The sequence below is a fragment of the Gramella sp. MT6 genome, assembly GCF_019357415.1.
Lineage (GTDB): Bacteria > Bacteroidota > Bacteroidia > Flavobacteriales > Flavobacteriaceae > Christiangramia.
The window spans coordinates 57,672-173,014 of sequence record NZ_CP048410.1 but is presented as its reverse complement, the minus strand read 5'-3'; the positions used below and the strand labels follow the sequence as shown (position 1 = coordinate 173,014).

Below are 115,343 nucleotides of genomic sequence, written 5' to 3'. Positions count from 1 at the left end.
AACTTTGGCACTATTAAAATCCTCTCCCTCAGTAACGATCTGTGCATCAAAATTTTGAAATTCCCCTTTCACATTGCTTATCATAAGGTGCTTTACTTTAAAGGTAAGTTCGCTATGTGACGGGTCCAGTTTCCAAATGGTTGTTTTTGTAGTTTCCATAAGCTTTGTTTTTTTTAATTATTTCTATTCAAAGATCTTTTTTTAGTTCTTCGATTTCGTTCACCTATGTTAACTTCGGAAAGAGAAGTATTTACTTTTGAACAAGATTTTTGCGGATCCTGCTTAAGGACTGGGGTTTGATCCCCAAATAGGAGGCTATGAGATATTGGGGAATGCGCTGAATAAAATGTGGATACTTTTCGGAAAATTCCTGATATCTAATTTCGGCTTCCTCGCTTATGGTTTTAGCGATCCGCTGGTGAAGGGATGCCAGGGCATTTTGCAATAAGATGCGGAAGAATTTATCAAAAAGGGGATGGGAGCAGCAAAGTTTATCGTAATCCTGACGATTAATGAGGAGTGCTGTGGTAGGCTCCAGCGTTTCAATGGTAGATACAGCAGGCTTGCCGGTAAAGTAGCTGGCAGCATCGGTGATCCAGTATTCTTCAATAGCGAGTTCAATGACATTTTTATCACCCTTTTCATTTACATAAAAAGAATAAGCAGATCCTTCAATTATAAAATATTGATATTTACAGTCAACACCGGCCTCAGCGAGTAATTCTTTTTTATCGAAAGATTTCTTGAAGGAATATTTCTCAATTAGATCAAATAATTCTTCAGGAATATCACTTCCCAGGCTGCGTTGAAGATTGTTTTTTAGAATTTCCAGCATAATAGTAACAAGATTGCCTAAAGATAGAAAATCTCGTTTTGCTTATTGATTTCGGCTCTTGGTCTTTTGAGAAAATAAGAAATGTTGCCAGTTTTTTTTGATAAGCCTTTTTGGCCAAATTCAGATCTATTTTTTACTCAACTCAATTAATTTTAAAACAGTTATCCAATTTCTTGTCGTAGCTCCCACCTTCAGTTTCTTTTCAAAAAAATTATTACTCAATTTTGTTTGGTGATATTTCCCTTTACATAATATGAAAACATTGTTTCCCTCTAATTTAAATTTGTCTGGCTCGCACTTATAGGATTGTATTTTCTCTAAATTTTCTTTTGAAGGGCTCTCTTTTAAAAATGTTAGGTGTAATTCACTAATATCAGGATCCTTAAAGAATGGATTTTTACTAACAGAAGTTTCAAGTTCTTTTGAATCCCGAACAATTACAGGTACCTCAAATCCGAACCTTTCCGATATGGATTTTTCCAGCATGTCTTCTAATTCTGAATTTTCTTTGTTAGAATTAAAAATGAGATTTCCACTCTGGATGTAAGTTTGAGCGTCTTCTAATCCTAATTCGTCGCTGAGGGCTTTCAGGTCGTTCATCAAGATCTTTCTCTTTCCGCCTACATTGATTCCTCTTAAGATTGCAATTTTTTTGTTCATCTCGGTGTTAATTCTAATTGTTGCTTTTGTTATAGGTTAGCGCAAATCACGTGCGCAGGATTGTGGGTTTGCAGGATTAGCCGTTCTGGGTTTTGGTTTCTAAAACTATACTTTTTCTATAATTCTAGTAATTAAAGATCAATTATAGGAGACAAGGATATTTTTATCACTGACTATTTTTACAACGCTGAATTTTTTGAGTTAATGTAGTATTGTCAGGGTTTAACATAAAGGCTTGTTCATAAGCTTTTTCCGCTTTTGCAAACATTTTTAAACTTTCATAATTCTGGCCTTTTATATCCCAAACCTCCCAATCGTCGGGTAATTCAGCAATCATAATATCACTTAGTTGATTACTAACCTTAAAGTTTTTATTACCAAAATTTAATCGTTCCAGCCAGTAAATATTCAGAATATTACTTGGGAATCCTTCTGCTTTTAGTTTGTTATAATCTTCAACTATATTCTCTGAATTGCCATTTTCAATTTGATCTGCTATTTCGTATGCGATGGTCCTTTCCGGTCTGTTTAATTGGAAATCCGGATATATGATCTTCAAACCTATATCATCAATTAAACTAACCGAATTTGAAAGAACTACTATGCCCGTTTCAGTTTTCTTGTTGAAAGCCACAAAAGATGTAAAACCACCCGTACCTCCATTATGGATGAGAATTTCGGTTTCTTCATCTGGTCGAAGATTAAACCATCCGTTTTTATAAAAAAGTTGATTTTCTCCCAGATCATCGATTCCTGTTTGGAAAGGTTCTAATACTCTATCAGATTTGAACAAAGGATTATTATTTTTCTGATATTTCAAATAACTAATTAAATCTGAAGTACAGCTTATAATTCCCCCGGCATATCTACTGGGGCCTGTAAAATGCCAGAATTTATTCTCAATCCCAATATTGGTGGGAGTCACCATTTTTGTGTCATTTGGTGTAGAATGTTTCAAATGTGTATTGGGCATTCCTATATCCTGGATCAGGCCATGCATCAATTCTTCGAAATTTTTATTTGTTTCTCTTTCGATGGTCAGACCCAATACACCGTAACCGAAATTTGAATAATTCCAACTTTTTGATGAATCGATACTTACATTTTGAAGTTCATTGATCAATTTATCGTTGCTATAACCTTGGAATGGATCAGACCAATCATCAGGTGAGAAATGTTTAGTGAGCCTTGGCAGACCAGAGATATGATTTCCGACTTCAACAACACTAATGTCTTTTAGGTCTTTGTTTTGTATGGTGGGTAAGAAATTTAATATTGGTGTTTCCAGCAGATCGTTAAGATTCTTTTCGGCCAGTAGATAGGTAAATGTTTTTGTAACCGACCCAATTTCATAAAGATTCAGGCTATCAGGCCTAATGCCTTTTTCATCTAAGTGCCCAAAATTATAATATTTCTCTTCTCCTTTTGGAAGTAAAACTCCAATAGATATATTAGGATTAATCTTAAGTTCAGTACGTCTGGAAATTTCCTCTTTTATCTGAGGAGTAATATTTTGACTTAAGGTGGTAATTGGAATTAAAGCAAATAGGTAAAAAAAGATTCTAATATTCATCTTATTGTATCTTGTTTCGAGTTGCAAGATAAATGATATCCAGGAAATTTTTCTTTAAACGGTCCAGCTAACTTATTCAATACCGAACTACAAGTATCTGTTCGTTTTTCCTTTACCAGGGGCCATTCCTGGTTACATTAATAAACTTTCCGTTTTCCAACCTGAAAGCACCCCCAAAACCTACGAACCAAAGTCTATTATCTCGATCTTTAAATATTTCAAAAATTACCGGTCCTTTATTGTTTTCTGTTTTCTCAAATTCAACCAGCTTTTCACCATCATAGGTATATAAAAAATGTTGATCTGAAACTAACCAAAGATTACCATCTTTATCCTTTGCTATACTTCCTATCCCTTTTCCAGTTTTAATTATACCTTTTGTAATATTTTCAGCCCTTTTATCTTTTAAGAGATATAGCCCGTCTTTGGTAGATACCCATAATTCTCCATCTTTATCCTCAAATATTTCATTGATGAAATTTGTTTTAATCCCCAAATTCTCTGAAACATTCGTCAGAGAATTATTTTCATATGAAAACAGACCGGCATTCGAGCTAAACCATAATTTACCTTTACTGTTCTGATATATGTTGTGAACTATTTTAGGACTTGAAACGCCTAAAGTCGAATCTGTTTTACCTTCGGGAAGACTAAATTTAGCGAAATTCTTACCGTTAAAAACGGAAGTGCCATCTATAGTTCCAATCCATATATTGCCTTGATTATCTGCCTCAATAGACCAAACATCATTGCTGATCAATCCATCAGATACATAGTAATTTGTCACTATGTCTTTGTCAATGCTACTTACTCCATCTGAATGTCCGAACCATATTTTTCCGTCTTTACCTTCGGTTATATCTTTTATGGTTACGCCTTTACCAGATTCACTAATGATTTTATCAATAGGAATTAACGAATCGCCTTGTAGCTTAAATGCTCCATTTTGGGTTCCAAACCAAAAAGTGCCTTCACTGTCCTGAAATATAGTTCTTACGACGTGACTTATTTGTCTTTCGGAATCCAACAGCAATCGGTGTTGCTTGTTTCCAGGATTTGATTCTGGGATCTCTAATTTCTTTTCAGATTTGGTAGGTGATGGCTCACTTTTACCATTTTTTTCATTACAGGAATTGAGAATAAGCAAAGAAGTCAGGAGAATTATTAATTTATTTTTGATCATTTTCAGTTCGTATGAATAATGACAACCGCCGTTGTTATGCTTTTGTTAATTATTTTCGGGATTTAATTGTATGGATAATTTAGTATGTTTTTTATTAGGTTTAACCATCTATCAACCAATTTCTTATCTGCAACAATTTAGTTTCCATTGAATAGTCCTTCCAGAATTATTGGATATTTAAATTTTACAATAAAAAAGTCCTCAACGAACTGAGGACTCTATTGAAATTAACTGGTAATTATTGGTATTGTGTTTTTGTCAGAACGGTTTGGTTTGAAAACCAGTGGAATGATCTATTTTCAGATAGAGGATCTCTGTAAAATTAATCGATGAACTTTTGAATTTCAGAGTATAATTCCTCGATATCGAAAGGTTTTTTAATAAAGTGGCATGCACCGGAATCATTAGCAATAGAAGGATCTGCATGAGCAGACATTAAAATAACAGGGATCTTATTTTTGTTTTCTTTTAGTTGAAGGTCTTTGCAAAGGTCCACTCCGTTTCCATCTGGGAGCATAATATCCATCAAAATAAGATCTGGATCACCAATTTTGATCCTGCTTCTAAATGAATTTGCGTTGGCAAAGGCTTCCACATTATAATCCTTATCACTAAGAAGGAAATCTATTAGATCTCGCAGGCTATTGTCATCTTCTACTAAATAAATTGTCTTCATTTTCTTTTGATTGTGACAAATATAGATTGCCATTGTATTCGACCTTAAAAAGGTTTTGTTAAAAACTTAGTAGGTAATTGATAAAATTTAATATGCCAATGGTAGTGAGAAATAAAATTCTGAACCCTTCCCTTCTTCACTTTTCACTCCTAGTTCTCCTTTATGTCCGTCCATGATCTGTTTGGTGAGATAAAGACCAAGCCCAAGGCCATTGATACCTTTGGTAGACTCTGCTCTGTAAAAGCGTGTAAAGACCATTTGTTGTTGTTCCCTGGATAGGCCAAGCCCTTCATCTTTTACAATTACCGTGGCAATGCCTTTTTTTATCCTTAAGCTCAAAAAGACCTTATCTGCCAAAGGAGAATATTTTACGGCATTACTAAGTAAGTTATTTATTACCTGTTCGATTCTTTGTCTGTCAGCGTTTATCATTACTGATTTCTCACCAAGGTCTGTGATTAGCTGGTGACTGCTCTCACTGTAATTAAAAGTTTCGGTCATCTCTTCAAGTAATTCTCTTATGTCGAATTTTTCATAATTGAATTCCAGTTTTCCCGATTCTATACGGGACATGTTCAAAAGATCGTCTATAAGTGTGTTCAAACGGTTTGCCTGATCAAGAGTTTTGGTAAGAAATAGCCTCGATTTAGGTTCTTCAATTTTTTTCTCCAGGATCTGCAGATATCCCTTGATGGTAGTTAAAGGAGTTTTTAATTCGTGGCTGGCCAGGGCTATGAATTCATCCTTTTTTTCGCTTAAAGATCTTACCCTTTCGAATAGTTGAGAATTATCCAGGGCTATCGCTGCCTGTGCTGCAATATTTCGTACCATTACTTCATGATCTTTCTTGAAAACACCTTCCTCAGGGTGTCCAAAAATAAGTCCGCCAATTACCTTTCCTGAATTTAGGACAACAGGAATAGCCATATAACTCGAGACATCCAAATGTCCCTTGGGCATACCATTATGGGGTGAATTCTGACCATATCTTTTGTCCTTCTTAATATTATCTACCCGAATGCTACCCTGACCCGAAAATGTTGGCTGAAATACAGCAGTGTGTCTCGGCATACCCAAATGTTCAAAGGCATGCTTGGGGGCGCCGGAAAGAGTATATAACATCATGGATTCGCCATTGCCTTTCTCGGTATTATAAAAGAAAGCACCAAATTTGGCACCAGATAGAGTAGTCGTGGCATCGGTTACTTTTTGAAGTACCGTTTCCAGGTCCAGTTTTGAGGAAATATCCTTTCCTACCGAATTCAAAATTCTTAGTTTCTCAACATAGCTTTCGATCTTCTTTTTAGATCGTACCTGGTCCTCGATATTCCGGGCAATTTTCGAAGCGCCTATTACCTTGCCACTACGGTCTTTTAATGGAGAGACACTTAGAGAAACATGGATCTTTCTGCCATCTTTAGTAAGCCTGATAGTTTCAAAATGATTTATCCTTTTTCCGGATGAAATGTTTTTCAGAATGAGCTTTTCTTCGTCCATTCTATCTTTCGGAATAAGAATAGTGATAGATTTCCCCACCACTTCATCCTCGGTATAACCGAAAATTCTTTTTGCACCCTTATTCCAGCTGGTGATTATTCCGTTAAGGTCTTTACTAACAATTGCATCATCAGACGATTCTACGATTGCCGATAACCTTGCCTGCCTTTCGTCTCCCTTTAATCGTTCAGAAATATCACGGGCCACTTTGGATGCTCCAATGATGTTACCAAAATCATCTTTAATTGGAGAAACGGTTAAGGATAGCGAGATCTTTTTTCCGGTTTTACTTATTCGAATAGTTTCTAAATGGTCTAGTGACTTACCATTCTTAATAGTATCGAGTATCAGTTTTTCTTCTTTGATTCTATCTTTCGGAATAAGGATACTAACTTTTTTACCTAAAATTTCCTTTTCTGTATATCCAAAGATCTTTTCAGCACCTTTATTCCAACTGGTAATCACACCATTTAGATCCTTACTGATTATGGCGTCGTTAGATGATTCAACAATTGCTGAAAGATTATTTCTCTTTAGATTTCTTTTTTTTGAATATGCTTGTGGTGAAAAACTGAATTGATACGCCAGGATATCATTTGATTCATTACAATGAAGTTTCGTGACCATTTTATGTGGCAGATCTCCTGTTGTTTTAAAAAATACCTGAACTTCATCAGCAGGTTCCTTTTCTGAGATAATTCGGGCTATAGGTGATGTCTTATAAGTAGTAAGGTTGCCAGAGGAATCCAAAAATTGATTTAATTCCTCGCTCAAAACGGAATCTCCCTGATTAATCTTTTTTTCCGTTATTTCATTGAATGCTTCATTAAAAAAAATGATATCTCCCTTCGCATCGCAGATAAGAACTGGAATAGGAAGGTCTTTCAAAATATTCTCAATATTAAATTGAAGTTTTTGAAATTTTAAATTTTGTTTAAAGTCTGAAGCGGATATCATAAAAGATTAATTCAGAATCACAGTAAGGAGAAGTATTTTGAAGTATCAGCAAAGTTGGGCACCAATGGTAATTTTATAAATTACTTTTCTATAAGAACAATTCACTGCAATTTATAGTTGTGCTTAAACAAAACCCAAGGCTTTAGTAAAAATTTAGGAGTTCTTTAAGACTTCGTGCTAAATCAACTTTTATAATATAATTATCAATTATAAAGCTCTACGATAACCTCAATTTCTACGGCTATGTTAGAGGGTAGGGAGCAGTGGCCGACCGCTGCCCGGGCGTGCTTCCCCTTTTCTCCAAATACCTGGACCATAAGATCTGAAAATCCATTAATGACCTTTGGTTGATCATAAAAGTTGGGAGTTGAATTAACCATTCCCCGCACTTTTACAAATTGTTTTATCCTGCTAAGGTCGCCGCAGGCGGCTTTTAAGGTTGAAAGTATTTCGATCCCTGTTAGTCTTGCTGCTTCATAGCCTTCTTCTATGGTGAGGTCCTCACCAAGTTTTCCTTTAATATCACTACCATCACCTGCAAGAAAAAGCAGGTTTCCTACCTGCCTCCATTTAACATAATTAGCTACCGGTGCGCTTACCTCACCGAGTTCTATATTTAGTTCTTTGAGCCTTTCCTCTGGGCTTTCTTGGCCAATTGCCGAAAAACATATTAGGGAAATAAAGAGAGTAAATAGTAAGATTTTCATGCCGGTTTGTTTTTTAGACCTTTTAATAATTCGTAAACCTCGTTTGCTTGTAAATAGTGCCTTTTCTCATGACTTACTATGATATCAAATGCAGTTTCCAATTTGTATACTAAATTTTTATTGATAGGAGATGATATCACCGCATTTTCCCTGATCTTGTCTTCAACCTTGAGGAATTCGGCTTTAAGCTGTTTCTGATGATCTTCAAATTTGTGTAAAATATCTCTGCTGAAATGACTTGTTCCAGGTTGCCAGAGCGAGAAGGTTTTCATCTTCTTCTTTCGATCTGGTTGCACCGATTTCAAGATCATATTCCCGAAAAAGGTTACCACGAATCCAAACCTCGCAATAAAGGGTAATCTATAATCACCTTTTTTTAATTTCGCCAAAATTGGAAAATAACTTTCATTAACCTTGATGAGGTGATCAATATTTTCGGCTATACTCCAGACCTCATCCGCTGGTTTCCAGTTTAATTCCTCCTCGGTGAGATTAGTGAAAGAATTCAGGAAATCTTCTGTCACTTTATCGATCTGTCCAGACCATCTGTTCATTTGAATAGCTTTAGATACTATTAAATATAAAAATTATCAATTGATATTTAAGACCTTGACCTTTAGAAAAGCCAATAAAAAAAGCAGCCTTATTTCTAAGGCTGCTTTCAAAAATTTATCAGGTTTCAATTATACTAGAAAATATAACGTAATCCCACTTGTGCCTGCCATCTGGATTGAAGGCTAAAGTCATTAGCAAAAGTCCTGCTCTGGTTCCCAAATGTGTAAACAGGAGTATTGTCTTCACCAACGGTTACCCCTAGAGGCTGATCGTTCACCGGGATCTGGATCACACCCCAATCTGAATTCAATAGGTTTCCGAAGTTAAGGATGTCAAGACTCAACTGGATAGTATTGGTTTTTTTACCAACTTTAAAGTTATAGTCCTGAAGGAATTTAACATCCCATCTTCCTCTCCAAGGGCTTAGTATACCATATTTTTCAGCATATTCCCCACGATTCGCGCTCAGGTAGTCATCCTGCTGTATAAACTGTTCGAAAGCCTGTCTCTGTGCTTCCTGCTCTTCCATAGTACCTGTAAAAGTATATTGCTGAAGTTCAGAATCGGTTGGGATATAAATAAGGTCATTCAATACAGAACCATCGTTATTGATGTCTCCGGAATAGGTGTAAGAGAATCTACCGCCCTGAGCATATTCGTAGAAAGCACCAATAGAGGTTCTCCACTGGTCATTTTTACCGTAATTGAACTCTTTGTTAAGCTGTCCTACGATTCTGTGTTTGTCTCCATATCTTGAAGCGCTTTCAACCGCTGTGTTCACATTTCCTAAAGCAGGGTTCCTGTCGTAAGCGTCACTAGAGATCTCTGCATCCAGAGAACTAGCGTCTTCAGACTTCAAATAGTTATAAGCAATGCTTGCGTAAAAGTCCTTCTCGAAGCTTTTAGCCAGTTTCACAGACCAGTTGAAGGAATAACCAACATCAGTATTAGTGAATACATACGCGTTGTTAGGTCCTCCAAATTCATTTACAGCTTTATCACTGTTCAGATAAATAGGACGGTTATCTACTCCGTTCAAAGTTCCTGAAGGTCTGGAAAGACCATAGTTTCTTACCATTTGAGCATTAAGGTCCTTGGTGTAGATGATATCTGTAGTGGCAACAAGGCCATTCTCAAATCTGTAATCTGCACCTAAACTATTTCTCCAAACCTGCGGAAATTTAAAATCTGGCGCTGTGGTCTGGTAAAAGTAAAAAGCAGGGTTCGCTACCTGGTTTCCAATCCATACAAATGGAAGTCTACCAGTAAAGATCCCTGTTCCACCACGAAGTTGTAACTGGTTATCTCCCATCACATCCCAGTTGAAACCAAGTCTTGGTGACCAAAGAAGATCATTAGAAGGAAGTTCTAAACTGTTAAGTTTTACAGGATCCCCATTTTCATCATAATAAGTGATCTCTGGCTGGTAATCTCCGTCAGGGAATGTCCCGCCCGCAAGACGATCTATGTTTTCCTGTATCTTTTCTTTAGTATCAAAGTACAAAGGCTTATCTACTCTAAGCCCATAAGTAAATGTGAAATCATCTGTGATCTTCCATCTGTCCTGAGCATAAAAAGCAAGCTGACCAACATTTGTTTCAGCTAAAGCCCAGCTATCGTTGGCATTTCTGTTATCAAAAATGTTCTGAGCGTTATTAAGAGCAGCTTCAATAGTACCATTATTAATAGCTTCTTCAAAAGAACCGCCAGGATTATTAGCGTCTATTCTTACACTTGTAAAAGCATCAAAGAAAGTGCTCACTGGTCCTGTTCCTAGGGCTGGATCACCATTGTAATCGTATGCTCCAAGGTTAAAGGAATTATCAAAATCAAATCTTTCGAAGCTACCACCAAAAGTAAAAGTGTGATTTCCAGAAACAACGTTCAGGTTGTTGGTGATCTGGTAAACGTTTTGTTCTAGCCTGTTGTTTATAGAAAAAGGCTCATGACCTGCTACGATATAACGAACTCCATCTTTTTGAATATTGATAGGAGGTGCAGGAGCAGAGAAAGGATCACGACTGTCGTCAAAGAAAGTGTAACCGGCCTGGAATTTATTTGAAATATTATTTCCAAAATTCGAGTTTAATTCCACTAACCAGGAATCGATCTTATTGTTGATCTCGTATCCTGAATTTCTAAATTGAAGGGTAGTAAGGTCTGGTCCTCTTCTCCCGATAGCTTCAGGGTTTGCAGGAAGATCTCTTGACGCGTCAAGGAAGTTATAAATAAATGCAAGACGGTGTTTCTGATTAATGTTCCAGTCAAGTTTTAAAATACCTTTCGTAGAAGCGGTTTCATGAGTATAGCCCTCGTAAGCACCAGTTTCGTAACCTAAAGCTGAAAGTTCAGTTGAAACATATTCCAGGTCTTCAGCAGTTACTCTGGAAACATTAGATCCGGTTAAACCAGGTCTGCTGGCTACAAAATTAGATCCCAGGTCTTCACGGTCATCTTTTTCGAAGTTCGCGAAAATAAAAAGTTTGTCTTTAATGATCGGTGCTCCAATACTAAATCCATACTGAGCCTGTTTTAGGTCTGGAACGATAATATCATCACCTCCAACTTTGTCTCCGGTCATATCCTCATTACGATAGAAACCATAAACTGTTCCTTTTAGCTCGTTAGTCCCACTCTTGGTAACGGCATTTACAGAAGCTCCGGTGAAACCTGCCTGGGTTACATCGTAAGGAGCTGTAGAAACCTGGATCTGGTCTATCGCATCTAGAGAAATTGGTTGCGCATTAGTTTGTCCTCCAGGAGTCGCAGCATCAAGACCAAAAGGGTTGTTGAAGATAGATCCGTCAAGACTGAAGTTATTGAACTGGTCATTTCTACCTCCAAAAGAACCATTGCTTGATGCAGTAGGTTCTAAACGGTAAAAATCTGAAGCAGATCTTGAAATTGTAGGCAGGGATTTTAGCTCTCTGCTTCCAATATTCGTTTCAGCTCCGGTACGATCACTATTGATCACCTGATTTCTTGTTGCGTTAATTACTACAGCATCAAGTTGCGTAGCATCAGAAACCATTTCGATCTCCACGTTGTAGGTCTGACCAAGATTCAGGTTGATACCTTCAAGAACTGAAGTTTTGAATCCAACATAGCTTACAGATATTTTGTAGGGCCCTCCAACTCTTAAGTTCAGAAGGTTAAAACCACCATCAAAATTTGTAACGGCTCCATAAGTGGTTCCGGTAGGGGTGTGCACTGCGGTAACATTAGCTCCGGGGAGAGGTGTATTTTCTTCGTAAAATACCTCTCCACTAATCTCAGCTGTGGTCACCTGCGCTGTGGCTGAAAGATTCGAAATTAATGCTATGAGGCATAGCAGTAGTAGTCTTTTCATGTGTAATTGTGTTGTGTTAAATTATTCAAAAATTTTTGCAAAAGTAGTGTTTCTAAATCGTTTCCAATATTAAATTTCACGGTTATTTTGCTTTTGATTTTTGTTGAATAATATTCTGAAAATCAAACGATTGAACGTTTAAAAGGTGTGGGGGGGAAATATATCATTGAGAAATATAAAAACCCCGCCGTTGCTGGCAGGGTTTTTACACTGAAGGATCAGATTAACTAATCTTAATAGACCTTACTTGTTTTAGGTCTGAATGATTGATTAGTTGTAGATTTATTGTAAAGAGATTCTGGAATATTTTTATTTGATAAGCCAAGGCTTTTCATATGGTCTATGATATTGGCCTTTACACAATTTTCGATCTCCCCAATTTTGACCCGATAACATGATTTTCTCACAAACATCTTATCATTATCGAATAGTTTAGAGGTGATATCAAGGTCTATCCAGGGACCATTGATACGGCTATCCAAATAATAATTGAACTTGATCTCTTCAGAGTCTTTAAGAGCGGAGTTACTTCGTTTAGGGATATAGATATCATCCCCAAGTTTTTGGTAATCCATATTGGTTTGATTTATTGATTAGGTATATTAAATTTAAAATAAATTAATCATTTCTATTAACTCTATCTGGAATAATATGGATTCAATTGGTTGAAAATCAGATTAATTTAATCAAAGCAGAGAGTTTGTGAATCCCAAATTTATTAGGCATTTGATGAATTAGTTTAGGGTTCGGATTCAGTTTAATATCTTTAAAACAAAAATGAGCTTCTATAAGTTATTTGAATTCTTAAGGGACCTTAACCGGAACAATAATAAGGAGTGGATGGATGAGCATCGCAAGGAATACCATGAAGTTAGGGACTTTTATATTGAATGGTTAAACCAGATGGATATAAAACTTGCCAGGGTAGATCAGCAATATTCTCCAACCACAGGAAAACAAGCGATAAACAGGATAAATAATAATTTACTTTTTCATCCAAACAAACCTGTTTATAAAGATCATTTTGGTGCCGGCCTGGACAAGGAAAGGGGAAAGGGTGATTTTTATATTCATATTGGTATAAATGAAAGTTTTGTTGCCGGAGGATTCTACAGACCCGAAAAGAAAAAACTGGATAGTATAAGGGCCGCCATAGATTATAATGGAGATGAATTTAAAAAGATCCTTAATAAGAGATCATTTAAAGAGGCATTTGGCGAAATGATGGAAGAGGAAAAATTAAAGACCGCACCTAAAGGTTATTCTCAGGATCACGAGCATATCGAGCTGCTTAGAAATAAAAGCTTCGCGGTAATGCATCATTTTACCCAGAAGGAGATCTTGCAAGACGATTTTCAGGATAAATTAATAGAAATATATAAGGAGATGCTACCCTTCAGGAATTATCTGAATCATGCAGTAACCGTTTAAATTAGAATAATGAAGTTAGAATCTTACGTTAGAAATATCCCCGATTTTCCTAAAAAAGGGGTTAGTTATAAAGATATCACCCCGCTATTACTGGATCCCGATGCCATGCGACTTGCGGTAAAATTGTTTATGCAGAACTTACCTCATACCAATATAGACAAGGTAGTGGGAATAGAATCACGCGGATTTTTCTTTGCCACGCTTCTGGCTGAAAAATTAAATGCTGGCTTCATTCCAGTTCGAAAACCCGGTAAACTTCCTCATAGAACGCATTCAGAAAATTATGATCTGGAGTATGGGAGTGATACTCTGGAGATGCATGAAGATGCCATCAAGGAAGGGGAGAAAGTATTGCTGCATGATGATGTTCTCGCAACCGGTGGAACTGCTGCGGCTACCTGTAAATTAATAGAAAAGTGTGGTGGAGAGATCGTGCATTGTAATTTCCTGGTAGAACTACAATTTTTAAATGGAGCCGAGAAAATAAAAAATTACGGGGTGTCTTCCCTGATCAAATATTCTTAACTAAGAGAATTTTTAGTTACCCATAATTTCCAGCCGATAATAGCCATTTGCAGTTTACTCGCCTTTTGAAGGTCGAGGCCTTTTTTAGAATAACTGGGGAAAATTTTCTTATTCAGTTTCGCTAAAGCCTTAAAAAATTTCTTTTTCATTCTGGTTGGTTTCCTTTAAAGATAATGAAAGTATAAAAAAAACCTGTCAATCTATGCATTGACAGGTTTTTAAGGCACTCAAATTTATATTTTATTCGGATGTCGAGATAATTAATCCGCCACCTTTTCTAAGTCCAACGTGTATATTTGGAACTCCATGACTGTTACTGTAATTCGAGTTAACCATATTTTGACTATTGTAAAACTTAACCTCAATATTGGTAATTATCCCTTGGTCATTGCGTTTTATTCCTTTTAGCTCTAGCTCGTAATCTGTCTTTTCGCTTACTTGATTTTTTAGGGCTTCGATTTCTGCATTGGTATAAGTGTTTTTTATCTGGAAGATGGAGGCATCACTCTCACCGGTGAATTCCTTTGTTTTAATAACGATAACTCCATTTTTTGCTTTGTTCCCATATTCTTTTATTGCCATGCCTCCCTTAAGAACATTGATTGAAGCGATATCTTCAGGGTCTATCAATTGGAGAAAATCTTTGGTTTGTATTTCTTCATTAACAACATAAATCGGTTCACTATTCTGAGTCTGGAAATATACCTTATTAGAATCGTTACTGATTTTTCGAATTCTTACATTGTGTCCTGAGTCTTTTGTTCTGAATTCGTAAACACCTGTTCCGTTTATTCCATTCGAAGCGCTGCCGTGCATTATTTGATAGTCACTCATTTTTGGAAAGGCTTGAACTGTTGAGTGTCCCTTTCCGAATATTACTTTTTCATGTTTAGGAGCCGAAGTGGAAGAATTTAGTCTTACATAGTTTGGTTTTCCAGTTTCATCTACCATAATATATCTTCCCGAAAACTGGTTGTTTCCTCCAATTTCTTCCATGACCTTGTCAAAGTTCTTGATGATCTCTGCGTCCGGAATAATTATCGCTCCACCTTTTGCATCCTCGCCAAAAGTATTGGTAGCATCTTCACCGGTTAAGATCTCAAATTCAGATCCAAGACTAATATATTTACTTTTGAGTTTTGAAGCCTTATATTTTTTCCCGTTCAGGACATACAAGGGATCAATACCCAGATCTCCCATGCTTCTACGTCTGGTGGTCCTGGTTTCAGTAGTCCAGGAAACTTCAGGAGCTTCTTCAATTTCAACTTCGATTTCTTCGGGAGCCTCCGCTATTTCAATTTCCTCTTCAATTTCAGTTTCAAGTTCAGGTTCTTGTTGAGGTTCCGGCGATTCAGACTTTTCTGCAATTTGTGACTTATTCTCAACGATTTGAGCTTCGGTCTTAACATTAAAGAGCAGCATGAAAGCAAGAATCAATGGCATTACCAGGCTTAACTTCCATGCCGGACTCTGGTTTGATGATTTTTTGTTTAACATAAGAATTCGTTTTTTGATAAATGATTGATAAAAATGATTAGTAAGTGCCGGATTTAGATCGGCTATTGAAACTTTTACCAGTGCATGCTGGTATTCCTTAATTTCAGAGGTGTTTATTACAGTTTCCCGGTCGGCTAGGAATTCAAGATTCTGTTCTACAGATCTTTTATAGAACCAGGAAAACGGGTTGAACCAAAAAATGCAGTTTATTAGGTTCACCAATATTATATCTACAGAATGTAATTGTCTTGCATGAACCTTTTCGTGTTCCAGGATGAGCCTTAGATCTTTTTCAGAATGTTTATATGGATTGAATACGATGTAGTTGAAAAACGAAAATGGCAACTGATCCTCTGCTACTTCAAGATATTTGAATGCTGATCTTTTCTGAACTTTATGAACCAGGATTATTTTGATGACTGCACTTATTTGAATACAAAACCTGGTAAGGAAAAACCCGGTGATGATTAGATAAATGATCCCTGAAATTTGCCACCAATCGAGGGTATTCTCTACGGGCATTTGAGTGATATTGGTCGAGGTCGGTATATAACTGAAGGTTTCGGGAGCGGCTTCGATGTATACCTTTTTAGTCAAACTGATCAGGGGAAGGATCAAAGAGGTAAATAAACCTGAAAGTAAGAACTTTCGGTTGAGATTGAATGAGGTTTCCTTTTTGAGTAGAAAGAGATAACTAAGGTAGAAAAGACCCAATAGGGCAGAGGCTTTAAGTATGTAGATTAAAAAACTTTCCATTATTTCTTCTCATTTTCAATAATATCCAGGATCTCTCTAAGTTCATCAGCACTGATCTTTTCTTCCTTCGCGAAATAAGAAACCACATTCTTGAATGAGTTATCAAAAAATCGTTTTGTGGCCATGTTCATAAACTGCTTGCGATAGCTTTCTTTGGAAACTACTGGGAAATACTGATGGGTCTTTCCATAAGCCTTGTGCGAGACATATCCCTTTTCCTCAAGATTTCTAATAATGGTAGAAACGGTATTATAATGAAGCTTCTGGTCTTTCAATTCTGGCAGAACTTCTTTTACAAAAGCTTTTTCCAGATCCCAGAGAACTCGCATGATCTCTTCTTCTTTATTCGTTAGTTTTTCCATGAAACAATAATTTATGAGATTTGATTTTCAAATATAACGAAAAAAATAGTTGATAAACTACAAAAGTAGTTGTTTTTTATTCTGGCTGGTATTTAAGGCATTTCTTCTATCTTCGTCAAAAATTGATTTATGAGCGTTGTATATCTACTCGTTGGCTTTGTTTTGCTGGTAATAGGAGGAGAGTTTTTGGTTAGGGCATCTGTAGCGCTATCCCTTAAACTGAATATTTCCAGAATGGTAATAGGGCTCACGGTAGTTTCTTTTGCTACCTCTGCGCCAGAATTACTGGTAAGTCTCCAGGCGGCTATAGATGGCTTTTCAGATATTTCACTTGGGAATGTGATTGGTTCGAATATTGCGAATATCGGCCTGGTGCTTGGTTTAACGGCAATGGTTTCTCCGTTAATGGTAGATAGAGATTTTTACCGTATCAACTGGCCTGTTATGATGGTGTTTTCGATCGTTCTTTATTTTTTCCTTTTAAGTGAAAATACTTTAAGCAGGATAGAGGGTGGTGCTTTATTATTAGGTCTAGTAGTTTACCTGTTCATATTGATTAAGAGGTCAAGAAGAAAAGATAAGGTTATAGTAGAGGAGGTAGATGAATCTCTTCGGGATGTTAGAGGTTTTAAAATGAGTCTCTGGCTTCTAATTGGGATCTTCGCCTTATGGGGTGGATCTGAACTCCTGGTTTTGGGAGCGGTAGATCTGGCTACACAGTTAGGTGTAAGTGAAAGAGTTGTTTCAGTTACCGTCATCGCCATTGGTACCAGCGTACCAGAACTCGCAGCTTCATTAATAGCTGCTATAAAAAAGGAGAAAGCTATTTCTCTGGGAAACCTTATTGGTTCAAATATATTTAATATAGCCTCGGTGTTGGGACTAACAGCATTAATTCAGCCTGTTGTGGTACAATCTTCGCAGATCCTTAGCAATGATATGTTCTGGATGCTGGGCATCGCTTTTATATTATTACCAATGCTTCTTATTCCTAAGTTTTCTGAAATGGGTCGAAAGGAAGGTTTTGTTCTACTGGCAGGGTATTCAGTCTTTATTATTTTAACTTTCATATAAAAAAAAGGCCATCCAGTGAAGATGACCTTTATTCCTTTTCATAGTATTAATAGTTATGCATTAACCGCTACCGGTACAGATTCTACTGTTTTAATGATCCTTGCTGCCACTTTATAAGGATCTGCATTAGAGGCCGGCCTGCGATCTTCCAGCCAGCCTTTGTATCCTTTCTCCACGGTAATAATAGGAATACGAATGGAAGCTCCACGATCTGAAACTCCATAGCTGAAATCGTTGATCGATGCTGTTTCATGTAAACCGGTCAATCTTTCGTCATTATATTCTCCATAAACCTCGATATGTTCTTTAGTTACCGGCCTGAAGGCTTCACAAACCTGGTCATATACCTCCTTTGAGCCTGCAGTTCTCAATAAAGTATTTGAAAAATTACAGTGCATACCAGAACCATTCCAGTCGCCTTTTACCGGTTTAGGATGATATTCAATATAATAACCATATTCTTCAGTTAGCCTGTCCAGCAAATAACGTGCAACCCAGACTTCATCCCCGGCTTTTTTGCCTCCTTTGGCAAAGACCTGAAATTCCCACTGTCCGCTTGCAACTTCCTGATTGATACCTTCAAAATTAATTCCTGCTTCCAGGCAAAGATCGGCATGTCTTTCCACTAATTTTCTACCATGAGTATTTCTGCCGCCTACAGAGCAATAATACATTCCCTGCGGGCCGGGATATCCTCCCATTGGGAAGCCTAGCGGAAGCTGGGTTTTTGTATCCATGATAAAATATTCCTGTTCAAAGCCAAACCAAAAATCCTCGTCTTCATCATCTATGGTAGCCCTGGAATTTGTTTCGTGAGGAGTACCATCTGGATTCAGTACTTCAGACATTACCAGGTACCCGTTTTTTCTTGCGGGGTCTGGATAGATAGCAACTGGTTTCAATAAACAATCAGAGTTTCCACCCTCAGCCTGTTTGGTCGAAGAACCATCGAAGGACCAAATAGGACAATCTTCGAGTTTTCCACTAAAATCAGGTTCAATTTTGGTTTTACTACGCATGTTCTGAGTAGGATAGTATCCATCCAGCCATATGTACTCTAGTTTTGCCTTACTGCTCATAATGTGAAAATTTAAAGTTACATGTTAAAGGCTTAAAAATATTAATTTAATCTTAAACCCCTTTAGTGAAGGGGCTTCAAAAACTAAAATCATGTTAACTTTTATTTGAACCCTAATTTTGGAGGGGTTAAAATTAAAAATTAGCATTTTTTAAGCACGAAATTTTTAAATTATCAACACAGAAATCCTATATTCGCAACTTAAAACATCATTTTTTTGTTATAGATGACTTTTTTTATCGGTAAAAAGGTCAATCATGATCTGAAAAACACAACTTAAATATTTTATATGTCAACTTTACGATTTCAAGCTTTAAAAGAAACTTTAAACCGAAAGCCTGTTAAGATAGAAGAACCTGCTAGAAGATCTGAGATCTTCTCAAGCAATGTGTTCAACGAAACTATCATGAGGCAGTTTTTAACCAAAGAAGCCTATGAGAATGTGACCGAAGCTATGCGTACGGGAAAGAAAATTGACCGTAATGTAGCCGATCATATTTCTACCGGGATGAAGGAATGGGCGATCTCTAAAGGAGTTACGCATTATACACACTGGTTCCAGCCCCTAACAGGAGCCACTGCAGAAAAGCATGATGCATTCTTTGAACCATTAGGAGAGGGCCTTGCAATTGAGAAATTTGGTGGTGGGCAGTTGGTTCAACAGGAACCAGATGCTTCAAGTTTCCCGAATGGTGGAATTAGAAATACTTTTGAAGCTCGAGGATATACTGCATGGGATCCTACATCTCCTGCATTTATCTGGGGAACTACACTTTGTATTCCAACTATATTCGTTTCCTATACAGGAGAGGCATTAGATAATAAAACACCTTTACTTAGAGCATTGCAAGCAGCAGATCAGGCTGCTACAGATGTTGCCAAGTATTTTGATAAAAATGTAAAGAAAGTAAATGCAACCCTTGGATGGGAGCAGGAATATTTTCTTATAGATTCTGCTCTTGTTGCTTCAAGACCAGATATTACTCTTACAGGTAGAACTCTTCTTGGGCACTCACCTGCAAAAGGTCAGCAATTAGATGATCACTATTTTGGATCTATTCCTTCCAGAGCTATTGCTTTTATGATGGATCTTGAGATCGAATGTATGAAGCTGGGTATACCGGTAAAAACCCGTCACAACGAGGTAGCACCGAACCAGTTCGAGCTGGCTCCAATCTTTGAAGAGGCGAACCTTGCAGTAGACCATAACTCTTTGATCATGGATGTGATGAAGAAGGTTGGTGAAAGACATAATCTTAGTGTATTAATGCACGAAAAACCATTTGCCGGAATTAACGGTAGTGGTAAACACAATAACTGGTCATTGGCTACAGATACAGGAGTGAATTTACTTTCACCAGGATCTACTCCAATGAAAAACCTGCAGTTCCTTACTTTCTTCGTAAATACTATTAAAGCAGTATACGATAATGAAGAATTATTAAGAGCTGCAATCGCCAGTGCTTCTAACGACCACCGTCTGGGGGCAAATGAGGCACCACCGGCAATTATTTCTGTTTTCATAGGATCTCAGTTAACCAAGGTTCTTGATGAACTTGAAAAAGTAACTGATGGCAAACTTTCTCCACAAGAGAAAACAGAGCTTAAACTGAACGTGGTAGGTAAGATCCCGGAAATCCTTCTGGATAATACAGATAGAAACCGTACCTCTTCATTTGCTTTTACAGGTAATAAATTTGAGTTCCGTGCAGTAGGTTCTCTTGCCAACTGTGCCGGAGCAATGACTGTATTGAACAGTATCGTAGCCAAGCAGCTTAAAGACTTTAAAGTTGAAGTAGATAAGTTGATCAAGGATAAGAAGATGAAGAAAGATGATGCGATCTTTAATGTACTTAGAGATTACATCAAGAAGTCGAAAAAGATCCGTTTTGAAGGTGATGGATATGGTGAAGCTTGGGAAAAAGAAGCTAAGAAAAGAGGTCTAAGTAATAATAGAACTACTCCACAGGCGCTAAAAGCCCAGGTGAGTAAGAAGACCATTGCTCTTTACAAAGAGCTTGGAGTTATGAACAAAGTAGAGGTAGAGGCTCGTCATGAGATCGAACTTGAAGAGTATGCAATGAGAATCCAGATCGAAGGTCGTATCCTTGGAGATATTGCCAGAAATCATGTGATCCCAACTGCTATTCGTTACCAGAATATTTTGATCAAGAACGTTACTGGTCTTAAGGCTATTTACGGTGAGGAGTATACAAGACATGCAAAAGAGCAATTAGAGATCATTGAAAGTATTTCTGCTCATATCGCTAGTATCAACTCTAATGTGAACGCTATGATCGAAGCAAGAAAAGTTGCCAATAAGATCGACGATGCAGAGAAAAAAGCATTTGCTTATTGTGACGATGTAAAACCTTTCTTCGAGGAAATTAGATATCATTGTGATAAACTTGAATTATTAGTAGACGATGAGCTTTGGCCATTGACTAAATACAGAGAGTTATTGTTCACTAGATAATTTTACTGTTAAACTGAATATTGAAAAAGCCACGCCCAAAGCGTGGCTTTTTGCTTTAAAATTTGCCGATTATTTACCAGAACTGTTTAAACTAATTATCTTTGAAAACTCTAAGAAAAAGTCATGAGCAAAGAAATAAGTAAACGATATTCAGGAAGAGGTGTTTCCGCAGGAAAGGAAGATGTGCATAATGCTATAAAGAATGTAGGTAAAGGGTTGTTTCCTAGGGCTTTCTGTAAGATCGTTCCAGATCATTTGACCGGAAGCGAAGATCATTGTTTGATCATGCATGCCGATGGTGCTGGAACCAAGTCTTCGCTTGCTTATATGTATTGGAAAGAAACCGGAGATCTATCGGTATGGAAGGGAATTGCTCAGGATGCTTTGATCATGAATATAGACGACCTGCTTTGTGTAGGCGCAACAGATAATATTTTGCTTTCGTCCACTATAGGGCGAAATAAAAACCTGATTCCGGGTGAAGTGATCTCGGCTATTATTAATGGTACCGAAGAATTGATCTCTGAATTAAAAGACTTTGGCGTAGAAATTCATTCTACCGGTGGAGAAACGGCCGATGTAGGCGACCTCGTAAGAACGATCATTGTAGATTCTACGGTAACAGCGAGAATGCCGAAAAAAGATGTGATAGATAATGCCAATATCAAGCCGGGTAATGTGATCGTTGGCCTGTCTTCTTTTGGGCAGGCATCTTATGAAAAGGAATATAACGGAGGTATGGGTAGTAACGGTCTTACTTCTGCCCGTCACGACGTTTTCTCTAAGATCCTTGCCGAAAAGTATCCAGAATCTTTTGATGCTTCGATTCCAGAAGAACTTATTTATTCAGGAACTAAAAAACTTACCGATGAGGTTGAAGATAGTCCAATAGATGCCGGAAAACTAGTGCTGTCTCCAACCAGGACTTATGCGCCTGTCATCAAGAAGATCCTTACCGATATTGGTGCCAGTAAGATCAATGGTATGGTTCATTGCAGTGGTGGAGCCCAAACCAAGATCTTACATTTTATAGATGAACATCATATTATAAAGAATAATTTATTCGATACGCCACCACTTTTCAAACTGATCCAGCAGGAAAGTAAAACCGATTGGAAAGAAATGTACCAGGTTTTTAATATGGGGCATAGAATGGAATTATATGTAGATGAAAGTATCGCTAATGAGGTCATTGAAATTTCTAAATCTTTTGATGTTGATGCGAAGATAGTAGGTAGGGTGGAAGCTTCAGAAACCAAAAAGCTGACAATAAAGAGCGATAACGGTACTTTCGAATATTAATGAGAATTAATATACCCTAATTCGCCGAGTTGTGCGGGATCGTTTATTAATCGGGTACACCCTTTACTTAAAAAATAAAGGTCATCGGTAATATCTATGAGGTCCCGGTAAAAATGGTCGGTAAGGACGATCGCCTTTTTTTCTTTTTCCAGTTGTAATTCCTTCTTGATTTTTTCAATGTAAAGTGGAGTTAGATGGGTGAAAGGTTCATCCAGTAAAATGAGTTCAGAATCACATTTTATAGTTAGCCATGCGGCCAAAAGCCGTCTTTCACCTCCAGAAAGTTGATTGGGTTTCTGTGAGTAGTAATTCCGGAAACCGGGAAACTTCTCAATAAATTGTTCCCAGGATAATTTATAGATCTGGAATAATTTTGAAATAGATAAACTGGAAGGCAGTAGATCTGATTGTGGCAATAATTTAATATTTTCAACTGAATAAAGTGGCTTAAGAGTTCCTTTATTGTCGATTTTCACCAGCTTGTTATTACAGGCCAGGTTCCCGAAAAATATCTTTAGCAAGCTTGTCTTTCCACACCCGTTAGGCCCCAGGATTCCAGTTATCTTTCCCTTTTCAGCTTTCAGGTATACTCCATATAAGATCCTTTTTCCCTGAAAGCTAAGCTCTACATTGTCTAATTCGAACTTCATAGGAGCATAGCGGATTTATAAAGCACCAGGCTAAGGAGAAAATCATAAAATATGCAGATGCTAAATAAGAATACGGGAGTGATCGAGAAATTTTTATAGAACAGGAGTTTATCTTTAGCTTCCAGGAAGTGATAATTTAAAAAGAGAAATCCTAGCAGGCAAATCTTAATGATAAGCGTAGCATCCAGAGGATTTCTGAGAAATAATAACAGGATGGTTAATCCGGCAGAGATTACCAAAAGCTTCTTATAGAAAGAAAAACATAGTTTTAATCTGAATAAAAGATCCCGGATTTTTTTCATAATGTTTTACAAAATAGGGAATTCTGAAAGAATAGAGTTTACGGTGTTGGTATGCATCTGGCTAGCGATCTAGTTTTTTAAATCAGCAAAACCACAATATCGTTTTTTGCGTAGATATGGTACAACCAATCAAAAATTATAATGTTACCAAAGACCTATCTTCCGGTGATCACCCTGGTACTGCTCCTGGTGAATTGCTTTGTTATTTATGAATTCGATCAGGACTCCAGCCGGTGGGCCCGCCTTATTTCTACCGCTGTTTTTTTCCTGATATTGATTTGGCAGCGAACCTATAATCTAAAGATCTTAATCGCTTTTTGTTTTCTGCTGGTCTCAGATCTCCTGCTATTTTATTACGAAAATTCATTAGCCAATACCGGTACTTTTTTGATGCGAATTTCAGCCTATTTATTATTTGTTTTCACTGTGGTGCCTGAACTTAGAAATCTTAAATCGAGTCCTTTTCAAAAACTTGTATTTTTCGGAGTGTTTATTCTAAATCTGGCTATGCTCTTCCTGTTGGTAGATATGGTGCCGGCAAAGTTTGGATACCCTTTTCTAAATGTCCTGTTTTATGCATACGGAATTACCATGATCACCTTGGTAATTGCAGCTATTTCTTACTCCAACCGTTATTCTAATAAAACTTCTTTTTATTACACTGCAGCCACTTTGTGCCTTGTTTTTTCAGATATTACTTCTTTCATTGCCTACTACCTTGAATTCTATGAATTTTATTTTCCAGACAGGATTTTTTATATTCTGGGAATAGCGGGCCTTGTGAAATTTACTACTTTCGCTCGTAGCCATGCGGCTGTTGCCGAATTAGAAAGCCTTTAAAGCTTTCTCTAAAATTTCAGGCAAATTATCGTAAATTTGCTATCCTAAATTCAGTAGTATTATATGATTGAGAGACTTAATATCGTAAAACAACGGTTCGATGAGGTGAACGATTTGATTATTCAGCCGGATGTAATATCAGACCAGAAGCGATATATTGAATTAAATAAAGAGTACAAAGACCTTCGGGCTTTGATGGATGAGCGCGAGAAATATATTAGCCTGACCGATAATATTAAAGAAGCCGAGGAGATAATTTCAGATGGTAGTGACCCTGAAATGACCGAAATGGCTAAACTTCAGATGGAAGAAGCTAAAGGACAGCTTCCTGAACTTGAGGAGAAAATAAGAATGATGCTTATTCCTAAAGATCCGGAAGATGGTAAGAACGTGGTTATGGAAATTCGTGCGGGAACCGGAGGTGACGAAGCGAGTATTTTCGCCGGAGATCTTTACCGTATGTATACCAAATATGTTGAGAGCAGGGGCTGGAGTCATAATATTGTGGATTATAGTGAAGGTACCAGTGGTGGTTTCAAGGAGATGATCTTTGAGGTTTCTGGAGAAGATGTTTACGGAACCATGAAATTCGAAGCCGGAGTTCATCGTGTACAACGAGTTCCTCAAACCGAAACCCAAGGTAGAGTTCATACTTCAGCTGCAACCGTAATGGTTTTGCCTGAAGCCGAAGAATTCGATGTGGAAATAGATCCGAAAGATGTAAGAATAGATTATTTCTGTTCTTCAGGTCCGGGAGGTCAGTCGGTGAACACCACCTATTCCGCGGTACGATTAACTCACGAGCCAACAGGATTGGTTGCTCAATGCCAGGATCAGAAATCGCAGCATAAGAACAAGGAAAAAGCATTCCGTGTACTTCGTTCAAGATTATATGAAATGGAGCTTGCCAAGAAAATGGAAGCCGATGCAGCCAAGAGAAACTCGATGGTTTCCAGTGGTGACCGTAGTGCGAAGATCAGGACCTATAATTATGCTCAAAGCCGTGTTACAGATCACAGGATCAACTTAACCCTTTATGATCTTTCCAATATCATCAATGGGGACATTCAAAAGATCATTGATGAATTGCAGCTTGCGGAAAATACCGAAAAGTTAAAAGAGAATTCAGATATACTTTAAAGAATACAAAATGCCATTCTGAGCTCAGTCAAAGGATGGCATTTTAATTTCTGATAAACCTTAACCAATATTCGCTAACAGATAATTGATATTATGACATCACAGGAGCTGACTGAACAGATCTTCAAGAAAAAATCATTCCTATGTGTTGGTTTGGACACCGATCTTGAAAGGATCCCAACCTATTTACTTTCTGAAAAAGATCCTGCCTTCAGCTTTAATAAGGCGATTATCGATGCTACGCATGAGTTTTGTGTAGCTTACAAACCTAACATTGCTTTTTATGAGGCTTTAGGTGTTGATGGCTGGAAGTCTTTAAAGAAAACGATCAATTATCTGCATTCAGAATATCCAGATCTTTATACTATTGCCGATGCTAAGCGTGGAGATATTGGGAATACATCCCGTATGTATGCCAAGGCGTTCTTTGATGATCTTGGATTCGATTCGGTGACCGTAGCGCCATATATGGGGAAGGATTCCGTAGAGCCTTTCCTGGAGTTTACCAACAAGCATACTATTTTGCTGGCTCTTACTTCTAATGAAGGTGCTTTCGATTTCCAGACCTTGAAAACAGGGGATGACGATCTTTATAAAAAGGTGATCAAGACCTCAAAAGAATGGCAGAATTCTGAAAATCTTATGTATGTTGTTGGAGCTACAAAAGCGGAGTACCTGGCAGATATAAGAAAGATAATTCCGGAGAACTTTCTATTAGTACCTGGGGTAGGAGCCCAGGGAGGGAGTCTCGAAGAGGTTTGTAAATATGGGATGACTAAGAATGTCGGGCTGCTGGTAAATTCTTCCAGGAAGATCATTTATGCCTCAGACTCTTCTAATTTCGCTGAAATCGCTGCCGCAAAAGCTGAAGCCATTCAGACCCAGATGGCTCAGGAACTGGAAAAATTGTAATTCTTCATTATGCAAATTCAGGATCAGTTAGGCCGAACGATTGAACTGAAAAATACCCCCAAAAGAATAATTTCGTTGGTGCCCAGCCAGACAGAGCTGCTGGTAGATCTTGGTCTGCAGGATTCTATCGTAGGGATCACTCATTATTGTGTGCATCCGGCATCCTTAAAAGAACTTAAGACAAGCGTTGGTGGTACGAAAAAAGTGAATTTTAGAAAGGTAAAAGATCTTGAACCGGATATTATCCTTTGTAATAAAGAGGAAAATACCAGAGAGATGGTGAAAGAACTGGAAAAAATAGCTCCGGTTCATGTTTCAGATGTTGCCACTTTGGACGACGCTTATCATTTAATGCTGGATTACGGAATAATTTTCAGTTGTTCGCCGTTGGCTTCAACAATGGTAAATTCGCTAAAAAAGAAATCTGAAAATTTAAAAGAGCTGGTAGCTAATTCACCTGAAAAAAATGTAGCCTATTTTATATGGAATAAACCTTTAATGGTTGCAGGACAGGGCACTTTTATTAATGAAATGCTTAAGTTAAATAGATTTCACAATGTGTTTGATGTAGAAAGGTATCCCGAAACAGATCTGGAAGATCTAAAAAATAAGGATATTGATATTTGTCTTTTATCGTCTGAACCTTTTCCCTTTAGTGAAGAACATAAAGCGCTTTTTAAGAATGTCGCCAGGGAAGTAAAAATTGTGGATGGGGAGTATTTTAGCTGGTATGGTAGCAGGCTTTTAGAAGCTATGGACTACTTCAAGCAGTTTCATTCCTAGTTTCAACCAGATCACATTTCATTCTCTTTAGTTCTGCCAGGATCTTTCTTGCTCTATCATTTAACCGATCACTTTTTTCTTTATCGATTAGGGCAATTTTATAAGATCGTTGCATTAGCCTTGAGTATTTATCACAAAGGCGTTCTTCTCTGGTTTTATTTTCAAAAATTCTAAACATGGTAATTGTAAACTTATCTATCTTCATTCATCATTTCTACACACAACAAAGCTAAGCAGCAGTAACTATATAGAATAATAACATGTAGTTAAGGTTGTTCTAAATTAATATGGATAAAGGATGGAAACTGTTAAAATATTAAATTTTGTAAGAAAAGACCTATCTGTCTTGTAAGGCAAATACTTTTCGAAGAAGATCAGTTGTTCTGGCCGATATAGAGTTTCGGATGTCTTTTTCTTCTTGGGCGATCATCACATACACACCATCCAGAGCTTCATTGGTTACGTAATCTGGCAGATCTGGATTCACATCGGTGGTTATGGGAAGTGAGTTATATTTTTGAATAATATTTCGCCACACCTGGGTAGCACCTACTTTATCCAGTGAGTTACTGATTATGGGGTTAAATTTACCGTAAAGTTCCTCTTCTGTTCTATCTGACAAATAAACAGTTGCAGCGTTATCTGCTCCCAGTAAAATATCTCTGGCATCGGTGAAGGTTATTCCTCTTACTGCATCTGCAAAAACAGGGATTGCTTCACTCACAGCATCTTCAGCGGCGCGGTTTAAAACCTTTAAACCTTCATCTGCCAGGGCATCTAATCCTACATCTCTTAAAGTCTTATCTACTTTTTGAAGTTCTGGTGGAAGACCTATTCTTACCAGTTCATTCTTGAAAAAGCCATCTTCTTTTGCCAGATTGGTTACCTCTTTGTCAATCCCAAATTCCAATGCCTGTTTTAAACCTGAACTAATTTCAGCATCACTAACGCCATATTCCTGAGGCAATTGAGAGGCGATTTGTTGTAATTCTGCGCAGGAGGATAATAGTAGAATGGCGGCAAAAGCTATAATTTTTTTCATTGTATTGTTTTTGTAAACTGCCTGGGATAACCTTTTTTCTTAAATAGACATCGGCATTCAACCTTGTTTAACCCCGAAATAGGCATAGTAAGCAGGAATTTTTTCAAATATAACCTCTCTGATTATATAAGGACGGAGTCAAAAGTTATAATAATACTAAAACAATTGATCTAGGTTGTATTTTAATGTCAGGATCGCGGATTTAGCTGGGAGAAAATTTATTGGATTAAATAAATACAATCGTTTTGTTATTGTAAACTAGAGTTTTCCTATCTAAATGCAGCTTTATACCCCTTGCCAATACTATCTTTTCCAGGTCACGTCCCTTTAAAATTAGATCTTTTACGGAATGACTGTGGGAAATCCTTGTGATATCCTGTTCAATTATAGGGCCTGCATCCAGCTCTTCAGTAACATAATGACAGGTGGCGCCTATAATTTTCACACCTCTTTTGTAAGCAAAATGATAAGGTTTGGCGCCTGCAAAAGCTGGCAGAAATGAATGATGAATATTAATGATCTGGTTAGGGAAGGTTTTGATCAGTTTTTCAGACACAATTTGCATATAGCGGGCCAGGACAATAAAATCGATATTTTCCTGCTGTAGTAATTTTAGTTGTTGCGCTTCAGCCTCTTCCTTTTTGTTTTTTAAAATTGGGATATGATAAAAAGGGATATCAAAACTTATCGCAATAGATTCCAGGTCTTTATGGTTGCTAATAATCAAAGGAATTTCAACCTCCAACTCACCAGATCTGTATCTTCCTAAAATATCATATAAACAGTGATCGTACTTAGAAACGAATATTGCCATTTTCAATTTTGAGCCTGCCTTAAACATGTACCATGACATATTATAGGGATCTGCAATATCTCTTTTGAAATGGTCTTTAAAGTCATCATGATTTATTTGATGATCGAATTCGCACTCCAACCGCATAAAAAAGATCTTATTCTCCACATCAACATATTGATCGATATAGATTATATTACCTTTATGTTTATGAAAGTAGGAGGTGACGGTGGCAATAATACCGGAAGTATCCGGACAATGGATGAGCAAGGTAAGTTTAGACATGCAATGATTTTTGCAGTCTAAAATTAAACAATTTCAGACATTTGGATCGGGCTTGAATTAATATTATACTATTCCTAAAGAAGCCTGCTAACTTTTACAATTTTCGTAAATTGCAGCTCCAAAAAATACTTAGAATTAGAGATGGAACAACAAAATCCCTATAAACCTAAAAATAAAATAAGAATTGTAACCGCCGCTTCCCTGTTCGACGGGCACGATGCAGCAATTAATATTATGCGCCGTATCATTCAGGCTACAGGCGTTGAGGTGATCCACCTTGGACATGACCGTAGTGTAGAAGAAGTAGTGAACTGCGCGATCCAGGAAGATGCTCAGGCTATTGCCATGACTTCTTATCAGGGAGGACATACAGAGTATTTTAAATATATGTATGACCTGTTGAATGAAAAGGGCGCAGGACATATCAAGATATTTGGTGGAGGAGGAGGAGTGATCCTTCCAGATGAGATCAAGGAATTGATGGATTATGGAATAGACCGTATCTATTCTCCAGATGATGGACGGGAAATGGGACTCCAGGGGATGATCAATGATATGATCAAAAGAGTGGATACAGAAGTTCCATGTCTTAAAGATTCAGACAAGGTTTCAGAAAATCTAAAAAGTAAGAACGTAAATACAATTTCAAGGCTGATCTCCCTTGCAGAGAACAGGCACGAAGAGTTCAATAAATATTTCGATAAGGATTCTATAGAAACTGGAGATGCTCCTGTATTAGGGATTACCGGTACCGGTGGTTCCGGAAAATCCAGTCTTGTAGACGAACTGGTTCGTCGTTTTTTAATGGACTTTCCAGATAAACATATCGGTATCGTTTCTGTAGATCCATCAAAGAAAAAGACGGGTGGTGCTTTATTGGGTGACAGGATCCGTATGAATTCTATTAACCATGAGCGTGTTTATATGCGTTCGTTAGCGACAAGACAGGCTAACCTAGCTTTGTCTAAATATGTTGCAGAAGCCGTTGATGTATTAAAAGCGGCGAAATATGATCTTATTATTCTGGAAACTTCCGGAATAGGTCAGAGTGATACTGAGATCCTGGATCATTCAGATGTGTCACTTTACGTGATGACACCAGAATTTGGTGCTGCTACCCAGTTGGAAAAGATAGATATGCTTGATTTTGCAGACCTGGTAGCGATCAATAAGTTCGATAAACGCGGAGCACAGGATGCTTTACGAGATGTGAAAAAGCAATATCAGCGCAATCACCAGCTATGGCATGCAGATGCCGAAACCTTACCGGTATTTGGAACCATTGCTTCGCAATTTAACGATCCGGGAATGAATACGCTTTATAAAAGCATCATGGATAAGGTTGAAGAAACAACCAAATCTGGCTTGACATCAACTTTCGAGATCTCGAAAGAAATGAGCGAGAAGATCTTTGTGATCCCACCAAAGCGTACACGTTACCTTTCTGAAATCGCTGAAAATAACCGTTCGTATGATGATAAGGCCAGGTCACAGGTTGAGGTAGCACAAAGACTTTATGGAATTTATAAGACCATTGAGACCGTTGCTGGAATAAAAACAGAATTTGGGGAGGATCAGCATAAATATTTAAGTAAGAATGGTATAGATCAGAATGAGATATATGAAATTTCAGAAGACTCTCAAACCGATTTCTTAAAATTACTTTTTGCTGAATTCGATAAAACGAAAATGGATCTTGATCCTTATAACTGGGAGATGATCCTTGGCTGGAATGAAAAGGTGACCAAATACCGCGAGCCGGTATACAGTTTCAAAGTTCGTGATAAGGAAATAAAAATTGATACACATACCGAATCACTTTCACATACCCAGATTCCGAAAGTAGCACTACCAAAATATAAGGCATGGGGAGATATCCTTGGATGGTGTCTTCAGGAAAATGTTCCGGGGGAGTTCCCATATACTGCGGGGCTTTATCCGTTTAAAAGGACAGGTGAAGATCCTACCAGGATGTTCGCGGGTGAAGGTGGACCAGAAAGAACCAACAGACGTTTTCATTATGTGAGTCAGGGGCTTCCTGCCAAGCGTTTGTCTACAGCTTTTGATTCTGTTACCCTTTATGGAAATGATCCAGATCATCGTCCCGATATTTATGGTAAAATTGGTAACTCGGGAGTTTCGATCTGTTGCCTTGATGATGCGAAAAAACTTTATTCAGGGTTCGATCTTGCCGATGCAATGACATCGGTTAGTATGACCATTAATGGTCCTGCACCAATGTTGCTAGGATTTTTCATGAATGCTGCGATCGATCAGAATTGTGAAAAATATATCAAGGAAAACGGACTTGAAGATAAAGTTGAGGCAAAGCTGAAAGAACTTTATGACGAAAATGATATAGCAAGACCGGTTTACCGCGGAGAATTACCAGAAGGTAATAATGGTTTAGGTCTGATGCTTTTGGGATTAACCGGAGATCAGGTTTTGCCAAAGGATGTTTATGAAAAGATAAAGGCTGAAACTATCAGCGTTGTTCGTGGAACTGTTCAGGCAGATATTCTAAAAGAAGATCAGGCGCAGAACACCTGTATTTTCTCAACTGAATTTGCGTTGAGACTGATGGGTGATGTTCAGGAATATTTTATTGAAGAGAAAGTTAGAAATTTCTATTCTGTGTCCATTTCAGGATATCATATTGCCGAGGCAGGAGCGAATCCTATTACCCAGCTGGCGTTTACCCTGGCGAATGGTTTCACTTACGTGGAATACTATTTAAGCCGTGGAATGGATATTAATAAATTTGGTCCAAACCTATCTTTCTTCTTCTCGAATGGAGTTGATCCGGAATACGCAGTTATTGGTCGGGTAGCGAGAAGGATCTGGTCTAAGGCTTTGAAAAATAAATATGGAGCTAATTCCAGAGCTCAGATGTTGAAGTATCACATTCAAACCTCTGGTAGATCCCTGCATGCCCAGGAGATCGACTTTAATGATATTAGAACTACGCTACAGGCACTTTATGCGATATATGACAACTGTAATTCCCTGCATACAAATGCTTATGATGAAGCGATTACTACGCCTACAGAGGCTTCAGTAAGAAGAGCGATGGCGATTCAGCTCATCATCAATAAGGAATTAGGTCTTGCGAAAAATGAGAACCCGATACAGGGATCATTTATTATTGAAGAATTAACAGATCTTGTCGAAGAAGCAGTTCTTACCGAATTCGATAGAATCACAGAAAGAGGAGGCGTACTTGGGGCAATGGAAACGATGTATCAGCGAGGGAAGATCCAGGAAGAAAGCCTTTACTATGAAACTTTAAAGCATAATGGTGACTATCCAATTATTGGAGTGAACACATTTTTAAGTTCTTCAGGATCGCCTACCGTAACACCGGGAGAAGTTATCAGGGCGACCGAGGAAGAAAAAGAACACCAGATCACTACTTTGGAGACCCTTCATAAGGCGAAAGAATCTAAAGCTGAGGCTACCCTTGAGAGGATCAAAAAGGCAGCCGTAAACAATGAAAATCTCTTCGAAGAACTTATGGAAGCTACCAAGGTTTGTTCTTTAGGGCAGATCACTCACGCCTTGTTCGAAGTAGGTGGGCAGTACCGAAGAAATATGTAAGAAGACCTTCGAGCTCGCAGCTAAATGTGAGCCATGGATATAAAAAAACCGGATGAACATCCGGTTTTTTTTTGATTAAGTAATTTTATAGAGATAGCCTCCAGACACGCTGAAGTTTTCTGAACTTCTGAATTTCTTTTCTTAGAATAATTAAAAAATCTTTACCATTGCTACTGGCATATTCCAGTCGCTCACAGCTTTTATAAAGCCTTTCGGTAAGTTTGCTTACGCTGGCCACGTATTTCATCTTGGAATCCTGGAAATATTCAGTTTCTGCTTTATTGATATTAAGGATGAGCGAATGAGAGTTTCTAATGATATCCCCGGTGAAATAGATGCTTTTGTCTTCGGTTCCATTCTCATTGAGAACGGCCAGATCTGGTATGATATAATCTGAAATACGGCGGGAGATCTGCATGATCTCCTGGGCCTTAAAGTATAAAGCCGAGTATCTTCTATCCGAATTTCCTGAGAAATATTTCACCTGCAAATTTTATACTAATTTACTAAGCAAATTAATTACTTGTCTTTAAATTTTAAAGTCTAAAAATTATTTATCTTTAGAAACTAAATTAAATTGTAGCTTAAACTTTAAATTGTTGTGGATAAATTAAATTGGGCAATCCTCGAAGAATTGCAGAAAAATGCACGAATATCCTTCTCTGAAGTAGGAAGGAAAATAGGTTTAACCTCTCCTGCAGTAGCCGAAAGAGTGAGGAAAATGGAAGATAGCGGGATTATAGATTCTTACAAGGTAAATTTATCTCATCAAAAAACCGGTTACCAACTTAGGGCTATTATTACTTTAAGAGCATTTACAGGGAGATTAAAAGCCTTTCTGGAAACTGTAAAGGAATTTAAAGAAGTGGTGAATTGTTATCGTATTACCGGTAATGAAAATATTATCATGGAAGTGATATTAAAGGACCAGGTGCATCTTGAAAAGCTTATTGATAAATTAATTACCTATGGCGAAACAAGAACCCACATTGTACTTTCTAACGTTATAAAAGATGGTCCAATAGTCGCAAAAGTCGATTAATTGTGATTTCTGCTCAACAACTTTTCAACTTATTATAAGAGCATTTCTGAAAAGTAAATGTTAAAAAACGGTATTTCTTATTCCGAATATTAACAACTGATTATCAGCTGGTTTTTTTATTGTTAAATCCAGATTAATTGTAATTTCTTTATGATAGCAGCGTCTAATCTGTCATTAAATTTGCTTTAAAATAGAAAGTAAAAAGTAAAAATCGAGTTATGAAAAAGAAGGCGTTATTATTTCTAGTGCTTGCAGTAATCACAGGATTGGTTGGATTTACAGGTTTATCGTTTTCGGGAATTGAAGTTGTTAGAGTGATGTTTCTGATTTTTGCAGATTTGTTAATCGTTTCACTGATGGCGAAATTATTTTTTCCCGATAAACCGAAAATGAAACTGCAGCGCGTACGTAAATAAATAAGGAAAATTAATCTTTAAATTATAGATAAACCCATAAGTATATTACTTGTGGGTTTTTTTATGGAATAATTAATGATGCAATTCATATATTTAAGTCTATTCTTTATTTATGAGAAAACTACTATTAGCAGTTTTTACTGTTTTTGCGATTGCAAGCTTACAAGCCCAGGAGTATAGGATTGTCAAAGGAGGAGTAACCGATTCCTTACCAATCTCGGCTGTTCCTGGTGAAACCTATGCTTTATATGTTCCCAGAGATTATACTCCGGAAAAGGAGTGGCCGGTAATTTTTGTCTTTGATCCTCAGGGTCGTGGATCTACCACGGCTAATTTATTCAGATGGGCGGCAGAAGATCAGCAATATATAATAGCTTCTTCTAACATTAAGCTAAAAGAAAAACCTATCGATACTATAATAGAAACTGCAACTTCGATGATGAATGAGGTTATGCAGACCTTTCCGGTAGATCTTGACCTGGTTTATACTGCCGGAATGGGAGAGGGAGCTCAGGTTGGTTCTGCTCTGCCTCTTATCTACAAAAAAATGGCGGGAGTGATGGCTGTAGGTAATTCATTCGTAAATCCAGATTATCTTGATAGGAGTAACCCATATATGTTCATAGGAATTGCAGGAAACAAAGATTATATGGTATATGAAATGGAGGATTATCTAAGGTTCTATGATGATCTTGATTTTCCTACAGATGTATATTATTTTGATGGAAAGGAAGATGAATGGCCCGACGGACCAGTAATTTCTAATGCAATTACGGGATTTACCCTGGAAGCTATTCAAAAAGGAAAAAGACCAAAGAACGAAGCATTTATTCAAAAGTTATTTGATAATGAATTAGCCTATACAGAAACTCTTAGAAGAACTCGAAATTATTATTCCGCATACCAGAAACTGGAAAGGATGGAAGAGAAATATGAAGATTTTGGATATGAGGAAATTTTGGAAGAAAGGAAAAAGGAGATAAAAAGATCCAGTACTTACAGGTCTCAAAAAAGTGATTTCAGGCAGGCTGTTTCTTTTGAAAAGCAGCAGCAAAGAGAATATGAATATCTACTGGGATCTGATATTCTCACTGCGAATTTCGATAATATTGGATGGTGGGCCTACCAGGTAGATGAACTTGAGAAACTTAAAGAAGGTGATGCCGAAGCTAAATCGAATATGGCTTATCGTCTCTTAGGTTATCTGGATTTTGTTACGAAACGGGAGTTTGATGAGATAATGAAATCCAGAGCTCCAATAGATGTGAAGATATTTATTAGTGTTTTGCGAACCGTGATAAATAAGAAAGATCCGGAAGCTTACCTAAAGATCATTTCTCTCGCAGGCTTAGATGGTGATCATGAAACTGCTCTCCTTTATCTTGAGGATCTTTTAAAAACAGGATATTCAGATATGGAATCACTATATAACATTGAAGGCGCACTGGAGCTTCAATTTACACCTGAGTATAATGCCATCATTAAAAAATACCTGGGAGAATCTAAGTTCTTTAATGATAAGATAAATTAGGCGCTTTCGCGCTTTAGAAGCTTCTTTAGCACGAATAAAAGCATACAGGCAAAAAGGGAAAGACCAAACATAGTATACCAGGTAATTTCAAACCCGAAATTATCTATCAATTGCATCCCTGAGTTATGACCAAAAATATGACTCACCGAAAATGCAATACTGTAAAGTGCCATGTAAGATCCTCGTTTTTTGCCATCAGACCTGTGTAGAGCGAAGCTGTTTGAAAAGGGGAAACCTATCATTTCACCAACGGTTGCGAGCAACATTCCAACTACCAGGATCCCAATCCATCCAGTTAGGTTCACAACCAGGAAACTAATACCTGTAAGGATTGTTCCAAGTATCACATAACCTGTGGCGGTGTGCTTCTGGTTTTCCATAAATTTTATAAGAGGCATCTCAAAAAGGAAAATCGTAAGTCCGTTTAATCCTAGTAATAAACCTATCTCAAATTCATTCAGCTTATGTATTTCAGCATAATACAACGGCATGGTTGAAAAATACTGGATAAAAACAAAACCAAATATCATCATCGCAAAAACGAAAATGAGGTAAAGTCGGTCACTCATAGCCGATTTTGCCCTAACAATGATATCTTCAGGTTCAGGCGTTGACCGTTTAGGGTGCAAAAGCTTCAGCAAAAGTAATCCGGCAGCAAGACAGGTAAGTCCATCTACCCAGAAAAGCCAGTTGTATCCTCCAGTTGCGATAATAAATCCACCTATGGCGGGCCCGGCCGAAAACCCGAGATTAATGGCCAGTCTTATTAAAGTTACAGATCTCGTTCTGTTCTGTGGTTTGCTATAGGCACTTATAGCTACAAATACTGCCGGCCTAAAGATATCTGCTACTGTCATTACCAGATATATTCCTATACAAATTGGCCAGAAGGATTCGGGGAACTGTAAGAGAACGAACAGGAATGAAGAGACTATAAGGCTTAGCGCCATGGTCTTGTAATGGCCAATCTTGTCTGTTAACTTTCCGCCCAGCCATGATCCCGTAACCGATCCAAGTCCGAAAAACGTCAAGATCCAGCCTACTTCTTCGAGTGTGAACCCTCTGCTTTTCGTAAGGTAAAGAGATAGAAAAGGTATTACCATGGTTCCCGCTCTATTAATAAGGGTAATTAATGATAATAGCCAGATCTCCTTGCGTAAGCCTCCAAAGGATTCAAAATAATAGCGTAACAGGTTCTTCATGGTTGGTGATGAGTCCTCAAAATTAAATTAAATTTTGGGTGTTTTTATTATTAATTTTGAGTGCTTCAAAAAGATATTTGATGAGAACATCCATTTTTGCATTAATCCTGTTTCAGTTTTTTTTCATTCCGGAAACTATTTCGGCCCAGGATGCAGACCTTATAGAAAGTGCTAAAAAGTTTCAGATCGAGTTGGAAAGGGAATATGCAAACCCTGAAAAATCTCCTTTAGATGAAAAAGATCTGGAGGAATTCAGAGGTCTGGAATTTTTTGAAATCGATCCTGATTATATTGTACAGGCAGAATTTGTGCGTACTCCATCTGAATCTCCTTTCGCTATGAAAACCAGTACCGATAGAATGAAGATGTACGTAAAGTATGGTGAGTTGTATTTTAGTTTAAAAGGAAAGGACTTAAAACTGAATGTATATCAGAATCAGGATCTGGTGAATGATCCGGAATATTTTGATTATTTGTTCTTACCCTTCACAGATCTCACTAATGGAGATGCAACCTATGGAGGTGGGAGATATATTGATTTCAGGATACCAGAATCTAAAGAAGTAACCCTGGATTTTAATAAGGCATATAATCCTTATTGTGCCTATAGTGGCAATTATTCCTGCCCCATTCCGCCTAAGGAGAATGACCTGCCTATAGAAATAATTGCCGGTGTAAAGGCATTTGATAAGCACTAATTAGAATGCATATATGGCTGCTAAGACAAACGAAGCAAGGTTGTCTGTAGCCTGCAGGTCCTGGTCAAGGAATACTTCTTCAGAAATGCTATCAAGTCTTAATTCTGGTTTGATGATAAGACCTCCAACTGTATAATTACCGGTCAGGGTAAAATCTAAGGAGCGAACGTCTGCTCCATAAACTGGACCACCGTCCTCAAGCTCTTTAAAGTATTCTGCTCTTAAACCCAGTCCAAAACTTTCAGATAAAGCGACCTGAGGATAAAGCGCTGCACCGTAGAACCCAATTCCATCTGTTGTTTGGTAGGTTCCGTTGAAACCTAAATAAAATGCATCTGTAAGATCCCAACCAGTAGTTAGATCTATTTGGAACAACGCGTCGTCAGAGAGAGATTGTTCGCCATAGATGAGATTTAAAAAAGCGCTACCGTTGGCGTTGGAATATCCAAGCTGACCACCAAAGGTATATTTGCCAATGGGGTTGAATTCGGTATAATCTGTAGGGTTCATAACGGCAAGCATTCCTGTCCATTTATCATTAAAACTGAAATCTGCTTTAAGTCCTGTATGTGAAAATGGGCCGTAAGAGAACATATAGGAAGTTGAATAATTGAAATTAGCTGCCGGAGAAATGACCTCATAACCCAGGAAAGTATTCCAGTTACCTATGGTAAATTTTAAAGCATCATTGACCTTATAATAGGCATAAAGTTGATTAACGATATTAGTTGATGGAGCAGATAGAAATACTGCATCTTCACCGCGGGGTCCAAAGACAAGGTCTGCTACGAAGCCAACCTTGTCACCTTCATATCCCAGGATGACATTCGCCATTCCAATGGCAAAGCCTGGATCATTAGCAAATGAGGTTGCGGGTGCAGCAGGCACAAAACTTACTTCATCACCGCCCACGATCTCTACAGATTTATTCAGACCGTTAAAATTGGTCCTGAAATAGGCGTCTACGCTTCCGCTAATAGAGAATTTTGAAGTTTCTTCTTCCTCTACTTCCTGCGAAAAAATTGTAGAAGTAGTAAAGGCAACCGGTAGTAAAATGAGAATTTTTACTAATTTTGAAAAGGTAATTGCTTTCATAATAAAATTGGTTAAAAATGTAATTAACTGAATAGTTTAGCGACTAGGTTGACCATTTTTTGATCAGATGTGAAAAGCTGTTATTTTATACGGAGCGTTTGGAGGAACGCTCCGTTTTTTTGTTTAACAGACTATTTCCTAATGTTCCTTAAGTCCGAAATCAGGATAGGCGTCCATGCCATGTTCATGAATATCCAGACCTTCCGTTTCTTCTTTGGCGGAAACTCTGATACCCATAGTAACTTTTAGGACATAAAAGATTATAAAGGATCCAACTATACAGATCGCAGCATAGCATGCTACTCCGATAAGTTGAGTTATAAACTGGTCTACACCGGCCATATTACCAAAAATTCCAACGGCCAGGGTTCCCCAGATTCCACAAATGAGGTGAACAGCAACTGCACCTACCGGGTCATCCAGTTTTATCTTGTCAATTAGGGCTACGCCAAATACGATGATAGCTCCTGCGATAGCTCCTATAAGGATGGCATCTGTTGGAGACATTTGGTCTGCACCGGCAGTGATACCTACCAATCCTCCTAAGATTCCGTTCAGGAACATCGTAATATCATAATTCTTATATCTTATTGAGGAAACAATGAAGGAGGTTACTCCACCGGCAGCAGCCGCTAGACAGGTTGTTACCAATGTTAGAGAAGTAAGTTCAGGATCTGCAGAAAGTACAGAGCCACCATTAAATCCAAACCATCCTAACCATAAGATTAGAACACCCGCGGTAGCGAACGGCATATTATGTCCCGGAAAGGCTCCCACTTTTCCGTCTTTAAATTTTCCAATTCTGGCACCTAGTAGATAAATAGCTACTAAAGCAGCCCATCCACCAACAGAGTGTACCAGGGTAGAACCTGCAAAGTCATAGAATCCCATTTCGTCAAGGAATCCACCACCCCATTTCCAGGAACCGGCAATCGGATAAATAATACCAACATATAAGATCACGAATATCATGAAACTATTAAGTTTGATACGTTCAGCAACGGCACCAGATACTATAGTAGCTGCAGTTGCGGCGAACATTCCCTGGAACAGAAAATCTGTCCAGTATGTGTAGCCTTCATTGTAACCTAGGTCAAGGGATCCGTCAACAAGAGGGCTGGAAAGACCGAAACCGGCAAATCCAAAGAAGCCATTAAATTCCCCCGGATACATTAGATTGAAACCCAATAGACAATATAAAAGCAGGCCGGCGGTGATTATGAATAGATTTTTGAAAAGGATGTTGATCGTGTTTTTTTGTCTGGTAAGACCAATTTCCAAAAATGCAAATCCAAGGTGCATAAAGAAAACAAGTCCTGTGCAGATCATCATCCATACGTTATTTACTGTAAGTAATGCGTCCATTATTTCTTTCGTTAGTTGATTCGTAATTTATTTCAGAGATTCAGCGCCTTTTTCTTTAGTCCTTATCCTATAGGCTTCATCTATCGTGGTGACAAAAATTTTCCCGTCTCCAACTTTACCCGTGTAAGCAGCTTTTAAAAGGGTTTCAATGGTTTTGTCCAGGAAAGAATCTGTTACCACAATAGAGAGATATCGTCTTTGAATATCTGCTGTGCTATAACTAACACCGCGATAAACGTGACCTACTTTCTCGTTACCTACTCCGGTTACATCCCAATAACTAAAGAAGGTTACTCCTATTTCATGAAGAGCCTCCTTGGTTTCATCGAACTCTGACTTTCGAATGATTGCTTCGATTTTTTTCATAATTAAATATTAATAATTGGTTAAATTTATAGAAATAGAAGTATAGACCCTTAAAAAAGTAGGGTAGTGTGATCATTTTTATTAAATAAAAAATAAATACCCCTAAAAATTTAGGGGTATTTATTTTAAATCAATATTTTTCAGGATTTCGTATCCTTTATTTTTAATTACAGGTATTTAGAGATGAAAATTCCGATTAGAACGGCTAACATTCCCAGGATCAGGCTTCCAAAAAGATAGACTGAGAACGTTAAATAATCTCCAGATTTGATAATGGAATAATTCTCAAAAGAAAATGTAGAAAAAGTAGTAAACCCTCCGCAAAAACCTATACCAAGCATAAGGTTTAATGGAGTGTTGAGGCTATTAGTTTTAAGAGCCCATCCAAGTATAACCCCAAGTATGAGGCTGCCTAAAATATTGACAAGAAAAGTTCCGAAGGGAAGAAGGTGACCTGCATTGAGATATTTACCAATAATATACCTAAGACTGCTGCCCAGGCCACCACCAATAAATACCAAAATCAGATTTTTAATCATTAATCTTCAATATTTTCCTGTTGCTTTAGTGGAATATAGATATTTGTTATCCATTTTGCAGGATTAGCATTTTCATTTGGTCCTGTTACGTATACTTCGAAAGGCTGTGCATCTTCATTGGCGGTTAGACCATTGTTGTTTATGTATTCATAAGCAGCATGCCAGGCTTCTTTAAGGTTTTTGTAATCACCTTTGAGGGAAGTTTTTAAGGTTCTCTGGTTCTGCATAAAACCGTTCAATACATTACTTTCTGCAGGGGTGATGACCTCGCTTGGAGTGAAAATTGCTGCTGAATAGATCGCAGTACCAGCATCTTCGTTCCATTGATTGTATAGAATAAGAGGATTCCCTACCTGCTCAATATTGTTATTGGCCATATAATTCTTGACTTCCCCGATCATTTTAGGCATCCTTTCGGTTACCTGGCTTATCTTACTTGCCGTAGTGACATACATATAATAGCCACCTCCATGCTGAGTAACCCCATCTATATTTATAGAATAAGTTTCCATTTTTTCTTTGAGAACTTCTTCTAAATTATTCAGCCCTTTTTCGAACATTGGCTGCATCATTTCGCTAATGCTTTCATCCTGAAATATAAAAGCAGCTTTTTCCATGAAGCTTTGCTCACCTTTCATTCCCCAGGTAACCATCGTGCTATCTCCCTGCTTGTTGAATTCCCAGTAAACATCGCTCGTAGACTCGCCAAAAGGAGTTTTAAAGGTTATTTTCTGATCTATACTGGTATGAGGATTAGCTTTCTCTGTATTTATTTCACCTTCACCCATTTCTTCACTGCTCCATGAATAAGAAGCTCCTTCACCACTGGTTTTTTCTCCGTAATTTATAATCATATCTTCTGCCTCCTGAGACCATGGTTCCCATTTTTTCCAGGATGTGAATTCATTTACCTCATTAAATACAACTTCCTGTGGCACCATCATCATCTCTTTTTGTTCCACCTGGAATTTTCCATCCTTGGTAGCTATATAGATGGAAGCACCGATTATAAATATGAGTAAAAGGAAAAAAAGATATTTAAAAATTTTCATGTCTGGTTAAGATTAGGTGATGCTAATATAATTAAAATAGGAAATTAGGCGTAGGTTAATTCCTATGTAACTAGTGATTCAGCCTGCTTTTTATAAAAAAGAGTATAAGAATGAATACTATAAATCCAAGCAAGACGAAAATACTTCCTTTATAATATTTCTTGTGTAGGCGAATATCTTTTCTATAACTAAAGATCATGATTATGATGAAGGCGATTACGAAAAGACCTGCAAAGATCAACTGTCCGGTAGAAAACATTTTGTTTATTTTTATGCAAAGTTAACTTTTTAAAGCTTGATATAATATGAAGAAAAGAATTGCGGCAGTAAAAGAATTCCATTCGGCCTTTGGTTTAGGGATTAATGAAAAGCCGAAGGCCGATCTGGGAAAAGCAAAGAACCTTTTAAGGTTCAACCTGATGAAAGAGGAAAATGAAGAATACCTGGAAGCTGCGAATAATAATGATCTTACTGAAGTTGCTGATGCATTAGGCGATATGCTTTATATCCTTTGCGGAACCATTATAGAACATGGTATGCAACATAAGATTGAGGAAGTTTTTGACGAAATCCAATCTAGTAATATGAGTAAACTTGGTGCAGATGGGAAGCCTATCTATCGTGAGGACGGGAAAGTTCTTAAGGGACCAAATTATTTTAAACCCGATATAGACCGTATCCTTGAGAAGTAGGTTCAGTTTTTAGAGAATTTTAAAATAATCGTGATCTCATTTTTTTAACTTGAAAATAAAAATGCGATCAGTACTTATTTTTCTGGTTTTAATTCTTTGTGTTTCCTGTAAGAACAATACTGAAAATAGTAAAAGTACCAGCACTGAAATTTCAAAGGAAATAAAAGAAAACCGAAAAGATGTTGAGCACACAGAAAGTTATCAGAACAAGGAATGGTCTTATTCTTTAGACTATCCTGCCAATTTTCGAGTTCTTGAATCTGAACTTCCCGGAAAGAGCCCGGTTATTAATCTATTTCCGGCAAAAACAAATTATAATCCTCCTTTTGCTATTCATGAAAAACCTGATATAGCATATATGGCTGTTCTTCCTAAAGGTTTTGGAGTGGACGCGCCTTCTGGAAATAGTACCGACCTGGTGAATTGGAATGGTGCTCTGCCTGATGTTCCCAATATCGATAAAGACAATAGTAAAATCTATCTTCTCGAAAATAATAGTCCCTGGGCCTATTTTATCAGGTTTGAAAATGCTCCGTCTGGCTGGGACAACTATGGTGGTATTTTTGTTCATTTCAAAATTAACGATTTCGCGGCGGAATGTTTTGGTAAGGAAACTGGTAGGCAAAAGAAAATGGAGGATTGTGATCCCATGGGGAACGATGAAGTTCGCTACTCAGGTGAAATTGACGAACAAACTAAAGCTGAACTTATTAGTATCCTGGAATCGTTTAAATTCAAATTAAATGAGAAAAGTGATATTTCTGAACTTATCCAGGTCGAAAAGCCTCTTCCAAATAAAGATGTTCGATCTCCCTTAAAAGTAAGTGGTAAGGCAAAGGGTTTCTGGTTTTTCGAAGCCAACGCGCCAATTGAGATTTTGGATAAGGATTTTAAAAAGATCGCTGAAAGCTATATAAAAGCTGAAGGAGAGTGGATGACGAAAGATTTTGTGAATTTTAGCGGTGAAATAGAGTTTGAAGGGCCAGATGATGAACGTGGATATTTAGTCTTTAAACGTGCCAATCCATCAGGTAAAAAAGAAAATGCCAGGCAATATCGTATCCCGATAATATTTCCACCTAAATAAAAAATCCCGGCATTGACCGGGACTTTATAAATATCGTTTCAAAGATTATTTTACTTCGTATCTCCAGCCAAATTTATCTTCAGCTTCATTATATTGAATCTTCATTAGTTTGTCCTTGAAGAATTTAGCGTAGGAATCCTCTATTTTTGGTAGTTCGAATTTCTTATCCTTATGGCCGAAACCAACAATTGGGTTAATTACTGTAGCAGTACCAGATCCAAACATTTCTTTCAATTCACCATTTTCAGCCGCCTCAATAATTTCCTGAACGCTAACCCGGCGAACTTCAGTATCAATATTGAACTCTTCAGCTAAGGTTAAAACACTTTTTCTGGTAACCCCGTCAAGTATCCTGTCATTAGTAGGAGCAGTGATCAATTTATCTCCTATTCTGAAGAAAATATTCATTGTTCCTGCTTCCTCAAGGTAATCATGAGAATTGGCATCTGTCCAGATGATCTGCTGGAAGCCTTCTTCCTTGGCTAGATTAGTAGGATAAAATTGTGCGCCATAATTTCCTGCGGCCTTGGCAAATCCAACTCCGCCATCTGCCGCACGGCTAAATTTTTCTGAAAATTTCACTCTAACCTCACCGCTATAATATGCCTGTGCCGGGGAGCAAATGATCATGAATTTATATTCTTTGGCAGCAGAAGCTGAAACTCCAGCTTCAGTAGCTATTACGAATGGACGTATGTATAAGCTATTTCCAAATCCCTTTTTGATCCAGTCTTTCTCCAGCTTTAAAAGTTCTTCCAGTGCAGTGAAAAAATACTCTTTAGGGAATTCAGGAATAGCAAGACGTTTGCTAGATTTATTGATTCTTTCAAAGTTCTGGTCTGGTCTAAATAGCCAGATTGTGTCATCTTTGTCTTTATAGGCCTTCATGCCTTCAAATACAGCCTGTCCATAATGGAAAACTCTCGCAGACGGTTCTAAAGATAGAGGACCATATGGTTTAATTACTGGTGTTTGCCATTCCCCATCTTTAAAATCACACTCCATCATATGATCTGTAAAAACCTGCCCGAATACGAGATTATCAAAATTGGTATCTTTAATTTTAGAATTGGGAGATCTTTGTATATCTATCATTGATGTGAGATTTTTCATAATAATTGGATTAGCCACAAATTTACCCAATTAAATGCAGAATCAAAATCTAAAGTTTTGGTAAATTTGAAGCTTAACCCTTACAATACTTGATATCCATGAGAATGTATTTTATACTCGCTATATGCGTGCTGGGTTTTACTGCCTGTAGAGATCATGAGACAAAGCAGCAAAACGATTTAGCCTTAGCTAATATTGAACAACAGGATTATAAAAGTTTTGGAGAAGAGATCTCACCTGTCAGCAGTTTAACTGCCCGGGAAATGAAAGAAAAATACCAGGCACTTGCTGCCGGCGATACTATTACTGCCAAATTTTCTACTACTGTAAATAGTGTTTGTAAAATGAAGGGATGTTGGATGACTCTTGATCTCCCAGATACTGATGAAGATCCAATGGTGAAATTCAAGGATTATGGGTTTTTTGTTCCTAAGGATATTGAAGGGAAGCAAGTGATCGTCGAAGGAATTGCCTTTATGGAAGAAACATCTGTAGAAGACCAGAAGCACTTTGCGAAAGATGCTGGTAAATCCAAAAAAGAGATCGAAGCTATTTCAAGACCATCAAGAGCTCCAGGCTTCCTGGCCCATGGGGTACTAATAAAACAATAGTTTGGAAAGAAAGATCATTAAGACTGAAGACGGTTCGGTAACCATTCATTTACCGGAATGGAATGAACAATATCATTCTAAACATGGAGCTGTGCAGGAAGCGAGGCACGTTTTCCTGAAAATGGGTTTGTTTTATCATCTAGAAACTTTTAATCCTTCAGAGATTTCAATATTAGAGATTGGATTTGGAACGGGACTCAATGCATTTCTCACAATGATTGAGGCGGAACGTTTAAAACAGAAGATCGAATACACCGGAGTGGAGGCTTATCCAGTTTCGGCTGAAGAAGTCTTGCAGCTTAACTATCCTGAAGCGTGTCAGGCGGAAGAGTGTCAGTCCGAATTTAGCGAAATGCATACCATACCGTGGGAGGAAAGATCTGAAGTCACAAAATATTTCAGTTTAAATAAACTTGAAAAAAAGTTTGATGAAATAGAAGATATTGAGCTTTATGACCTCATTTACTTTGATGCTTTTGGAGCTCGAGTTCAGCCTGAACTATGGACAGAGGAAATTTTTTCTATTATGTTCAAAGCCTTAAAAGAAAATGGAGTTCTCGTTACATATGCGGCAAAAGGCAGCGTGAGAAGAGCTATGCTCGCTAACGGTTTTCTGGTAGAAAAACTTCCCGGACCTCCCGGAAAAAGAGAAATGTTAAGGGCTGTTAAAAAATTGGATGAAAGCAGTTAAAGGTCTTATAAAATGCAGCGCACCCCTGATGTCTTACGTATCTTAACAAGAAAAACTTATGCGGGTATTGATCACAGGTGCTACAGGACTTATTGGAACGGAGTTGACTAGATTATGCCGTGAAAAAGGAATAAAGGTAAATTATCTCACCACCAGTAAATCTAAAATTGAGAAAGAAGAAGATTATCAGGGATTTTTCTGGGATCCCAACAATAAAGAGATAGAAACTGGATGTCTGGATGGCGTTCATACCATTGTGCATCTTGCCGGAGCCAGTATAGCAGAACCCTGGTCTGATTCTTACAAAAGAAAGATCATTAAAAGCCGCACAGAAACCGCCGATTTACTTTTCAGAACTTTAGAGAAAACCTCTCACCATGTAGAGAATTTTATTTCTGCCAGTGCTATTGGCGTTTATCCTAGCAGTCTGGAAAAACTTTATTTCGAGGATAACGAGCAGGTAGCCGATAATTTTGTGGGTGAGGTGGTTCGGAAATGGGAGGCAGCAGCAGACCAATTTGAAAGTTTAGGCATCGATGTCGCTAAAATAAGAGTAGGATTGGTGCTTGCGGAAGATGGTGGTATGCTGGAGAAGATCAAGAAACCAATTTCTCTGAATATGGGGGCAGCGCTGGGTAGTGGTAAACAATGGCAATCCTGGATACATCTTAAAGACCTTGCCGGGATATTCCTGTTTGCGATCGAGAATCAATTAACCGGAGTCTACAACGCCGTTGCTCCAAACCCTGTCACCAATAAAGAATTGACCAAAGAACTGGCGGCCAAAATGGGAAAATCTATCTGGCTTCCAAATGTTCCAAAATTCGCTTTAAAGACCTTGCTTGGTGAAATGTCTGAAATTGTTCTTTCCAGTCAGTTAGTTAGCTGCAAAAAAATTGAACAGGTGGGATATAACTTTGAATATACCAATCTTTCCAGGGCGCTAGGAGATCTTACATAAAGACAAAAAAAGACTGCCATTTGGCAGTCTTTTTATAAATTCAAATTATAAACTTAAGCCTTTTTAGCTTTCAGGTTTATTTTCAAGGCAACATCATCATAGATGAATTCGTCACCAAGACCTTCAAATACAGATTTAGAACCGTAGTTCACATTCCACTTTGTACGGTCAATAGTAAATTCTTCACTGGTGATCATTAAGTTCTCACCATCTTTAGAAATACTTACCGGGAAAGCGATATTTTTGGTTTCCTCTTTAATAGTAAGGTTACCCTGTAACATAGACTGTCCTTCTTCTTCGGTAATTCCAGTTACTTCGAAAGTAGCTTCAGGAAATTCGTTTACATTAAAAAAGTCACCTTCTTTACCTTCAACAGTTCCTTTTAAGTGAGCTTCCAGGTTAGTTTTTTGGTCACCTTCAAGGTCTGTAACCTCAATTGACTGCATATCGATCACGAAAGTTCCGCTTTCGATAATACTGTCATTAGCCTTAAATGATCCATTGGCTACTTTAATAGTACCAGTATGAGTTCCTGTTGGTTTTTCACCCTGCCATTCAATGGTAGATTCAGTAGGAACAACCGTAAATTCAGTTGCCTCCGCCTCTGCGGTAGCTACTTCTTTCTCATCGGTCATTTCTGCTTCGTTATTGTTATTCTTACATCCGGTAACTGCCAGTCCCAGACCTGCGATCACAAATGCATTTAGAAAAATACGTTTCATTACAAATTATTTTTAAAAAGTTAAGGCGCAAAAGTAAGGGTAAATCGGTTCGTAATTTCATAAAAAATTACTAAATGTATCTGATGACATTTTGACATTTTTAATGAATTGGCAATGAATTTGACCAGTTGTGCGTGTAAGTAAATTTAAAAGTAATGAGTCGAAAAGAAGATAAAGTTAAAGACGATAAAAAGAACATCAAGGACCAGGTTGAAGATAGGATCGATGATGCTATCGATGAGGTAGAGGGAAATGATGAAAATACAGAAGAACAGATAGATGCCAGAGAAGAGGAGCTTACTGAAGAAGAGCTCTTAAAAGAAGATCTTCAGAAGGAAAAGGATAAATTTCTAAGACTTTTCGCGGAGTTCGAAAATTATAAAAGACGTACTTCAAAGGAAAGGTTAGAATTGTTTAAAACTGCCAATCAGGAAGTAATGACAGCTATGCTGCCTATTATGGACGATTTTGACAGGGCTCTGAACGAATTAAAGAAATCTGGAGATGAAAACCTGCTAACAGGAATTGCTTTAATTCACAATAAACTTAAGGAAACCCTTAAAGCTAAAGGCCTGGAGAGAATGGAAGTTGAACAGGGAAGTGACTTTGATTCAGAGATACATGAGGCTATTACTCAGGTTCCTGCGCCCTCAGATGATCTTAAAGGCAAGATTGTTGATGTAGTAGAACCTGGATACAAGCTGGGAGAGAGAATCATTAGGTATCCTAAGGTTGTAACCGGAAAATAAGAATCGCTTTTACAAATTTTGTAAAAACCCAACATGAAAGAAGATTATTACGAAATATTAGGTGTTAGTAAGGACGCCTCTGTAGCCGAAATTAAGAAGGCATATAGAAAGAAGGCTTTAAAATATCATCCAGATAAAAATCCTGGTGATGCCAAAGCTGAAGATATGTTTAAAAAGTCGGCTGAGGCTTATGAAGTTTTAGGAAACCAGGAAAAGAGAGCCAAATATGATCGTTTTGGTCACCAGGCCTTTGAAGGTGGTGGCTTCGGCGGCGGAGGTGGTATGAACATGGATGACATCTTCAGCCAGTTTGGTGATATCTTTGGTGGCGGTTTTGGTGGCGGATTCTCTGGCTTCGGTGGAGGTTTTGGCGGCGGCCAGCGTCGTGCTAAAGGAAGTAACCTGAGAATTCGGGTAAGTCTTAACCTTGAAGAGATCGCCAATGGATGCGAGAAAAAGATCAAGGTTAAACGAAAAGTTCAGGCTGCAGGTACTACTTATAAAACCTGTTCTACCTGTAACGGTACCGGGCAGGTGACACGTGTGACCAACACTATACTTGGTAGAATGCAAACCGCATCGCCATGTACCACTTGTGGTGGAAGCGGCCAGATGATAGATAAAAAACCTGAAGGCTCAGATGCTCAGGGACTTGTAATGCAGGAAGAAACTGTATCTATTAAAATACCTGCAGGGGTTGAAGATGGTATGCAGTTAAAAGTTTCCGGAAAGGGTAATGACGCTCCGGGTAATGGAATTCCTGGAGATCTGCTTGTAGCTATAGAAGAAAAAGAGCATTTAAGTCTGCAAAGAGAAGGAGATAACCTACACTACGATCTATATATCAGTTATTCTGAGGCTGCTCTGGGAACTTCCAGAGAGATAGATACGGTTACAGGAAAGGTTCGTATCAAGATTGAAGAAGGAGTACAGTCTGGTAAGATATTAAGACTTCGAGGTAAAGGTATTAGTAGTATAAATGGGTATGGTAAGGGAGATTTGTTAGTTCATGTGAACGTATGGACCCCTAAAACCCTATCTAGAGAACAAAAGGATTTCTTCGAAAAGATGGCAGAAGATGAGAATTTCCAGCCAAATCCAGAAAAAAGCGATAAATCCTTCTTTGAAAAAGTTAAAGATATGTTTTCTTAGAAAGCCGGTTTTAAGAAAAAATTTATATATTTGAGAATCACTAAGTCTTTTAGTGATAATTTTTCTTTTTCATAGCAATTTTTTTCCCATCCTTAATCTAATTAAGGGTGGGTTTTGTTTTTGTAGGGGTTTATTAATTATAAAATCTTCTTAATCGACTTCTACTCTCTGTCTATTTCTATATCTTTAACACTTCTCAAATGACTATATGGAAAATCTTTTGGTTGCGGAGAATATCTACAAACGCTTCGGAAATTTTACTGCACTCAACAATGTTTCAATAAATATCCCCAAAGAAAGTATTTTTGGACTTTTAGGTCCTAATGGGGCCGGGAAAACCACGTTGCTTCGCATAATTAACCAGATCACGATGCCGGATGAAGGTAAGGTCTATCTGGACGGTAAACCCTTGCATCCAGATGATATTGCACATATTGGATATTTGCCTGAAGAACGGGGATTATATAAATCCATGAAAGTAGGTGAGCAGGCACTTTACCTGGCACGTTTAAAAGGTTTGAGCAAAGCAGAAGCTAAAGAAAGATTGCAATACTGGTTTAAAAGACTGGATATTGAAGCCTGGTGGGATAAAAAGATCCAGGAGCTTTCAAAAGGGATGGCACAAAAGGTACAATTTGTCATAACTGTATTACATAGACCAAAACTGCTTATTTTCGATGAACCCTTCAGTGGTTTTGATCCTGTAAATGCAAATTTGATTAAAGATGAAATCCTTCAGCTTAAAAACGAAGGAGCCACGATCCTGTTTTCTACCCATAGAATGGAAAGCGTAGAGGAGTTGTGTGATTATATCGCCCTGATTCATAAATCCAATAAGTTACTTGACGGCAAGGTTTCTGAGATCAAGAAAGAATATAAATCTAATACTTTTGAAGTCGGCATCAATGCTAAAGATGAGGTAGCTTTATTAAAGGAGTTGGAAGATCGTTTTCAAACGGGTCCGGCAAGATTTAAAAGTATTCAGGAAGATCTTAAACTTAGTATCAAGCTTAAAGATCATGAGAATTCAAATGATCTTATCCAGTATTTATTGTCCCGGGCACAGATCAATCATTTTGTTGAAGTGATCCCATCAGTAAATGACATTTTTATAAAAACCGTAACTCAAGATGCGTAACCTACGGCTAATAATCAACAGGGAATATCTGGCAAGGGTTAGGAATAAAACCTTTATTGTCATGACATTTTTGAGTCCCCTCATCTTTGTTGGAATGATCATGCTTATTGCTTATTTAAGTATGCTGAACAGTACCGAGCAGAAGATCATAGGTATCCATGATGAAAGCGGATTATTCGCTGGTGAATTCAAGGATGGCGAGCAGGTGCAATATCTGGATTATTCAGATAAGGACCTTGTGTCGGCTCGGCAGGAAGTGCTTGAAAATGAGTATTTCGGGCTTATTCATATATCAGAAGTAAGCTCAACTTTCGGAAAACCTGAGGTGGAATTTTTCGGAAAGGATACTCCTGGTTTTGGTACCATTGAGAATATTGAAAAGACGATTTCAGATAAACTAACCCGTGAACAGCTTATCGCTAAAGGAATAGATGTTTCAGAAATAGATAAGGCCAGAAGGGATGTGAGCGTTGAAATTCAGAATTTCGCAGGTGAGCATAGTTCTAAGATGTCTAATTATATAAAGATGTTTTTTGGTGGTGCCGCCGGCTACCTGTTAATGATGTTCATTATTATTTATGGGAATATGGTAATGCGTAGTGTGATCGAGGAGAAAACCAACCGTATCATCGAGATCATAGTATCCTCGGTGAAACCATTTCAGTTATTGCTTGGGAAAGTCCTTGGAACTTCACTTGCCGGGATCACCCAGTTTACGGTTTGGGTAATTCTGGGGACGGTTCTGTTATTAGGCGTTTCTTCGTTTTTAGGAATAGATCCAAGTAATGTTCAAACTCCGGCTTCAGCGGCCATCAATGGTGCTGCCCAGCCAGAGATCAACCAATTGGTAGTAGATATTTTAAAATTACCCTACGCCAGTTTATTAAGCTTTTTTGTGATCTATTTTATTGGCGGGTATTTTCTGTATAGTGCAATTTATGCTGCCATAGGTGCAGCGGTAGACAGTGAGACAGATACCCAGCAATTCATGTTTCCTATTATTCTTCCACTTATCTTAGGGATCTATGTTGGTTTCTTTTCGGTGGTGGAAAATCCACATGGAACTGTTTCAACCATATTTTCAATTATACCTTTAACCTCACCAATTGTGATGTTGATGCGGATCCCTTTTGGAGTACCTTGGTGGGAAATAGCCATTTCCATATCTGTACTTATAGCGACGAATTTCGGGGTTTTATGGTTATCGGCTAAAATATACCGTGTAGGTATACTTATGTATGGTAAAAAACCTACCTATAAAGAACTGTATAAATGGCTTAAATATTAAGTATGCAGCAGGATCAAACAGCTAAAGAAAAAGTTACTGAAGTAATTGAACAGGATATCTGGGGTACTATTAAAGATATCTGGGAGTTTGGCTATACTTTCCCTATTGGAGGGGAGCCGGTGACCATTTCTGTTGGGATGATCGTTCTGGTAATCCTAGCTTTTGTTATTGCGAGCCTGCTTTTAAGGATCATAAGATCCTTTATTACCTCCAAGCTTCAGGAGGAGGATAAGATGAAGTTTATCAGCGTCTTTAAATTCATAAAATATTTTGTGTACCTGGCGGTAATCCTGATTACACTTAGTTCTGCAGGAATAGACGTGACTATACTTTTAACCGCGTCAGCTGCCTTATTCGTTGGTCTGGGTCTTGCCTTGCAGGAATTATTTCAGGACGTGATAGGTGGGATCTTTATTATCCTTGATAAATCATTGCTTGTAGGTGATGTAATCGAAATGGATGGACGTGTTGCCCGAGTTTTCGAAATAAAACTGAGGACGACACGCGCCCTTACCAGGGATGATAAAGTTATGATCATCCCAAATCATAAATTCATTAGTGATACCGTTTATAACTATACTCAAAATCATAAAACGACCAGGGAAGCCGTTAAAGTAGGTGTTTCTTATGGAAGCGATGTAGAAAAGGTGCGTGAGGTTCTACTGGAGAGTGCCCGGGAACAAAAGGGGATCTTAAAAAAACCAGAGCCGTTCGTGCTTTTTGAAGATTTTGGTGATTCTGCCCTATTATTCGGACTTCATTTTTATGTGTCTGATAGTTTCGTTGATCCAAAGGTAAAAAGTGAACTTAGATTTAAAGTGAATAACAAATTCAGATTGAACAATATTACCATTCCTTTCCCACAAAGAGATGTTCATATGTTCTATCCTGAAAAAAGGCAAATGTTGGAGGAATATGATGACAATGAAGATGTATAAGATCCTATTCATTTTTCTAATTTTACCCTTCAGTTTTACTGCCTTTTCGCAACAAACAGATCTGGTAAGGATCGAGTATACCTATTTCCCGCAGAAGAATTCAGATAATTCATTTAGGAGATCCAGGGCCATCGGTGCTTTTCCCATCAGGTTAAAGAAAGAAGGATCTTACCTGGTACCTAGCCTCGAATACAGAAATGTACATTTTAAGTATAAAGATCCGGAGGTTTTTGATACCAGCGACCTGGATAGATTCCAGTCTTTTACCGTAACTCTTGGATATACCTTTAAAATGAAAAATGACTGGAGGTTTGGTGCTGAGACGGGTGTAAAGATCGCTTCCAATTTCTCTCAAGGACATATTATAAGTGATGATCTTATCTATACGGGAACAGTACTATTTGTAAAAACCAAAGAGGATCCGGTTAATGACGATGCCTCCAGATTAATATTAGGTTTAAGGTATTCTACAACCGCAGGATTTCCATTTCCGTTGCCCATTGTGAATTATTACAAGCGCTGGGATGAAAAGTGGTCTTATGCGATTGGAACTCCAAAATCCAATTTAAAGTATTATTTTAATTCGAGGCACGAGATGCAGGCCTTTGTAACCCTGGATGGATTCTTTGCGAATATTCAGGAAAATTTTGATGCAACTCCATCGAATACTGGGAATGATAATATTGCTGAAAATATTTCCATGACCATTGTTTTAAGTGGTTTGGGTTATGAATTTAGCTTTACCGATCATCTTAAATTTTATATTTACGGGGGGCACACGCTAAGAAATGACATCAGGTTGCGGGATAGCAACCAGGATGATGTCTATACGATTAACGAAACCAATACCTTTTATGGTAGAAGTGGAATAAAATTTACAATATTCTAATGGCAAAAATATTATTAATAGAAGACGAGGCGTCGATAAGACGGGTACTTAACAAGATCTTGACTGAAGAAAGTAAAGATTATGAAGTTACCGAAGCTGAAGACGGACTCGCGGGAATGGAACTGGTTAAGAACGAAGATTTCGATCTTATCCTTTGCGATATAAAAATGCCCAAAATGGACGGGGTCGAGGTTCTCGAAGCCGTTAAAAAGATAAAACCTGAAATTCCGGTAGTAATGATCTCAGGTCATGGTGACCTTGATACTGCCGTAAATACCATGAAAATTGGGGCGTTCGATTATATTTCGAAACCACCAGACCTCAATAGATTATTGAATACCGTAAGAAACGCCCTGGATCGTAAAGAACTGGTTGTGGAGAATACAAGGCTTAAGAAGAAGGTAAGTAAGAACTACCAGATGATCGGGGAGTCTGAGGCTATCCATAATATCAAGGATATGATAGAAAAAGTAGCCCATACCGATGCACGTGTTCTTATTACCGGGCCTAACGGAACAGGAAAGGAACTTGTGGCACATTGGTTACATCAAAAGAGCGACAGGTCTAAAGGACCAATGATCGAGGTAAACTGTGCCGCCATACCTTCAGAATTGATAGAAAGTGAACTTTTTGGCCATGTTAAAGGAGCCTTTACTTCTGCAAATAAAGACAGGGCGGGTAAATTTGAAGCTGCCAATAAGGGAACTATTTTCCTTGATGAGATAGGAGACATGAGCTTATCTGCGCAGGCGAAAGTTTTGAGAGCACTGCAAGAAAACAAAATTTCCCGTGTAGGTAGCGATAAGGATATTAAGGTAGATGTGCGAGTAGTTGCCGCTACCAACAAAGACCTGAAAAAGGAAATTGAAGAGAATAATTTCAGAGAAGACCTCTATCACAGATTGGCAGTAATCCTCATCGAGGTTCCTGCTTTAAAAGATAGAAAAGAAGATATTCCTCTCCTGGTTGATTATTTCAGTGAAAAGATCGCTAGTGAACAGGGAACCAATAAAAAAGAGTTCACCAAAGAAGCCATTGAAGTTCTAAAAGAGAGCGAATGGCGTGGAAACGTTCGTGAATTACGAAACGTGGTAGAACGTCTTTTCATCCTTGGAGGAAAAGAGATCACCGATGAAGACGTAAAACTATTTGGTAGCCGATTCTAAGGCCTGTAATTTCTTGGGTTTTTAGGATCGTATTTTAAAAAATACATGGTGTCACCACTAGGATGATCCCATTCATGAAAAAGATCAAAACCAACCCGTTGGTAAACGATAGCATTCGTTCTACCGCGGGTTTCTGCATATAATGGAAGACCTGTATCATGAGCAGTCCGGAAGAAAACATCCTTCATTTCTTTTCCTACCTGGGTGTCTGCACCACGATATTCTTTTAGGATTCCCCAAAACCAACAATACAGGTATTCACCTTCCTGCGGTCTCTGCTTTTTGATATAATCCTGGGTTTTAATGATGTCCAGCGCATTCTTGACCCCGGTTACATTAGCAACCAGTTTAAGTTGTGACCATAGGTCCTTCCAGATATTATTATCCTTCTTGCTTGTTTTAAATAGAATGGCGATGCCCTGCTTATTCTCTGAAACGATAAGCGCATCCTTTTCAATGGCTTTATCCACCATGTGAGTAGCCAGGTATCTGAATCTGCGGTCCCTGTTTCCTCCTTTTTTCACTATATCCATAGATGAAGGGATCTCCTTTAATAAGGTGGTTACCTTCTGGATGATATCTTCTCTTTCTAATTTATCCAAGCCTTGTGTATTTGTCGCGAAGATAAAAAAATTAACTTTTATAAAGATTGTATATTTATTGATAGATACTCAACTTATGAAGCACATAGACCACAAACAATTCAAGGTAACTTCAAAAATTGACCTTTCTAAGGTTAAAACCCATCTGGAACTTGACGAATCTGAAGATGATATCAAGGACGAAATGAAGGAAATTCGCAAGGAACTTGGAGACTGGCAGGATACATTATATGCGTATGGAAAATATTCGGTTTTGATCTGCCTTCAGGGGATGGATACCGCTGGTAAGGATAGTTTAATTCGTGAGGTTTTCAAAGATTTTAATAGCAGGGGAGTGGTGGTGCACAGTTTCAAAACTCCTTCAGATAAAGAATTAAAGCATGATTTTTTAAGGCGGCATTATATCGCTTTACCCGAAAGGGGGAAATTTGGGGTCTTTAACCGTACCCATTATGAGAATGTTCTGGTGACAAGAGTTCATCCTGAATATATTCTGAATGAAAATTTGCCTGGGATAAATTCGGTTGCAGAAATTGATGAAAATTTCTGGGAACAAAGATTTGAAAATATCCGGGAATTTGAAGATCATATTGCAGATAACGGAACCATCATTTTTAAATTCTTTCTTCACCTTTCTAAAGAGGAACAACGCCAGCGGTTACTCAGAAGGCTTAATAAACCAAATAAGAACTGGAAATTCTCGCCGGGAGATCTTAAAGAGCGTGAGCTATGGGGAGAATACCAAAAATATTATCAGGATGCTATCAATAAGACATCCAGAGAAAATGCTCCCTGGTATGTGATTCCTGCAGATGATAAGGATACTGCTCGTCTCCTGGTGGCAAAGATCCTTCATGAGGAACTTACCAAATATAAGGATGTGAAAGAACCAGAACTGGATCCAGAGATTAAAAAGAATCTGGCGGAATATCGGGAACAGTTAAACCTAGAAAAGAATTAAAGTTCCTATTCGAATAAATAAATAAAAAACTGTTATTTAGCAGGCAAAATAAAATTTAATGAAATCATTCTATACTGTTCTTAGTCTGTTGTTTATATGTCTAGGGACTTCAGCCCAAACAAACTCCGCCGAAGATTCACTCAATATTAGGAAGATCTATGATATGTCTTTGCTTAACGGAAAAAGCTATGATTGGTTGGATCATTTATCTAATGAGATCGGGGGTAGACTTTCCGGATCTTATGGTGCTGAACAAGCTGTAGAATATACCAAAGCAGAGCTGGAAAAATTAGGATTAGATAAAGTATGGCTTCAGCCTGTAATGGTTCCTAAATGGACCCGTGGGGAAAGAGAATTTGCTTACGTTCAAACAGGTCCCGGGGAAACGAGGAATGTGAATATTACTGCACTAGGAGGTTCTATTGCTACGCCTGCCGGCGGGACTAAAGCTGAAGTGATAGAAGTACAGGGAATTGAGCAATTAAAAGAATACGGGCGAGAAAATATAGAAGGAAAGATAGTTTTTTATAACAGGCCAATGCGTGCAGATCATATTCAGACCTTCGAGGCCTATAGTGGTTGCGTGGATCAAAGATATTCAGGAGCCATGGAAGCTGCTAAATATGGTGCTGTTGGAGTGATCGTTAGATCAATGAACTTGAGGATGGACGATCTCCCCCATACCGGTTCTATGATCTATGGTGATACTCCGATAAACGACAGAATTCCTGCAGCTGCGATTTCTACCAATGATGCTGCCTATCTTAGCAGTATTTTAAAAATACAGAATGATCTTGAACTATATTTCAAGATGAGCTGTGAGCAGCATGAAGATGTCCAGTCATATAATGTGATAGGTGAGATCACCGGTTCAGAATCTCCTGAAGAGATCATGGTCGTGGGAGGCCATCTGGATTCCTGGGACCTTGGTGATGGTTCACATGATGATGGCGCCGGAGTAGTACAGTCTATGGAAGTTCTAAGGTTATTTAAGGAAGTAGGATATAAACCAAAGAAAACCTTACGTGTGGTTCTTTTTATGAATGAAGAAAATGGTTTACGCGGAGGAAATAAATATGCTGAGGTAGCTAAATCAAAATCTGAAGACCATGTTTTCGCCCTGGAAAGTGATGCAGGTGGATTTACTCCAAGAGGATTTGGTTTCACTTCAACTGAAGAACAATACAATAAGATCTTATCCTGGAAAAGTCTTTTCAAACCATACCTTATTCACTACTTTGAAAGAGGTGGCGGTGGTGCAGATATTAGTCCACTTAAAGGAGGCAAGACCGTACTAGCAGGTTTAAGACCAGATTCTCAGCGTTATTTTGATCACCATCATGCGGCTAACGATACTTTTGAGCATGTGAATAAAAGAGAACTGGAACTTGGTGCAGCCACCATGGCATCTTTAGTTTATCTGGTAGATAAATACGGTTTTGAATCTGGTAATAACGAAACCGATAAGGGAACGGAATAAGGAATATTCTGTTTAAAGAATTTCTCTATATTATCTTTCAAAGAATCACAAAGAGGCTACCTTTGCAGACTTAAAAATTAGTTTTGCAGCTTTCGGCCTATACCAGAGAATTCGGAAAAAATCTTAATATCGCATACCCGGTGATGCTTGGCCAGTTGGGTCATGTCATGGTAGGGCTGGTAGATAATCTAATGATCGGGAGACTGGGAGCAGCGCCTCTGGCGGCGGTTTCTTTAGGAAATGCTCTCGTATTTATCGCTATGTCTATGGGAATAGGATTCTCCTTTGCCATAACTCCTTTGATTGCAGAAGCTGATGGAGCTGATGATCTTGAAGGCGGCAGAAGCTATTTTCATCATGGGCTTATTCTGAGCACGATCAACGGGTTACTTTTATTTCTTTTATTATTGATCGCCAAACCGCTCCTGTATTACTTGGATCAGCCTGAGGAAGTGGTGGAACTGGCTATTCCGTATTTAAATATTGTGGCCCTTTCTATGTTGCCACTTATGGCATTCCAGGCATTCAAACAGTTTGCAGACGGTCTTTCACAAACAAAATATGCCATGTATGCTACGCTTCTGGCGAATATCGTGAACGTGGTCTTTAATTATCTGTTGATCTATGGAATCTGGATTTTTCCTAGACTAGAACTTGAGGGAGCGGCCTGGGGAACCCTTATTTCCAGGTTTTTCATGCTTTGGTTCGTTTGGGAGATCCTGAGGCGAAAATCAAAATTCATTGAATATTTCAAATGGTCCAAAAAGGAAATGATCAAATGGTCAATTTTCAAAAGGATACTTTCGCTAGGTTTTCCAACGGCATTACAAATGCTATTTGAGGTGGCGATATTTACAGGTACCATTTTTCTTGCCGGAAATCTTGGTACCAATCCACAAGCAGCAAATCAGATAGCATTGAACCTGGCTTCTATGACCTTTATGATCGCGGTAGGGCTGGGAGTTACGGCCACAATTAGAGTAGGTAACCAGGTAGGACTAAAACAGTACCGGGAACTAAGGCGAATAGGATATTCTATATTTCTACTGGTTTTTCTAATCGAAGCAGTATTTGCACTTTTATTTATACTGCTTAAGGATATTCTACCGGTGTTTTATATAGATAATGTTGAGGTTATTTCCCTTGCCGCACAATTACTTATCATTGCGGCCTTATTTCAGTTGAGTGATGGTGTACAGGTAGTGATATTAGGTGCTTTAAGAGGACTACAGGATGTAAAAATTCCTACGGTGATCTGCTTTATTTCTTATTGGGTGATTGGCTTCCCGGTCAGTTTTTATTTCGGGCAGGAAGAACAATTAGGTAGTATGGGAATCTGGCTCGGATTACTGGCGGGCTTGACATCCTCTGCATTATTACTATATTTCCGCTTTAATTATTTGAGTCGAAAATTAATTCGAACAAAAGAAACTATAATAGCATAATTCAAAATATATGGAGCTGCCAAAATTTATACTAGGTGATAACACCGATTTTCCTGAATCCATTTTCGTGATCCATACAGAATTCCCCCGTTTTATCATTGATCTTAAGGATGATGAAGTAGAATGGCTGGAGGATTTTGATAAGGATGATGAAAAGGAACTTTCCAGCGAAGCTGAAAGTCTGATCACCCAGGCTAACGAATTCTACGATCGCGAAGTCAACAGATACGAGGAGGATTAAATGGAGAAATTAGCCGAATTAGACAGGGAACTTTTTTTGTATCTGAATAATCTGGGTTCAGAAAATTGGGATTGGATGTGGATCGCCATTAGTGATAAATGGATGGCTATACCGCTTTATGCCCTATTGCTCTATCTTATTTTTAGAAAATTCGGCTGGAAACCCACGCTTATTACAATGGTTGTGGTCGCTTTATTGATCACGGCTACAGATCAGTTAGCCAATCTTTTTAAACATGGTTTTGAAAGACCCAGGCCTTGCAGGCAGGAGGGAGTTATGGAATATGCCAGATTTGTTGCAGAGAGGTGTGGAAGATTTGGATATTTCTCGGCCCATGCGGCTAATTCAACAGGAGTGGCTGTTTTCTTAAGCCTGCTGTTCAAAAAGCATTACCCAAAACTATTTATGTTTTTACTGATCTGGGCGATTGTTGTGTCCTACAGTAGAATATACCTGGGAGTGCATTATCCCGGGGATGTTATTACCGGAATGTTCATTGGAGCTGTTTTTGGATATCTTTTTCAGCAACTAAGAAAATTCCTTACTGCGAAAATTCTAAAAGAAGACCTAAGCCAGGCTTAGCAGATGTTTGGCGGCAGCAAAAGCCGTAGTTTTATTATTCTCGATCAGATCCAGTTGTTCTTTAAGGGCTGTTTTAATTCTGGGATCATCATAAAACCTGCTTTTAAGATAATCATTCACAGTTTGAAACAGCCAGAATTTATTTTGCTCCAGTCGGTTATGCAGAAAATATCCATTCTCATCGACCTTTGCTTTGAATTCGGTGATCATCTTCCATATATCTGAAACACCTTCATTATAAAGCGCGCTGCATAATTTCACTTCTGGTTTCCATTCACTTTCCTTTGGAGGATATAGTTGTAAAGCCCGTTTAAATTCTAATTTAGCCTCCCTGGCAGGTTTTTGATTTTCTCCGTCTGCTTTATTGATCACAATAGCATCTGCCATTTCTACGATACCACGTTTTATTCCCTGTAATTCATCTCCGGCACCAGCCAGTTTTAATAGAAGGAAGAAATCGGTCATGCTATGCACGGTAGTTTCGCTTTGTCCCACTCCAACAGTTTCTATCAAAATAACATCAAAACCTGCTGCCTCACATAATAAAATACTTTCCCTGGTCTTTCTGGCCACTCCACCCAGCGAATCTCCACTAGGAGAAGGTCTTATAAAAGCATTTGGCTTGGTGACCAGATTTTCCATTCTTGTCTTATCTCCAAGGATACTACCATGTGATACAGAACTACTGGGATCTACTGCCAGAACAGCTACTTTCTTCCCCTGATCTATGAGATAGGAACCAAAACTTTCAATGAAGGTACTTTTTCCCACTCCGGGCACTCCCGTTATCCCAATTCTTATAGATTTATGTGCATGGGGTAAAGCGCCTTCAATGAGGAATTCGGCTTGTTTCTGATGAGTTTTTTGATTGCTTTCAATGAGAGTGATCCCTCGTCCCAATGCAGTTTTATTGCCTTTTAATAGATCGTTCAATAAGTCCTTTTCAGAGAATTTATTTTTTCTAAAACTTCTGATCTTTTTAGCGGATTCTGCACTTATATTCTTAGAAGCAGGATTGCTTTCAGACTCGCTTAAGGCTGATTTTTGCTGTTCTTCACTCAAAATAGGGAGGAATATTTATGACAAATTTATGAATTCGTGTTTCAGGCATCTTCAAATGCTTGTTATATTGAAGAAAACTAAATTACTTAAATTATTTCACGCAATGAAGAATTTGTATAAAACTAAAGTAACTACCCATGGAGGGCGTAATGGCCACACCCGTAGTGAAGATGGTATTCTCGATATGGAACTTAAAATGCCTAAAAGTATGGGCGGTGAAGGTGGTGAATACTCCAATCCCGAACAACTTTTTGCGGCAGGTTACTCATCTTGCTATGGTAGTGCTTTAGAAGTTGTTGCTAAAAAACATAAAGTAGATCTTGGTGATTATAGCGTGACTGCTGTAGTGAAGTTAGGACAAACCGAATCTGGGAACTTGCAGCTATCTGTAACTCTCGATTCTTACATTCCTAACGTCGATGTAGAAACAGGTGAGAAGCTGGTAAATGAAGCACACGAGATCTGTCCTTATTCCAGAGCAACTAGAGACAACATAGATGTAACTTTGAATCTACTACTTGACGAATAGATTCCGAAATTATGATTTATTTGAAGAGTCGCTAATTTGCGGCTCTTCTTTTTTTATAGGTATACTCACGCTCGTATCATCCCAGGCCAGCAACATATTTACGAATTCTCCAGATCTTTCGAAAGATATAGTGAATTGTTCCAGTTGGGCATTGGTTTTTTCAACAGGTCTTTCCAGAATGAGCGAATCGAATCTAGGGTCTCTATATGCCTCTTCATCCAGATTGATTCCCCACGGATACATTTTTGAATTGAACATGACCTTCCAGCTATTTTCCATTGGAATTGTCCAAAGGGTATATTTCCCAGCTTTCAATAAACTTCCATCTACCAGGATGTCCTGATTTGTTTCAAAAGTGGTAGCTTCATTAGCGCCGGTTCTCCATACTTCATTATAAGGTACCAGGTTCCCAAATATCTCTCTATCCTTTTTGTAAGGACGATTATAAAATACATTCAGCTCTAACCCATCCTGTTCATAGGTGATAGTATCTTCCGGACTATGAGCTTTAGTAGTATATCTTAGAATAATAATAAGGATAAGACCCAGTCCTATAATGATACCACCGATCTTCAATATTTGTTTAGTAGTTTTATTCATAGCTTTTTTCTAAATAGCTTTTCAAAAATTCGGCCATAACGTATTCAATCTCCGAATATTGCTTCTAATTACGGGAAGATGGTACAAATTTGAAATTTTTTTCGGAATTTTTGCAACGCGGGACATTTCGTCTCGTCTTTAAAGTGAACTAACCCATCAAAAACAAATAAAATTGATACAGCATAAGCTAATAGAAGCTTGTAAGCAGAACAGCCGGAGGGCTCAACTCAAGCTGTACAACAAGTATTGTGACGGGATGTATTATGTGGCCTTGAGATTCATGAAAGACTCGATGGAAGCCGAGGACGCTATGCAGGAAGCTTTTATAAAAGCCTTTGCAAAATTACATCAGTTTAACGGTGAGGTCACCTTCGGGGCCTGGTTAAAAAAAATCGTTATCAATAAATGTTTAGACAAGCTAAAAGCTAAAAAACTGGAATTGGTTGCGATCAATGAACAGGTACTTGGCACCGTAGAAGAAGAGAACAACTGGCAGGTTGAAGATGGAATAGGATTAGAGGAAGTGAAACAGAAAATGGAAAATCTGCCTGAAAAATATAAGTATCCTTTGATGCTGTATCTCGTAGAAGGATATGATCATGAAGAGATAAGTGAAATTTTGAATATCACACAGGTAGCCTCACGCACCCTGGTGCACAGAGGGAAAAAGAAATTACAGGAAGAACTTAAAACATTAAGTAATGGGACAGGATATTAGAGAAATGTTTCGCAATGACGAGCATTTAGGAAAAGAAAAGCTGAGCAAAGGACATCAAAGTAGATTTGAAGCCAGACTCAATGAAGCTTTGCCGGCAGAAAAGAAGAAGAGCAGTTATTTCAGTTTTCTTCAGATTGCTGCCATACTGGTAGTTGCTTTGGGAATTGGAGGTTTCTTCTTTTTTAATAACGGTGGGAATCCTGTTCAGGATAATAATCAAATAGTGGATACACCGGTTGAAGAACCGAAAGAGGAGAAAGAAATTCCAACTACAGAATACAGGTTAAGCGATGTTTCTCCTGAATTCAAAAAGATAGAAGATTACTATATGGCAAGTGTGAATATTCAACTTGCAAAACTGGAAATGACCCCAGATAATAAAGAACTTATAGATGCATTTATGAAGAAACTGGAAACCCTGAATGAAGAATATATAGCATTGAATGCTGAAATTCAGGAAACCGGTTTAAATGAGGAAACCGTTGAAGCAATGATCGCGAACTTACAGCTAAGACTGGATCTCCTTAAAAAATTGAAAACGAAGTTAAACGAAATTGAACAATCAAAAGAGAACAGATATGAGAACTATCAAGCTTAAATATGTGATCCTGTCACTGCTTTTTATCACTGTGGGGAGTTTTGCTCAAACCAAAAAACTGAGCAAGACCTATAAAACCTCTCCAGATGTGAATGTAGAACTCGATTCCCGTCACACCAATATCATCATCGAAAACTGGGATAGGAACGAGGTACAGATTGAGGCTTATCTCGAAGGAGATACCGGTGATAAGGAAATGACCAAAAAGTTACTGGATTCCTGGAAGTTAAAAACCTCTGCTGCGAATGGAAAAGTGGAAATTGAATCTGGTGGTGGCAATTCCATGAATATGGACCTGGATATAGATATGGCCGCATTAGAAGGATCCCTTTCAGAATTGCCGGCCTTATTAGAGCCACTTATGACAGACCTTGTAGGCCCTATTCTGAATAATATTGCCGAAAATCCACTTCCACCAGGATTTGCAGAGGATATGAAGGGAATGAAGTTCGACTATGATGCTTATAAGAAAGACGGAGATAAATACCTAGAAAAGTGGGAAGCCGATTTTGAAAAGAAATTCGGGAAGGAATATGAAGCCAAAATGGAAAAGTGGGCTGAGAATGTAGAAAAGAACTCTGAAAAATTTGAAAAAGAGTATGAGGTAAAGATGGAAGCCTGGGGCAAGGATTTCGAAAAAGATATGGAAGCCTGGGGAGAAGAATTCGGTAAGAAAATGGAAGCCTGGGGCGAACAATTTGGTAAACAGTTTGAAGCTCAGATGGAAAATGGCGGAACCAAGGTATTTATCCTGGAAGATGGAAAAGGCGTGAAGTCTAAAAAGACCATCAAGCTTAAAATTCCGAAAGACGCCAAACTTGAACTTAATGTTCGTCATGGAGAACTTAAACTGGGAAGTACAATGAAAAACCTGAAGGCCGATCTGTCTCACAGTCGGCTTTCAGCCAATCGAATATCCGGGAAAGGAACAAATATCAAGGCGGCCTATACGCCGGTTAAAATTGCTTACTGGGATTATGGGGTTCTTTCTACAGAATTCGTGAAGAACTGTAAATTGGATAAAGTTGTGAGCATTAAACTGGAATCTAATTCCAGTGATGTGGTGATCAATGAACTTCAGAAGACAGGTGTGTTAACAGGTTCTTTCGGAAAATTGGACATCAATAATCTAGGTGCCGGGTTCGAAACCTTAAATATCAGTCTGGAGAATAGTGATCTTGAATTGAATGTGCCAGATACAGCCTTCAATTTCACCTTTAACGGAATGCAAAGTTCTATAAAACACCCTTCAGGATTGAAGCTAAAATCTACCAAGTCTTATGATAATGAGATCCTGAATGGGTATAATAAATCAAGGGAAGGAAATTCTAATATCACTATAAAGGCAAATTTCAGCGATGTATTGATAAATTAAAACTAAGCCATTACATTTGGCTACTTTAAGTCGAATGATATGGCAGGTTTTTCTGAATTCATAAATGGGTTAACCACAGGTTTTACGCCTGTTATTGGAGGAGATTATAAGCAAGAGGACTTTGCTTACATCAACCTTTCTGCCGATAATCCTGACCTTTTAAAACTTGAAGTTGCTTCTTCGGAAGCATTTTCCATTTTCATTGATGAATATCTTCGGAATAGAAAAGCCAGGGCGGCCTATGGAGGATATAATGAACTACGGACTTTATATAACCGAAGTGAGCTTTTCAATAATACTGAGGCAAACAGGAATATACATATTGGCCTGGATATCTGGGTGCCGGCGTTTTCAGATATTATTAGTCCTTTAGAAGGCGAGGTCCATAGCTTTCAGGATAATAATAATTTTGGGGATTACGGACCAACTATCATTCTGCAGCATTCTTCAAAAGGCAAAACATTCTATACGCTTTACGGGCATCTTTCCAGGAAATCACTTGAGACTTTAAGAGTAGGAGATAAGGTCAGGGCTGGCGAAAAAATAGCTGAATTAGGTGGTTTCGATGAAAATGGGGACTACGCGCCACATTTACATTTCCAGGTGATGGAAAAAATGCATGATTATTCCGGAGATTATCCTGGGGTAGTGAAAAAAGAAGATCTGGATCTTTTCTTAAAGAACTGCCCCGATCCTAATTTCTTGTTGAAGATCTAAGCTTTCCTGATCATAATTTTACCGTCACCCTGAATTTATTTCAGGGTCTAAAAACTGGAGATGCTGAATCTTTTGAAAAATCGAAATAGCATGATGCAGGTATATTGAATTTAATCTTTTTTCGTCTTCACAAAATAAGCTACGATCGCAGAAGTAACAACCCCTACAACTAAAGCAAAAAAGAAAGACTGAATGATATAAGAAGTGATGTTAAAATATCCTTCTGCAGCTTCCCTGGTCATCGCACCGCTTTCAACAGAGTATTCAATGATATTATTAAAATAATCTGGTGTAATGAATTGATGGGTGATGTATTGAGCAATAGGTGATAATATGGCTACTACGACACTAATTACGATTCCCGAAATAAATCCCTGGCTCCAGGTCATAGTTCCATTATAGAAGTTCTTCCTTTTATCTAATAAAGCCAGAACATAAAGTATGATAGCAACAATGGCAAAGATATTCGTGTAGATAGCGTGCTGGGCAATGTTTTCGTCATGCCAGCCGAGTCCTTTTTCAAGGAACATCCATGCAAGTGAAACGAAACTAAAAATGACACCCCACTTTATTTCAATTGCGAACTTTTTCATTGGTATGTTTGAATTGGTATGTTTGATTGGTTGTAGATTTTAAAATTAGTAAAATCTTTCATCAACAACTAGAAATAAAAAAATCCCGAATGAAGTATTCGGGATGTGATGAAATTTTTAAAATCGGTTATGCGTCTTTATTTAGCTTTTTGGTCGCAAAGAAGCCTGCGAAAAGTCCAAGCCCGGCCAATAAGAAAATAGTACCTGGATAGGCAACATCTTCGTCTACGTTCATATTGTAGGTTAAAATATTCGCTATAAAAATACCTACCCCAATACCTACCAGAAGCAAGGCAAGGTTAATGACTATAACTTTCCATACCGGAGTTACGTGTTTTTTCTTGCTATAGAATATACTAGCATCGGTTCCCTTGTCAATAAGAGCAAGGCGTTCCCGGTTTCTGGCGGAAATATAAAGATAAAATATTCCGAAAACTGTTCCGAAAATAACTGGTAAAACAATGATTTCTGATCCCATGATTTCTTAGTTTTTAATGTGAAAATAATGTTCGTTTGTTATTATGACGCCACGAGATTAAAACCGGTTACAAAAAAGTGTAAATTTATTTCAGGAACATTTTGTAACCGATCCCTGGATGTGGTCGTCATAAGTAATAATGACTAATAACACTGACCAATATTTAGTTGAAAGAACTCTTGAGGGAGATACAGCTGCCTTTGGGGAGCTGGTAGATCGTTATCAAAATTTTGTGTTCACTATTGCGATAAGGATCCTGAAAGTTACTGAAGAAGCCGAAGAGGTAGGCCAGGATAGTTTTATTAAGGCCTATGATTCCTTGAAGAGCTTCCGGGGTGATTCTAAATTTTCAACCTGGTTGTACAGGATCGTATATCATAAAAGCCTTGACAGGTTAAAAATGAATAAAAGACATAGGACCTACGAAATCATTGAAGAGATCACTGAAGATAATCTGGATCACATTGAAAATGGTCTGGAATTCATGCTCAGCGAGGAAAGAAGTTCTATTATTAAAAATTGTATAGACCGTTTACCGGAAGATGAAGCGGCGATCATCAGTTTATATTATTTTGAAGAGCAGTCTGTAAAAGAGATCGCTAAAGTAACAGACCTTACAGAGGATAATATTAAAATTAAATTGTACCGTAGCCGGAAAAAATTGTTCTCATTATTGGAAGGCTATATAAAACCAGAAATATCAGATAGGAATGGAAAAGCAATTTAGCAGAGAAGACAGGTTGATGAATAAGTTGCTGAATGAAGCAGGAACTGAAAAACCATCAGCAGATTTTAAGAAGCAGATCATGATGAAGGTGGAGGCAAGAAATGCCAGTATTAAGCCTTACGAACCCCTAATTTCTAAAGCAGTATGGATGGCGCTTGGCGGAGTGCTCATCGTTTCGGTCTTAGCTTTATATTTTATAAATACAGATGTATCCTTCTCTTATGATCTTAACTTTAATTTTTTAAAGGCTATAGAAATTCCAAGCATGAACCTTTCCAGAACTATGCAAATCGCCATTGCTTTTGTAGCTTTATTCTTTTTGGAAGTTCCGTTTCTTAAAAGGTTTTTGGATAGGGAGTATCGATTATAAACTACAATATTTGTCATTCTGAACTCGTTTCAGGGTCTCTTAAATAGATGCTGAAACTCCCTATTCTTCGGGACAGCATAACCAATTAGTGGAGAATTGAATAGAACAAAAAAAATCCTGAAGTAAGCAACGTCAGGATTTTTCTATTGATCAAATATCATCTATTCATCTACAAGCACCCAATCACCTTTGTCCAGTAACGGAATAGCCTGCTTGAATTTCATATTTTTAGTCTCACCACTCATAACATTCTTGATGGAAACCTTATCATTTCTACCAATTTTAGGTCGGTCTCTAACGATAGTTTCAGTCACCTCAGGTTGTTGACGCTGAGTATTTCCTGCTGCTCTGCTTTGCGCAGCCCTTTCATCAAGATTAGGAATATCCTCTTTTTTAGTTTCGATCTTTTCCTTTTGCCTGGTTTGACGTGCCTCGTGGATGTTCGGTGCTCCGGTAGATGGAATTTCTCCTTTGAAAAGGAAGGACATTACATCACGGTTAACGTTCTCCAGCATAGCTTTGAATAGTTCAAAAGCCTCGAACTTATAGATCAATAAAGGATCTTTTTGTTCGTGTACTGCTAACTGAACACTCTGTTTCAACTCGTCCATTTTACGAAGGTGAGTTTTCCAGGCGTCGTCAATAATAGCAAGGGTAATATTCTTTTCGAAATCTTTGATCAGTTGTTTACCTTCTGTTTCGTATGCCTTTTCAAGGTTTGTTACCACCTGCAAAGTTTTGTTCCCATCGGTGAACGGAACTGATATTCTCTCGAAATTATTTCTTTCGTCCTCATGAACCTGTTTGATCACAGGGAATGCGCGTTCAGCGTTATGAGCCATTTTCTCATCATAATGCTTATACGCCGCTTTGTAAACCTCACCGGCAAGCTTCTGAGCATTCATTTTTTTGAATTCTTCTTCGGTCACAGGAGAGCTCATGGAGAAGTTCCTGATCAGTTCGAATTCAAAGTTTTTGAAATCCTCAGCACCCTTATTGATCTCTGCGATAGATTCAGAAATGTCAAAGATCATATTCGCAAGATCCACTCTTAACCTTTCTCCAAACAGAGCATGGTAACGACGTTTGTAAATAACTTCACGTTGAGAATTCATCACGTCATCATACTCCAGTAATCTCTTACGAACCCCGAAGTTATTTTCCTCTACTTTCTTCTGTGCTCTTTCGATAGACTTGGAAATCATGGAGTGCTGAATTACTTCACCTTCTTCCAGACCCATACGGTCCATAAGTTTAGCGATCCTTTCAGAGCCGAACAGACGCATCAGGTTGTCTTCCAGGGAAACATAGAACTGAGAGCTTCCCGGGTCACCCTGACGACCAGCACGACCTCTTAACTGGCGGTCTACACGTCTGGAGTCATGGCGTTCTGTACCTACGATAGCCAGACCACCTGCTTCTTTCACTTCTTTACTAAGCTTAATATCGGTACCACGACCCGCCATGTTGGTGGCGATGGTCACGATTCCAGATTTACCAGCCTCAGCAACAATATCGGCCTCTTTTTTATGAAGTTTCGCGTTAAGAACATTATGCGGTACATTTCTTAATTTCAGCATACGGCTTAATAATTCCGAAATTTCAACTGAAGTTGTACCAATTAGTACCGGTCTTCCCGCATTGGAAAGATCGGTCACATGGTCTATAACCGCATTATATTTTTCTCTTTTGGTCTTGTAAACCAAATCTTCTTTATCATTTCTCGCGATTGGCCTGTTGGTAGGAATTTCCACCACATCCAATTCATAGATCTCCCAGAATTCACCTGCCTCGGTTACTGCAGTACCGGTCATACCAGATAGTTTACGGTACATTCTGAAATAGTTCTGAAGGGTTACCGTGGCAAAAGTTTGAGTAGCATCTTCGATCTTTACATTCTCTTTCGCTTCAATCGCCTGGTGCAGACCATCGCTATAACGACGTCCTTCCATGATACGACCAGTTTGCTCATCAACGATCTTAACTTTGTTGTCGATAACCACATATTCGGTATCCTTCTCGAAAAGAGTATAAGACTTTAATAATTGTCTTAGCGTATGAATACGTTCACTCTTTACGCTATATTCTCTGAAAAGTTCTTCTTTTTTTTCAGCTTCCTCTTCAGGTGCAAGGCCTTCTTTTTCGATCTTGGCAATTTCCATCCCAATTTCAGGCATTACGAAGAAGTCTGGATCATCTTTACCAGAAAGGAATTCGATCCCTTTATCTGTAAGATCAATCTGATTGTTTTTTTCTTCGATCGTGAAATACAATTCGGCATCAACCTTCGGCATTTCGCGGTTGTTGTCCTGCATGTAGTGATTTTCGGTCTTCTGAAGTAACTGCTTAACACCTTCCTCACTAAGGAATTTGATCAAAGCCTTATTCTTAGGCAATCCTCGGTAAACTCTCAATAACTGGAATCCGCCTTCTTTAGTATCACCTTCCTTGATAAGTCTTTTAGCTTCAGCCAGTACTTTTACTAAATATTTACGCTGAACCTCAACTATATTGGCAATGGCAGGTTTCAGCTCCATGAATTCATGGGTGTCACCTTTTGGTACCGGTCCGGAAATGATCAGCGGAGTACGGGCATCATCGATCAATACAGAATCCACCTCATCTACGATCGCGTAATTATGCGGTCTCTGTACAAGGTCATCGGGCGAATGAGACATGTTATCCCTAAGGTAATCGAAACCGAATTCGTTGTTGGTTCCGTAGGTAATGTCGGCGTTATAAGCCTTTCTACGAGCCGCTGAATTTGGGCGGTGGTAATCTATACAGTCTACACTTAAACCATGAAACTGGAAGATGGGAGCCATCCAGGCGCTATCACGCTTTGCCAGGTAGTCGTTAACCGTTACCAGGTGAACCCCGTTTCCGGTAAGCGCATTAAGGTACATTGGAAGAGTTGCCACAAGGGTTTTACCTTCACCAGTTTGCATCTCGGCGATCTTTCCCTGGTGCATTGCCACCCCACCAATAAGCTGGACATCATAATGTATCATATCCCAGGTTACCGGTTTTCCTGCAGCATCCCAGGAGTTACTCCAGATGGCGTAATCGTCCTCGAGGCTTACATATTCTTTTTCTGCAGATATTTCGCGATCAAAAGCAGTTGCTTTAACTTTAAGTTCTGTGTTATGAACAAAACGTTTTGCAGTTTCTTTTACGGTTGCAAAAGCCTCAGGTAATATTTCGTTCAGGATATTTTCAGAAATCTCATAAGATTTATCCTTCAAAGCATCTACTTCAGCATAGATATCTTCCTTACGAGTGATATCGTCGGTTTCATCAGCTTCTTTATTTAGAGAGATGATCCTGTCTTTAACCTCCTGGGTCGCCTCAGCGATCCTCGCTTTGAATTCAGAAGTCTTAGCTCTTAGTTCATCAAGGCTGAGAGCCTCAAATTCAGACTCAAGAGCCTTAATTTTGTTTACTATGGGTTGTATTTCTTTTACATCTTTCTTCGACTTATCGCCTACGAAAGCTTTTAATACAGAATCTAAAAAACTCATATTGGTTTTTTTATTTAAAGGGGTTCAAATTTAAGCAAAAAAAAAGCCTCATGAATGAGACTTTTCCCTATTTTTTGCGTGTTGTCAATTTAATATTCGTCCTCGTTCCAGAGGTAATCTTCATCGGTTGGATAATCCGGCCAGATCTCCTCAATAGAATCATAAGAATCGCCCTCATCCTCGATGGCCTGAAGATTTTCTACAACCTCAAGGGGTGCTCCGGTTCTGATTGCGTAGTCTATTAACTCGTCTTTTGTTGCCGGCCAGGGGGCATCACTCAAATAGGATGCTAATTCTAAAGTCCAATACATTGATTAATCGGGTTTTAAATTTTGGCAAAAATAATTTTTTTGCGCTTATAGCCAAGAAAAAAATCTATTTTTTCTACAATAATATAAAGAACATAATCAATTCTCCAAATTTTTGCGGTATTCGCAAGAAAATTTTTAGAAGATAGAAGAAATTAGGATTTTTTTGGGATCCATTGTATTTCTTCAGCTTGTAGTTGTTTAGACAACTTCCGTGCCAGCACAAACAGATAGTCTGAAAGTCTATTAAGGTACATAAGAACCTTATCATCAAAGGCCTCTATGTCATACAAAGCGCTGGAAAGTCTTTCAGCACGGCGGCATACACAGCGGGCTATGTGACAGAATGACACGCTTTGATGGCCCCCAGGTAAAATGAAATGTGTCATGGGAGGAAGTTCTTCGTTCATCTCATCTATCCCTTTTTCCAGTTTTTCAATATCAGCGTCAGATATTTTAGGAATATTGAGTCTGTCTTTACCGTTCTTTAATTTTTCTTTTTCAGGATCTGTAGCAAGAATAGCACCTATGGTAAAAAGACGATCCTGGATTTCGGTTAGAAAATCTTTTGTTTTCTGATCTGTATCCTGGTCTTTTAACAAGCCAATATGGGAATTGAGCTCATCTACCGTACCATAGCTTTCTATTCTTATATGATGTTTAGGGACGCGGGTTCCACCAAATAATGCGGTAGTACCTTTATCACCTGTTTTAGTGTAAATCTTCATTCTTAAATTTTAGGAGCCTAAAGTTACAAAGAATAGAAGGGCCAGGAAAGAATTCTGACCTATTAGAGGGTATTGAAAAGAATTATTTTACCAAAGGATCAGATTCGTTCTCCTTTTTCCTTTCCATATACCTTTTTCTGAAATTTCTGTTCTTCCGTTGCTTTTTTATATTTTTTGCTCTTCTGGAGCTCCAAAGAAAATAGGCTAGGAATACAGCGATAATGGTAAGATAAATCCAGGTCTCCTGGTCCAGTTCTATCATTTTAAATGACTTAGTTGATACAAGATAATAAAGATTCTTAAAAGTTCAAAAACTGGTGAATAGTATCAGGAATTAAAGTACATATTTAAATTTCGGATTCGTGGTAACTGTTTAGCGTATCCTAGCGACTGATTTTCTTTCATCACTTTCTACCATTCCATCTTTTAGTCTGATGATCCTGTGTGCATGTTCGGCAATATCCTCCTCGTGAGTTACGAGAATTACGGTATTCCCGGCAGCATGAATTTCATCAAAAAGATTCATGATCTCTACAGATGTTTTAGAATCCAGGTTACCCGTAGGTTCATCGGCCAGAATTATAGAAGGTTTATTAACCAGGGCACGGCCAACAGCAACACGTTGTCTTTGCCCTCCAGAAAGCTGATTGGGTTTGTGATCCATACGGTCACCTAGTCCCACACTTCTTAGAACATCTTCAGCTCTTTCTATTCTTTCAGATTTAGATGCCCCTGCGTAAACCATAGGCAAGGCTACATTATCCAGAGCTGTAGTTCTTGGAAGTAAATTAAAGGTTTGAAACACGAAACCTATTTCTTTATTCCTGATCTCGGCAAGTTCATCATCGCTCATCTTGCTAACGTCCTTTCCATTCAAGATATAGGATCCTGAAGTTGGCGTGTCCAGGCATCCAAGCAGGTTCATTAAAGTAGATTTTCCAGAACCGGAAGGTCCCATAAAAGCAACATATTCTCCGCGATCTATATCCAGGTCTATACCCTTTAAAACCTTTACCACTTCCTGTCCCAGAGGGAAATCCCTGGTGATATTGCGAATCTCTATTACTTTGCTCATTAAGACTGAATTTTCAACTGTATGACGTGAATTTAGATTATTTGTTACAATCTTATCCTAAAATGCTGTTTTACCTGTTCCTGTCTGAAAAATACAAGACCCCATTGAAAAGTATCTATGGTCACCTGAACCTTTGGGTGTCTTTTAATTTCTTCCCAGGCTTCTTCCATTCCTGCTGACCAGTGAATATCATCAAAAATAAATACTGAATCATTATGAGAGGCTGGAAGTAATTTTTCAAAATAATTTAAGGTAGCTTGCTTCTGATGATTTCCGTCGAAATAAATTAAGTCGAACTTATGGTTCTCCTGAACCAGACGATCTAATTCCGGTTCAAATTCATTTACTCTGAGCGTTATATTATTTAGCTGATATTTCTCAAACTGCTTTCTGGCGATATTTGCGGTTTCAGGACAGCCTTCTATGGTCGTAAGTTCGGTACCTTCATTAGCACCGATGGCTGAGGAAGCTATTCCCAGGGAGGTACCAAGTTCTAATGCTTTATCGATCTTAAGGTATTTGGTTAACCGGTATAGCAATTTTGCCCGGTGCAAAGTGACCCCGGCATTTTTCGCTATAGAAAATACTGGCCTGAGATTAGATTTAAAAACACGGCTGCCAGCACCAAAATCTGTGACTTCGATGAGATCCTTATTCCTTAACAGATCATTTCTGTAATTTTTGATCAGGTGGTAGCCTTTATGATCTTTTTTGTCATAAAAACATTTTGTTACCAATTCATAGACAAAAGGTGAGTGGAGCCCGTGTTGGTTCTGGGATTTAAAAAGGAATTGTAAGTATGCTTTGATTTGAAAATACACGACCTAAGATTCGAGTTTTTCCATTAATTCAAACCATCTTTCGGTTTTTGACTCAATGTCATTTTCAATTTCCTTTAACTTTACTGAATTTTCTGCGATCTCCTCAGCATCTAATTCTTTCAGAAATTTCTGCTGAACCTCTTCCTTCTTTTTTTCCAGTCTAGCGATCTCTTTTTCCAGTTTACCGTATTCTTTCTTTTCAGCATAGCTTAAGGAAGGGCCGGAGCTGTTAGATTTGAATTCTTTCTTTTCCTTTTTGGTCTGGGTTTCTTCAGAAGAAGTTTTTTCTAATTTAGGTTTGGAAGCTTCATACTCCCTGTAATCTGTATAATTCCCAGGAAAATCGGTTACTTCACCTTCCCCCTTGAATACAAAAAGGTGATCTGTGATCTTATCCATGAAATACCTGTCGTGAGAAACCACGATAATGCAGCCAGGGAAATCGAGCAGGAAGTTCTCCAGAACGTTCAGGGTTAAAACATCCAGGTCGTTGGTAGGCTCATCCAGAATGAGAAAGTTAGGATTCTGGATAAGAACAGTGCAAAGGTAAAGACGCTTTTTTTCTCCCCCACTTAATTTTTCAACAAAGTCATATTGCTTTTTTCTATCAAAAAGAAATCTTTCAAGAAGCTGTTCCGCCGAGATCTGTCTGCCTTTTTTCAAAGGGATATAATCTCCAAATTCCTTGATGACCTCAATAACCTTCTGGCCGGGTTTGATCTTGATGCCTTTCTGGGTGTAGTAACCAAATTTCACCGTTTCACCAATGATGATCTTTCCGGTATCGGGTTCCATATTCCCGGTAAGCATATTCAGGAAGGTGGATTTTCCGGTTCCATTTTTTCCAATGATCCCGACACGTTCACCCTTTTTAAAGTTATAATCAAAATTACTGATGAGGTTCTTGCCTCCCAGTTCCTTTGAGATATTATGAAGCTCCACGATCTTGCTTCCCATGCGCTCCATATTGAGTTCAAGCTGAACTTTATGGTCAAGCCTGCGCTGACTCGCCCTGTGTTTTATATCGTGGAAATCTTCGATTCGGGATTTGGATTTGGTGGTACGTGCCTTGGGTTGACGGCGCATCCACTCCAATTCCTTCTTGTATAATTGGTGAGCTTTACCCGTATTGGTCGCTTCCAGCTGATGTCTTTCCTCTTTTTTGTCCAGGTAATAAGAGTAGTTTCCTTTGTAGGTATAAAGCTTTCCATCTTCGAGTTCAATGATCTCATTACAAACCCTTTCTAAGAAATACCGGTCGTGAGTGACCATGAAAATGGTAAAATCTTCCTTTCTGAAATATTCTTCCAGCCATTCTATCATATCAAGATCAAGATGGTTGGTAGGTTCATCCAGGATAATGAAATCAGGCTTTTTTAGCAGCATCCTTGCCAGAGCAAGACGTTTTTTCTGACCTCCAGAAAGGTTTTTTACCACTGCCTGTAGGTCCTGCAAATTAAGCTTGAAAAGAATCTGTTTAAATTCAGTTTCAAAATCCCATGCGTTATTTGCCTCCATGGCATCCATAGCTTTCTGAAGGGCATCGGCATCTTCAGGGTTTTGCATGGCCTTCTCGTATTGCGCAACTACTTTAAGCGTTGGGTTTTCGCTTGTAAAGATGCTTTGCTCGATAGTTAGTTCGGGATCCAGATTTGGTTCCTGGGAGAGAAAAGCTACCCGAATATCGTTGCGGTAGATCACCTGTCCCTCATCTGGGGTATCAGTACCCGCCAGAATATTTAATAAACTGGTTTTTCCGGTTCCATTCTTGGCGACAAAACCAACTTTTTGATCTTTATTAATTCCGAAACTAATATTTTCAAAAAGTCTGCGTTCACCGTACGATTTGGCTATATTTTCTACTGAAAGATAATTCATGTTTTATTTAGTCTTTAGACTTTAGACGCTTGTCTGTAGTATGAAGGCAAAAGTACGAACTAAGAATTATCAATGAACAATAAACAATAAGCAATTATCAAGTAGGTTATCTATGTGTTCATATTTTAAGGTTGCATCTATCGTCATGCTTTCCCGAAGCTTCGGGAGTTTCAGCATCTCAATGTTAAGACCCTGAAATAAAATCAGGATAACGTGAGAAGATTTCTAGATCACTATATTTCTTCAAAATGATATTAACCTATGAATCCCGAACCATGAACCACGAACTTCAAACTGAAAACATAATTCCATCCTAAAGTTTTGATATTTGCCCGTAAAAACTATATTTGTTAAAACTATGTGAAGTCCCCCTATGCGATTCAAATCTTTTTTGTTTTTATTCGCTTTCCTACTAGCTCTAACCTCCTGCGTATCTACAAAGCAGATGTCCTATCTTCAAGAATATGAAGAGGAGGTGGATAGCATTATCCAGGTTCAGCGTTTACGCAAACCATATAGAATCCAGACCGGAGACCTTTTAAGTATACGAGTCAAAGCTTTGGATCAGGATATTGTTGGAATGTTTAATCCTATAGGAAGTGAGAATCCAAACGCTACCACGGAGGAGGCGGTGTATTTTGATGGTTTCACGGTAGATGATCATGGAAATATCCGGGTTCCAACTATGGGCGAAATAAATGTGCTTGGATTTACTGAAAAAGAAGTTCGAGAGAAAATAGAAAAAAAATTGCTTGAAGAATACTTCAAGAAAGAAGCAAATATATTCGTTACCGTAAAGTTAGCAGGAATAAGATACACCACCTTAGGGGAAATAAATCAAGGAACAAATGTAATTTATAAGGAGCAAGTGACCATAATGGAGGCAATTGCTAATGCTGGTGGTATTACAGATTATGGTGATAGGGAGAATGTTCAGATCATCCGGCAGTATCCCCAGGGAGAGGAAGTTCATATTATAGATGTAACTGATATTAATGCTTTAAAAAGTCCTTATTACTATATACAGCCTAATGATATGATCGTGGTGAATCCATTACCAAGAAAGGCTCTTGGATTTGGTACTACCGGTCTTGAGGTTTTTAGAACAGTAGTGAGCCTGGTAACTTTAGCAACATCAGTTTATTTCTTAACAACCAGATAATGGCACAAGAAGATGATCATATTTCAGATGTAGGATCCACTTTCGATTTTAAGGGTTTTATCTTAAAGGTAATAAGTTATTGGAAACTCATTCTACTTTCTGTTGGGATTAGCCTGGCTGTGGCATACTACAATAATGTTCGTAAATTACCGGTATATCAATTAAGCAATACCATTTCCATAAAAGATGATCAAAACCCATTTTTCACTTCTAATACCAGCTTAACTTTTAACTGGGGTGGTACTTCAGACAAAGTTAGTACGGCTATTACAATTTTAGGATCCAGGTCTCATAACGAGGAGGTTGTTGAGAAACTTCAATTTTACATTAATTATCTTGAGGATGGCGAATACCAAAGGGTAGATGCATATGGAAAGACTCCATTCAAAATTGAAGCAGACACCTCTGCTTTTCAGGCAAATAATATTCAGTTGACTATTCAAATGTTAAATGATAATTCATTTAACATGAAAGTAAAACTTCCAGAAAGTCTTTACAGAACTAACTATGAGACTAAAGAGATTGATACCAGAATCATTGAAGCAAGAGATTTTGATCGTAACTATAAAATCGGAGAACATATCAGCCTTCCATTTTTTTCAGGAATAATTCAAAGAACTGGGCAACCCTTACAAAGCGGTAAAAATTTCTATGTTAGCTTTGCTGATTTTAATGGATCTGTAGGAAGGTATCGAGGAGTTTCAGTAACACCAAATGCGAACGGATCCTCAGTTTTGATCCTCAGTCAGGTAGGACTCAATAAGTCAAGAATTGTTGATTATCTTAATGGTTCTGTATCGGTATTAAGCGAAAATATGCTTGAGCGTAAAAATCTATTTGCAACTAAAACCATACGTTTTATTGACAGTAGTCTAGCGGTTCAGGCAGAACAATTAAAACTGGTCCAAAACGAACTTAATCAATTTAGAGATGAAAACTCTATCCTAGATATTTCGGCGGAAAGCGGAAAGATATCTGGAAAACTTGCAGAGCTAGACATTCAAAAAGAAAATATTAGGAGACAATTATCTTATTATGAGAATCTGGAATCTTATTTACAAACTCGAACAGATTATTCAAATGTTCCAGCTCCTTCGGTAGCCGGTATTAGTGAGGGTAGTATTTCAGGAGGAGTCTCTAAAATTATCCAGTTGGCTGAAGAGCGACAAAATTATCAATATACTTTAAAGGAGAATTCTCCAGTTTTTGACGATATAGACCGGCAAATTAATTCCGTAAAATCAATTTTACTTGAAAATATTAATTCTTCTAAGGGTTTGATCAGACGTGAGTTAAATGATGTAAACTCTAAAATTGCAAATCTTGAAAAGGAGGTTAAAAAACTTCCACAAGATGAACAGGACCTTTTAAAGATCCAACGAAAATATGCGATTAATGAGCGAACCTATAACATGTTTCTTGAAAAACGTAGTGAAGCTGGACTTATAAAAGCAGCGAACGTTAGTGATGTTCTAGTCATTGACCCAGCAAAAGATACCGGTGGAGGAAGGATTGGACCTGATACCCAGCTTAATTATGTAATGGCAGTATTGGTTGGGGGCCTTATCCCGTTGACCTTTGTATTTCTGCTAGTATTCTTAAATACCAATATTCATAATGCCCAGGAAATAACCCGACTTTCACCTATCCCAATATTAGGCCTCATCGGGAGGAATAAAGTAGACTCTAATCTGGCTGTATTTACTTCCCCGAAAACTTCTATATCGGAAAGTTTTCGAGGACTTCGATCCAGTTTACAATTTATGTATAAAAGTCAGGGAGTAATAGGTTCTAAAACAGTTTTAATTACCTCTTCAGTTTCAGGTGAAGGAAAAACTTTCTGTGCCATGAACTTGGCTACTGTTTTTGCCCTTAGCGAAAAGAAAACAGTTCTGGTTGGTGTCGATCTTAGGAAGCCAAAAATTTTCAATGATTTTGAACTCAATAATGATCTTGGAATAGTTAATTATCTAATAGATCAGGCTTCATACGGTGAGATAATTCAGCAAAGCAAGATACCTTACTTGGATGTAATTACCTCTGGACCAGTGCCGCCTAATCCTTCTGAATTGCTTCTTACAAAGAAGATGGATGAACTTATTGAGGATTTGAAAAAGGAATATGATTATATCATACTTGACACTCCTCCGATAGGGATGGTAGCAGATGCTCTCAACCTCGTTAAACATGCAGATGCGACCCTTTATATGGTACGCCAGGATTATACCAAAAGAGGAATGCTGGAGACAATCAACCAGAAATATAATAAAGGTGAAATAAAGAATATTAGTTTTGTATTGAACCACTTTGTACATAGTGCTAAATATGGTTATGGTTACGGTTATGGTTATGGATATGGTTATGGATATGGTTATAACCGGTATGCCAAAGGCTATTATGGTGCGGCACCAACTAGAATATCCCAGGTAAAAGATTCCTGGAGAAAATTAATGCGAAATTTTGAATAAAAATTTTCGAAAAAATTATATATAACCTAATCTTCTTCGAAGATTTTTGCTGCCTAACGCAATTGACATCCTTACTAAATTCGAATGTCCTTTTCTATGCAATGGATTATAGTTTGAAGTTCTAGGTCTCATGTCCCAAATACCTTTTGCACCTACTTCGTTAAAGAATGAGGAATTAATAACCTCGATATTGTCAATTTCCTCTTTAATCTTTTCAATACTTTTTAATGTTCCAAATTTTTCTTTTAGAATTGAAATTGTTTTCTCTTCTTTTTTTACCAGATTCTCATATCTAATTATTGTTAGGGGTGAGGTGTCGGGTAAAAACTGCAGAACTTGTTTACTTAATTTTTTACTGTAATAATAGGGGTATAGTCCAGTTTTAATTCCCAATCTCTTTAGATTGTTTTTTTTTGTTCGTTTCTCTAAGCGCATACCTTTAATTAGGGAAAGAAAGACGCTTTTAGGATCTCGTACTAGAATTAAATGAATATCATTAGGGAACACCCGTATAAGAGAATCGACGCCAATTAGATTCGTATCTTTTATCATGATGTATTGTTTATCCGATTTATTTAAGATTCTTTCTCTAAGATTATCAATAAACAATTCATCGAAAAAATCTTTATCGCTTTGATGAAAAATTTTCCGATCATATATAGAATAGTATGAATGCAAAATTGATGAGAGACGGGTTTCACTTCTTGAATGGGCTAAGACCTCATGATCAGAAAATATTCTAATAACCTCTGAAGCAAAATTGTGTCCAGTTCTTGGAAGGTAGGAATTGAGAAAAATTATTTTTTGGTTTTCTGATTTCATATAATTTCAAATTCTTTTAAAGAGATTCATTTGCCTGAAAAATATTTTGATTCGAATTTCTTTCAAATTTATTATCATTGATAAAACCATAATAACTTAACTATTTCTGATCAATTGGATATTGGGTATCACCAATAAGTTCATTTATTTCAACTTTATCCCAGCTGAAATCTTCAACATCCATAACTTTTTTTCCAAAAAACTCAGAATGACAGTATAGCCCTCTAACAGGCTTAAGTCTTAGGTATTTATCTGCAAGTGAAGAGAACCTTGCTACCAAGGGGTTTGACATACCAGCTTCAATACATTCAAATCCCAATGCAGGAGAGAATAGGGTTTTTAATCCTATATCTGTAAAATGAAAAAAATGCCACGGCCTCTCATGTGCTGAATACGCGAAATGGGTTTCAACCATTATATATCCTCCTACTTTCAAAACTTTTGCTATTTCAGAAGTAACTTTCCAGGGCATTGCAAAATGTTCAAAACATGCGCTGGAAAATATGATGTCAAATTTGTCCTCATTTTCAAAGTATGATGAAAGTTTATGAGCGTCACCAACTACGTCTACATTAGCCCCCGGATAATAATCAAAACCTATGTATTTAGCCTTGGATAATCTTTTACGAGCATTGGATATACCCGTAACCTCACGACTTCCTATTTCTAGTATTCTTTTATCGGAATGATTTCCAAGCTCAAAAATATAATCAGGCCAATTCATATGGCTAACAGTAGTTGACAGGGGTACATTTGGATTTAAATACCGAGAGTCAAACCTGCTATCTATTATTTGTGGAGATGCATTATTTAATTTAAGGAACTTTTTTAAAATTTTTTTCATTACGATGTTCTGAGTTATTTTAAAAGTAGGATTATACCGGAGTTAGTTTTAATAGTGAAGGTCATGATTTTTTAACAAATATATCTTTTTACCCTAACAGGAAATATTTTTTCCGCATTTTAGACCAGTTTTAGGAAATTGTTTCAGCTATTCATTTTCCTAAATTTATATAAATATTATTATGGAAAAACAATTTGAAGAAGTAGTTAATCTCTTTTGGTGGAGTGAGCCTCGTTTAATGGGTAAGAGTCACGAAAATTATGGAGATCTACTTTCCAAATATTTGGTTGAAAAAATTTCTGGTAAAAAAGTTGAATGGGTTCAACCGAAGAAAATTCCATGGTATAGGTTAGATAAATCAAATGTTTTGGCTGCGGGTAGTATTATTCATCATGCTACTAAAAGTAGCTTTGTATGGGGGAGTGGAATTATAGACCATGATCAAAAAGTAGCTAAAGCAAATTTTAGAGCCGTTAGAGGTCCCCAAACGCGGCAATACCTAAATGATTTAGGTTATCATTGTCCTGAAGTATTTGGTGATCCTGCAATATTATTGCCTTTATATTTTAAACCAAAAGTCGAGAAAAAACATAGGGTAGGTATAGTACCACATTATCATGATTTTAAAGCTGTTTCTGAGCAATATCCGGATAATAAAGATATCAAAATTATAGATTTGATGACATTAGACGTAGAGAATGTCACGAGACAGATTTTGGAATGTGAGAAGATTATTTCTTCTTCCTTACATGGTTTAATTGTTGCTCATGCGTATGAAATACCTGCAATTTGGGTGAAATTTTCGAATAAACTATTTGGGAACGATATAAAGTTCAGAGATTATTTCGAATCAGTAAATATTGCATATGGAGAAAGTTTTCTATGGAAAGAAATTAAAAGCAATGAAGATATCGAGCGGAAATTTACAGATAGAATCAACTTACCTTCAAGAAATATTATCAAAAAAATTCAGGAAGACCTTTTAGATACCTGTCCTTTTGTTAAAATTGAAAAATAGGATAATGATGGCTGAACAAGAGATCAATAGGAATAAGCAGCATTACGAAAAAATTTATTCTAATTATGGAATAAAGAATATTCTATATTGGATCAATAATCTGGATGAGTTTCTGGATTCAGCTATTTCAACTGAGACCAGCTGGTCTGGATTATACAAAGAGAATTTCAGAGATCGAATAGCAGGAAAAAGGATCATGGAACTTGGATGTGGAAACTGTGTTAATGCTGCAATAATGGCGGCTTTAGGGGCAAATGTTTATGCAAACGATATAGCAGATGCAAGCGGTGAAATCATTGAAAAGCTTAATGAAAGTTATAACTTCAAATATCCTATAAAATTTATTCGAGGTGATTTTCTGAAAAATGAAATTGAATCAGAGTATTTCGATTTTGTTGTGGGAAAAGCATTTCTACATCATTTAGACCTGGACCTGGAGCAAAAATTTATTTCTGAAACCGTAAGAATTTTGAAACAGGATGGTGAAGCAAGGTTTTTTGAACCCGCAGTAAATAATTTAATTCTGGATAAAGTTAGATGGTATATTCCCGTTAAAGGACGGCCATCTAAATTTAACAGGTCTGAATTTTTAAAGTGGAAATTAAATGATCCGCACCCAGAAAGGACTTTTAGATCTTCTCATTTTGAACGGCTGGGTGAAGAGTTCTTTAAGGAGGTGAAAGTAATTCCTGTAGGTACATTGGAGCGTTTCAGTAGAATCATGAAGTGGGGCGAAAGTAGAAATTCATATAAGCGCTGGGCTTTAAAGAATGAAGGTTCTTTACCACAATTTTTAAACAGGTCTTTTGCAAGAAGTCAGGTTCTTATTTATAAGAATCCAATTAAGTAGGATTAACTTCGAAAAATGAAACCAAATTTTCTCATTATTGGATCTCCCAAATGCGGTACCACATCCTTATATAAATACCTGTCTCAGCATCCCGATATAGAATTTTCAGATAGGAAAGAGCCCAAATTTTTTTGCTGGAATGATAAAGACCTGAATTTTCGAGGTAATTCACGGGTGGTGAACCAGATCAAAGCTACTACCATTCAGGATAGAAATGAGTATTTAGCTCTATTCAAAAACAAAACATCAATACATATAGGTGAAGCTTCGGTAGACTACTTCCATTCAGATAATACGGCAAAAAAGATCTCAGATTTTAATTCAAACATGAAGCTGATACTCATCCTGAGAAACCCAGTGGAAAGAGCATATTCAGACTGGAAGCACAACGTTAAAATGGGATATGAGAACATTAGAAGCTTTAGAAAAGCCATTGATGCCATAGCAGGAAGAAAAAAAAACAATGGGGTGCCCTATTTTGATTATCTGGGTAAAGGTAATTATGCCAGTCACTTAAAAGAATATCTTTCTTATTTCAACAGGAAGAATTTATTAGTGCTGTTTTTTGAAGATTTTCGAACGGACCCTGAAAGAACCTGTAAGGAGATATTAGAATTTTTCGGAGAAAATTCCTCGTTCGATTTTCAGACGAATACGATCTATACCCAAAGCGGCGAATTATTCAAGTACTACAGGCTTAATTATTTTGCAAATAAATTAAATTTATTAGATAAAAGGGTGGGGGATGTTATTAGAAAAATCAATAAAGTTCCGGAACATATTTCCAAAAAAGACAGGGAGCATCTAATTGGTTACTACAGAAAGGAAATTGAAGAACTAGAGCAAATATTAGATAAAGACTTATCTCAATGGCTTAAGTAGCTTATAATATCTTAAAGAAATATTTTACGACTTAGCCTTATCGAAAATCGAATTCATATGAGATATTTCTTCGGTAGAGAACAATCTTAAGAATTTATCGTTGGTCTGTTTTTTTATATTCCAGCTTTCGATCAGCTCCTTAAAATCAGTGTAGAATTCCAAATTCGAAAAAGAGCATATCCTCTCGAAGAAATCTAATGGATCCTCAATTAGTGATTCATAGTGTACATGCAAAAAAGGAAATTGCTTAAGGCTTTCTTTCTCTTTGCTAATCCACTCATAGTAATTAGCATATTCCTCAATGATCTCTTTCCTGGGTTTGTTCCTGAATACTTCCATCCTGTTTTTATAACGCCATTTGCTGGAGAAAAACGATGCTACGATGGCTCGGGGATCCCTATCTATCCAGATGATCGTAGGTTTCTCAAAAATCTCTTCGATGAATTCTATCCGTGAAGGACCGGTAAACTTGATAACCAGCCTGTTTCCTTTCTGGTATTTACCAATATTTCTTGCTGCTTCTATAGCATTGCCGATCTCGGCAGCATCATATTCTTTGAGGTTTGATGGAAAACGCGGAATATAATGTGTCCAGAACTGGAATGATTCAGAAGGTTTGGGAAAATTATTCTTATTTCTGATCTGTTTTTCAATCCACTTTACATGGTTCAGGTTATTTAGTAGTGCCAGATAATGCTTTTCAGGGAATTTATTTAAATAGGAGGATATCCAGTACAGATCCCTGTGCAATGATAATATATTGTTGAATAGGGTGGTACCGCTTTTACCGGGCCCCAGAATTATAATTGCATTCTCTATTTTCATGCTGGTGCTACTTGACAATAAATATAAGTCTTGCATTCAATTTCCCATAAAGTATCTGTAGAGAGTTTTAATGTTTTTCTTAAAAATACGTAGGGTGATTCAGGGAGAGTATGATTAAAACTGTATATTTCGAACATCAATAGCCCATGGAAACCAGAGTTTATCAAAAAGAGAATACGAGCAGCTTCCTGAAGATCCTCAGGGAAAGTTTATCTGATGTTTACAAGTCGCGATTTTTATCAAGGCAACTGGCTGAAAGAGATATAAAAGCTCAGTATCGCCAGTCTTACTTAGGTATTATCTGGGCCTTTATTACGCCGCTGGCTACGGCTGCGGTGTGGGTCTTCCTCAACCTGTCTGGCACGGTGAAACTTACAGATACCGGTATCCCTTATCCGGTCTATGCATTTTCAGGAACCTTATTATGGTCTATTCTTGTAGAAGCCATCAACTCACCCACCGTAAGTACAAATTCTTCCCGCGGACTGTTAAGCAAGATCAATTTTCCTAAAGAAGCACTTATTGTTGCCGGGATCTATAAATTACTTTTTAATTCTATGGTGAAGATCCTTTTACTAGTGGGATTTGTATTCCTTTTCGGCTTAGGTTTTCACTGGAGTTTGTTGTTGCTCCCGCTAGGTATTCTGGGAATGTTATTGTTCGGGACCATGATAGGCCTATTTATAACGCCTCTTGGATTGTTATATAAGGATATTGGGAAGATAAGCAGTTTTGGCCTGAGTTTTTTAATGTACGTTACCCCCGTGGTATATGCGATCCCTGAAGATGGGATCATGAAGACGATCATGGAAATAAATCCTCTAACGCCATTGATACTTACCACCAGGGATTTTATTACTGGCGCTGAGCCTGAATTCTTACCTTATTTTATGACTATAATCCTGGTGTGTATTCCTGTTTTCTTTGTTTCATTAATATTGTACAGGATCTCCATCCCGGTAATAGTAGAAAGATCAAGTGCCTAGTTATGGAAGAAAAAGAAGTTTTATTAAAAGTTGAAGGGCTTTCCAAGAAGTTCTGCAAGGACCTGAAGACCAGTTTATGGTACGGGGTAAAAGACCTTTTTTCTAACCTAACCGGGAATAAGGAAGAGCGCAGGTTAAGACCCAAGGAGTTCTGGGCATTAAAGGATATTAATTTTGAGTTGAGAAGAGGCGAGTGCCTTGGACTGATAGGGCATAACGGTGCGGGAAAATCTACCCTTTTAAAGATCCTTAACGGGCTAATAACGCCAGATGAAGGTAGAGTGATCATCAAGGGACGGGTAGGGGCGCTTATTGAACTTGGTGCAGGCTTTAATCCCATACTTACCGGAAGAGAAAATATTTATAATAATGGAGCGGTTCTGGGCTTTACCAGGAAGGAGGTGAATGAGAAGCTGGAGGAGATCATAGATTTTGCTGAAATACGTGAGTTTATAGATATGCCGGTACAGCATTACAGTAGCGGTATGCGGGTAAGGCTGGGATTTGCCGTAGCCGCCCAGATGGAGCCCGATGTGTTGCTGATCGATGAGGTACTGGCGGTGGGGGATCTAGGTTTTGCTCTAAAATGTTTTAAAACCATAGATAAAATTCTACCAAATACTGCTATAATATTTGTCTCTCATAATATGCCTCAGGTTTCAAGGCTATGTGATAGGATTATTTTGTTAGAAAAAGGAGAGCCTGTTTATTCAGGGGGAGAAGTTGCAAAAGGTATTGATAGTTATTATAGTAAATTTTCTGATAACGAAAGAAATGTGGTTTTTAGTGATGGATCAATTAATCTTCAAGATGCTACTTTAATAGGTAATGTTATTAGTCATGAAGGCATTGATCAACTTAAATGGCATGACGATTTTGAAATAGAATTTATTTTTGAAGCTGTGTCATTAAAAAATATTCCAGAGTTTCGAATTTCTATCTTTGATAAAGAACAAAGGCCTATTGCCGTATTTAGGGCAAATGACAAAAACTCCAGAATTTCATGGAGCGGTTCAAAAATTGCTTTTATTTTAAAGCACTCAAATCTTCAATTATCAAAAGGAGTTTATGTTATTAATCTTCAAGTAACTCTTAATAATGGAAGTAATCCATTACTCAGAATTAATGATGTACTTTCTTTTCAAATACTTGATGATATTGAAGTATGGCCACCATTTCTATTAAAATCAGCATTCTATGAATCTGATAAACTATTAAAATGAGAGACAACAAAAATGAAGGAATTTAATTTGGAAGAGTTGTTTATAGTTAATAATGATTAGAAAAAAAATTAAACAGAGTTTTCGCAATTTTTTAGTTACCAGAGTTGTCCGGAGAACAAACTTAATTTTAATAGTTAGCTCAGGTAGAACCGGGACAAAGTTTTTTGAATTTTTTTTTAAAAATGTTTTTGAGAAATATCCAGTTTATCATGAGCCCAAACCAGACTTATTTGATCTTTCATTTCAAAAAATATTAGCTGAAGTTTCTGATGAGGGAATTAAGAGAGCCATCTTTTCCTATAGAAGTAAATTAATTGGAAACTTCTACTCTAACAAAGATTTGGTTAAGTATGCATTTTTCAAAAAGCCATTATATGTAGAATCAAATCCTTTTATTTATCCAGTTTTAGAAGAATTTAGCTCAAATTTTAGATCTACTAAGTATTTATTCATTACTCGAGATTTCAAGACTTTCTGTGTATCTGCATATAATAAGGACCCCCAAGGAGATGGCAAAAATGATTTTTATGGTATTTCAGACAGACGAAAAAGAATTACAGCAAAGGATTTAGGTGAAAAATTACCATGGGAGTGGAAAAATTTAAATAGAATAGAGAAAATTGCTTGGTATTGGAACATGTCAAACCGACATCTTTATTATGGCTTAAAGAATAAGGATTATATCCATCTTAATTTTGAAGATATTTTTAATAAGGATAAAAATGTTCAGAATGAAGCTATTACTAGATTATCCTCATTTTTTGGGATAAAAATTTTGGAGCCTAATTCTTTATCTACAATAATGAGAACTAAAATCAATAAGAGTAAACAAATAAGTAAGATAAATTCTATTAATGATTTAGATTCTAAAACTCAGGATCGTATAGATTTTCTTACGAAAGAAATGAGAGAAATATTAGGTTACCGTCCTATTAAATAAGATTAAGGAAAAAGTGAGTAAAGAAAAGTTAAAAATTGCATTTATAGTTAGTCATTTTCCGGTTATTAGTCAAACTTTTATTTATAACCAAATCGCAGATTTAATTGAAAGAGGACATGAAGTAAAAATATATGCCCTTGATCATAATTGCGAAGCAATTCGACATCAGAATATAAAGGACTATAACCTGGAAGCTTTGACTACTTTTAAGGAAATTAAAAGATCTACGAACTGGGAGGCTTTTTCTTTATTATTAAGAACCACGAGGTCTAATATAAGATATTTCAACCCGAAAAAATTTATACAGAAATTTAGGTTTTTTAGTTATCAAACTAAAAATTTTGATCTTCAATTTTTTAACGAGAACTTCTGGATTTTAAAGGATCAAAACTTTGATATAATTCACGCTCATTTTGGTGAATCGGGGATGTTCGTGGCCGATCTTAAAAGGGCAGGTTTTTTCTCTAAAGCGAAATTTGTAACTACGTTTCACGGATATGATTTAAATCCTTCTAAGCTACATATATTAAAAGAAAGGTATGCTAAATTATTTCGAGAAGTAGATTTAATGACGGTGAATTCTTCCTATTCAAAATCTTTATTAGAACAACTTTTTAATAAAAAAGAGATACAGATTTTACCGGTTGGCCTTAATACTAAAAAATTTAAAAAGGAAGCTGAGAGAAGCAGGAACCTTTTTCAAATTTTATTTGTTGGGCGATTAATAGAATTAAAAGCTCCCCTTTTAGCGCTACAAATTATACCATTACTTATAGCTAAAGGGATTAATGATTTCAAATTGATATTAGCCGGGGATGGTGAATTAGAAGAAGAAATTAATGAATATATCATTAAAAACAATTTAGAGTCATTTGTTGAATGTATAGGGGCTGTATCTCAAGAAAAAGTTGTGCAATTAATGAATGACGCAGACGTATTTATTTTACCTGGAGTATATGATAGAGAGGGTCGTGCTGAAACACAGGGATTAGTTATTCAGGAGGCTCAATCTATGGAATTGCCAGTTCTTATTTCAGATGCAGGAGGAATGAAATATGGGGTTGTGGATGGAAAAACCGGTTTCGTGATAAAAGAAAATGATTTGAACGAATTTGCAAATAAGCTTGAAATTCTTCAAAATGATAATATTCTTAGACGAGAAATGGGTAAAGAAGGAAGAGCCTATGTAAAGAAAAATTTTGATTCTAGAGTTCTGGGGGATCGGCTAGAAAAAGTTTACTTTCAACTTTTAAACTAATTTTTTTACCTATTTTAAAAAAATCCTATAAATAAGCCAAATTCTCATGTTGGTCTCCATAATTATTCCCACATTTAATCGCGTTCATCTGTTAGGCCAGGCGATAGATTCTGTACTTAAACAGACTTATCAGGAATGGGAGTGTTTGGTAGTGGACGACGGTTCTACAGATCATACTGAAGAACTAATGGGTTTTTATGTAAAAGATGCCAGGATAAGATTTCTGAAAAGGGAAACCCTGCCTAAGGGCGCGTCACATTGCAGGAATATTGGCTTAAAGGATGCCAGGGGTGAATTCTGTATTTTCCTGGATTCAGATGACATGCTCTTATCACACTGCTTAAAGGATAGAATAAAGCTTGCCGTGGAGAACAAGACCGATAAGTTTCTGGTCTTTCCTATGTTTACACAGCATAAAGGAGAAAGAAAGGTTTTAGAGATCCCAGAAGCAAAAAATTATATTTCAGAATTTCTGCAGTATAGAATTCACTGGCAAACGATGTGTACGTTCTGGCGTACCGATTTTGTAAGATCTATTGGGGGGTTTGATGCTGCCTATCCGCGGTTAAATGATCCTGAGATCCACATACGGGCCATGCTTATTGCAGGAAATAGATTTAAGGTATTTAATAAGCATAAACCGGATACACTATACAGGATTGTAGAAGACCTAAGGGATAGAAAAGACTTTGCCTTAAAATATAATGAGGCATTGCTGCACTTCGCGGCAGATATACCAAAATTCCTGTATGAATATCACCAGGAAGAGAAAATACCTTTTATCAAGGAATATCTCAATGACTATCTGGATATCTCTTTCAGATTTATAAAAAGGAGAAAGAATCTTGAGTTGTTCAAAGTGTTTTATAGAAATAAAATTCTCAGTTTGCCGGAATATCTTAAATTATGCAGTGATTATTATAAGTACCTGGCGTCTCAAAAAGGGATTTTGGGAAAGGAGATACTAAAACTCAGACTTTCATAGATGATTAAAATTTCCGTAATCGTTCCCTGTTATAATCAGGCAAATTTTCTTGATGAAGCTCTGGAATCTGTTTTGAGGCAGACCTATGAGAATTGGGAATGTATCATTATAAATGATGGCAGTGATGATGATACAGCAGCTATTGCCGGGCGCTGGGTGAAGAAAGATGATCGTTTTAAATACGAGTTTCAGGAAAATAAAGGCCTAAGTGGCGCCAGAAATAAAGGTCTTCAACTCGTAACCGGTAATTTTATTCAATTTCTAGATGCCGATGACGCTATAGACCTTAGAAAATTTGAGAACTCAATAAAAGCAATTGAGGAGAACCTCAATACTTCTATTGTTGTTTCAAATTTCAGAACCTTTACTAATGATCTTCAGGTCACTTATCCTCCTTATTCTGTAATAAGTGAAGAACTTCTTTGCTTTAATAATATTCTGGTAAAATGGGCAACCAATAGTATCCCGATTCACTGTGGATTGTTTAAAGCTGAGCTATTTAAAGCTTTTCGCTTTCCTGAAGATTTAAAAGCAGTAGAAGACTGGGTGATGTGGGTCTCCATATTTAAAGATGACCCTGAATTTATATTCATAGATGAACCCATGGCTTTTTACAGGAGACAGCCTGGAAGTCTTACTGTAAACCAAGAGTTGATGGATGAAAACCTGAAGAAGGCATTTTTTTATATAAAGAAAATAGTCCCGAAGACAGAAGATTACATGTATTTTGCATTCCTCGAACAACAGAAGAATTTTAGAGAAATTAGACGATTGGAACGAAAGATCGCTAGTTTGCAGAATCAAAGTTCGGGTAGTTTCCTAACAAGGATCAAAAGACGTTTATTTAATTAAATTGGAAAAAAATCAGCAATTGCTAAAACTTCTATTCATAACTCATGAAGCCAGTAGGACAGGGGCTCCCATTGTTCTATTAGAGTATCTTAAATGGATAAGAGCTAATCGCGATAGATGGCAAATTTTCGTTTTATCTCTTAATACTGGTCCCTTATCTGAAGAATTTAGATCTGTTGCTCATGAATTCTATGAGCATCCAGGAAAAATGAGCAAAAGCTATTCGCGAAAGCTGCCAGTTATTAATAAATCGATCAAGAGGAAGAATAAAGTTTTCGGTGCACTAGCCAAAGAAGGTTTTGATATCATATATGCCAATACGGTGGTTAGTATCCCTGTTGCATGTAATTTGAATTACCTCAATAGTGCCAGGGTTATAGCTCATATTCATGAAATGGAAACTGTGATTAACCTTCTATTGCCAAATTTTGCAGATTATATAAGTGATATAACCGCATTTATAACTCCTTCAAATATTGCACGTAATCAGTTAACAAAAAACTATAAGATCAAAGCTGATGATGTTACTGTTCTGAATGAATTTGTAAAACTAGCAGTGCCATCAAATTATGTTAGAGAGAAAGATTATATTTTAATAGGCGGCTGTGGAACTGTTCATTGGCGTAAAGGGAGTGATTTATTCATTCAAATAGCGGCATTTATTAAAAATCGATATCCTAATTTGAAAATTATATTCCGATGGGCAGGAGCTATGAGCAGACAGGAGGAGTTAATAGCTAATTCTGATATAAAAAAGGCCGGTTTGGAAGAGACGGTTTTTTTTATTGGGGAAAAGAGCGATCTTAATTTATTTCTAAATTCGCTGGATATATTTTTATTAACATCCAGAGAAGATCCATTCCCTTTAGTGGCCATTGAAGCTGCTCAGAGAGGTAAACCAATAATTTGCTTTGATAAGGCGACTGGAACAGCAGAAAAACTTAAGGACGGTGGAGGTAAAGTCGTTCCATATCTTGATGTTAAAAGTATGGCTGAAGCAATATTATTTTACATTGAGAATACCGAGGAATTATTGCGGGATGGTAATACTGCCAAGCAAAACTTTGCTCAATTAATACCAGAAGTCATGGGCGAGAAGTACTCCATATTTTTGGAAAACATATTAAATTAAGACTATGATCTCTCTAGTTATATGTTCCAGAACAGGAGATTTAGATTCAAATTTTAAAAGAAATATAGATAAAAGTATTGGCTGCCAATATGAACTAATTGTAATTGATAATTCGGAGAATTTTCATTCAATTTTTGAGGCATATAATATTGGAATTGAAAGAAGTAAGGGTTGGATTATTAGTTTTCTCCATGACGATATAATTTTTCATACTAGCGAGTGGGGGCTCTATTTAGAGAACTGTTTTAGTAGATATGCAGATCTGGGATTGCTGGGAATAGCGGGAGCTAAAATTAAAACAAAGATGCCATCGGCATGGTGGGATTGCCCCGAAGAATTTAAAACGATCCATATTATTCAGCACAAGAACGACAAAAAAAGATTGAGATTTACTGGGTTTCACGAACATACAACCGAGGAGGAAGTCGCGGTTATAGATGGAGTGTTTATGGCAATGAGAAAGAATAGCACTTTTCGATTTAATGAAAAAATGAATGGTTTCCATAATTATGATCTTAATATTTCACTGGAGCAAATTATAAATGGGAATAAAATTATGGTCACTAAAAACATTCTTATTGAACATTTTTCTTCGGGCTCCATTAATGAAAATTGGTTTCTATCCACCGATGAAATTCATAAACTTTATAGCAATAATTTACCTGTTAATAAAGCTAACCTCTCTTCAAAAGAGATTTCGGAACTTGAATTTAAAAATGGAGAAAAATTTATTTTGGATCTATATCGTTCTGGTCTTAAGAAATTGGCAGTAAGAACCTGGAAGGAGCTATTTAAACTTCAACCTTTTTCTTCAATCCATTTACGTATCTTAAAAACTCTTTTCACAAATTAAGATGCTGGCGGTAGTTATTCCATATTTTAAGATTGCTTATTTCGAAGAAACTTTAAATTCTCTTTCAAGGCAAACCTGCAAAAAATTTAGAGTTTACATTGGTAATGATGATTCACAAGAAGATCCAGAATCTTTGATCGAAGCTTTTAAACCTGATTTAAATATAACCTACAGGAAGTTTCTAAAAAACCTGGGAGGGAGCTCCTTAACTAAGCAATGGGATAGGTGTATTGATTTGATTGAGGACGAAGAATGGATTATGCTTCTAGGGGATGACGATTTTCTAAGCGATAATTATGTTGAGGAATTTTACAACTCATTAAATGAAATAGAACAATTTGAGATAAAGCTTGTAAGATTTGCATCTTGTATAGTGTGGGAGGAGACAGGCGAGTATTCTAAAATATATGAGCATCCAAAACTTGAAAAATCAACAGATTCCTTCTTTAGAAAATATATAGATGCCAGTACAAGAAGTTCTTTAAGTGAATATATTTTTAAAAAGGATGTTTATGAAAAATATGGATTTAGAGATTTTCCCATGGGTTGGGGTGCAGATAATATAGCCTGGCTTGAGTTTTCTGAATTTGGTGATATTTATAGTATTAATGATGCAACGGCCCTTATAAGGATGTCTTCCAGAAATCTTTCCAGATCAGGGTTTGGGGAAAAGTTAAAGGCAAAAGCCAAATTGCAATATTTTGAATTTATTATTCTAAACCATTTGAATAAATTCAGTCCAAAGCAGCGTTTGGGTATTCTAGAGAAATGGGAGATTTTAATTTATAAGCATAAAAAAATATCCTTGCCATTCTGGGTTAAAACGAGTTCGATTTATTTTAAGGAAGGCAGGATTCTGGAAGTGGTGAAGTTTCAAAGAAGGGTTATTTTGAATGTTTTAAGTTGATAGTAAATTGAAGTATAGAATTAAAAAGTTTTTAAAATCAATAGTCTTAGAAAGATACTTTTCTCCGAAGGTAATCGAAATTAATGGCACACAATTTCTATTACCAAGGTTTGATGATATTGGTTACCCTAACCTAACGATGAATGAACTTTGGCTCCTTGATCTCATTAAAAATTACTTGCCCAGAATTGAAGGAACCGTTATTGATATTGGAGCAAATACAGGGCAAACATTATTAAAGCTAAAATCTGTTGACAAAAATGTTCCTTATTTAGGAATAGAACCTAACAGTTATTGTATTGCATATCTTGATAAATTAACACGTTTAAACAAGCTTAAGGACGTGCAAATTATTCCTGTGGGTGTTTCAACAGATAATGGATTATTAACATTACATTCTTATAGTGGAAATTTTGATAGTTGTGCCACAGTTATAGAAGATTATCGCACCCGTAGAGTTGAAAAGAAAAATACTATTGGCGTACTGAATATGGAAACGATCTTGGATCATGCAAAGCCTGAAAAGGTTTCTTTAATTAAGATCGATGTTGAGGGAGGCGAGTTAGAGGCATTCAAAAGCTTAATAGAAATTATCCAGAATTTTAAACCATCTATTCTTATAGAAGTTTTGCCTAATTATGGTAAAATGGATAGTAGATGGCAAAGGCAGTTAGAACTTGAAAAGTTAATTGAGAGCATTGGTTATTCTATTTTTAGAATTTATAAGACCAAAACAAATATCTTGGAATTAGCTGTTTTGAATGATTTTGGAACTCATGATAATCTGAATCACTGCGATTATTTGTTAGTTCCAAACGAGATAAAAGAGAATTACTAAGCCCTCTCAAAATAGCTTTTTATATCTTTAATAAAATTTCTTCATAGTTTGGAGCCATTAGTATCTATCATTATACCTACGTACAACAGAGTTTCTTTCTTGGGAGAAACTTTAGATTGTATTATAAACCAGCAATATAAGAACTGGGAATGCATCGTAGTAGATGACAGATCTGAAGATGCAACAATTGAGCTTCTTACCTATTATCAAAAATTAGATTCGAGATTAAGATTTATTAAGCGGCCTTCAGATTATCCATCAGGTGCCAATTCCTGCAGGAATATTGGTCTCTCACAGAGTAAAGGGGAATATATTCAATGGTTAGATTCAGATGACCTAATTTCACCTGAAAAAATTAGAAGCCAAATAGCTTTACTTAGAACGTCTAATGCCGATATTGCGACCTGTCGATGGGGGAGATTCAGCAATCAGTCATCAAAAGCTCAAATGCTGGATATGCACGCATATAGAGATTTCAAATCTTCAAAACAATTTATTGATTCGCTCGCAGATGATCTAGGATATTTTCCAATTCACTCTTATTTAACTAAAAGAGAAATTATTGTAAAGTCAGGTCCCTGGCTTGAAGGATTAACAGTAAATCAGGATGGTGAATTTATAATGAGAGTAATTGCTAATTCAAAAACTATAAGGTTTTGCAAAGAAGGAATTGCCTTATACCGTAGATCTGATCATTCTAGCACGAGTGAGTATAATAAGCGTAAGATCAATGACTTAATTAGTAGCTGGAAAATTATTGATGGTTATCTCCATATTCGGTACAAAGAAAACGAAATAAGGATTGTTCAGAATGCAAAAAAAAGTATTTTTTCAGTGTGTCAAAAGTGGCCTGATATAATTGATAAGAATCAGGACTTCTTTTTTGGTTTGGATGAAAATAATTCAAAAAGAAAGCTAAAGATTATCATTAGACGATTTCTTTTGAATTATAAACTCTTATAAGTTGCAATTCTAAGATGGAAAAAAAACCTTTGATAACTATTATTATTCCCACCTACAATAGAGCAAATTATATTGAAGAAACTCTTAATTCCATCCTAGAGCAGACCTATGGAAATTGGGAATGTATCGTAATTAACGATGGTTCGAATGATAATACCATTGAAATTCTGGAGGATTATCGAAAAAAGGATAAGAGGTTTTTATATTTCAATAGAATTGATAAGTACAGAAAAGGAGCAGCGGGAGCAAGAAATTTTGGTTTAGACATAGCAAAAGAAAGGGGTGCAAAGTATATTCAATTTTTTGATGACGATGATATTATGTATCCTGAAAAATTGGAGCTACAAATAGCTCCTTTAATTGAAAATCTTGACTTGAATTTTACAGTTTGTAAATATGATAAACTGGTCGAAATGGGGAATGAGGATTCTAAAATAGTACGGCCCGAATACGAACTGTATCATACACATGTTGGAGATGCCATGTTAAAGGGGGAGCTTAAGATGAATAGTTTAAGTGTAATTTGGAGAATGGAAATATTAAATCGCTTTAGATTCAACGAAGATTTATCACATGCTGAAGAGTGGGAGTTGTTTACGAGAATTGGGTATCATTTCCCTGTAAATTACGGAGTAGTTAATGAATATTTATATGCTTATCGAAAACATCCTAATACATTGACCATGGGTGAGGATAATGATTATAAAAAGCGGAAGACTTCCGGCGTGATAAGATTAATACTTATGGAATACCTTACACACAACTGCCTTCATACCACTCAAAGCATTATCTATTTCGGAAAGAATTTTCTTATTTATGATTATAAAATTCCCTATGTTTTAGATCTTATTAAATACACAAGAAATAATGCTGGTTTTGATTGGAAGATCAGATTTTTTCTTAAGTCAGGAATTAGATTAGCGAAAATGAATCGTAGAATTATCTCCAAAATAGGTGCCTGGGTGTGACGCAATTGGAAAATAAACAAAATAAAATCCCCTTAGTATCTATAATTGTTCCTACTTATAATCGTCTGGAATACTTAAAGGCTTGTCTTGCTTCCGTATCAAAGCAAAGTTTGTTGGATTGGGAATGTTTAGTTATCGATGATGGTAGCTCAGATGATACAATTGCTTTTCTTAATGAATACAATAAGAAGGACAGGAGATTTAAATATTTCTCAAGACCCGATTACTATCCAAAAGGTGCAGCATCCTGCCGGAACTATGGTTTAATTCAAAGTAAAGGAGCATATATACAATGGTTAGACGATGATGATCTCCTATCAAAAAATAAACTGGAGCTGCAAGTAAAAAGGCTTGAAGAATTTTCGGATGGAAAATGTTTTATTACTTGTTGTTGGGATCTTTATTGGCCAAATAAAAAGCTTGAATTAAAATATCTTATATCTGAAGATGAATCATTAAATTCAAGGTCGTTTTTTAAGAAATTATATGAGAAGCAAACTTTTATTCCTGCCTCGGCATATCTTACACCTCGTTCTCTAATTTTCTCTGCTGGTATGTGGAATCAGCATTTAAGTCTGAATGATGATGCGGAATACTTTACCAGGGTTTTATTGAATTCTGAAAAACTTATAATGAGTAAGGATTGCTATGTGCTTTATAGAGAACATTCTCATGAGAGAATAAGTACAAAGAATGATGAGAATAGCTTGAAATCATTCTTATTAAGTTTACATTTAATAAATTCTCATTTATTAGTAAAAAAGATAAAAGTTACTCCTTATTTCAAATGGAAATTGAAAATTATTTTTCATCAATATTCAGAGAATTATATGGATACTCTACGTTTGCATTACTTTTTTTTTCTTGAAAATGGGATTAATCTGAGGTTTTCTGCCTTACTTCGCTTGAGGATTAATTTGTTTAAAATATTTTACCCAAAATTGAAAAAAGTAATTCAATCAAAAAAGTAGTGAAAATTTTAATCTGTTTTGGAACCCGTCCTGAAGCCATAAAAATGGCTCCAGTTATCTATAAACTTCAAGAACGTAAAATTGATCATACAATTTGTGTTACAGCACAGCATCGTGAGATGCTTGACCAGGTGCTAGAGTTTTTTGGGATTATACCAGACTATAATCTCGGGCTAATGTCTCCAAATCAGTCTTTAAATAAGCTAAGCGGTGAGATCCTGACTTCTTTTGACAAGGTCCTTACTGAAGTTAAGCCGGATATCTTGATGGTACATGGAGACACTACCACTTCAGTAATGGCAGCATGGGCTGCTTTTCATAGGCAAATTGAGATAGCGCATGTAGAAGCAGGATTAAGAACCTTTAATTCTTATTCCCCTTTCCCCGAAGAGATAAACAGACAGGTAACGGCACGGCTCACAAATTATCATTTTGCTCCAACATTACAAGCTAGAGATAATCTTTTACGAGAGAATATTCCTGAACATAAAATTTATATAACCGGGAATACAATTGTAGATGCGGTACAATTAGGGATTTCCCGGCTTGCAAATATTGATGAATCAGAACTTATCTTTGAAACAGGTATCGATCCCGGGAGTTTAAAACGGTTTATTCTACTTACCGGACACCGAAGAGAAAGTATTGGAAAAGGCTTTGAGCAACTTTGTGAAGCGGTACTTCAAATAGTGGATACTGAAGAGGTTGATATTGTATATCCCGTACATCTTAATCCAAATGTAAAAGATCATGTGTATAAAAAGCTGGGTAATACTAAAAATATTCATCTAATAGATCCTGTAAGCTACCCTGTAATGTTATATCTGCTAAAAAACTGTGAATTTATTATCTCAGATTCAGGAGGTATTCAGGAGGAGGCTCCATGCTTTGGAAAAAAAGTTTTAGTGACCCGTGAACTTTCTGAAAGAATGGAAGCTATAGACGCAGGGACGAGCATTCTGGTTGGGACAAATACGCTTAAAATAGTGGAGAACGCCACAGAGCTTATTAATAAACCTTCTCACAGTATTTTTCAGAACCCTTTTGGAGATGGGAAAGCTTCTGATAGAATTGTATCTTTTATTATTGAAAAATTTGGCTGATATTTTAAAGAAGATACTTGTTATAGTAGAATCTCTTGATAAGGATTCAAGTAGTGGAGCAAAGGCCAACATGGCCCTTATCAAAAATCTGATCGAAGCTGGTTTTCAGGTTAAAGTTTATCATTATTCAAGGAAGGAAATCAAGTTGGGGGGGGCAGAAAGTATTTCAATCCCTGAAAATCGTAAAACTTTTTTTTTCTTTCTTAGCAGAGTAGAAAGATATATTCGTTATATCTTCAAGTTTAGTCTTAATCCTAAAATTGAGGAGAAGACCGGTTTTTCATTTACACTGAAAAATGACCGGAACAGTATAGTTGCAGCCCTAAGAAAAGAGAAGGATTTTAAGCCCGACTGGGTGCTGACCTTAAGCCAGGGAGGAAGTTTCAGGCCTCATCATGCTTTACTCAAAATCCCAATGTGGCATGCAAAATGGATAGCTTATATACATGATCCTTATCCTATGCACTGGTACCCTAAGCCCTATACCTGGAAGGAACCAGGGTATAAACTGAAGCAGCGATTTATGGAAGAGGTCGCGGACAAATGTCAATATGCCGCTTTCCCTTCACTTTATCTGAAAGAATGGATGGGCTCCCATTACCAGGTTTACCTGGAAAAGGGCATTGTAATTCCTCATCAATTAAATAATGAGATTGAAAGAACACTTTCTATGAAGGTGAAAATCGATCCTTCGGAATTCGCCATACTTCATGCCGGGAATTTTTTACAGGCCAGGCAGCCAATGGGGCTTATAGAAGGCTTTAAAAGATTTGTGAAAGCTAAACCGGAGGCAAGCACAAAGCTAATACATATAGGGCCGGCACATCACTATAAAGAATATCTTGAAAAGCAAGCTCAGGAGGAAGCAAAGATTCAGGTCTTTTGCCAAAATCATCCTTTTAGCGAAGTTGCAATCTTGCAGGAAGAGGTATCGGTAAATATCATTATTGAGGCAAAGGCTGAATTCAGCCCTTTTCTGCCGGGAAAATTTCCACATTGTATTGCTGCCGGGAAACCAATTTTACTTCTTGGTCCACCAAGGAGTGAAAGCAGGCGATTATTAGGGGAGGACTACCCTTATTATGCGGAAATAGATGATGCCGAGCATATTGCCAGTTTGTTGGAAGAGCTGTATCTGGAATGGAAGAGGGGAGAACTTGCAGTAGATTATAGTAGAATTAAGAGATATTTATCATCAGCCTACGTGAAAGAAATAATAAAAAAGCTATGAAAATTCTCATGGTCTCCATATTTGCACCACATTTCTTTAACTGGGCTGAACAGTTAAAGGGTTCGGGACATGAGATCTACTGGCTCGACTTATACGATTCTAACACGAAAGTTGAAAAGATAGATTTTATTAATCAGATCATCGGCTGGCGGTATAGATGGAACCATCCCGGGAGATATTTTCTTAAAAAGAATGCCTCACAGTTTACAGACATTATTAACAGGCTCAATGAAAGGGATTTTGAGAAGGTCCTGGAAAGAAAAGTAAAAGAAATTGAACCTGATATTATACATAGTTTTGTGATCTATCTGGGTGGAGAGTATGTATTACCCGTAATTGAAAAATATCCGAAAATAAAATGGATAGTATCTAGCTGGGGTAGTGATCTTTATTATTACAGGAATAAAAAACCATATCTGGAAGGCATTCAAAGGGTTCTTCAAAAGGCAGATTATTTATTTACCGATTGTAAAAGAGACCATCAAATAGCCCTTGATAATGGATTCAATGGTAAATTCCTTGGGGCTTTTCCGGGAGGAGGAGGATTTGATTTCAGAAAAACCGATCCTTTTATGGAATCCTTTTCGGAACGCGGGCTTATCCTTATAAAAGGCTACCAGGGATTACATGGAAAATGCATTGAGGTATTACAGGCCATCGAAGGGCTAAAAGACAAGCTGAAGCTATACAAAATTGTGATCTTTGGAAATGGAGAAGAAGTAGAAGCTTATGTTCAAAAGTCAGAGGTGAAATCCTGGCAAAATCTCGAGCTGGTAGGGAAGATTCCTCCTGAAGAGGTGATGAGATTGATGGGGAAAGCCAAAATATATATTGGGAATAGTACTTCTGATGGGATGCCAAATACGCTATTAGAGGCAATTGTGATGGGAGCTTTTCCTGTGCAGTCGAACCCGGGAGGTGTGACTGCTGAACTCATAGAGGATGGTTTTAATGGATCCCTGATAGAAAATGCTCAGGATATTTCTAAGATCAAAAGGACTATAATCAAAACTATTTCAGGAGAAATCAATATTTTTAAGGGGGTTTCTTATAATTTACAGGAGATCAAACCCCGATTGGAAAGAGAACTTATAAGGCAAAAAGTCATAGAACAATACCAGCTTATAGAAGACCAAAATACACAGGTTTAGCTCATGGAAGAAAAGATCGCGATCATTTATGCCCATAGGAAGAGGGATGTCGAGAGGATAAGACTTTCTTTTGAGTCCCTTAAAAAACAGTCTTCAAAGAATTTTGAGGTGATCTTTGTCGATTACGGGAGTAACGCACCCCTTACAGAGGATCTGAAAAAGCTGATGGGCGAATATGATTTTGTGTCTCCTTTTTTTTTACCGGTACCCCAGCTGCTTTGGAACAAGAGTAAGGCCCTTAATTATGGGGTTTTGCAAAGCAAAGCCTCTTATATATTTATCGCCGATGTGGACCTTATCTTTCCTCCTAAAGCGATAGAAAGATTGGAACAGCTAAAAAAACCTGAAAGCTTCTTCCTTTTTAAAATGGGGTACCTTGATCAGGATACCTCTTCCAATCTAATGGAACTACAAGGCTTTGATGACTTAAAAGCTTCACGCGTTGGAGAGGTGAACGGTATGGTGCTGGCTCCAAGAGGTGCATTTTTGAAAGTGAATGGTTTTGACGAGTTCTTTCATTTTTATGGAGCCGAGGATGTGGATCTTTTTTCACGTTTTGAGACTGCCGGGTACAGGGAAGAAAAAACAGAAGGCCTGTACTTTTTTCATAACTGGCATCGTAGCTTTCAGGGCTCGGAGGATGAGATCGTGACCAGGAATCCGCGTATAAAGAACATCATGCGGATCAATCAGGAGCATTATTTCAGGAATAAAGACCTTGGCCTTATTAAGCCTAGAAGACAGGAAGGTATGGGGGAAGTTATTGGGGTTGAAAGAAGTTCAAGATTAAAAGAACCCACCTGTAATTATATTATTCCTAATATTGCCGCCAGGGTTGAACATTTTCTGGAAGAAGAATTACTGACTCTAAAAGAGGAGGTAATAAAGGCAGAATTTGTGATCGATCCATACTATGAGACTTTAAAATACAGGCTGAAGAAAAAACTTGGAAAACAAACTCAGCCTTATCTTTCCATGAAAGAAGTAAATGACCTGGTTTTAAAAAAAATTCTCTTTAATTACCGGGATGCTAATTATTCTTTTAAAATTGCAAAAGACCTCAAAAGCATAGATTTTAGAATAGAGCTCTAGATGAAAAAAATGGTAAATATCATAGCTGAAATAGGACAGGCGCATGAAGGCAGTTTAGGTCTAGCCCTTTCCTATATAGATGTACTTGCTGATGCCGGGGTGGATGCGGTTAAATTTCAGGTGCATATTGCCGATGCCGAGAGTAGTATTCATGAACCTTTCCGGATAAAGTTCTCTCAACAGGACGAGACACGATTTGACTACTGGAAGCGCATGGAATTTAGCCTGCAACAATGGAGGACCCTGAAATCGAGATGCGAGGAAAGGGGGGTGGAATTTCTGGCCTCTCCTTTTAGTAATGCTGCGGTAGATCTCCTGGAGAAATTGGGAGTTAAGAGATATAAGATAGGTTCGGGTGAGGTGAACAATTTACTTTTACTGGAAAAGATCGCCAGTACTGGGAAACCGGTCATACTTTCCTCAGGGATGAGTTCTTTTGAAGAACTGGAGAAAACCGTGACATTTTTAAAAGATAAAGGAATTGATTACTCCATCCTTCAATGTACCACCTCTTACCCTACAGCACCTAACAATTATGGTTTCAATGTAATTAGTGAATTAAGGGAAAGATTTCAGGTTCCAGTGGGTTTTTCCGATCATTCTGCCAAAAAGGAAACCTGTATCGCAGCGACCGTTCTTGGAGCTGAGATCCTTGAATTCCATGCTGTTTTCAGCCGGAAGAGTTTTGGGCCAGATGCTTCTTCTTCTCTAGAGATCGAAGAAATAAGAGAATTGGTAAAGGCGGTAAGGAATATTGACGAAGCTCTTGAAAACCCAGTGGATAAAAGTAATAATTCCAGATTTACAGATCTGAAAGGGATCTTTGAAAAATCTCTGGCAGTGAATAAGGACCTGCCAAGGGGATATATTCTAAGATTTGAGGACCTTGAATCAAAAAAACCGAAAGGAATGGGACTTGATGCCTCTGAATTTCAAAGTGTAATTGGAAAGAAGTTGCAAAGAGACTTAAAACAGTGGGATTTTTTAAAACCGGGAGACCTTACTAATGAAGTCTGAATATTTTACAGAGCAGCAATACAGAAAATTTACATGTGCTGAGGGAAGCCAGTATATAGCCAGTGAATATGCATTATTCAGAATATTGAAACTGGTGCGGAGATTTCAGCCCAGGAATATTCTCGAGGTAGGAGTAGGGATTGGAACTATCTCCGACTCTATTATGAAAGCCTTCGGGAACAGTTATCAGCCGAAGGTTTTTGGCACCGAAGACAATGAGTTTTGCCGTTCTCAATTAGCAAAGAATCTTGGTTCTTCATTTCAGGAATTTAAACTATTCAGGACCATACAGGAATTACCCGCAGAGCAGGAATTTGATCTGATCATCATAGACGGAAAGGATTCCAGCCTGCAACAATTAGAGGCTCATATGAATGACCAGTGTATCCTGGTGATCGAAGGGGATCGAAAGGACCAGACCGATCTTGTAAGAGGGCTGTTACCTGATTCAAAATTTGTACATTCGATTACTAATAAGAAGAACAGTTCATATTCCAATCGATCAAAAGAACATTTTCAGGGAGGCTTAAAAGTTATTTTTACCAATCCAAATGTTAAGCAATATCTTGAATGGATAAGATTGAAACTATCTTCAAAGATCCATTTTCACCTTAGAAGATTTGCCAAATGAGTATGAAACGAAAAATATGCGTAGTAATTACCGCTCGCCCCTCATATAGCAGGATTAAAACAGCTTTGGAAGCAATTAAGGATCATCCTGAGCTAGAGCTTCAATTGGTAATCGCTGGTTCAGCGCTATTGGATCGTTATGGAAATGCAGCTGAATTCATCAAAAATGACGGTTTTAAAGTGGCTGCCAAGGTCTACATGGTCCTGGAGGGAGAAAACCCAACAACTATGGCGAAGACTACGGGTTTAGGATTAATGGAGCTTACCAATGTTTTTTATAATCTTCAACCAGATGCAGTAATAAGTATAGCCGATAGATTTGAAACTATCGCCACTTCGATTGCCGCCGCATATCAAAATATTCCTCTGGTTCATATCCAGGGAGGGGAGGTAACCGGAAGTATAGATGAGAAAGTTAGACATGCAAACACAAAATTGGCCGATCTTCACTTGGTTTCGAATGAAGATGCCCGGAAGCGGGTTATTAAATTAGGCGAAGATCCTGAAATGGTTATTAATACTGGTTGTCCGTCGATTGATCTTGCCAGGAAACTAGAGAATGAGAATGGATTGAATTTTAATCCTTTAGAGAAGTATGGAGGTGTAGGTAGTCAGATCAATTGGGAAGATGGTTATTTGGTAGTCATGCAGCATCCGGTGACCACAGAGTATTCAAAATCCCGGGAGAATATAATGGAAACCTTATATGCAGTAAAGGAAAGTGGAATTTCTGCATTTTGGTTCTGGCCTAATGTTGATGCAGGCTCAGATGGCACCTCAAATGGGATTAGAACTTTTAGAGAAAAGGAAAATCCTGAAAACATTCATTTTTTTAAAAATATGGATGGCCTCGATTTTCTAAGATTAATGAAGAATTCAAGAATGCTTATTGGGAATTCCAGTGCAGGAATAAGAGAAGGTAGTTATCTGGGTGTTCCAGCTTTAAATATAGGAAACCGTCAGCAAAGAAGGCTTCGAGGCGAGAATGTTACTGATGTTGGTTATAACAGGTTTGAAATATTAAATGCAATCAAAGAACTGGAAGGAAATTCTAGATTTAGTAAATCTAATCTGTATGGTGACGGTGAATCCGGGAAACGAATTGCAGAAATTCTTGCTAAAGTTGAGTTGAGATCTTCAAAAACAATTAGTTACTAATAATGCTTGCAGTTGCTAATTTTCACTATCTCAGGAAAGATTTTGATTCCGATTATCCAAGTATTTTTGGGTTGACCCCGAGGCAGTTCGAGAATCAGCTGAAAATATTATCGAAACAAGGAAGATTTATCTCACAGGCTGAGCTTTTAGATGTGGAAAAACATTCTATAGAAGATAATTTTTTGCTTATCACCTTTGATGACGGTCTTAAAGAACAATATGAGCTGGCAAAACCTATTCTGGATAGAATGGGAATACCTTTTATATGCTTTATAAATACTTCTAATTTTACGGAGAAAAAAGTTTCTTTGGTGCATAAAATTCATCTTCTTCGTTCCAGAATAGATCCTATGGAACTGGAAGAAGGAATTTCAAAAAATTATTCTTTTAAATTAAATGAGGAAGAAAGGAATAAAGCCCATTTTCATTATAATTATGATCCACCTGCAGTTGCCAGGTTGAAGTATTTGCTCAATTTCAAGATTGATATTAGCGATCTTAAACAAATCATAGAGCCGTTATTCAATGAAAATTTCAATGAACATAGGATGGCTAAGGATTTATATATGGAAATGGACCAGCTAAAAGATCTATGGAACGGAGGGAGCCTTGGGTCCCACGGGCATAATCATGATCCCTTAGGTTTGATAGAAATAGAAGGTGTTGAGAAGGACCTAAAGAATACTCAGAATTTCTTTATTTCTAACTTTGGGCAGCAAGCTAGATTGTTTAGTTATCCTTATGGATCTTATGATGCCTGTGCAGGACTTTCACAAGCTATGGAGCAAGCCGGTTTTAAGGTAGCACTTACCATGGAAAGAGCGGTAAATTATCATATATCGGAAAATCCGTTTTTGGTGGCGAGGTATGACTGCAATGACCTTCCTGGTGGAAAGGCAGATATATTTAAAGGAAAAAGTCTTTTCAAAAATTGCGAATTTGCAAAATGGCACACGTATGAGAACAGTACTTTTAACCAGTAATAGTCTCAGGCATAAGTATATTGCCCAGTGCCTGGCACTCGGTACCGATCTTCAATTAATTATTACCGAAGAAAAGTCGGCTACCATAGAAAATACTGAAGAACTAATTGAAACCGATGCCAGGTTTATAAAAGATCATTTTAAATCCCGATCTGCATCTGAAGAAAAATTTTTTGGAAATATGGGATTTCCAGAGGATATAATCCAGATAGAACTTCAGTATAAAGAAATCAACACTGAGCTCACATTAGAATTTTTAAAGGAAACCGACCCGGATATCATAGTTTTATTTGGCACCTCGATAATTAAAGATTTCATTTTAAAGGCTTTTCCAAATAAGATCATTAATCTTCATCTAGGTCTATCTCCTTATTATAAAGGCTCGGCAACTAATCTATTCCCGCTTTTGTATGGACAGCCACAATGTTTAGGCGCGACCATTCACTTAGCAGAAAAGAAGGTTGATTCGGGTAAAATATTGCATCAGCTTAGACCCGATCTTTCTGAGGATGATAACCTTCATGATGCCGGAAATAAGGTTATAAAAAGAGCAGGAACGCAGTTACCTGAAATTTTAAAATTATATTTTCGGGGAAAGATTATTCCGATAATGCAGAAGGCTAGCCGTAAAATTTACAGGAATAGTGATCTTACTACCGATAGACTGCGCAATATTTATGATAATATTGAAAAGGGGTTATTTTCAACATATTTAATGGATAAAGAGCAGATCGATAAGAAATATCCTATAATTTCAAATTTGAAACGATGAGAATCTTAGGTTTAATAACGGCAAGAGGTGGTAGTAAAGGTATACCTGGGAAGAATATAAAAATACTCGGAAGCATTCCTTTGATTAATTATACTATAGCCTCCGCTAAAGAATCAAAGCTTCTATCGAAAATAGTTCTAAGCTCAGATGATGAGGAGATCATGAAAATATCCGGGCAACAGGGAGTTGAAGTGCCCTTTAAAAGACCGGGAGAACTGGCCGAGGATAATACTCCGAGTTTGAAGGTTATCCAGCACGCATTGGATTTCTTTAAAGCAAAAAATGAAAATTTTGATGCCATTTGCCTTTTACAGCCTACGACTCCTTTTAGAAGGAATGGGCTTATCGATGATGCTATCAGAAAATTTATATCGGGAAATTATGATTCTCTAATTAGTGTAAGGGAAATTCCGACTGATTTTAATCCACACTGGGCCTTTGAAGATCATAATGGGATATTAAGAATAGCTACCGGGGAAAAAACTCCGATTCCGAGAAGGCAGGAACTTCCTAAGGCTTACCATAGGGATGGAACTATTTATATTACTGCCACCAGGCAAATAATGGAAGAGAATTCCTTACTTGGAGATAACATTGGCTTTATTAATACCATGGCAGATGATTATGTAAATATAGATACCATTAGTGATTGGGAGAGGGCCGTAGAAATATTAAAAACTCGTAATTAATGTGCGGTATAGCTGGAATAGTTGGGCCTGAGATTAAAAAAGGTGATTTGGATCTAATGTTAACTTCAATGGCCCATCGCGGACCAGATGCGAGAGGAGTATATCATGACAAGGGTTTTGCTATAATTGGACATAACAGACTCTCTATAATAGATCTATCCCATGAAGCAGATCAGCCTTTTAGTGATCCAACAGGTCGGTACCATTTGAGTTTTAATGGTGAAATATATAACTATACCGAACTAAGAAATGAAATCGGCTTAAGCCATACTTTTAAAACTTCTTCAGATACAGAAGTTTTATTAGCCGCTTATTTAGTTTACGGCAAGAATTGTCTGGAAAAGTTTAGAGGAATGTTTTCTTTCGCGATCTGGGATAATAAAGAAAAATCTTTATTTGCTGCACGTGATCGTTTTGGGGTGAAACCATTTTTTTACAGTAATACTAATGATTTTATTTTCGCTAGTGAGATCAAGGCGATAAAAAGAATAAAAGGATCAACACAAAATGTAAGGCAATGGGCCAATTATTTCTGCTATGGTTCCTATGGACTTCCGTCAGAAACCTTTTTTCAGGATATTCATCAATTACCTGCCGGTCATTTTCTAGAGTTTAAGGATGAAAAGTTACAAATAGAAAAATGGTATGATTTTCCTGAACGAATTTCTTTATTAAAACGGACTTATTCTGAGGAAGAGATAAAGCAGAAGTATCTTGAACTTCTAAAAGATTCAATAAAACTAAGGTTCAGGACCGATGTGCCTTTGGGATTTAATATTAGTGGTGGTGTGGATAGTTCGTTATTACTGGCCTTAGTAAATAACATTCATAGTTCAGAAAAAATAAAAGCATTTACCTTTTTTACAGGCGATGAAAGATATGATGAGTTGCCTTGGGTAAAAGAAATGATTTCCCAAACAGGAAATCCTCTGGAAAAAGTAAAACTTTCCTCTTATGAGGTTCCTGAATATGCCAGTTTAATAAGTGAAGTTCAGGATGAACCATTTGGAGGAATTCCCACCCTCGCTTATGCCAGGATTTTTGAAAAAGCTAAAGATTCAGGAATTAAGGTTCTGCTCGATGGGCAGGGAATGGATGAACAATGGGCAGGATATGATTATTATAAAACAAAGGATAATTCCATAGTACAGGGAACCGGAAAGTCAGGTAGTTTTAAACCCAACGTTCTCGCAAAAGAGTTTAGGGATCTTGCTTTGAAACCTGAATATCCTAGACCCTTCGAGTCCAGGTTGCAAAATTTACAATACCGTGATCTTTTCTATACAAAGCTTCCAAGAGCTTTAAGGTTCAACGATCATATATCCATGGCTTTCAGTACAGAGCTTAGAGAACCATTTTTGGATCACCTTCTGGTGGAATATGCTTTTGCCTTACCGGATGAAATGAAAATAAGAAATGGAGTGCATAAATATATGCTGAGAGAATTGACTGGAGAATTTGTCCCGTTTAAGATAGCAGAGGCTCCAAAAAGAGCTTTACAAACTCCTCAAAGGGAGTGGCTTTCTGAAGATCTGAAAGACTATGTAGATAGCCGGTTATTAATTCTTAAAAAAAGTAAAGTTAATGAATGGTTTGATTTTAAATACATTTATAAGGAATGGGAGGATTACCAAAAAGGTGAAAAACAGAATAGTTTTTACCTCTGGCAATGGATTAATACGAGTCTTATATTTGAAAATAGCTGATTTGATCCTCCAGTTTTCTATATTTGAAAGTCCTGTAAACCTATCCTGATTTGACACCAAAAAAACTTCTTGTAATTATTCCTGACGGAGTCGGTCTTCGAAATTTCGTCTACACTAATTTCCCTGAAGAAGTGAAAACTGCGGGTTGGGAGTTGGTCTATTGGAACGCTACCGGGTTTAAGTTAGATGAATTGGGTTATAAAGAGATCAGTTTAAAGCCCAAACCCAGGGCCTGGACAGATCTTCTGAAACGGGCTAAGATCAATGTAGAGTTGGAATATTTTGAGAAAAAGTTCAATGAGCCTGTATATAAGAAATATAAGTTTTCTTCTTCTCAAAACGGTTTGAAAAATATATTGAAAGGTCTTATGGTCAGTTTTCTAACTAAAAAATATGAGGGAGAAAAAGGTCTGAGTAAATTAAGAACGCTAATACAAAAATCTGAAAGGAAATCTGAATATTACAAGCACTGCACAGAGGTATTGAGTCAGGAAAAACCTGATGCTATTTTCTGTACCAATCAAAGGCCAGTGAATGCGATTTCACCAATTTTAGCTGCCCAAGACTTAGGAATTCCTACTTCCTGCTTTATTTTTTCATGGGATAACCTCCCCAAAGCTACCAAGGTGATAGATACAGATTATTACCTTGTGTGGAGTGAGCATATGAAGGACGAACTACAGCGATATTATCCTCATATAAATTCAGAACAGATTAAGATCACCGGAACTCCTCAATTTGAAATTCATTATAACAATTCGGTTGTTTTACCAAGAGATATGTTTTTCTCAAAATATAACCTGGATCCTACCAGAGAGTATCTTTGTTTTTCCGGAGATGATATTACCACCTCCCCTCATGATGAATATTTTCTCAGGGATGTTGCCAGAGAAGTAAGTCAATTAAATGAAAAGGGAGAAAATATCGGGATCATTTTTCGACGTTGTCCAGTAGACTTTTCTGGCAGATACGATAAGGTTTTAAAAGAGTTTAGTGAAATTATCATTCCTATAGATCCGGACTGGACAGGCAATGGTGATTCTTGGAATCAGGCTATGCCAAAAAAGGTAGACATGGCATTGCAAACAAATATTGCTGAACACTGTTTTATGGTTATTAATGTGGCATCCTCAATGATTTTTGATTTTGCGACTAAAGGAAAACCTTGTGCATACCTCAATTATTTGTTGGAACTGAAAGATCAGAAAAAGGATATCAGGGAAATATATTCTTATATTCATTTTAAAACTATCCCTGAAAATGCTGTTTTCTGGATTAATAATAAAGAAGATATTGGAGATATCATTCTACGAGCCCTTAAGAATACGAATAAAGAGAGGCTAGATATGGCGATGAGTTGGTTTCAGCAGATTAACTGTTGTGCAACAGAAGCCTCAAAAAATATAGTTCATCAATTAGCCAAGATAAATTAGATGCATATTGCTTTTCTTACACCGGAATATCCCCATGAAAGGACGAATGCTTCCGGAGGTTTAGGTACAAGTATTCGAAATCTAGCTGAAGGGCTGGTGAAAAACGAAGTTAAGGTAAGTGTAGTTGTTTATAATCAGGAAGTTGATGATGAGTTTAGGGATGACGGAATTGACTTTTACCTTCTGAAATTTCGGAAATACAAAATCGGAGGATGGTATTTCTATAGAAAATATATTCAGGATCAACTAAATAGTCTAATAAAAAGAAAGGGTATTGATTTAATTGAAGCCACAGACTGGACTGGAATAACTGCATTTATGAATTTAAGCTGTCCTTTGGTTATTCGTTTAAACGGAACTGATGCCTATTTTTGCAACATAGAGGGAAGACCTCAAAAATTTAAGAATAGGTTCTTCGAAAAGAAAGCCTTAATAAATGCCCAGGCACTTGCCTCTGTAAGTAAATTCACTGCCAATAGAACAAATGAAATATTTGGTATAGGTAAGGAATTTCAAATTATCCCAAATAGCATAGAACTCGATAAGTTTTCTCCTTCAGATATTGAAACTGATTCTGATTGCATACTTTATTTTGGTACTATAATCCGAAAAAAGGGAGTTTTAGACCTTGCTCATATTTTCAATAAGGTGGTAGAAAGGAAACCAGAGGTAAAGCTACTTATGATTGGAAGGGATGTAATCGATGTGTTCGAAAATCGCTCAACCTTACAGCTTTTTAAAGATAGCCTATCTGGTTTAGCCAGAAAGAATTTTATTTACAAAGGTGCAATAGATTACGACAGGGTTAAACTGGAAATTGAAAAATCTACAGTGGTAGCTCTTCCCAGTTATGCGGAGGCTTTACCTATGACCTGGATCGAGGCCATGGCATTGAAAAAGGCACTGGTTACTTCAGATATTGGTTGGGCAGGAGAAGTAATGGTCAATGGTGTTACTGGATATACCGTTTATCCAAAAAAACATCAGGAATATGCGGATAAAATTCTGAAATTATTATCAGAACCTCAATTAAGAATAGAAATGGGGTCGAACGCGAGAAAAAGGATCGAAAAAAAGTTTTCTTCTGAAATTGTTAGCAGACAGAATATTCATTTTTACAAAAAAATAATTAAGACTGTAAATTCTTGATCTACCTGAATCATATAAAAGGGAAAGAACTTATTTCAGCTGAAAAAGGGGAAGAGGTGATTGAGCTTACTTCTGTAAAGCTTGTAGAGGCATTTTGGGAACTGTGTGCTGTTTATCCCGATGAGCTCATCATTTGGATAGATAAGAGTATTTCCATGAAAATTTCGATTAGTTTAAATACCATTTTTAGCCATGATTTGATTATGGCTTCATATCCTGTAGAAACCCAATATTTATCTGAAACCATAGGGTACATAGATCAGTTGCCGTTTATTAATCCTGATTACTCAGTTAGATACCCTACCTGGAGAATGAGTACAGATATTGGTGCTATAAAAGGAAAAACAGCTTTGAGGTTTAAAGGCTTATTCAACGGAATTAAAAATTTCGGTTATTTGTTAAATTCAATAGCCAAGACAGGTCAACAGAATTCTCTTTTCTGTTATTGTGAACCAGCGCTGGTTGAAAGCCGAAAGTCAAGTCAATTAAAATATGTAGCCAATATCTCAGACACTTTCAGGTTTGTAGCACAGCATTATAAGAAAGAATGGTTATATGTGCTTTTATTTTGTTACAAGTGCTATCAAAATAAATTACCGATAAGATCATTTTTGAGCAATCTCAGGAATAAATCATTTTTTAAGGAAAACGTAGATCTTTCTGGAATTTTGCCAGAAACAATAGGTGTGCGCAATGATTATTCAGTAGATGTAATAATTCCCACGATGGGAAGGCCAGAACTTTTAAAGAATGTGCTTGTCGATCTTAAGGCCCAGAAAATTAAGCCCTCAAGGGTTATAGTGGTAGAACAGGATCCTGATGAAACCGCACAGAGCCAATTATCATATTTGAAAAATCAAGAATGGCCTTTCGAAATTACCCATCAATTTATTCATAGAACGGGAGCCTGTCATGCCCGGAACCTTGCTTTAAAATCGGTTAAAGGGGATTTTATTTTTTTTGCAGATGACGATATACGCTTCGCGCCAGACCTACTGGAAAAATCTCTGAATGAAATTCAAAGGCTTAAAGTGAATGCTTTAAACCTGAACTGCTTACAGCCAGAGGGAGAAACAATTTTTCATAAGATAAAACAATGGGGAGCCTTTGGATCTGGAACATCGATAGTTAAAAGTAAATTTGCGCTGCAGTGCCGGTTCTCAGAAAATCTGGAACATGGTTTTGGTGAAGACATTGATTATGGTTTAAAGTTGAGGTCTAAAGGTTGCGATATAATATATCATCCGGATATAAAGATCAAGCACCTAAAAGCAGATATTGGCGGATTCAGGCAAATTCAAAATTTCCAGTCCATTGCTAATAATACGGGCCCTAAACCCTCCCCAACCATGATGCTTCTGGTAAAGAAATACTATTCAAAAGAAATGCTTAGAGGATACAAAGCCGCCCTTTTCTTAAAGTATTATCGCAACCAGAGAATTACAAATCCGATTAAATATTTTCGGAGTATGCGGGAAAGATGGAATATAAGTGAAGAAATGGCTTCCGAAATTTTAATAGCAAATAAGGAAAATTCAAAAATATCTCATGGAAAGGAATATTGAGATAAAATTTGCTTTGATAATTTGCACCTACCATAGAGCAGATTCTCTTAAGAGATTATTAGACTCTGTTCTAGATCAAAGTCTCTATCCAGATCAAATTCTAATTATTGATGGTTCTAAAGATCTTCGAACACAATACTTTTTTGAAGAAAACAGTTTTTCAAAAACAGAATATTTAAGGGTAGAAGATAAAGACCGCGGATTAACCAGGCAAAGGAATTATGGTATATCAAAAGTAGATGAGGACATTGAAGTAGTTTGTTTTCTAGATGATGATATTGTTTTAAAAAAGAAATATTTTGAACAATTAATTAGAACTTATAAGATTTTCCCCAATGCCTTAGCAGTAGGCGGTAAGATCTTGGATGAGGCTGAATGGAGAAGAGCAGGTCCTGATGATAAAATTAAATTTGATGAATTCATTCTAGATGGATTCGTACGTAAACTCGGAAGCCGAAATGTATTAAGGAAAAGGCTTGGATTATTACCTAACCAACCGCCAGGTTTTATGCCTGAATTCTCTCATGGTTTCTCTACGGGATTTTTGCCCCCTTCCGGTAAGATTTATCCGGTAGAATTCTTTATGGGAGGAGTTTCGTCATACCGAAAGGAATTATTTTCAAGATTGGAGTTCTCTTCTTATTTTGAGGGATATGGTTTATATGAGGATATGGATTTTTGTCTGCGTGCCTCAAAAATAGGTCAGTTATATTTGAATACTGCTGCCTGTTGTTACCATTTTCATGACGAAGCGGGTAGGCCTGACCAAATGAAATATGGAAAAATGGTAGTGAGAAATGGTCATTATGTTTGGAAATTAAAGAATCCAAATCCAGGATTAAATGACATAATAAAGTGGAATTTAATCACTTTCTTACTTCTGGTAATTCGATTTAAAAATGATATTTTAGATGGCGAGAAAGAAGCCAGAAAGGATGCTATTGGTAGATTGAAATACTGGATATCGCTGGCCTGGAATCCTACAGAACCTGATAAACCCAAATCTTGACAAAGAAATCAGTTAACGAAAGGCAGGCGGAGTTTTATAGAAACTTCAAGAAGAACAGGGCTACCAAAATTTGGTACTCGCTGAGAAATGGTCTATTCAGAAATATCAAGAAAAATATTGGAGCTGAAGCTCAGATTTATGAATTACATAAAAAGTGGT

General features: G+C 37.3%; 117 protein-coding genes (2 of these 117 cut by a window edge). 72 read left to right on the top strand and 45 right to left on the bottom strand.

Going from position 1 to position 115,343, the window contains the following annotated elements; translation table 11 throughout:
* From G3I01_RS00845 to G3I01_RS00795, 11 genes are all read right to left on the bottom strand, one after another.
* Nucleotides 1-159, bottom strand: the 5' portion of a protein-coding gene (locus G3I01_RS00845) for a YceI family protein (RefSeq protein WP_219550258.1). 384 nt of this gene lie to the left of the window's left edge; the window shows 159 of its 543 coding nt (coding positions 1-159); its start codon is at nucleotides 157-159; the stop codon falls past the left edge of the window.
* Nucleotides 160-250: 91 nt separating this feature from the next.
* Entirely contained in the window at nucleotides 251-835 is a 585-nt protein-coding gene (locus G3I01_RS00840; protein WP_219550256.1) for a Crp/Fnr family transcriptional regulator, read from the bottom strand.
* Between the two features lie 126 nt (nucleotides 836-961).
* Nucleotides 962-1,495, bottom strand: coding sequence for a DUF1697 domain-containing protein (locus G3I01_RS00835; protein WP_219550254.1), 534 nt, complete (start codon nucleotides 1,493-1,495; stop codon nucleotides 962-964).
* A gap of 166 nt (nucleotides 1,496-1,661) precedes the next feature.
* Nucleotides 1,662-3,068 carry a serine hydrolase gene (locus G3I01_RS00830; RefSeq protein WP_219550252.1) on the bottom strand — a complete coding sequence of 469 codons (1,407 nt, stop codon included), beginning with the start codon at nucleotides 3,066-3,068 and terminating at the stop codon, nucleotides 1,662-1,664.
* Nucleotides 3,069-3,180: 112 nt separating this feature from the next.
* On the bottom strand, nucleotides 3,181-4,251 hold the full coding sequence (locus G3I01_RS00825) for a two-component regulator propeller domain-containing protein (protein ID WP_219550250.1): 1,071 nt from the start codon (nucleotides 4,249-4,251) through the stop codon (nucleotides 3,181-3,183).
* A 322-nt stretch (nucleotides 4,252-4,573) separates the two neighbouring features.
* Nucleotides 4,574-4,927, bottom strand: a complete 354-nt coding sequence (locus G3I01_RS00820; protein WP_219550248.1) for a response regulator — start codon at nucleotides 4,925-4,927, stop codon at nucleotides 4,574-4,576.
* 87 nt (nucleotides 4,928-5,014) lie between these two features.
* Nucleotides 5,015-7,381 (bottom strand): PAS domain S-box protein, encoded by a 2,367-nt coding sequence (locus G3I01_RS00815; protein ID WP_219550246.1) that lies wholly within the window; start codon nucleotides 7,379-7,381, stop codon nucleotides 5,015-5,017.
* A gap of 203 nt (nucleotides 7,382-7,584) precedes the next feature.
* Nucleotides 7,585-8,088 carry a RidA family protein gene (locus G3I01_RS00810; protein ID WP_219550244.1) on the bottom strand — a complete coding sequence of 168 codons (504 nt, stop codon included), beginning with the start codon at nucleotides 8,086-8,088 and terminating at the stop codon, nucleotides 7,585-7,587.
* Complete coding sequence (locus G3I01_RS00805; RefSeq protein ID WP_257710673.1) at nucleotides 8,085-8,642, bottom strand: DinB family protein; 558 nt, start codon at nucleotides 8,640-8,642, stop codon at nucleotides 8,085-8,087. Before G3I01_RS00805 ends, G3I01_RS00810 begins: the two co-directional genes overlap by 4 nt.
* 134 nt (nucleotides 8,643-8,776) lie before the next feature.
* On the bottom strand, nucleotides 8,777-11,992 hold the full coding sequence (locus tag G3I01_RS00800) for a carboxypeptidase regulatory-like domain-containing protein (protein WP_219550242.1): 3,216 nt from the start codon (nucleotides 11,990-11,992) through the stop codon (nucleotides 8,777-8,779).
* 233 nt (nucleotides 11,993-12,225) lie between these two features.
* Nucleotides 12,226-12,567, bottom strand: a complete 342-nt coding sequence (locus tag G3I01_RS00795) for a hypothetical protein (protein ID WP_219550240.1) — start codon at nucleotides 12,565-12,567, stop codon at nucleotides 12,226-12,228.
* Nucleotides 12,568-12,769: 202 nt separating this feature from the next.
* Here G3I01_RS00795 and G3I01_RS00790 point away from each other — a divergent pair, with 202 nt between their 5' ends.
* Together G3I01_RS00790 and G3I01_RS00785 are read left to right on the top strand one after the other, a co-directional pair.
* Nucleotides 12,770-13,423, top strand: coding sequence for a DUF2461 domain-containing protein (locus G3I01_RS00790; protein ID WP_219550238.1), 654 nt, complete (start codon nucleotides 12,770-12,772; stop codon nucleotides 13,421-13,423).
* Nucleotides 13,424-13,432: 9 nt separating this feature from the next.
* Nucleotides 13,433-13,948 carry an adenine phosphoribosyltransferase gene (locus tag G3I01_RS00785; protein ID WP_219550236.1) on the top strand — a complete coding sequence of 172 codons (516 nt, stop codon included), beginning with the start codon at nucleotides 13,433-13,435 and terminating at the stop codon, nucleotides 13,946-13,948.
* Here G3I01_RS00785 and G3I01_RS00780 read toward each other — a convergent pair.
* The 3 genes from G3I01_RS00780 to G3I01_RS00770 form a co-directional block, all read right to left on the bottom strand.
* On the bottom strand, nucleotides 13,945-14,097 hold the full coding sequence (locus G3I01_RS00780) for an SsrA-binding protein (protein WP_219550234.1): 153 nt from the start codon (nucleotides 14,095-14,097) through the stop codon (nucleotides 13,945-13,947). The genes G3I01_RS00785 and G3I01_RS00780 overlap by 4 nt on opposite strands.
* Nucleotides 14,098-14,188: 91 nt before the next feature.
* The gene (locus tag G3I01_RS00775) at nucleotides 14,189-16,201 is read right to left on the bottom strand and encodes a M56 family metallopeptidase (protein WP_219550232.1); all 2,013 of its coding nucleotides are present in this window, start codon (nucleotides 16,199-16,201) and stop codon (nucleotides 14,189-14,191) included.
* Nucleotides 16,201-16,563 carry a BlaI/MecI/CopY family transcriptional regulator gene (locus G3I01_RS00770; RefSeq protein WP_219550230.1) on the bottom strand — a complete coding sequence of 121 codons (363 nt, stop codon included), beginning with the start codon at nucleotides 16,561-16,563 and terminating at the stop codon, nucleotides 16,201-16,203. Before G3I01_RS00770 ends, G3I01_RS00775 begins: the two co-directional genes overlap by 1 nt.
* 129 nt (nucleotides 16,564-16,692) lie before the next feature.
* On the opposite strand from G3I01_RS00770, the gene G3I01_RS00765 reads away from it, so the two are divergent.
* Nucleotides 16,693-17,637: a calcium/sodium antiporter gene (locus G3I01_RS00765; protein WP_219550228.1), complete on the top strand. Its 945-nt coding sequence runs from the start codon at nucleotides 16,693-16,695 to the stop codon at nucleotides 17,635-17,637.
* 53 nt (nucleotides 17,638-17,690) lie between these two features.
* Here the strand turns inward: G3I01_RS00765 and G3I01_RS00760 are convergent, their stop codons facing one another.
* Nucleotides 17,691-18,716, bottom strand: coding sequence for a glutamine synthetase beta-grasp domain-containing protein (locus G3I01_RS00760; protein WP_219550226.1), 1,026 nt, complete (start codon nucleotides 18,714-18,716; stop codon nucleotides 17,691-17,693).
* A gap of 288 nt (nucleotides 18,717-19,004) precedes the next feature.
* Between G3I01_RS00760 and G3I01_RS00755 the strand changes: the two genes are divergently transcribed.
* Together G3I01_RS00755 and G3I01_RS00750 are read left to right on the top strand one after the other, a co-directional pair.
* Nucleotides 19,005-21,191: a glutamine synthetase III gene (locus G3I01_RS00755; RefSeq protein WP_219550224.1), complete on the top strand. Its 2,187-nt coding sequence runs from the start codon at nucleotides 19,005-19,007 to the stop codon at nucleotides 21,189-21,191.
* Nucleotides 21,192-21,314: 123 nt separating this feature from the next.
* A complete protein-coding gene (locus G3I01_RS00750; protein WP_219550222.1) occupies nucleotides 21,315-22,493 on the top strand; it encodes an AIR synthase related protein in 1,179 nt (392 codons plus the stop codon).
* Here the strand turns inward: G3I01_RS00750 and G3I01_RS00745 are convergent.
* Together G3I01_RS00745 and G3I01_RS00740 are read right to left on the bottom strand one after the other, a co-directional pair.
* Nucleotides 22,490-23,143, bottom strand: a complete 654-nt coding sequence (locus tag G3I01_RS00745; protein WP_219550220.1) for an ABC transporter ATP-binding protein — start codon at nucleotides 23,141-23,143, stop codon at nucleotides 22,490-22,492. The genes G3I01_RS00750 and G3I01_RS00745 overlap by 4 nt on opposite strands.
* A complete protein-coding gene (locus G3I01_RS00740; protein ID WP_219550218.1) occupies nucleotides 23,140-23,445 on the bottom strand; it encodes a hypothetical protein in 306 nt (101 codons plus the stop codon). The genes G3I01_RS00745 and G3I01_RS00740 overlap by 4 nt, the downstream gene beginning before the upstream one ends.
* A gap of 141 nt (nucleotides 23,446-23,586) precedes the next feature.
* Between G3I01_RS00740 and G3I01_RS00735 the strand changes: the two genes are divergently transcribed.
* From G3I01_RS00735 to G3I01_RS00720, 4 genes are all read left to right on the top strand, one after another.
* On the top strand, nucleotides 23,587-24,285 hold the full coding sequence (locus G3I01_RS00735; protein ID WP_219550216.1) for a lysoplasmalogenase family protein: 699 nt from the start codon (nucleotides 23,587-23,589) through the stop codon (nucleotides 24,283-24,285).
* A gap of 63 nt (nucleotides 24,286-24,348) precedes the next feature.
* On the top strand, nucleotides 24,349-25,425 hold the full coding sequence (gene prfA / locus G3I01_RS00730; protein ID WP_219550214.1) for a peptide chain release factor 1: 1,077 nt from the start codon (nucleotides 24,349-24,351) through the stop codon (nucleotides 25,423-25,425).
* A 93-nt stretch (nucleotides 25,426-25,518) separates the two neighbouring features.
* A complete protein-coding gene (gene pyrF / locus G3I01_RS00725; RefSeq protein ID WP_219550212.1) occupies nucleotides 25,519-26,337 on the top strand; it encodes an orotidine-5'-phosphate decarboxylase in 819 nt (272 codons plus the stop codon).
* 9 nt (nucleotides 26,338-26,346) lie between these two features.
* Complete coding sequence (locus G3I01_RS00720) at nucleotides 26,347-27,120, top strand: helical backbone metal receptor (protein ID WP_219550210.1); 774 nt, start codon at nucleotides 26,347-26,349, stop codon at nucleotides 27,118-27,120.
* Here the strand turns inward: G3I01_RS00720 and G3I01_RS00715 are convergent.
* From G3I01_RS00715 to purU, 3 genes are all read right to left on the bottom strand, one after another.
* A complete protein-coding gene (locus G3I01_RS00715; protein WP_257710672.1) occupies nucleotides 27,101-27,325 on the bottom strand; it encodes a Lacal_2735 family protein in 225 nt (74 codons plus the stop codon). The genes G3I01_RS00720 and G3I01_RS00715 overlap by 20 nt on opposite strands.
* A 132-nt stretch (nucleotides 27,326-27,457) precedes the next feature.
* Nucleotides 27,458-28,162 (bottom strand): DUF4197 domain-containing protein, encoded by a 705-nt coding sequence (locus tag G3I01_RS00710; protein WP_219550208.1) that lies wholly within the window; start codon nucleotides 28,160-28,162, stop codon nucleotides 27,458-27,460.
* Between the two features lie 226 nt (nucleotides 28,163-28,388).
* Nucleotides 28,389-29,240 (bottom strand): formyltetrahydrofolate deformylase, encoded by an 852-nt coding sequence (gene purU, locus G3I01_RS00705; RefSeq protein WP_219550206.1) that lies wholly within the window; start codon nucleotides 29,238-29,240, stop codon nucleotides 28,389-28,391.
* Nucleotides 29,241-29,381: 141 nt separating this feature from the next.
* Here purU and G3I01_RS00700 point away from each other — a divergent pair, with 141 nt between their 5' ends.
* On the top strand, nucleotides 29,382-32,837 hold the full coding sequence (locus G3I01_RS00700) for a methylmalonyl-CoA mutase family protein (protein ID WP_219550203.1): 3,456 nt from the start codon (nucleotides 29,382-29,384) through the stop codon (nucleotides 32,835-32,837).
* 85 nt (nucleotides 32,838-32,922) lie between these two features.
* On the opposite strand, the gene G3I01_RS00695 is transcribed toward G3I01_RS00700, so the two are convergent.
* Nucleotides 32,923-33,321 carry a hypothetical protein gene (locus G3I01_RS00695; RefSeq protein ID WP_219550201.1) on the bottom strand — a complete coding sequence of 133 codons (399 nt, stop codon included), beginning with the start codon at nucleotides 33,319-33,321 and terminating at the stop codon, nucleotides 32,923-32,925.
* A 111-nt stretch (nucleotides 33,322-33,432) separates the two neighbouring features.
* On the opposite strand from G3I01_RS00695, the gene G3I01_RS00690 reads away from it, so the two are divergent.
* The 3 genes from G3I01_RS00690 to G3I01_RS00680 all read left to right on the top strand — a co-directional run bounded on the left by G3I01_RS00690 (nucleotide 33,433) and on the right by G3I01_RS00680 (nucleotide 35,826).
* Entirely contained in the window at nucleotides 33,433-33,879 is a 447-nt protein-coding gene (locus G3I01_RS00690; RefSeq protein ID WP_219552736.1) for an Lrp/AsnC family transcriptional regulator, read from the top strand.
* A 218-nt stretch (nucleotides 33,880-34,097) separates the two neighbouring features.
* The gene (locus tag G3I01_RS00685) at nucleotides 34,098-34,295 is read left to right on the top strand and encodes a DUF1328 domain-containing protein (RefSeq protein ID WP_108170122.1); all 198 of its coding nucleotides are present in this window, start codon (nucleotides 34,098-34,100) and stop codon (nucleotides 34,293-34,295) included.
* 112 nt (nucleotides 34,296-34,407) lie between these two features.
* Nucleotides 34,408-35,826 carry a hypothetical protein gene (locus tag G3I01_RS00680; protein ID WP_219550198.1) on the top strand — a complete coding sequence of 473 codons (1,419 nt, stop codon included), beginning with the start codon at nucleotides 34,408-34,410 and terminating at the stop codon, nucleotides 35,824-35,826.
* Here G3I01_RS00680 and G3I01_RS00675 read toward each other — a convergent pair.
* A complete protein-coding gene (locus tag G3I01_RS00675; RefSeq protein WP_219550196.1) occupies nucleotides 35,823-37,028 on the bottom strand; it encodes an MFS transporter in 1,206 nt (401 codons plus the stop codon). The genes G3I01_RS00680 and G3I01_RS00675 overlap by 4 nt on opposite strands.
* Nucleotides 37,029-37,108: 80 nt before the next feature.
* Here G3I01_RS00675 and G3I01_RS00670 point away from each other — a divergent pair, with 80 nt between their 5' ends.
* Entirely contained in the window at nucleotides 37,109-37,726 is a 618-nt protein-coding gene (locus G3I01_RS00670; RefSeq protein WP_219550194.1) for a DUF1684 domain-containing protein, read from the top strand.
* Here the strand turns inward: G3I01_RS00670 and G3I01_RS00665 are convergent, their stop codons facing one another.
* The 6 genes from G3I01_RS00665 to G3I01_RS17065 form a co-directional block, all read right to left on the bottom strand.
* On the bottom strand, nucleotides 37,727-38,821 hold the full coding sequence (locus G3I01_RS00665) for a porin (protein ID WP_219550192.1): 1,095 nt from the start codon (nucleotides 38,819-38,821) through the stop codon (nucleotides 37,727-37,729).
* Between the two features lie 138 nt (nucleotides 38,822-38,959).
* On the bottom strand, nucleotides 38,960-40,186 hold the full coding sequence (gene amt, locus G3I01_RS00660) for an ammonium transporter (RefSeq protein WP_219550190.1): 1,227 nt from the start codon (nucleotides 40,184-40,186) through the stop codon (nucleotides 38,960-38,962).
* A gap of 27 nt (nucleotides 40,187-40,213) precedes the next feature.
* Complete coding sequence (locus G3I01_RS00655) at nucleotides 40,214-40,552, bottom strand: P-II family nitrogen regulator (protein ID WP_219550188.1); 339 nt, start codon at nucleotides 40,550-40,552, stop codon at nucleotides 40,214-40,216.
* Between the two features lie 167 nt (nucleotides 40,553-40,719).
* Nucleotides 40,720-41,088 (bottom strand): fluoride efflux transporter CrcB, encoded by a 369-nt coding sequence (crcB, locus tag G3I01_RS00650; protein ID WP_219552735.1) that lies wholly within the window; start codon nucleotides 41,086-41,088, stop codon nucleotides 40,720-40,722.
* A 2-nt stretch (nucleotides 41,089-41,090) separates the two neighbouring features.
* Nucleotides 41,091-42,143, bottom strand: coding sequence for a GyrI-like domain-containing protein (locus G3I01_RS00645; protein WP_219550186.1), 1,053 nt, complete (start codon nucleotides 42,141-42,143; stop codon nucleotides 41,091-41,093).
* A gap of 70 nt (nucleotides 42,144-42,213) precedes the next feature.
* On the bottom strand, nucleotides 42,214-42,402 hold the full coding sequence (locus G3I01_RS17065; protein WP_108170114.1) for a hypothetical protein: 189 nt from the start codon (nucleotides 42,400-42,402) through the stop codon (nucleotides 42,214-42,216).
* 46 nt (nucleotides 42,403-42,448) lie between these two features.
* Between G3I01_RS17065 and G3I01_RS00640 the strand changes: the two genes are divergently transcribed.
* Nucleotides 42,449-42,835 carry a nucleoside triphosphate pyrophosphohydrolase family protein gene (locus tag G3I01_RS00640; protein ID WP_219550184.1) on the top strand — a complete coding sequence of 129 codons (387 nt, stop codon included), beginning with the start codon at nucleotides 42,449-42,451 and terminating at the stop codon, nucleotides 42,833-42,835.
* 61 nt (nucleotides 42,836-42,896) lie between these two features.
* A complete protein-coding gene (locus tag G3I01_RS00635) occupies nucleotides 42,897-43,922 on the top strand; it encodes a Gmad2 immunoglobulin-like domain-containing protein (protein WP_219550182.1) in 1,026 nt (341 codons plus the stop codon).
* A gap of 45 nt (nucleotides 43,923-43,967) precedes the next feature.
* Here the strand turns inward: G3I01_RS00635 and G3I01_RS00630 are convergent, their stop codons facing one another.
* The gene (locus G3I01_RS00630) at nucleotides 43,968-45,035 is read right to left on the bottom strand and encodes a branched-chain amino acid aminotransferase (protein ID WP_219550180.1); all 1,068 of its coding nucleotides are present in this window, start codon (nucleotides 45,033-45,035) and stop codon (nucleotides 43,968-43,970) included.
* Between the two features lie 98 nt (nucleotides 45,036-45,133).
* Here G3I01_RS00630 and G3I01_RS00625 point away from each other — a divergent pair, with 98 nt between their 5' ends.
* The 3 genes from G3I01_RS00625 to G3I01_RS00615 are packed head-to-tail and all read left to right on the top strand — an operon-like array spanning nucleotide 45,134 to nucleotide 47,298.
* Nucleotides 45,134-45,646 carry a DUF4920 domain-containing protein gene (locus tag G3I01_RS00625; RefSeq protein ID WP_219550178.1) on the top strand — a complete coding sequence of 171 codons (513 nt, stop codon included), beginning with the start codon at nucleotides 45,134-45,136 and terminating at the stop codon, nucleotides 45,644-45,646.
* Between the two features lies 1 nt (nucleotide 45,647).
* A complete protein-coding gene (gene mnmD, locus G3I01_RS00620) occupies nucleotides 45,648-46,337 on the top strand; it encodes a tRNA (5-methylaminomethyl-2-thiouridine)(34)-methyltransferase MnmD (protein ID WP_219550176.1) in 690 nt (229 codons plus the stop codon).
* A 58-nt stretch (nucleotides 46,338-46,395) separates the two neighbouring features.
* Complete coding sequence (locus G3I01_RS00615; RefSeq protein ID WP_219550174.1) at nucleotides 46,396-47,298, top strand: TIGR01777 family oxidoreductase; 903 nt, start codon at nucleotides 46,396-46,398, stop codon at nucleotides 47,296-47,298.
* A 53-nt stretch (nucleotides 47,299-47,351) separates the two neighbouring features.
* Here G3I01_RS00615 and G3I01_RS00610 read toward each other — a convergent pair whose 3' ends face one another.
* Nucleotides 47,352-48,020 (bottom strand): YceI family protein, encoded by a 669-nt coding sequence (locus tag G3I01_RS00610; protein ID WP_219550172.1) that lies wholly within the window; start codon nucleotides 48,018-48,020, stop codon nucleotides 47,352-47,354.
* A 155-nt stretch (nucleotides 48,021-48,175) separates the two neighbouring features.
* Here G3I01_RS00610 and G3I01_RS00605 point away from each other — a divergent pair, with 155 nt between their 5' ends.
* From G3I01_RS00605 to G3I01_RS00575, 7 genes are all read left to right on the top strand, one after another.
* On the top strand, nucleotides 48,176-48,769 hold the full coding sequence (locus G3I01_RS00605; RefSeq protein ID WP_219550170.1) for a nucleotide exchange factor GrpE: 594 nt from the start codon (nucleotides 48,176-48,178) through the stop codon (nucleotides 48,767-48,769).
* A gap of 33 nt (nucleotides 48,770-48,802) precedes the next feature.
* Nucleotides 48,803-49,921, top strand: a complete 1,119-nt coding sequence (dnaJ, locus tag G3I01_RS00600) for a molecular chaperone DnaJ (protein ID WP_219550168.1) — start codon at nucleotides 48,803-48,805, stop codon at nucleotides 49,919-49,921.
* A 208-nt stretch (nucleotides 49,922-50,129) separates the two neighbouring features.
* Nucleotides 50,130-51,059, top strand: a complete 930-nt coding sequence (locus G3I01_RS00595; protein WP_219550166.1) for an ATP-binding cassette domain-containing protein — start codon at nucleotides 50,130-50,132, stop codon at nucleotides 51,057-51,059.
* A complete protein-coding gene (locus tag G3I01_RS00590) occupies nucleotides 51,052-52,347 on the top strand; it encodes an ABC transporter permease (RefSeq protein WP_219550164.1) in 1,296 nt (431 codons plus the stop codon). The genes G3I01_RS00595 and G3I01_RS00590 overlap by 8 nt, the downstream gene beginning before the upstream one ends.
* 2 nt (nucleotides 52,348-52,349) lie before the next feature.
* Nucleotides 52,350-53,285 (top strand): mechanosensitive ion channel domain-containing protein, encoded by a 936-nt coding sequence (locus tag G3I01_RS00585; RefSeq protein WP_219550162.1) that lies wholly within the window; start codon nucleotides 52,350-52,352, stop codon nucleotides 53,283-53,285.
* Nucleotides 53,263-54,174, top strand: a complete 912-nt coding sequence (locus tag G3I01_RS00580; protein WP_347708996.1) for a DUF6268 family outer membrane beta-barrel protein — start codon at nucleotides 53,263-53,265, stop codon at nucleotides 54,172-54,174. The genes G3I01_RS00585 and G3I01_RS00580 overlap by 23 nt, the downstream gene beginning before the upstream one ends.
* Nucleotides 54,174-55,340: a sigma-54 dependent transcriptional regulator gene (locus G3I01_RS00575; protein ID WP_219550158.1), complete on the top strand. Its 1,167-nt coding sequence runs from the start codon at nucleotides 54,174-54,176 to the stop codon at nucleotides 55,338-55,340. Before G3I01_RS00580 ends, G3I01_RS00575 begins: the two co-directional genes overlap by 1 nt.
* On the opposite strand, the gene G3I01_RS00570 is transcribed toward G3I01_RS00575, so the two are convergent.
* Nucleotides 55,337-55,942, bottom strand: coding sequence for a hypothetical protein (locus G3I01_RS00570; RefSeq protein WP_219550156.1), 606 nt, complete (start codon nucleotides 55,940-55,942; stop codon nucleotides 55,337-55,339). The two genes, G3I01_RS00575 and G3I01_RS00570, sit on opposite strands and share 4 nt — an antisense overlap.
* A 76-nt stretch (nucleotides 55,943-56,018) precedes the next feature.
* On the opposite strand from G3I01_RS00570, the gene G3I01_RS00565 reads away from it, so the two are divergent.
* The 5 genes from G3I01_RS00565 (at nucleotide 56,019) to G3I01_RS00545 (ending at nucleotide 60,651) form a co-directional block, all read left to right on the top strand.
* Nucleotides 56,019-56,903 (top strand): PPK2 family polyphosphate kinase, encoded by an 885-nt coding sequence (locus G3I01_RS00565; RefSeq protein WP_219550154.1) that lies wholly within the window; start codon nucleotides 56,019-56,021, stop codon nucleotides 56,901-56,903.
* Nucleotides 56,904-56,961: 58 nt separating this feature from the next.
* The gene (locus tag G3I01_RS00560) at nucleotides 56,962-58,383 is read left to right on the top strand and encodes a M20/M25/M40 family metallo-hydrolase (protein WP_219550152.1); all 1,422 of its coding nucleotides are present in this window, start codon (nucleotides 56,962-56,964) and stop codon (nucleotides 58,381-58,383) included.
* A gap of 83 nt (nucleotides 58,384-58,466) precedes the next feature.
* Nucleotides 58,467-59,828, top strand: coding sequence for an MATE family efflux transporter (locus G3I01_RS00555; RefSeq protein ID WP_219550150.1), 1,362 nt, complete (start codon nucleotides 58,467-58,469; stop codon nucleotides 59,826-59,828).
* A gap of 10 nt (nucleotides 59,829-59,838) precedes the next feature.
* The gene (locus G3I01_RS00550) at nucleotides 59,839-60,069 is read left to right on the top strand and encodes a hypothetical protein (protein WP_219550148.1); all 231 of its coding nucleotides are present in this window, start codon (nucleotides 59,839-59,841) and stop codon (nucleotides 60,067-60,069) included.
* A complete protein-coding gene (locus tag G3I01_RS00545) occupies nucleotides 60,070-60,651 on the top strand; it encodes a phosphatase PAP2 family protein (RefSeq protein WP_219550146.1) in 582 nt (193 codons plus the stop codon).
* Here the strand turns inward: G3I01_RS00545 and meaB are convergent.
* Nucleotides 60,637-61,713: a methylmalonyl Co-A mutase-associated GTPase MeaB gene (gene meaB, locus G3I01_RS00540; RefSeq protein WP_219550144.1), complete on the bottom strand. Its 1,077-nt coding sequence runs from the start codon at nucleotides 61,711-61,713 to the stop codon at nucleotides 60,637-60,639. The two genes, G3I01_RS00545 and meaB, sit on opposite strands and share 15 nt — an antisense overlap.
* Nucleotides 61,714-61,816: 103 nt before the next feature.
* Here meaB and G3I01_RS00535 point away from each other — a divergent pair, with 103 nt between their 5' ends.
* Nucleotides 61,817-62,242: an organic hydroperoxide resistance protein gene (locus G3I01_RS00535; protein WP_219550142.1), complete on the top strand. Its 426-nt coding sequence runs from the start codon at nucleotides 61,817-61,819 to the stop codon at nucleotides 62,240-62,242.
* A 9-nt stretch (nucleotides 62,243-62,251) separates the two neighbouring features.
* On the opposite strand, the gene G3I01_RS00530 is transcribed toward G3I01_RS00535, so the two are convergent.
* Nucleotides 62,252-62,842 carry a DUF2911 domain-containing protein gene (locus tag G3I01_RS00530; protein WP_219550140.1) on the bottom strand — a complete coding sequence of 197 codons (591 nt, stop codon included), beginning with the start codon at nucleotides 62,840-62,842 and terminating at the stop codon, nucleotides 62,252-62,254.
* 172 nt (nucleotides 62,843-63,014) lie between these two features.
* Between G3I01_RS00530 and G3I01_RS00525 the strand changes: the two genes are divergently transcribed.
* From G3I01_RS00525 to G3I01_RS00510, 4 genes are read left to right on the top strand one after another with little or no spacing between them, the layout of a single operon-like run.
* On the top strand, nucleotides 63,015-63,560 hold the full coding sequence (locus G3I01_RS00525) for an RNA polymerase sigma factor (protein ID WP_219550138.1): 546 nt from the start codon (nucleotides 63,015-63,017) through the stop codon (nucleotides 63,558-63,560).
* Nucleotides 63,544-64,158: a hypothetical protein gene (locus tag G3I01_RS00520; RefSeq protein WP_219550136.1), complete on the top strand. Its 615-nt coding sequence runs from the start codon at nucleotides 63,544-63,546 to the stop codon at nucleotides 64,156-64,158. Before G3I01_RS00525 ends, G3I01_RS00520 begins: the two co-directional genes overlap by 17 nt.
* On the top strand, nucleotides 64,139-65,533 hold the full coding sequence (locus G3I01_RS00515) for a hypothetical protein (protein WP_219550134.1): 1,395 nt from the start codon (nucleotides 64,139-64,141) through the stop codon (nucleotides 65,531-65,533). The genes G3I01_RS00520 and G3I01_RS00515 overlap by 20 nt, the downstream gene beginning before the upstream one ends.
* A 39-nt stretch (nucleotides 65,534-65,572) precedes the next feature.
* Complete coding sequence (locus G3I01_RS00510) at nucleotides 65,573-66,250, top strand: peptidoglycan DD-metalloendopeptidase family protein (RefSeq protein ID WP_219550132.1); 678 nt, start codon at nucleotides 65,573-65,575, stop codon at nucleotides 66,248-66,250.
* 110 nt (nucleotides 66,251-66,360) lie between these two features.
* Here the strand turns inward: G3I01_RS00510 and G3I01_RS00505 are convergent, their stop codons facing one another.
* A complete protein-coding gene (locus G3I01_RS00505; protein ID WP_219550130.1) occupies nucleotides 66,361-66,843 on the bottom strand; it encodes a DUF4199 domain-containing protein in 483 nt (160 codons plus the stop codon).
* A 127-nt stretch (nucleotides 66,844-66,970) separates the two neighbouring features.
* The gene (locus G3I01_RS00500) at nucleotides 66,971-67,321 is read right to left on the bottom strand and encodes a DUF6249 domain-containing protein (protein ID WP_219550128.1); all 351 of its coding nucleotides are present in this window, start codon (nucleotides 67,319-67,321) and stop codon (nucleotides 66,971-66,973) included.
* 139 nt (nucleotides 67,322-67,460) lie between these two features.
* Between G3I01_RS00500 and G3I01_RS00495 the strand changes: the two genes are divergently transcribed.
* Together G3I01_RS00495 and G3I01_RS00490 are read left to right on the top strand one after the other, a co-directional pair.
* A complete protein-coding gene (locus G3I01_RS00495; protein ID WP_219550126.1) occupies nucleotides 67,461-68,048 on the top strand; it encodes an RNA polymerase sigma factor in 588 nt (195 codons plus the stop codon).
* Nucleotides 68,032-68,418: a hypothetical protein gene (locus tag G3I01_RS00490; protein ID WP_219550124.1), complete on the top strand. Its 387-nt coding sequence runs from the start codon at nucleotides 68,032-68,034 to the stop codon at nucleotides 68,416-68,418. The genes G3I01_RS00495 and G3I01_RS00490 overlap by 17 nt, the downstream gene beginning before the upstream one ends.
* 161 nt (nucleotides 68,419-68,579) lie before the next feature.
* Here G3I01_RS00490 and secA read toward each other — a convergent pair whose 3' ends face one another.
* The 7 genes from secA to G3I01_RS00455 all read right to left on the bottom strand — a co-directional run bounded on the left by secA (nucleotide 68,580) and on the right by G3I01_RS00455 (nucleotide 76,749).
* The gene (gene secA / locus G3I01_RS00485) at nucleotides 68,580-71,939 is read right to left on the bottom strand and encodes a preprotein translocase subunit SecA (protein ID WP_219550122.1); all 3,360 of its coding nucleotides are present in this window, start codon (nucleotides 71,937-71,939) and stop codon (nucleotides 68,580-68,582) included.
* 89 nt (nucleotides 71,940-72,028) lie between these two features.
* Nucleotides 72,029-72,250 carry a DUF2795 domain-containing protein gene (locus tag G3I01_RS00480; protein ID WP_008272287.1) on the bottom strand — a complete coding sequence of 74 codons (222 nt, stop codon included), beginning with the start codon at nucleotides 72,248-72,250 and terminating at the stop codon, nucleotides 72,029-72,031.
* Nucleotides 72,251-72,402: 152 nt separating this feature from the next.
* The gene (locus G3I01_RS00475; RefSeq protein ID WP_219550120.1) at nucleotides 72,403-72,975 is read right to left on the bottom strand and encodes a cob(I)yrinic acid a,c-diamide adenosyltransferase; all 573 of its coding nucleotides are present in this window, start codon (nucleotides 72,973-72,975) and stop codon (nucleotides 72,403-72,405) included.
* Nucleotides 72,976-73,057: 82 nt separating this feature from the next.
* Entirely contained in the window at nucleotides 73,058-73,237 is a 180-nt protein-coding gene (locus G3I01_RS00470; RefSeq protein WP_219550118.1) for a hypothetical protein, read from the bottom strand.
* A 111-nt stretch (nucleotides 73,238-73,348) separates the two neighbouring features.
* The gene (locus G3I01_RS00465; protein WP_219550116.1) at nucleotides 73,349-74,050 is read right to left on the bottom strand and encodes an ABC transporter ATP-binding protein; all 702 of its coding nucleotides are present in this window, start codon (nucleotides 74,048-74,050) and stop codon (nucleotides 73,349-73,351) included.
* Nucleotides 74,051-74,094: 44 nt separating this feature from the next.
* Nucleotides 74,095-74,871 (bottom strand): class I SAM-dependent methyltransferase, encoded by a 777-nt coding sequence (locus tag G3I01_RS00460; RefSeq protein WP_219550114.1) that lies wholly within the window; start codon nucleotides 74,869-74,871, stop codon nucleotides 74,095-74,097.
* A 3-nt stretch (nucleotides 74,872-74,874) separates the two neighbouring features.
* A complete protein-coding gene (locus G3I01_RS00455) occupies nucleotides 74,875-76,749 on the bottom strand; it encodes an ABC-F family ATP-binding cassette domain-containing protein (protein ID WP_219550112.1) in 1,875 nt (624 codons plus the stop codon).
* 373 nt (nucleotides 76,750-77,122) lie between these two features.
* On the opposite strand from G3I01_RS00455, the gene G3I01_RS00450 reads away from it, so the two are divergent.
* Together G3I01_RS00450 and G3I01_RS00445 are read left to right on the top strand one after the other, a co-directional pair.
* On the top strand, nucleotides 77,123-77,911 hold the full coding sequence (locus tag G3I01_RS00450) for a polysaccharide biosynthesis/export family protein (RefSeq protein ID WP_219550110.1): 789 nt from the start codon (nucleotides 77,123-77,125) through the stop codon (nucleotides 77,909-77,911).
* The gene (locus tag G3I01_RS00445) at nucleotides 77,911-80,379 is read left to right on the top strand and encodes a tyrosine-protein kinase (RefSeq protein WP_219550108.1); all 2,469 of its coding nucleotides are present in this window, start codon (nucleotides 77,911-77,913) and stop codon (nucleotides 80,377-80,379) included. Before G3I01_RS00450 ends, G3I01_RS00445 begins: the two co-directional genes overlap by 1 nt.
* Nucleotides 80,380-80,394: 15 nt before the next feature.
* Here G3I01_RS00445 and G3I01_RS00440 read toward each other — a convergent pair whose 3' ends face one another.
* On the bottom strand, nucleotides 80,395-81,201 hold the full coding sequence (locus G3I01_RS00440; RefSeq protein WP_219550106.1) for a sulfotransferase: 807 nt from the start codon (nucleotides 81,199-81,201) through the stop codon (nucleotides 80,395-80,397).
* Between the two features lie 100 nt (nucleotides 81,202-81,301).
* On the bottom strand, nucleotides 81,302-82,045 hold the full coding sequence (locus G3I01_RS00435) for a methyltransferase domain-containing protein (RefSeq protein ID WP_219550104.1): 744 nt from the start codon (nucleotides 82,043-82,045) through the stop codon (nucleotides 81,302-81,304).
* A 181-nt stretch (nucleotides 82,046-82,226) separates the two neighbouring features.
* Here G3I01_RS00435 and G3I01_RS00430 point away from each other — a divergent pair, with 181 nt between their 5' ends.
* Genes G3I01_RS00430 through G3I01_RS00420 form a run of 3 tightly spaced genes read left to right on the top strand, consistent with a single transcriptional unit; the run spans nucleotide 82,227 to nucleotide 84,795 of the window.
* The gene (locus G3I01_RS00430; RefSeq protein WP_257710671.1) at nucleotides 82,227-83,063 is read left to right on the top strand and encodes a polysaccharide pyruvyl transferase family protein; all 837 of its coding nucleotides are present in this window, start codon (nucleotides 82,227-82,229) and stop codon (nucleotides 83,061-83,063) included.
* A 4-nt stretch (nucleotides 83,064-83,067) separates the two neighbouring features.
* Nucleotides 83,068-83,913, top strand: coding sequence for a class I SAM-dependent methyltransferase (locus G3I01_RS00425; protein ID WP_219550102.1), 846 nt, complete (start codon nucleotides 83,068-83,070; stop codon nucleotides 83,911-83,913).
* Between the two features lie 15 nt (nucleotides 83,914-83,928).
* Nucleotides 83,929-84,795 (top strand): sulfotransferase domain-containing protein, encoded by an 867-nt coding sequence (locus G3I01_RS00420; RefSeq protein ID WP_219550100.1) that lies wholly within the window; start codon nucleotides 83,929-83,931, stop codon nucleotides 84,793-84,795.
* Nucleotides 84,796-84,819: 24 nt separating this feature from the next.
* Here G3I01_RS00420 and G3I01_RS00415 read toward each other — a convergent pair whose 3' ends face one another.
* Nucleotides 84,820-85,620 carry a sulfotransferase gene (locus tag G3I01_RS00415; RefSeq protein WP_219550098.1) on the bottom strand — a complete coding sequence of 267 codons (801 nt, stop codon included), beginning with the start codon at nucleotides 85,618-85,620 and terminating at the stop codon, nucleotides 84,820-84,822.
* A 146-nt stretch (nucleotides 85,621-85,766) separates the two neighbouring features.
* Between G3I01_RS00415 and G3I01_RS00410 the strand changes: the two genes are divergently transcribed.
* The 29 genes in view from G3I01_RS00410 to G3I01_RS00270 are tightly spaced (at most 52 nt apart) and all read left to right on the top strand, a layout consistent with a single transcriptional unit that may run on beyond the window.
* Nucleotides 85,767-86,606, top strand: a complete 840-nt coding sequence (locus G3I01_RS00410; protein ID WP_219550096.1) for an ABC transporter permease — start codon at nucleotides 85,767-85,769, stop codon at nucleotides 86,604-86,606.
* Nucleotides 86,607-86,608: 2 nt separating this feature from the next.
* Nucleotides 86,609-87,829: an ABC transporter ATP-binding protein gene (locus G3I01_RS00405; protein ID WP_219550095.1), complete on the top strand. Its 1,221-nt coding sequence runs from the start codon at nucleotides 86,609-86,611 to the stop codon at nucleotides 87,827-87,829.
* Nucleotides 87,830-87,881: 52 nt separating this feature from the next.
* Nucleotides 87,882-88,769 (top strand): hypothetical protein, encoded by an 888-nt coding sequence (locus G3I01_RS00400; RefSeq protein WP_219550093.1) that lies wholly within the window; start codon nucleotides 87,882-87,884, stop codon nucleotides 88,767-88,769.
* A gap of 13 nt (nucleotides 88,770-88,782) precedes the next feature.
* Entirely contained in the window at nucleotides 88,783-90,027 is a 1,245-nt protein-coding gene (locus tag G3I01_RS00395) for a glycosyltransferase (RefSeq protein WP_219550091.1), read from the top strand.
* A 46-nt stretch (nucleotides 90,028-90,073) separates the two neighbouring features.
* The gene (locus G3I01_RS00390) at nucleotides 90,074-91,012 is read left to right on the top strand and encodes a glycosyltransferase family A protein (protein ID WP_219550089.1); all 939 of its coding nucleotides are present in this window, start codon (nucleotides 90,074-90,076) and stop codon (nucleotides 91,010-91,012) included.
* The gene (locus tag G3I01_RS00385; RefSeq protein WP_219550087.1) at nucleotides 91,013-91,864 is read left to right on the top strand and encodes a glycosyltransferase family 2 protein; all 852 of its coding nucleotides are present in this window, start codon (nucleotides 91,013-91,015) and stop codon (nucleotides 91,862-91,864) included. It begins immediately after the preceding gene.
* Between the two features lie 19 nt (nucleotides 91,865-91,883).
* A complete protein-coding gene (locus G3I01_RS00380; RefSeq protein WP_219550085.1) occupies nucleotides 91,884-92,996 on the top strand; it encodes a glycosyltransferase family 4 protein in 1,113 nt (370 codons plus the stop codon).
* A gap of 4 nt (nucleotides 92,997-93,000) precedes the next feature.
* Nucleotides 93,001-93,849: a glycosyltransferase gene (locus G3I01_RS00375; protein ID WP_219550083.1), complete on the top strand. Its 849-nt coding sequence runs from the start codon at nucleotides 93,001-93,003 to the stop codon at nucleotides 93,847-93,849.
* 1 nt (nucleotide 93,850) lies between these two features.
* A complete protein-coding gene (locus tag G3I01_RS00370; RefSeq protein ID WP_219550081.1) occupies nucleotides 93,851-94,756 on the top strand; it encodes a glycosyltransferase family 2 protein in 906 nt (301 codons plus the stop codon).
* A gap of 7 nt (nucleotides 94,757-94,763) precedes the next feature.
* Nucleotides 94,764-95,594, top strand: coding sequence for an FkbM family methyltransferase (locus tag G3I01_RS00365; protein ID WP_219550079.1), 831 nt, complete (start codon nucleotides 94,764-94,766; stop codon nucleotides 95,592-95,594).
* 48 nt (nucleotides 95,595-95,642) lie between these two features.
* Nucleotides 95,643-96,557 (top strand): glycosyltransferase family 2 protein, encoded by a 915-nt coding sequence (locus tag G3I01_RS00360; protein WP_219550077.1) that lies wholly within the window; start codon nucleotides 95,643-95,645, stop codon nucleotides 96,555-96,557.
* Nucleotides 96,558-96,571: 14 nt separating this feature from the next.
* Nucleotides 96,572-97,525, top strand: a complete 954-nt coding sequence (locus G3I01_RS00355; RefSeq protein ID WP_219550075.1) for a glycosyltransferase family 2 protein — start codon at nucleotides 96,572-96,574, stop codon at nucleotides 97,523-97,525.
* Entirely contained in the window at nucleotides 97,522-98,496 is a 975-nt protein-coding gene (locus tag G3I01_RS00350; protein ID WP_219550073.1) for a glycosyltransferase family 2 protein, read from the top strand. The genes G3I01_RS00355 and G3I01_RS00350 overlap by 4 nt, the downstream gene beginning before the upstream one ends.
* A complete protein-coding gene (wecB, locus tag G3I01_RS00345; RefSeq protein ID WP_257710670.1) occupies nucleotides 98,496-99,599 on the top strand; it encodes a UDP-N-acetylglucosamine 2-epimerase (non-hydrolyzing) in 1,104 nt (367 codons plus the stop codon). Before G3I01_RS00350 ends, wecB begins: the two co-directional genes overlap by 1 nt.
* Nucleotides 99,592-100,830: a glycosyltransferase gene (locus tag G3I01_RS00340; protein WP_257710669.1), complete on the top strand. Its 1,239-nt coding sequence runs from the start codon at nucleotides 99,592-99,594 to the stop codon at nucleotides 100,828-100,830. The genes wecB and G3I01_RS00340 overlap by 8 nt, the downstream gene beginning before the upstream one ends.
* A complete protein-coding gene (locus G3I01_RS00335) occupies nucleotides 100,827-101,981 on the top strand; it encodes a glycosyltransferase family 4 protein (protein ID WP_257710668.1) in 1,155 nt (384 codons plus the stop codon). The genes G3I01_RS00340 and G3I01_RS00335 overlap by 4 nt, the downstream gene beginning before the upstream one ends.
* A gap of 3 nt (nucleotides 101,982-101,984) precedes the next feature.
* Nucleotides 101,985-103,073, top strand: a complete 1,089-nt coding sequence (locus G3I01_RS00330) for a glycosyltransferase (RefSeq protein WP_219550069.1) — start codon at nucleotides 101,985-101,987, stop codon at nucleotides 103,071-103,073.
* A 9-nt stretch (nucleotides 103,074-103,082) separates the two neighbouring features.
* On the top strand, nucleotides 103,083-104,090 hold the full coding sequence (locus G3I01_RS00325; RefSeq protein ID WP_219552731.1) for an N-acetylneuraminate synthase family protein: 1,008 nt from the start codon (nucleotides 103,083-103,085) through the stop codon (nucleotides 104,088-104,090).
* The gene (locus G3I01_RS00320; RefSeq protein WP_219550067.1) at nucleotides 104,080-104,721 is read left to right on the top strand and encodes a hypothetical protein; all 642 of its coding nucleotides are present in this window, start codon (nucleotides 104,080-104,082) and stop codon (nucleotides 104,719-104,721) included. The genes G3I01_RS00325 and G3I01_RS00320 overlap by 11 nt, the downstream gene beginning before the upstream one ends.
* Entirely contained in the window at nucleotides 104,718-105,878 is a 1,161-nt protein-coding gene (gene neuC, locus G3I01_RS00315) for a UDP-N-acetylglucosamine 2-epimerase (RefSeq protein ID WP_219550065.1), read from the top strand. The genes G3I01_RS00320 and neuC overlap by 4 nt, the downstream gene beginning before the upstream one ends.
* 2 nt (nucleotides 105,879-105,880) lie before the next feature.
* Nucleotides 105,881-106,861 carry a polysaccharide deacetylase family protein gene (locus G3I01_RS00310; RefSeq protein ID WP_219550063.1) on the top strand — a complete coding sequence of 327 codons (981 nt, stop codon included), beginning with the start codon at nucleotides 105,881-105,883 and terminating at the stop codon, nucleotides 106,859-106,861.
* Nucleotides 106,836-107,633, top strand: coding sequence for a formyltransferase family protein (locus G3I01_RS00305; RefSeq protein ID WP_219550061.1), 798 nt, complete (start codon nucleotides 106,836-106,838; stop codon nucleotides 107,631-107,633). Before G3I01_RS00310 ends, G3I01_RS00305 begins: the two co-directional genes overlap by 26 nt.
* Nucleotides 107,630-108,322, top strand: a complete 693-nt coding sequence (locus G3I01_RS00300) for an acylneuraminate cytidylyltransferase family protein (RefSeq protein WP_219550059.1) — start codon at nucleotides 107,630-107,632, stop codon at nucleotides 108,320-108,322. The genes G3I01_RS00305 and G3I01_RS00300 overlap by 4 nt, the downstream gene beginning before the upstream one ends.
* Nucleotides 108,322-110,028 (top strand): asparagine synthase (glutamine-hydrolyzing), encoded by a 1,707-nt coding sequence (gene asnB, locus G3I01_RS00295; RefSeq protein WP_219550057.1) that lies wholly within the window; start codon nucleotides 108,322-108,324, stop codon nucleotides 110,026-110,028. Before G3I01_RS00300 ends, asnB begins: the two co-directional genes overlap by 1 nt.
* A 50-nt stretch (nucleotides 110,029-110,078) precedes the next feature.
* Nucleotides 110,079-111,461: a UDP-glycosyltransferase gene (locus G3I01_RS00290; protein ID WP_219550055.1), complete on the top strand. Its 1,383-nt coding sequence runs from the start codon at nucleotides 110,079-110,081 to the stop codon at nucleotides 111,459-111,461.
* Entirely contained in the window at nucleotides 111,462-112,610 is a 1,149-nt protein-coding gene (locus G3I01_RS00285) for a glycosyltransferase family 4 protein (protein ID WP_219550053.1), read from the top strand.
* Nucleotides 112,607-114,175, top strand: a complete 1,569-nt coding sequence (locus tag G3I01_RS00280; protein ID WP_219550051.1) for a glycosyltransferase family A protein — start codon at nucleotides 112,607-112,609, stop codon at nucleotides 114,173-114,175. Before G3I01_RS00285 ends, G3I01_RS00280 begins: the two co-directional genes overlap by 4 nt.
* Nucleotides 114,159-115,184, top strand: coding sequence for a glycosyltransferase family 2 protein (locus tag G3I01_RS00275; RefSeq protein WP_219550048.1), 1,026 nt, complete (start codon nucleotides 114,159-114,161; stop codon nucleotides 115,182-115,184). The genes G3I01_RS00280 and G3I01_RS00275 overlap by 17 nt, the downstream gene beginning before the upstream one ends.
* Nucleotides 115,181-115,343, top strand: the 5' end (the start) of a protein-coding gene (locus tag G3I01_RS00270) for a class I SAM-dependent methyltransferase (protein WP_257710667.1). 638 nt of this gene lie beyond the right edge of the window; the window shows 163 of its 801 coding nt (coding positions 1-163); it begins with the start codon at nucleotides 115,181-115,183; the stop codon falls past the right edge of the window. The genes G3I01_RS00275 and G3I01_RS00270 overlap by 4 nt, the downstream gene beginning before the upstream one ends.

Coding starts and splice junctions, on each gene's coding strand:
- dnaJ (WP_219550168.1), top strand. CDS start 48,803: ATGAAAGAAGATTATTACGAAATATTAGGTGTTAGTAAGGACGCCTCT.
- G3I01_RS00685 (WP_108170122.1), top strand. CDS start 34,098: ATGAAAAAGAAGGCGTTATTATTTCTAGTGCTTGCAGTAATCACAGGA.
- G3I01_RS00520 (WP_219550136.1), top strand. CDS start 63,544: ATGGGACAGGATATTAGAGAAATGTTTCGCAATGACGAGCATTTAGGA.
- G3I01_RS00445 (WP_219550108.1), top strand. CDS start 77,911: ATGGCACAAGAAGATGATCATATTTCAGATGTAGGATCCACTTTCGAT.
- G3I01_RS00495 (WP_219550126.1), top strand. CDS start 67,461: ATGACTAATAACACTGACCAATATTTAGTTGAAAGAACTCTTGAGGGA.
- asnB (WP_219550057.1), top strand. CDS start 108,322: ATGTGCGGTATAGCTGGAATAGTTGGGCCTGAGATTAAAAAAGGTGAT.
- G3I01_RS00710 (WP_219550208.1), bottom strand. CDS start 28,162: ATGAAAAAAATTATAGCTTTTGCCGCCATTCTACTATTATCCTCCTGC.
- G3I01_RS00305 (WP_219550061.1), top strand. CDS start 106,836: ATGAGAACAGTACTTTTAACCAGTAATAGTCTCAGGCATAAGTATATT.
- G3I01_RS00795 (WP_219550240.1), bottom strand. CDS start 12,567: ATGGATTACCAAAAACTTGGGGATGATATCTATATCCCTAAACGAAGT.
- G3I01_RS00480 (WP_008272287.1), bottom strand. CDS start 72,250: ATGTATTGGACTTTAGAATTAGCATCCTATTTGAGTGATGCCCCCTGG.
- purU (WP_219550206.1), bottom strand. CDS start 29,240: ATGTCTAAACTTACCTTGCTCATCCATTGTCCGGATACTTCCGGTATT.
- G3I01_RS00545 (WP_219550146.1), top strand. CDS start 60,070: ATGGAGAAATTAGCCGAATTAGACAGGGAACTTTTTTTGTATCTGAAT.
- G3I01_RS00800 (WP_219550242.1), bottom strand. CDS start 11,992: ATGAAAAGACTACTACTGCTATGCCTCATAGCATTAATTTCGAATCTT.
- G3I01_RS00645 (WP_219550186.1), bottom strand. CDS start 42,143: ATGAAAATTTTTAAATATCTTTTTTTCCTTTTACTCATATTTATAATC.
- G3I01_RS00655 (WP_219550188.1), bottom strand. CDS start 40,552: ATGAAAAAAATCGAAGCAATCATTCGAAAGTCAGAGTTCGATGAAACC.
- G3I01_RS00815 (WP_219550246.1), bottom strand. CDS start 7,381: ATGATATCCGCTTCAGACTTTAAACAAAATTTAAAATTTCAAAAACTT.
- G3I01_RS00640 (WP_219550184.1), top strand. CDS start 42,449: ATGAAGAAAAGAATTGCGGCAGTAAAAGAATTCCATTCGGCCTTTGGT.
- G3I01_RS00425 (WP_219550102.1), top strand. CDS start 83,068: ATGATGGCTGAACAAGAGATCAATAGGAATAAGCAGCATTACGAAAAA.
- G3I01_RS00610 (WP_219550172.1), bottom strand. CDS start 48,020: ATGAAACGTATTTTTCTAAATGCATTTGTGATCGCAGGTCTGGGACTG.
- G3I01_RS00575 (WP_219550158.1), top strand. CDS start 54,174: ATGGCAAAAATATTATTAATAGAAGACGAGGCGTCGATAAGACGGGTA.
- G3I01_RS00415 (WP_219550098.1), bottom strand. CDS start 85,620: ATGAAAATAGAGAATGCAATTATAATTCTGGGGCCCGGTAAAAGCGGT.
- G3I01_RS00715 (WP_257710672.1), bottom strand. CDS start 27,325: ATGAAGATAGATAAGTTTACAATTACCATGTTTAGAATTTTTGAAAAT.
- G3I01_RS00700 (WP_219550203.1), top strand. CDS start 29,382: ATGGAACAACAAAATCCCTATAAACCTAAAAATAAAATAAGAATTGTA.
- G3I01_RS00825 (WP_219550250.1), bottom strand. CDS start 4,251: ATGATCAAAAATAAATTAATAATTCTCCTGACTTCTTTGCTTATTCTC.
- neuC (WP_219550065.1), top strand. CDS start 104,718: ATGAGTATGAAACGAAAAATATGCGTAGTAATTACCGCTCGCCCCTCA.
- pyrF (WP_219550212.1), top strand. CDS start 25,519: ATGACATCACAGGAGCTGACTGAACAGATCTTCAAGAAAAAATCATTC.
- G3I01_RS00320 (WP_219550067.1), top strand. CDS start 104,080: ATGAAGTCTGAATATTTTACAGAGCAGCAATACAGAAAATTTACATGT.
- G3I01_RS00580 (WP_347708996.1), top strand. CDS start 53,263: ATGATGACAATGAAGATGTATAAGATCCTATTCATTTTTCTAATTTTA.
- G3I01_RS00740 (WP_219550218.1), bottom strand. CDS start 23,445: ATGAAAAAAATCCGGGATCTTTTATTCAGATTAAAACTATGTTTTTCT.
- G3I01_RS00505 (WP_219550130.1), bottom strand. CDS start 66,843: ATGAAAAAGTTCGCAATTGAAATAAAGTGGGGTGTCATTTTTAGTTTC.
- G3I01_RS00720 (WP_219550210.1), top strand. CDS start 26,347: ATGCAAATTCAGGATCAGTTAGGCCGAACGATTGAACTGAAAAATACC.
- G3I01_RS00670 (WP_219550194.1), top strand. CDS start 37,109: ATGAGAACATCCATTTTTGCATTAATCCTGTTTCAGTTTTTTTTCATT.
- G3I01_RS00275 (WP_219550048.1), top strand. CDS start 114,159: ATGGAAAGGAATATTGAGATAAAATTTGCTTTGATAATTTGCACCTAC.
- G3I01_RS00840 (WP_219550256.1), bottom strand. CDS start 835: ATGCTGGAAATTCTAAAAAACAATCTTCAACGCAGCCTGGGAAGTGAT.
- G3I01_RS00635 (WP_219550182.1), top strand. CDS start 42,897: ATGCGATCAGTACTTATTTTTCTGGTTTTAATTCTTTGTGTTTCCTGT.
- G3I01_RS00760 (WP_219550226.1), bottom strand. CDS start 18,716: ATGAGCAGTAAGGCAAAACTAGAGTACATATGGCTGGATGGATACTAT.
- G3I01_RS00565 (WP_219550154.1), top strand. CDS start 56,019: ATGAAGCACATAGACCACAAACAATTCAAGGTAACTTCAAAAATTGAC.
- G3I01_RS00300 (WP_219550059.1), top strand. CDS start 107,630: ATGAGAATCTTAGGTTTAATAACGGCAAGAGGTGGTAGTAAAGGTATA.
- G3I01_RS00420 (WP_219550100.1), top strand. CDS start 83,929: ATGAAACCAAATTTTCTCATTATTGGATCTCCCAAATGCGGTACCACA.
- G3I01_RS00330 (WP_219550069.1), top strand. CDS start 101,985: ATGGAAGAAAAGATCGCGATCATTTATGCCCATAGGAAGAGGGATGTC.
- G3I01_RS00835 (WP_219550254.1), bottom strand. CDS start 1,495: ATGAACAAAAAAATTGCAATCTTAAGAGGAATCAATGTAGGCGGAAAG.
- G3I01_RS00810 (WP_219550244.1), bottom strand. CDS start 8,088: ATGAAAATCTTACTATTTACTCTCTTTATTTCCCTAATATGTTTTTCG.
- G3I01_RS00455 (WP_219550112.1), bottom strand. CDS start 76,749: ATGAATTATCTTTCAGTAGAAAATATAGCCAAATCGTACGGTGAACGC.
- G3I01_RS00490 (WP_219550124.1), top strand. CDS start 68,032: ATGGAAAAGCAATTTAGCAGAGAAGACAGGTTGATGAATAAGTTGCTG.
- G3I01_RS00430 (WP_257710671.1), top strand. CDS start 82,227: ATGGAAAAACAATTTGAAGAAGTAGTTAATCTCTTTTGGTGGAGTGAG.
- G3I01_RS00475 (WP_219550120.1), bottom strand. CDS start 72,975: ATGAAGATTTACACTAAAACAGGTGATAAAGGTACTACCGCATTATTT.
- G3I01_RS00630 (WP_219550180.1), bottom strand. CDS start 45,035: ATGAAAAATCTCACATCAATGATAGATATACAAAGATCTCCCAATTCT.
- G3I01_RS00605 (WP_219550170.1), top strand. CDS start 48,176: ATGAGTCGAAAAGAAGATAAAGTTAAAGACGATAAAAAGAACATCAAG.
- G3I01_RS00750 (WP_219550222.1), top strand. CDS start 21,315: ATGAGCAAAGAAATAAGTAAACGATATTCAGGAAGAGGTGTTTCCGCA.
- G3I01_RS00755 (WP_219550224.1), top strand. CDS start 19,005: ATGTCAACTTTACGATTTCAAGCTTTAAAAGAAACTTTAAACCGAAAG.
- G3I01_RS00355 (WP_219550075.1), top strand. CDS start 96,572: ATGGAAAAAAAACCTTTGATAACTATTATTATTCCCACCTACAATAGA.
- G3I01_RS00510 (WP_219550132.1), top strand. CDS start 65,573: ATGGCAGGTTTTTCTGAATTCATAAATGGGTTAACCACAGGTTTTACG.
- G3I01_RS00820 (WP_219550248.1), bottom strand. CDS start 4,927: ATGAAGACAATTTATTTAGTAGAAGATGACAATAGCCTGCGAGATCTA.
- G3I01_RS00590 (WP_219550164.1), top strand. CDS start 51,052: ATGCGTAACCTACGGCTAATAATCAACAGGGAATATCTGGCAAGGGTT.
- G3I01_RS00335 (WP_257710668.1), top strand. CDS start 100,827: ATGAAAATTCTCATGGTCTCCATATTTGCACCACATTTCTTTAACTGG.
- G3I01_RS00830 (WP_219550252.1), bottom strand. CDS start 3,068: ATGAATATTAGAATCTTTTTTTACCTATTTGCTTTAATTCCAATTACC.
- G3I01_RS00500 (WP_219550128.1), bottom strand. CDS start 67,321: ATGGGATCAGAAATCATTGTTTTACCAGTTATTTTCGGAACAGTTTTC.
- G3I01_RS00535 (WP_219550142.1), top strand. CDS start 61,817: ATGAAGAATTTGTATAAAACTAAAGTAACTACCCATGGAGGGCGTAAT.
- G3I01_RS00585 (WP_219550162.1), top strand. CDS start 52,350: ATGCAGCAGGATCAAACAGCTAAAGAAAAAGTTACTGAAGTAATTGAA.
- prfA (WP_219550214.1), top strand. CDS start 24,349: ATGATTGAGAGACTTAATATCGTAAAACAACGGTTCGATGAGGTGAAC.
- G3I01_RS00465 (WP_219550116.1), bottom strand. CDS start 74,050: ATGAGCAAAGTAATAGAGATTCGCAATATCACCAGGGATTTCCCTCTG.
- G3I01_RS00785 (WP_219550236.1), top strand. CDS start 13,433: ATGAAGTTAGAATCTTACGTTAGAAATATCCCCGATTTTCCTAAAAAA.
- G3I01_RS00550 (WP_219550148.1), top strand. CDS start 59,839: ATGGAGCTGCCAAAATTTATACTAGGTGATAACACCGATTTTCCTGAA.
- G3I01_RS00450 (WP_219550110.1), top strand. CDS start 77,123: ATGCGATTCAAATCTTTTTTGTTTTTATTCGCTTTCCTACTAGCTCTA.
- G3I01_RS00375 (WP_219550083.1), top strand. CDS start 93,001: ATGATCTCTCTAGTTATATGTTCCAGAACAGGAGATTTAGATTCAAAT.
- G3I01_RS00775 (WP_219550232.1), bottom strand. CDS start 16,201: ATGGAAAGTTTTTTAATCTACATACTTAAAGCCTCTGCCCTATTGGGT.
- G3I01_RS00435 (WP_219550104.1), bottom strand. CDS start 82,045: ATGAAAAAAATTTTAAAAAAGTTCCTTAAATTAAATAATGCATCTCCA.
- G3I01_RS00675 (WP_219550196.1), bottom strand. CDS start 37,028: ATGAAGAACCTGTTACGCTATTATTTTGAATCCTTTGGAGGCTTACGC.
- G3I01_RS00790 (WP_219550238.1), top strand. CDS start 12,770: ATGAGCTTCTATAAGTTATTTGAATTCTTAAGGGACCTTAACCGGAAC.
- G3I01_RS00515 (WP_219550134.1), top strand. CDS start 64,139: ATGAGAACTATCAAGCTTAAATATGTGATCCTGTCACTGCTTTTTATC.
- G3I01_RS00385 (WP_219550087.1), top strand. CDS start 91,013: ATGATTAAAATTTCCGTAATCGTTCCCTGTTATAATCAGGCAAATTTT.
- amt (WP_219550190.1), bottom strand. CDS start 40,186: ATGGACGCATTACTTACAGTAAATAACGTATGGATGATGATCTGCACA.
- G3I01_RS00765 (WP_219550228.1), top strand. CDS start 16,693: ATGAGCGTTGTATATCTACTCGTTGGCTTTGTTTTGCTGGTAATAGGA.
- G3I01_RS00745 (WP_219550220.1), bottom strand. CDS start 23,143: ATGAAGTTCGAATTAGACAATGTAGAGCTTAGCTTTCAGGGAAAAAGG.
- G3I01_RS00530 (WP_219550140.1), bottom strand. CDS start 62,842: ATGAATAAAACTACTAAACAAATATTGAAGATCGGTGGTATCATTATA.
- G3I01_RS00770 (WP_219550230.1), bottom strand. CDS start 16,563: ATGGAAAAACTAACGAATAAAGAAGAAGAGATCATGCGAGTTCTCTGG.
- G3I01_RS00400 (WP_219550093.1), top strand. CDS start 87,882: ATGATTAGAAAAAAAATTAAACAGAGTTTTCGCAATTTTTTAGTTACC.
- G3I01_RS00285 (WP_219550053.1), top strand. CDS start 111,462: ATGCATATTGCTTTTCTTACACCGGAATATCCCCATGAAAGGACGAAT.
- G3I01_RS00625 (WP_219550178.1), top strand. CDS start 45,134: ATGAGAATGTATTTTATACTCGCTATATGCGTGCTGGGTTTTACTGCC.
- G3I01_RS00595 (WP_219550166.1), top strand. CDS start 50,130: ATGGAAAATCTTTTGGTTGCGGAGAATATCTACAAACGCTTCGGAAAT.
- G3I01_RS00805 (WP_257710673.1), bottom strand. CDS start 8,642: ATGAACAGATGGTCTGGACAGATCGATAAAGTGACAGAAGATTTCCTG.
- secA (WP_219550122.1), bottom strand. CDS start 71,939: ATGAGTTTTTTAGATTCTGTATTAAAAGCTTTCGTAGGCGATAAGTCG.
- G3I01_RS17065 (WP_108170114.1), bottom strand. CDS start 42,402: ATGTTTTCTACCGGACAGTTGATCTTTGCAGGTCTTTTCGTAATCGCC.
- G3I01_RS00370 (WP_219550081.1), top strand. CDS start 93,851: ATGCTGGCGGTAGTTATTCCATATTTTAAGATTGCTTATTTCGAAGAA.
- G3I01_RS00780 (WP_219550234.1), bottom strand. CDS start 14,097: ATGAAAAAGAAATTTTTTAAGGCTTTAGCGAAACTGAATAAGAAAATT.
- G3I01_RS00325 (WP_219552731.1), top strand. CDS start 103,083: ATGGTAAATATCATAGCTGAAATAGGACAGGCGCATGAAGGCAGTTTA.
- G3I01_RS00470 (WP_219550118.1), bottom strand. CDS start 73,237: ATGATAGAACTGGACCAGGAGACCTGGATTTATCTTACCATTATCGCT.
- G3I01_RS00680 (WP_219550198.1), top strand. CDS start 34,408: ATGAGAAAACTACTATTAGCAGTTTTTACTGTTTTTGCGATTGCAAGC.
- G3I01_RS00735 (WP_219550216.1), top strand. CDS start 23,587: ATGTTACCAAAGACCTATCTTCCGGTGATCACCCTGGTACTGCTCCTG.
- G3I01_RS00665 (WP_219550192.1), bottom strand. CDS start 38,821: ATGAAAGCAATTACCTTTTCAAAATTAGTAAAAATTCTCATTTTACTA.
- G3I01_RS00440 (WP_219550106.1), bottom strand. CDS start 81,201: ATGAAATCAGAAAACCAAAAAATAATTTTTCTCAATTCCTACCTTCCA.
- G3I01_RS00560 (WP_219550152.1), top strand. CDS start 56,962: ATGAAATCATTCTATACTGTTCTTAGTCTGTTGTTTATATGTCTAGGG.
- G3I01_RS00310 (WP_219550063.1), top strand. CDS start 105,881: ATGCTTGCAGTTGCTAATTTTCACTATCTCAGGAAAGATTTTGATTCC.
- G3I01_RS00405 (WP_219550095.1), top strand. CDS start 86,609: ATGGAAGAAAAAGAAGTTTTATTAAAAGTTGAAGGGCTTTCCAAGAAG.
- G3I01_RS00410 (WP_219550096.1), top strand. CDS start 85,767: ATGGAAACCAGAGTTTATCAAAAAGAGAATACGAGCAGCTTCCTGAAG.
- G3I01_RS00615 (WP_219550174.1), top strand. CDS start 46,396: ATGCGGGTATTGATCACAGGTGCTACAGGACTTATTGGAACGGAGTTG.
- G3I01_RS00390 (WP_219550089.1), top strand. CDS start 90,074: ATGTTGGTCTCCATAATTATTCCCACATTTAATCGCGTTCATCTGTTA.